This is a genomic window from Photobacterium sp. CCB-ST2H9, assembly GCF_023151555.2.
Taxonomy (GTDB): domain Bacteria; phylum Pseudomonadota; class Gammaproteobacteria; order Enterobacterales; family Vibrionaceae; genus Photobacterium.
In genome coordinates this window covers 1,036,721-1,152,063 of record NZ_CP100426.1, presented here as the reverse complement: position 1 = coordinate 1,152,063, position 115,343 = coordinate 1,036,721, and the positions used below count along the sequence as shown (strand labels likewise).

The following is a 115,343-nucleotide window of genomic DNA, read 5'->3' as shown; positions in this document are numbered from 1 at the left end:
ACACTGATCACTCCGTTAATGCTAAAGACATGGTTTATAGGCTTACCACCGCCATGTTAATCTGTAGCGGCCTAAAAGATAAATGGACATAAATGTGCCAGTACTTTTGCTAATTCAGCAAACCACCATTAACTACAGGTATTGCAAAGAGAGTTGTGGACAGCTATCGCGAGCAGTAGACTTGCGCTAGCTAGAACGCCTGACTTTGGGGGCGCACTAAACATGAACCTTTGATTCTGCTACCGCAAAATCGATATTTAATTTGATGGAGATAGATAATGAACGGCAGTTGGGCTAACTTCTTTCCGTACTTTGCTGGAGCTTTTAAGCTTATTGTATTAGCTATTGGAGCCTACTTCGCTATTAAATGGCATTTTGATGAAGAGAGGAGGGTGAGGAAAGCTGAAGGCGTGGTATTTGGTAAACAAAGCTCCATGAAAAAGTTGGCAATGATGCTCGCCCTCCCAGTCCTTCTCACTCTTCTCGTCCTTCTAGTGATTTATGCGACGAACTGGTATCTCGACTGACGGGCTTTATTGATACGATCAATGTTTAGCGATTTCAAATAGTGTACTCACACTGTTAAGAGGCTTGTCCGATAAAATAGATCATGCTTCTGCTTTACCCAAGGATACTTTTTCCAGACCCAGTTAATGTTAGCCATCAGATAAAATAGGTCAATCAAGACACAAAATGTTGGATCAGCTTTTAAGCTCTAAATTGGTTTGGGGCAAATTACGAGTTAGAGTTTAAGCAAACCCACACCCCAGGGAAAAATTCATGGGTGAATTTTTAGGTTGTCGGCGATGGGAGGCCTACACCCGGCCCGGTCAACATTAGAGAACCAAAAGGCATGTCTGGGTACGCTTTGTGCCAGCAAAGCGTATCTGGCGCGCCCCCAAATGCTGAGGGGCACTGCAGAAATGATACGAGACATGCAGAGCCCTCAAATGATTGCCTCACATCACCTGCGTCAGCCGCGAAATCATCCCCTGAATCGCCCGCATTTGCGGCGCATCTTTGGTGTAGTAGTTATACGGTGGTTGCCCCATGGTGCCGTAGCCCCAGAAATCCCAGCAGCCGCGGGGGTTGTAAGGGACAAACTCAGACTTTTTCACCTGCGGGAAAAGCACGATGATGTTGTTGGTGTCGGCGACTTCCAAATAGCCGGTTTCGGTGACATAAGTGGTGCCGATGACGGAAATCCCCTGGCGGCAGCCATGCACAGAGACATGAACTTTGCAGGATTCGCTGCGACAGCTTTTCGGAATATACACATAAGCCGTGTTGTCCATGCTGGTCAGGGAGGTATCGAAGAATTCGCTCTGATCAAACGCAATCAATTCGCCGGTAAGGCTGGTTGCCGGGGCTTTCAACGGGCCGTAGATGTGCTCCAGAATCCGCTGCGCCTGATGCAGGTTACAGTGATTGATGTAGGGCGACTGGGTGATATCACAGGCGGTATCAGCCGGATCGTTGGTGATAAAGGCATGTCCGGCATCCACACTCTTGTCATAGTGAATCTGTGAAAGCGGCACATCCAGCTTTTGATAAAACGCTTTCGCGGTGTCCACCACGCCCGTCACTACAGTTTCATCCAGTCTGCCGGAAAACAGGTAAACCTGGTCATCTCTGATATTGTTCGTGTCATCAATCCGGCCATTTTCTGCGGTGACTTTTGCCAGTTCCGACAGGTAGCTACTGTTGGGAAATAACGTCGACGGACAAACACCCAGTGCGTTTTGGCACGGATTCATGCAGGTGGTGGTGGCGTTGACCAGCGGGTTGACGAAGGGGTTGTTGCCCGCGCAGTTCCAGGGGCCACCGGCGACAATCCCGACACCCATCAGTGATTCGGAATAGGCGATATGGAACTGGGCTGCCATAAAGCCGCCGGATGAGAGGCCGGAGATAGAGGTTTGATCGGTCCGGGCGTTCATGGGGGGCAGTTGCACGGTGGCTGCTTTGAGGTGGGCGCTGCAAAGCACGAGCATCAGCCCGAAGGTGAACAGAGAAAAGTGAATGGGGGATTGCTGTCCGAACATGGTGCCTCCTGCCGTTGTGTGACGTCCTGTCTGATGAGTCAATATGCGTTAGGAGTATAGGTTGGATTATGTGTGATGTTGCGTAAGTGTGAATTGCAGATATGTTGACAAAATGGGCAGCAAAAAAAAGTGGCTGATGATTCAGCCACTTCAGTCCAGAAGATATTGGGAGATGCTCTGGGTTTACATCTGTGAAACCTGAATGGTTATCTGAGTGCCGCCGAGACGGCGAAGCCATTTCATCACCGGGCGTTCGATCAGGTGGTAACTCATTGCGGAGACGGCCAGTAAAAGCACGGTGAAAGCCAGAATGCCCGTGATGAGGATCGGTCCATCGGTCTGGGCATACCACCAGGTTGTCCAGTCCGGATTGATGTGATGGATTATTTCTACACCAGCCAGCAGGATGACGGTGTGCCACAGGTAGATCGAATAGGAAATATCACCCAGATACTGTGTGATCCGGTTATCCAGTACAGACTGCATGACGGATGACCGCTGAACCTGATGTGCACCCGCCAGAACCAGCAGGGCAAACAGAACATAGGTGATCATCGTCGTGCTGTCAGTCGTGCTGAAATGCAGAACGGTCATCAGCGCTGCAATCAGAACAACAAGAAGGACATCCTGATTCATCCAGTGTTTGGCACGCACAGAAACCTGAATCCGGCAGAGCCACATCCCGAAAGAAAAACCGCACAGGCCGCGCAGGAAGGCTTGGTAAGTCGCTGTAATATCAAGGTTCCCTTTCAGGTACACCAATGTGCCAACCGTCATGAAAACTGCAAAAGGCACCCAGGCACTGCGTCTGGCGGACGGTCGCATCGCCAGCACCAGCAAAGGAAAGACCAGGTAGCAGAGCCATTCAATGCTCAGTGACCAGCCGGCAATATTCCAGCTCAGGGGTTGGCTGCCGATGCCATTCAGCAGCAGCAGGTTCGGTAAAATAGCTTCGGTGCGGTTGAAAGGTCCGGCAAACGGCGGAGTGCCACTGGCACCCCAGGCTTCGAATAAGGCACCACCATAGAACCCAATCTGGTGTTGCGATTTGTAATATTCCCAGAGGAAGAGCACCGCAAAAGTGATGAAGAACAGCGGGTAAATCCGGCTGAATCGCAGCCACAAAAAGGCGCGCCATCTGGGCAGGTTGCTCCCGTTGGCAAATGCAGGCAGATAAACGTGCATCATCACAAAGCCGCTCAGCATGAAAAAGATATCGACCCAGAGATAGCCATTTTCCAAAAACTGCGTAACACCGGCGATCGCTTCTTTCCATTGCGGAAATAAGATTAAACGGGCATGGAAAAAAGCGACGATCAGGGCGGCGATGCCGCGGATCGGCGTCAGGATCGGGAGTTGTCCTGGTTTGGTCTGCATATGAGTGTCCTCGTGCTGCGGTCAGTACCCGGCTGTTGGCTGTTTTGAAGACCGTTATTTTACGATGCAAAATTATAGGTGTCTTGTTGCATTTGTCTGTTCACAGGCCAGAACCGGGAAACTGTGTGTCTGACAGGATTGCGGTTGTAACAGCATGAAACATCATCGGTTTGACGGGAAAATTGAGATGTTTCAGTGAACTGAAACGGAGGCTTGGTTACCGCCGGTATGGACCGGCGAAGCGACTCAGCTGCGTTGCAGGGTTTGCCGGATACAGTCGATGAACCAGGGATAACGGGATGCCAGTTCCCGGTGGCGTTTCCGGACAAGGTACAGAGGCTCTCTGACATTGACGGTACGGTGCAGAATCCTTAATCCTTTTGAATAGGGGGACTCCAGAATGGTGCTTTCCGGGAGAACGGTAAAGCCAAGTCCGAGCGAGACCGGCAGCAGAATCTGGCTGAGCTGATTGATGTAGCCATGCACCGGCAGTGTATCCGGCTGTAAGGAGAAGGGCAGGTCCAACAGCACACTGTCGAGATAACGGCGCGCATTGGGGTGATCGATCAACCCGGTTTCTGTCAGCAGGGCTTCTGATAAAGGGGATGTGTCCGGCGCGGCGGGAAAGACCAGACACAGAGTCTCTTCACCAATTTTCTCACTGTGAAAACGTGCCTGTGATTGTGCTTGGGTCAGCGGTTCGGCCACGATGCCGAGATCGACTTCATCCTGTTCCAGCAAGTGCAGGATACGCTGATCCGGTGCGGATTCGACGGCCACAGATAATGCCGGAAAGGCCTGCTGGCGTTGCAGAAACAGCGGATAAAGCTGATTTGCCAGTGTGCCGGACATCGCGAAACGGCAGGGACCGGCTTCCGGGTTATCCTGTAACAGCGCCTGTTGCAGGCGTTGTTCCTCTGCGGCCAGTGTCTGGCAGTGTTGGTAGAGCACGGTTCCTGCGTGCGTCAGCTCAAACCTCTTCCCGATCCGTATGAGCAGTGCCTGCCCAAGTTGTTGTTCCAGCTTGCGGATGTGCTGGCTGACCCCGGGTTGCGTCATATGAAGCCGGGCCGCGGTCTCAGTGAACTGGCCGACGTCGACCAGCGTCGCGAAGGTATGAAGCCATTGCCTGTTGAGTTTCATGGATAACAAATCGTGATGAAAATAAGAATAAATGATAATTTTTAATTCACTTTTTGGCGAATTAAAGTGGGACGCTCAACAACAGGAGGATTCCACTGATGAACACTGAAGCACAAACGCCTTATCCAAGAACGTTCTCTCATATCGGTATTTCGGTGCCGGATCTGGAAGCGGCGGTGACATTTTATACCGAGGTGCTGGGCTGGTATCTGATTATGCCGCCGACGGAAATCGTGGAGGATGACAGCGCTATCGGCGAAATGTGTACTGATGTCTTTGGCGAAGGCTGGGGACGTTTTCGGATTGCGCATCTGTCGACAGGCGATCGCATTGGGGTGGAACTGTTTCAGTTCGACAATCAGCAACAGCCGGAAAACAACTTTGAATACTGGAAGACCGGTGTGTTCCACTTCTGCGTGCAGGATCCGAATGTCGAGGAACTGGCGGAGCGTATTGTTGCCGCAGGCGGGAAAAAGCGCATGAAAGCACCGCGCTATTATTATCCGGGTGAGAAACCCTACCGCATGATTTATATGGAAGATCCGTTCGGGAACATTCTGGAAATTTACAGCCACAGTTATGAACTGCATTATGCCAGCGGCGCCTACAGCCACTGATCCGGGATGTTTCTTTGATTAACCGGTTAACAAAAAAGCCAGCATGAAGCTGGCTTTTTTATGGTTCGATTCGGGTTCAATGCCTCAGGAAGCTACGGCTTCTTCGACAATATTTTCCGAAGTCGCCAGATGCAGGAAGTGCATGTGACGTTCGTACTGGGTGACCGCATCGGCAATGATCTGGTCTTTGGTGTAACCCATCACGTCATATTGCTGGCCGCCCTGCAGCAGGAAGACTTCAGCCCGGTAATAATCGTCGTAGGACTCATTCGCGTAGCTTGGCAGTGCGAAGTGACGCAGACGAATACCATAGGCGAAATCTTCGACTTCTTCTTTCTCGACCACCAGACGAACACGGGACTCATCCAGCACTTGCAGCTTCGCAGCCAGCCCCTGTGCTTTCATTTCATCGACCAGCGTTTTCAGTGCCGGTGTTGCCGTAGCCCTGATGAAGTTCTCGGCTTCTTCTTGCTTCGGATGGCTGACCAGTGCAGAAATCCGGGTTTTCCAGCTGACACTGTTTTGCGTGTACTGCAAGGTCGTGTTGTGGTTCTGAATACTGTTTTGCAGCATGTAGTCGTTTCGCAGCGCCTTGAACAGACAGTAACAGAACAGCAGCATCAGAATCATGATCGGGAAGGCACTGGCGATCGTCATGGTCTGCAGCGCCGACAAGCCGCCTGCAGCCAGCAGGGCCGCTGCAACCACACCTTCAATCACGGCCCAGAAAATACGCTGCCAGACCGGTGGCTCCGCGGCACCGCCTGAGGTCAGGGTATCGATGACCAGAGAGCCGGAGTCAGACGAGCTGACGAAGAAGGTAATGACCAGCGCCACACCAATGACTGACAGTACAGAAGACATCGGCATGTGTTCAAAGAACTTAAACAGCGCGACCGGGACGTTCTCACTGACCGCTTTGCTCAGGTAGTCGGCGCCGTGATTCATGATGGCATCAATCGCAGTGTTACCGAATGCCGTAAACCACAGGAAACCGAACAGTGACGGGATCAGCAGTACACCCACCAGGAATTCGCGGATGGTTCGGCCGCGTGAAATCCGGGCAATGAACATGCCCACGAACGGCGACCAGGAGACCCACCAGCCCCAGTACAGCAGCGTCCAGCCGCCAATCCAGTCTTCTTTCGGCTGATAGGCATACAGATTGAAGGTTTTGCTCACGATCTCACTCAGGTATGAGCCGGTATTCTGAACAAAAGATTTCATGATCATCGCCGTCGGGCCAGCCAGAATCACGACAGCCAGCAGCAGGACCGCCAGGAACATATTGATGTTTGACAGGCGTTTGATCCCGCCGTCCAGGCCCAGTACAACAGATGCCGTGGCAATCAGGGTAATGGCAGCGATCAGCATGACCTGCACGGTCGTGGTCTGAGGCAGATCAAACAGGTAGTGAAAACCGGCGTTGACCTGTACCACACCAAAGCCCAGCGAGGTGGCGACACCGAACAGCGTCCCGATCACGGCAAAGATATCGATCATATGACCAATCGGGCCGTAAATCCGTTCACCAATCAGCGGGTACAGTGCTGAACGTGGCAGCAAAGGCAGCTTGTGGCGGTAGGCAAAATACGCCATCGCCAGCGCGACCAGTGCGTAAATTCCCCAGGCGTGCAGACCCCAGTGGAAGAAGGTGATCTTCATGGCTTCACGGGCCGCTTCTACGGTTTGCGGGTCGCCGACCGGAGGAGAGGTGAAGTGCATGACAGGTTCTGCCACGCCAAAGAACATCAGACCGATCCCCATCCCGGCAGAGAACAGCATGGCCAGCCAAGAGGTATAGCTGTAGTCCGGTTCGGAATGATCCGGCCCGAGTTTAATATCTCCCAAACGGCTGAACATCACAAAAATGAGGAAGATCAGGAAGATGGCGACAGCCAGAATGTAAATCCAGCTTGCCTGGGTAATGATCCAGCCCTGAACGTTTTTGAAATAGGCTTCCATGGCCTGAGGCCACATCACACCAATGAAAGACAGTGCAGCGATAAAGATCGCCGAGGTAAAAAATACCGGTTTATTTAAATCTGACTTAATTCCCATAAATCCTTCAAATACTACGGTTAAGCGTCCGCCTTTGAGCCAACTCAGTGGCTGCGGCCAAACTATCAGTGCATGCAGCGTGAAAATACGGACAGCAAAGTTATCTGCATGAAGAGCAATATTCTGCTGATTGGCCTGCGCTCAGACAGAAAGGTGAAACTATCTTCTGAGTCAAAAGTGTAGAGATGTTAACAATAAACCACTTAGTATTCAAAGTGTGATCTAGGGTGTGTTTTCTTGAAATGTCTGATTTATTGAAGCAACTTATTGTTTTTCATGAGTTGCTTCAGTTTTTTCGGTCGTGAATAAACTTCGTGCACAATTGTTTTGATCTGTAATCTTCAGGCAAAAAAAGAGCGCCGCGGCGCTCTTTCTGTGCTGATGACGGAATCAGCCGCCCCAGCTCCGGCTGGATGAACTCGATGAACTCTTTGAGCTGCTCCAGCTGGATTTAGCTGCCGCACTGGAGCCAAAGCCACCGCGTGAGATCGTGCGGCTGACCGTTGGCTTCGGTTTCATCTGCTCTTTGCTGAGGATCACTTTGGAGTTCTTATAGCGGTAAGAACCGTAGTCATAACCATCAGCTGTGGTCCAGCGGCTGTAGTAACGGCTGCCCGGATAAGTCGAACTGAACATCGGCTGGCTGTAGTAGCCGCGGTTATTGTCCAGCAAGCGGGCGAACATAAAGCCGGCCATCGCAGGCATAAACCAGTTATTCTCAGGCGCACCGACACAGCTGTTCTGGCCGAATTCAGCGATACAGTCACGTTGGGTCATGAATTTTGGCGCTGTACGTGCCGCATCTTTCAATGCGGTCTCGTAGGCTGCCTCACATTGCGCTTCGAAGCCCGGGTTATCGCTTTTACAGTCGTATACCGTGTGGTAGAGCTTGGCTTCTTCTTTCGGGTCACTACAGCCAGCCAGCAGGCCTGCAGAAATCGCGGCAGTGACAGGTGCAATGGCAAAGGGACGCCATTGCTTACGCATACCGGGGAGATTGACTTCTTTGGTCCGTTTCATTGCGCCGCCCTCAGTATGTCATGCAGGCAGCGTTGAGCAGACCCACAGCAACAGAAGTCGCAGCCATCAGCAGACCCGCAGGGATCTCACCCGCTTCAATGCGTTCAGCGATGCGTGGCATGAAGCCTAAACGAACAATCAGATAAGCCAGCATTTGAGCCAGCAGGGCAACCACACCCCAGATAGAGAAATCAACAAAGTTCACTGAGTTACTGGCAGCACCGGCAATGGCCAGTGAATAACCCAGTACAGAACCCGACAGGGTAATGGCTGCTGCGGTGTTTTTCTCTTCTTTGACCAGTTTCCATTCGTCATACGGCGTGATGCGGACGAAGATAATTTTGAACAGCATCAGGAACAGAATAGAAATCGCAAAATAGATGACAAAAGAGCCTAACCCTGCGAGAGATTGTGTTAATAGATCCATGGAAATCCCTAAAATATATCGTTTTTATGTATTGTTGCCTGATTCAGCCGATTAACTTGAAGTCGGTTGGACTGAGATCAAACCCTGTGCTCAGCACCAGGCTTCGTTCGGCCCGGTTGTTGAAAATTTTTTCTTCTGCGGCCACAAGCAGGACTTCAGCCAGTGATGGTTCGGCTTCCCTTTCATACACCATCAAAAACTGATCCGTATTGCTGGTGGTGCCATTCTGCAGCCAGGTGGTTTCGGTAACTGCAACCGGACGGCTGTTGTCCCAGATTTTCTCAAAAGTCTGGTCTTCCAGCTGCCACTGGCTTTTCACGATGCCGTGATCGAGCAGATGCTGCCATTCGCTGTCGGTGTCGACAGGCTTGCTTTCGTAGAAGTAAAACAGTTTGACTTCACTGACATCGGCGTCGCTTGTGCCATGGGTCAGCACCTGAACAAAGCCTTCGTCATCGGTATAGTAGCGGAGCAGGCGGGTCTGCTCATCCAGCCAGACTTCACCCACAGCCTGAATCAGCTGTGTGCGGGCAGCACCTTCGATCGTCAGCGACGGTTCTGTCAGGCGCAGTTTCAGATCATCGAGCTCGAATGCGCCGCCGAGGCGCAGGCCCAGAATTTCCGGGGCGGCCGGGCCACTGGCTTCAGGCTCTTTACGTTTTTTAAACCAGTCGAACATACGTTCTCCTTATCCGATTATGCAGGCCAGTTAAAATGGTCTACCCGCTCATCGGCGATGTAGAAAATATTGGTGCCGGGTGTGACGTCCAGATTCAGCGGCGGATTCAGCTCAATGCCCTGACCGCGGTCGATAGCAATCAGCGTGGCATCATGCTGTTCTTTAAACTGGCTGAACAGTTTGCTGATGGGCGTGGGCGCCATGCTTTCCGGGAAACGCACCGCGTATTGTGTCATGCCATGGTGGGTGCTGAGCAGTTCGTGGTGTAAGCCGCTGGAGCCGGGATCGACGGCCGCTTTTGCAAGCATCTCGACAGCCACGGAAGGAATACACTCAGCATTTGGACAATGGCTTTTCAGCAGGTCACTGAGCGCTTCATCATTGAAATAAGCCAGCAGGTGCGCGTTTGGGTTACGGCTGGCGCAATACAGCGCGGCTGCCAGAGTGACATCATCTTCAGCGTTATCAATGATGATACAGCTGGCTTTGCTGACCCCGGCTTTGTCCATGCTCTGGGTGTCGGTAAAGCTGGTGACGCGGACAAAGTCGATTTCGCCCGGTAGCGGGTTTTCCATTTCAGGACGGACGCAAAGCACGATATGGCGGCGAGTGCGCTCTTCGTGCTGCAACATCTGGATCAGGTGCAGGGTGCGCTGGTTATTCCAGCCGAGTACCAGAATATGGTTCTCCACGTTGATTCTCCGATTGCCGAGCAGACCGCTCTTCCAGTAACTCATAAACATCGTGGCCAGACGGCCAATGCCAATGGCGAATAACCCCAGGCCGCCCGGAATCACAAACAGGGCGACGACCCACTGACCCGCAGCAGATTCCGGTGAATAGTCACCATAACCGACGGTGGACGCGGTGACGACCAGGTAGTAAACGAAGCGGCTGAGTGAATGTGTAAGTGCTTGCTCTCCAGCCAGTTCAAGGAGTAACCAGCTTGCTCCGATGTAGACGAGCAGTGTGATGAGCAGGTTGCGACCAGTGAGTTGATTGAATTGTTGATGGGCCCAACGGCGGACCCACAACCAGATTGACATGCCTTTCTCCTCAATCCTTTGGGGAACGTTGTTCCCTTACTGGCGACCGAGAATACGAGCCAGCTCATCTTCAGCAGAACCTTGTCCGCCGCTCTTGAGACCTGCGTCGGCAAGTTTTTTCTCCAGTGCACTGCCGGATTGTTCTGCTGCCATTTCAGATGCAGCTTCCAGCTGTGCGGCTTTTTCAGTCTGGCGCTGTTTAATACGCTCCAGAGAGGAAACCGCGGTGTGCATTTTCGTGTTGGCGCCGACCTGACTGGCAGAAACGGAGGACTGTGCCTTCTGAACCGCTTCGGTTGCCTTCACGACATCTACTTGCTGTTCCAGCTGACGCAGTTTGTCTTTGGCCTGAGCAATGTTTGCACGCAGGGACTGTTCAGAACGGGAGAACTGTTCCAGATAGGTTTGCTCGGTCTGCTGCTCGTTACGCAGATTTGCAACTTTCTGAGCACATTCCAGTGCCAGATCCTGCTGGCCTTTTTCCATGGCGTTTCGGGCATAACCTTCGTATTCAGCGATACCCAGGTTGAAACTTTCCACTTTCTGCTGGGAAAGCTTGCGCTTGGCAACAATACCCACCAGTGCTTCGTCGGAACGGCGCAGTTCAGTTTTGGCGTCACGAATTTCCTGATCCAGGATACGCAGCGCCTGGCTGTCTACAACAGCTTCAGCCGCTTCGTTCGCACCACCTTTGATTGCAGTGAACAGTTTTTTCCAGACACTCATGCGGTTTGCTCCTTGAGGTAATCCTGATAGAGATCGATAAAGGCTTCTACGTTGCGGAACAGCGTTGCCACTTCAATAACCACGCTTTCTGCTTTGGACTGGGAAGACAGTGAACCAAAGGCAATGTAGTAATCGTTACCGTTGATGCTGTTGATGCCGATGGTCGACAGCGGGAACATCTTATGGGTCCGCAGGATTTCGTTGTTGAGTGCGTCTGTATCTTTGACTTGAGCGGCATCGAACAGAACAACCTCGACCAGGATCTGTTCACCGGAGAGTGCCAGAAAGGCTTCGATGTTATCTTCATTGCGGATCAGCAGTGCCTGACCCTGTAATTCGACTTGCCAGCCATCATGTTCAGACAGCAGGGGAGCCAGATCGGAAAGTTGCCACATAGTCAGCATCCTTAGGTTAAGAAAAAAGAAACCTTGTGACCGAGTCACACAAAGGCTTTCGACTGATTTCACCCGATGAAGTTCCTGACCCGCACAAAAGTGAGCCGGATTTTTCGGATGATAATAAGCTCACCGTTAATATAAAGGTGTTTGGGCGACAGATTATGCCTTTGAACACATAAACTAAAGCCGTTTTTTTACAGGTAAAGTGTTGTTTTGTGATGTGTAGCTGAACTTTTAGGGCGTGAAAGAGCCATTTGGCCTGCTCCTTCCGGCCATGAAGTCGTATCAATCGCATGAAGCTATACTTAGCAGCAGTTTCCGTGGTCTGTCTGCTGAGTGATCGCTATGACCAAAAAAAATCTGCTGTTGCGGTTCATCTTACCGCTCATCATTGCCATGATCCTGGGTGCTGTGGTGCTCAACTACTATACCTATCATACCCGGCCCGCAGAACTTCATCTGACCAGTATTGAACTGGCTCCGTTTTCCGATGATAAGTCCGTCTTCCTGAAGCCGGAACTGATTGCCATGAGCCAGAAAGAGTACGATGCGCTGATTGCAGAGCGTTCCGATGGCGGAGATGAAACGCTGGGTGGTGAGTGCCAGCGCTGGACGTCTATGCTGCCAGCCTGGCTGCTGTGCGGCGATCCCGGTTATCTGCAGCATACGGATCTGACTGAAGGCTTTCAGCCGCCGTCAAAACTGGAAGTGTCGGGGCTGCTGAAGGCGAATCCACTGAACAATGCGCTCTATATTTACCGGATTTCCCTTGACCCGCAGGCAGAAGGGAGCCTGATCTCCCGGCTGGACGTTTATACCCATGATGACGGGATTGCTCACTACTACCGCTATGACGAGAAGGGCGCTTTAATCAATATGCCGTTAAGTGATTTGCCTCAGCCCGTCGTGTACGTGGAAGAGGTCATCAATACCGGTTTGCAACCGACGCTGCGGCTCACTTTTTCTAACCGGGGCGCGCGTAAGGCGACGCTGAATGCGTTGCGGAGTGAACGGGTCTTTGTTGTAACTTCACCGCCACAGAACGATTACCAGGGTGAGCATCTGCCGTCCAGACTGGCAATCCCTGCCAATGGATTTAGCCTCGGACCGGACGAAGATAATCAGGTGTCACTGACCGAACCGGTTACATTGGGCAGCCAGCATGATAAAGCCATTGAAGTCCCGCTCAACATTCTGGACTTGGGCGCGGGAGACGCTGCCGGTTATTTACTGGTGCGTTTTTATCTGGATTATTCCGACGGCAGCAAAAATCAGTCAATGCTGTTGGGCAGCTTCCTCTTTTCAGATCATGTTCATCTGATCTTGGGGGAATGAGCAGAAAAGAACCGTTGCGGCATTTTCAAAGTGCGCTCAAACAACCGGACACAAGTTCAGGCCGGGTGCAGTTCAGCTTCGTTGTGTGGCAAAGCGAATCAACTGTTTTTGTGCTGAAATTCGCAGCGTAGCCAGGACCGTAGAGTCAGAACGCTTTCCTGCGTCAGTTTCTCTTTGGGGCAGACGAAATGATATGCCTGACTGGGGTTGAGTACGGCGAGCCCGATCTCCTGCAACAGACCTTGCCGGATGTCATCTCTGACAAAGAGTTTGTGCGTCACCAGTACACCGAGGCCGCGTAACGCGGCCTGGATGGCATGCGCAGATGTGGTGAAGCACAGGTTGCGTTGCCGGGAAGGAACGGCCTGTTGGCTGGCGTCGCACCAGATTTGCCAGTCGTGCTGGCGTCTGGGGTTGGTGACAAAAATCGGCGGAAAGCGTGACAGGATGTCCTCTGGCGCCTGAAACTGCTGTCCGTTGAGCAGCGCAGGCGCACAGACCAGAATCAACTCGTCATCCCCTAATTTTTCGCAGTGATAGCCTTTCCAGTCATCGGGGCGACCGTGAATGAGGGCGGCATCAACCCCTTCTCTTTCCAGATCAAACACATGGGTTAAAGTCGAAATCCGGATATCAATATGCGGGGCCAGCGCCTGAAATTCGGGCACGCGCGGGATCCACCAGTGCAGTGCCAGCGAGTTCACCATATTCAGGGTCAGCCGATGCTGGTGCTGCTGTTGTAAAGCCTCGCCGGCTGCCACAATCTGTTCCAGTGCCGGGGCGACCTGACGGTAATACTTACGGCCGTTCCGGTTCAGTTCCACCCGGCGTCCGACCCGCTGAAATAAGGGCAGTCCGAGCTGACTTTCCAGTGATTTAATCGCCTGGCTGATCGCGGAATGGCTGACGCTCAGCACTTCGGCGGCCTCGGTCATGCTGCCGGTTTCGGCAACGGCGACAAATGCATAAATGGATTTCAGGGGAATGTGCTTTTTCATCTGTAAGTTTTTCTAACCATTTTGGTTAATATTATTCGCTTTTTTCTCAATTGTAACCCCGTTAGACTCCTCACCAGCTAAGGAGTCCTCATGAACACAGATTTACGTCCCCTCTTTTTGATGCTGGCTTCCACCTTTAGCCTGTCGGTGAACGGGCTGATTACCAAATTGCTGAGCGAGCATTTCAGTATTGAAATGCTCAGCCTGCTGCGCTTTGCACTGCCCGCTGTGTTGTTTTTCTGGCTGATGTCACTGACGCAGTGGGCCGTACCCGACAGCAAAAAACTCTGGCAGTCTCTCGCCATTCGCGGCTTTTGTGTTGCGGCGGCACAGCTTTGTTTCCTGTTTGCGATCAGCCACCTGAGTCTGGTGGAAACTGTGGTGCTGTTCAGTACCGGCCCGCTTTTCATTCCAGTGTTAGAAAAACTGTTATTTCAGGCTCGGATTCCACCCATGACGGTCATGAATCTGACCATCACTTTTCTGGGGGTTGTGCTCATGGCGGGTCAGGCGGGCGGGTTTACCCTGCGGCCTGAACTTCTGGTCGGAGTCGCCGCCGGGGTGTTCAATGCCGGTTCGCAAGTCAGCCTGTACCGGGTCAGCAAAGGCACGATGTCGGCAGTCGGGCTGAATGCCTGGTGCTTTACGCTGGCAAGTCTGATGCTGTTGCCGCTGGTGCTGTTTACCCATGACCATCAGCAGCTGGCAACAAGCTGGCAGCTGATCACCGATATGCAGTCGATGATATTGCCTGCGCTGCTATTGCTGACCGTGTGCATCGTGAATACCCAGGTGTTTCGCGTGAAAGCTTATCGTCTGGTGGCCTCAGGTTCGGTGCTGGCCCCCCTGATTTTCACCAATCTGATCTTCGCACTGATTTGGCAGGTGCTTTTCTTCGAGCAGAGTCTGGCATGGAATAAGGTGCTGGGGATCAGCCTGATTGTATTGGCGACATTGATGAACACCTTTGGTCCCGTATGGCTGAAGCAACGGGAGATGCGGCTGAATCAACACGGCTGACACGGATAAACCCGCTATGATGGTTTCACCAAGGCTGTGCAGGGATGCACCGGATCAGGTCTTATTGCAGAGCGGTGACGGCGATTAGAATGACAGGTTTTGATCTATCCTTTTGATTTTTAATGAATCAAGCATTGGCCCTGAATCTGGCACACATCATGCAGGTTTAACACCGTACACGACATTCAACACTTAATACTTTGGTTTTAGGCATTGCTGCCACGTCCTTTCCCGGGGACGTGGCTTTTTTTATGCCTGCAGGTTGCGGTGGCAGTACCGCGAAGGAGACGCGTATGAGCAGCATGGCCGAGCCGTGTTCAGGTTACCGGCAGCAGCCGGATGGGAAACCGACGGTACAATCTGCCTGCCCTTATTGTGGCGTGGGTTGCGGGGTCAGCATTCAGTACCGGCACCCGTCGGGCAATCTGAAAATGATAGCGGAGGTGTCGGGCGATCCGTCCCATCCGGCCAACCGGGGCGCTTTGTGTGTCAAGGGAGCGGCGCTGAAAGAAAGTCTGAGTCTTCCGAATCGCTTGCTGTATCCCCGTGTTCACGGGGAGGAAGTGAGCTGGACACAGGCCACTGCGGTGATTGCTGAAAAGCTGATGCAGACCGTTGCTGAGCATGGTCCGGACAGCGTGGCCATGTACGTTTCCGGCCAGTTGCTGACCGAAGATTATTATGTCGCCAACAAGCTGATGAAGGGGTTTATCGGCACTGCGAATCTCGATACCAATTCCCGGTTATGTATGTCTTCTGCCGTTGCTGCGCATAATCGTGCATTTGGGGAAGATCTGGTGCCTGTGCATTACGAGGACATTGATAAAGCAGGCTTGATCGTGATTGTGGGGGCGAATACGGCCTGGACACACCCGGTGCTGTTTCGCCGGATTCAGCAGGCCAGAGAAGCCAATCCGGATTTACGGCTGGTGGTGATTGATCCCAGACGCACCACAACGGCGGCGCAGGCCGATTTACATTTGCCGGTTGCGAATGACGGCGACGTGCTGCTGTTTCACGGCCTGTTGCGTTACCTGATGGATCATCAGGCGCTGGATCAGACATTTATCGAGGCGCACTGTCAGGGATATGAAGCTCTGGCAGAGGAACTTCGCCATGAACAATACCGGCTGATGGCCTGTGCCGACGCACTGGGTCTGAGCCGGACGTTGCTCCATGATTTTTTCACTCTTTTTAAAGACGCCCCCGAGACTCTGACACTGTTTTGTCAGGGCATCAATCAGTCGGCCAGCGGAACAGACAAAGCCAACGCGATCATCAACTGTCATCTGGCAACCGGCCGGATCGGCAAGCCCGGTGCCGGGCCGTTTTCGCTGACCGGACAGCCGAATGCCATGGGGGGCCGGGAGGTGGGCGGACTGGCGAATCAGCTGGCTGTCCACCGGGGCTTTGATGCGGATTCGGTGCAGGCGGTCGGTGAGTTCTGGCAGGCGCCGAAGATGGCGACCCGGCCGGGCCTGAAAGCCGTTGATCTCTTTGAGGCCATGTATGAAGGCAAGGTGAAGTTTGTCTGGGTGATTGCGACCAATCCAGTGGTGTCTCTGCCGGACAGCCGCAAAGTTGCAGAAGCCTTATCCCGGTGCGACTGTGTGGTGGTCTCGGATATTTCGCCGGATGCGGATACTGCGGCCTTTGCCGATGTGCTGTTACCGGCTGCCGGCTGGGGCGAAAAAGACGGCATGGTGACGAACTCTGAACGCATGATGTCTCGGCAGCGGGCTTTTCTGCCCCCGCCGGGCGAGGCCAAAGCCGACTGGCGGGCGATTTGTGAGGTGGCGCAGGCTATGGGGTTTCACGGTTTTGATTTTGCCAGCGTGGCGGATGTGTACCGGGAATACGCGGCACTGAGTGGGATTAACCGCCATGCGCCTTATCTGTTTGATATTTCAGAACTGGCATCGATGTCGGACGAAGATTATGCCAACTGGCAGCCGCAGCGCTGGCCGCTGGGAAGACCCTCGCATCTGTTCAGTGACGGCCGGTTTCCTACCGTCAGCGGACGGGCCCATTTTGTGCTCCCTGCGTTGACTCAGGATGCAGGGGGTGAGCTGGCAGAGCGCTGGTGGCTGAATACCGGGCGCCAGCGCGACCAGTGGCACACCATGACCCGGACCGGTCATATTGCCCGGCTGGCTGAAAGTGAGAGCGAACCGACGGTTTACATGCACCCGTTGTCGGCCCGGAAACATCAGTTCAACGCTGGGCAACTGGTCAGCCTGAATCATGCGGGACAGACCCTACTGGCGAAGCTGGCACTGGATGGCGGTCTGTCGGCGAAGCAGCTCTTTATGTCGATGCACTGGGCCGGACGGTTTGGTTTTGACAGCCGGGTGAATCAGATGGTGGCTCCTGTGGTTGACCCGGTCTCGGGGCAGCCTGCGTTTAAATCAGCCGCCGTTTCCGTATCGGCTGCTGAAGTGGCCAGTTACGGGGTGTGGATGGGTCAGCAGCCGCCTCCGTTTGAGACCGATTATCTCAGTTTCCAGACCGGAGAACGGGTTCACTTCTGGCGGTTTGCCTGCAAAGTACCGCTCGCGAAAGCCCATCTCTGTGATCAATCAGAACAAATGCTGGTATTGGATGAAATCGGCTCAGGGCCCAATCGCTGGGCGGGGCTGCGGATGAAAGGCGACAGACTGAAAGCTTTCTGTCTGGTCAGTGAGCAACCACTGTCGTTCGATCCCCAGCCTTATACTGCTTTGTTTGATGGGACCTTTTCAGTCCGGACGTTGTTGCGAGCATTTGTGGCCCTGACGTCACAGGGGCAGACACCATCCAGACTGGTGTGCAGTTGTTTCAGAGTCTCGGACCGGCAAATCCTCAAAGCCATCGAACAGGACGGCATCACCAGTCTGCATGGTTTACAGACACAACTGAAATGCGGCACCAACTGCGGGTCTTGTCTGGGAGAAGTGCAATCGCTGTTGAAACAGCAAACGACAGACCAGCCCGAACTGAGGGCAGGCGCATTGCCGGTCAGGGCATCATCCGTCACAGAAGGAGAGCAGGCATGAGCACGGACAGCACAACAACGGTGAACAAAACACACGACACCATTACAAACGGCACTGAAACAAAGGGGACGGTCAGTGCTATTCAGCCGGTCCGTACCTGTTTCTCTGCTCATGATCAGCCAGCCGTCAGTCTGGTCGGCGCCGGTCCCGGCGATCCGGAGCTGCTGACTCTGAAAGCGCTGAAAGCGATTCAGCAGGCAGAAGTGCTGGTGTATGACCGTCTGGTCAGCGATGCGATTCTGGCGATGGCGAATCCGGAGGCTGAGCTGATCTACGTGGGCAAGCGTTGCGGGCAGCCCAGCATGAAACAGGAAGCGATCAATCAGCTCTTGATCGACAAAGCAGAGACAGGACGCTATGTCGTCCGGTTAAAAGGCGGTGATCCGCTGATTTTCGGCCGGGGGGGTGAAGAGGGTCTGGCGCTGGCCGCAAAAGCAATTTCCTTTGAATTCGTGCCCGGAATAACAGCCGCGATTGGATGTGCGGCGTCGACGTCGATTCCGCTCACCCACCGGGAAATGTCCCGCTCGGTCACGCTGGTGACCGGTCATGTGGTGTCCGGGGCGCTGCCCGCCTGGGCGCAGTTAATCGGGGCCGGGCAGACGATTGTCTTTTACATGGGGCTGGAACAGGCCCGGGAAATTCAGAGCGGTCTCACGCTCGGCGGTTTGCACAAAGACACACCGCTGGCTGTGGTCATCAAAGGCTGTACCCCCGATGAGCAGGTGCATGTGTCGTCATTGGGCAATCTCACCAAACTGGGGCAGACGCTGAAGGGACAGTCTCCGGCTTTGCTGATCATGGGCGATGTCGTTGCATTGCGCGCGACGCTGAATCAGGCACTTATGTGCGACGAAGCCAGAGGGGCTAACCCTAAAGGGGTATTTTACGGCTGATTCTGACGAACTGGCTGGTTGCTTGCTTCTTCATAACAGAACGGTGTGTTGAATCGTCGTGTACAGGGAAGTCGGTGATCATGGTGAAGCCAGACATGAAAAAGATCGTGGTGTGCAGTGACTGCACCCGGGAGCAGGCCAGTCTGACGGGACAGCTGGCCGCTGCTTATGATGACGTGACTGGCTGTGGTTTCCGTCAGTTTGCAGCGCTGGTCAGTCAGGCGCAAAGCGGAGTTCTGGTGATCAGCTGGGCCAGAGCAGATGCCGAATTACGGCAGATGGTGGAGCAGGCCGGTTGTTTGGGCTGGCCGCTGGTGGTCATGGTTCGCCAGCTGGAACCTCAGGATATTCACCGGCTGCCCGGACCCAATGGTTATGTGCTTTTACCTGGTGACTCGGCAACGGCGCTGAGTGTGTGGGTAGAAAGGGCATGGCAGGTCCGGCAGGTACAGTGTCAGCTTAAAAAGGAGCTGGTCACTCTGAACCGGCGGCTGGAGGAGCGGCGCTTGATTGAGCAGGCCAAAGGGCTGCTGATGAAGCTGCACGGGCTGGATGAATCCGAGGCTTACAAACTGCTTCGCAATGCGGCGATGCAGCAGAGTCAGAGTCTGGGACAGATTGCGAAGAACTTACTGATCAGTCTGAATCGATAGCCGGTTGATGCTGCTGAAGGTACGTATTGGCGCCATCTCTAAGCAGATCAGACTGCAGGCCAGACAACAGGGCACACAATAAGCAAATAGAGACACAGAATTGATGAATCAGGCAACGCTGCTTCCCCGCCGGGGAGCGGCGTTTTTTTGTTTTGAGCGAATTGGATTTCACAAGTATGGAAGAGGGTGAACGATGAAAAGCGTGAAACACTGGATGATTGCTGGCGCTGTCAGTGCCAGTCTGCTGTCGGTGCCGGTACTGGCCAAGGTCGGGCCGCCGGAAAAAGATGAGCTGAAATTCGGCTTTATTAAGCTGACGGACATGGCACCGCTGGCGGTGGCCTATGAAAACTTCTTTTTTGAAGACGAAGGACTGTACGTCACGCTGGAAGCACAGGCGAACTGGAAAGTGCTGCTGGACCGGGTGATCGACGGTGAACTGGACGGCGCCCATATGCTGGCCGGGCAGCCGATTGGTGCCACCATTGGCATTGGCACCCAGGCTAATGTGGTGACCGCGTTCAGTATGGATCTCAACGGTAATGCGATCACGGTGGCCAATCACGTGTGGGAAGCCATGAAACCGCAGGTGGCGAAAACCGCCGACGGAAAGCCCAGGCACCCGGTGAAAGCGGATCTGCTCAAGCCTGTGATTGCGTCTTATCAGGCGGCGGGCAAGCCGTTCAAGATGGGCATGGTTTTCCCGGTGTCGACCCACAATTATGAGCTGCGTTACTGGCTGGCCGCAGGGGGTATCCACCCCGGCTATTACGACCCGATTCATGGTGACAACAGCGGTCAGCAACAGGCGGATGTGCTGCTGAGTGTGACGCCACCGCCGCAAATGCCCGCCACCCTCGAAGCGGCAACCATACAGGGCTACAGCGTCGGTGAGCCTTGGAATCAGCAGGCCGTTTTCAAAGGGATTGGTGTGCCCGTGATTACGGATTACGACATCTGGCGGAATAACCCGGAGAAAGTTTTCGGGGTCAGTCAGGCCTGGGCCGATGCCTATCCCAACACCCATATCCGGGTTGTGAAAGCGCTGATCCGTGCGGCTCACTGGCTGGATGAGAACAATGCCAACCGTGAAGCGGCTGTCAGGATGCTGGCTCGCAGCCAGTATGTCGGTGCCGATGCGAAGGTGATTGCCAACAGTATGACCGGCACCTTTGAGTACGAAAAAGGAGACAAACGCCCGGCGCCGGACTTCAATGTGTTTTTCCGTTACAACGCAACGTATCCCTACTACAGCGATGCCGTCTGGACACTGACGCAGATGCGTCGCTGGGGTCAGATCCCTGAAGCCAAACCTGACGACTGGTACCAGTCCATCGCGAAGCAGGTCTACCGACCGGAGATTTACCGGCAGGCTGCCGAAGCCCTGATTGCCGAAGGCAAGATGAAAGCAGCTGATTTTCCTGATTTCGACAAGGAAGACGGTTTCCGGCCGCCGCAGAACGGATTTATCGATCAGATCACCTTTGACGGCCATCAGCCCAATGCGTACCTCAATCAGTTCGCGATTGGTCTGAAAGGCAACGACAAACTTTAAGGAGGATGGCTTATGGCTTCCATCATCACGTTGCCTGCACTGCCGAAACCGGCTCGGGTGATCCAGCACAGCCGGGCGCTGGCACTGCCGCTGTTGGGCATTGCCGTCTTCTTGCTGCTCTGGCACTTGGCGGCCAGTCAGGTGCAGACCTCTCTGGGCACACTGCCGGGACCGGTACAGACCTGGCAGCAGTTCACCAATCTGGTCGCGGAACACCAGCATGAACGGGATCGTGAGGCTGCATTTTATGCGCGTCAGGATAAGCGCAATGCCGCAAAGCTGGGTCAGAACCTGCAGGCTGAAGTCCGTGTCCGGGAATACACCGGGAAACCGACCTTCTTCGACCAGATCGGCACCAGTTTACTGACGGTGATGGCCGGATTTCTGCTGGCGACTGCGATTGCCATTCCGGCGGGCATTGTGCTCGGACTGAACCAAGGGCTGTATGCCGCATTGAACCCGGTGATCCAGCTGCTGAAACCGGTCTCACCGCTGGCCTGGCTGCCGATTGTCACCATGGTGGTCAGTGCGCTGTATGTCAGTGACGATCCGCGGGTTGCCAAATCTTTTCTCAACTCTCTCTTTACGGTGGCGATGTGCAGCCTGTGGCCGACGCTGATTAACACGGCTGTGGGTGTGACAGGCGTGGATCAGGATCTGCTCAATGTCAGCCGGGTGCTCAAACTTTCACGCTGGCAGCATGTGCGCACCATCGTGTTGCCGTCCTCCGTGCCGATGGTGTTTACCGGTCTGCGTTTGTCGCTGGGGGTGGCCTGGATGGTGCTGATTGCTGCTGAGATGCTGGCGCAGAATCCGGGGCTGGGCAAGTTTGTCTGGGATGAATTCCAGAACGGCAGTGCCGCATCCTTAGGCCGGATCATGGTGGCCGTGGTCACCATTGGTTTCATCGGTCTGCTGCTCGATCGGAGCATGCTCAGTTTGCAGCGTCATTTTTCATGGAATCAACAGCTGAGCCAGCACTGAGCCAGCTGAGCACAAGGAGAAAAGCATGTCTCGTGAATATTTACTACTCAGTTATCTGGGGATGCGCTTCCCGACGCCCAACGGTGAGTTTGTGGCACTGAAAGACGTGAATTTCAGCATTGAGAAAGGCGAATTCATCTCTCTGATTGGTCACTCAGGCTGCGGTAAGTCCACGGTACTGAATCTGGTCGCCGGGCTGCTGGATGCGACGGATGGCGGCGTCATTCTGGAAGGGCGGGAAATTTCCGGTCCCGGTCCCGAGCGGGCGGTCGTGTTTCAGAATCACGCTTTACTGCCCTGGCTGACGGTGTATCAGAACGTTGAACTGGCGGTGAAACAGGTCAGCAAAGGTAAAACGTCAGCAGCGGTTCGGGATGAGGTGATGCACTACCTGCAACTGGTGCACATGGACCATGCCCATGACAAACGGCCGGATGAAATTTCCGGCGGCATGAAGCAACGGGTCGGTATTGCCCGGGCGCTGGCGATGGAGCCGAAAGTGCTGCTGATGGATGAACCCTTTGGGGCACTGGATGCCCTGACCCGGGCACATTTACAGGATGCGCTGATGGCGATTCAGGCTGAGCTGAAGAACACCGTCATCATGATCACTCACGACGTGGACGAAGCCGTGCTGCTGTCGGATCGCATTGTGATGATGAGTAACGGCCCCGAGGCCACCATTGGCGAAGTGCTGGAGATCAGCCTGCCACGTCCCCGGGATCGGGTCGCGCTGGCGGATGCTCCGGATTATCAGCGTCTTCGGCAGAGTGTGCTGCGTTTTCTGTACGAGAAGCAGCGCAAAGTGGCGCCGATTCCGGAACCGGATTCGGTTTCAAAGCCGGTGTCAGAGAAAAACCGCAACGAAAAAGTGGCCTGATTCGGGACCCAAACACAGTTCAGGAGAGCATGATGTTGATGCAACGCGAAAAATTACTGGTGGTGGGCAACGGCATGGTCGGCCACCACTTCATCGAACAACTGGTGGCCCAAAATGCGCATCAGTCTTACCAGATTATTGTGCTGGGCGAAGAACGCTTTGTCGCTTACGACCGGGTTCATCTGTCGTCCCTGTTTTCCGGCAGTGAGCATCAGGATCTGCTGCTGAGCAACGAGCAGTGGTATCAGGACAATGGCATTGAGTTGTTGCTGGGAGAGCAGGTGGTCGGCATTGACCGCGAAAAACAGCGTGTCACGTTAGCAAGTGACAGTCAGCTTGCCTATGACAAACTGGTGCTGGCGACCGGCTCTTATCCTTTTGTGCCACCGGTGCAGGGCAGCGACAGAGACAACTGTTTTGTTTACCGGACGCTCGATGACCTGTCTGCCATCAAAACAGCCTGTGCCGGTGCGAAAACCGGCGCGGTCGTCGGCGGCGGGTTGCTGGGGCTGGAGGCGGCTAATGCGCTGCGTCTGCTGGGGCTTGAAACCCATGTGGTGGAATTTGCGCCACGACTGATGCCGGTTCAGATTGATGATGCCGGGAGTGCACTGCTGAAAAGTAAAGTCAGTGAACTGGGTGTTCAGGTGCACACCAGTCGGGCAACGACGGGGATTACGGACGGTGAAACCGCTTTTCACCGGATGAACTTTCAGGAGCATGCGCCACTGGAAGTGGATGTGATTGTGTTTTCCGCCGGGATCCGCCCGCAGGATACACTGGCCAGTCAGTGCGGACTGGCGATTGGCGAGCGTGGCGGCATCATCATTAACGATGCCTGTCAGACCAGCGATCCCAATATTTACGCTATCGGCGAATGTGCGTTGTGGCAGCAACGGATTTTCGGGCTGGTGGCACCGGGTTACAGCATGGCGCGGATTGCAGCGGATCAGATCTTAGGGGGCGACAGCACCTTCAGTGGCGCGGACATGAGCACCAAACTCAAACTCATGGGCGTGGACGTGTCTGCCATCGGGAACTCGCTCGGTCAGGGCGAAGGCTGTCAGGAAATGGTGTTCCAGGACATGCGTGCCGGGGTGTACAAAAAACTGGTGGTCAATGACACCGGAGACAAGCTGCTGGGCGCGATTCTGATCGGGGACAATCAGGATTATGATGCCCTGCTGCAATGTTACCTCAACGGCATGCCGCTGCCTGCACATCCGGCTGAGTTGCTGTTTGACTGTTCTGCGTTGCAGGGCAGCAAAGATGCCGGGGCGATTGTCTGTGCCTGTCATCACGTGACCCGGGGAGAGATTACGGCTGCGGTGCAGGCAGGGACTCACGACCTGTCTGAACTAAAAAGCTGCACCAAGGCCGGGACAGGCTGCGGTGGTTGCAGCACCATGGTGAAGTCGATTCTGGATGAGGAACTCGCGGCACTGGGCATGGAAGTCAGCAACCATCTCTGTGGGCATTTCGCTTATACCCGTCAGGAGCTGTTCCATCTGGTGCAGGTGGGACAAATCAAACAGTTTGACGACTTGATCGCCCGGCACGGTCAGGGCATGGGCTGCGATGTATGCAAGCCTGCGGCCGCCTCGATTTTTGCATCGTTGTGGAATGAACATGTGCTCGAACCTCAGCATCAGCCATTGCAGGATACCAATGACGCTTTTCTGGCCAACATTCAGAAAGACGGCAGTTATTCTGTGGTGCCCCGGATTCCGGGCGGGGAAATTACGCCGGAGAAGCTGATTGTTTTAGGGGAAGTCGCCAGAAAATACGATCTCTATACCAAGATCACCGGTGGTCAGCGGGTTGATTTGTTCGGGGCACAGCTCGAACAGTTGCCGGATATCTGGCAGGCCCTGATTGATGCCGGATTTGAGACCGGCCATGCCTACGGGAAATCGCTGAGAACGGTGAAATCCTGCGTCGGATCGACCTGGTGTCGGTATGGCGTCGACGATTCAATCGGCCTGGCGATTATGCTGGAGAATCGCTACAAAGGGCTGCGTTCGCCGCACAAACTCAAGTTTGCGGTGTCCGGGTGTACCCGGGAATGCGCTGAAGCACAGAGTAAAGATATCGGTGTGATTGCGACCGAAAACGGCTGGAACCTTTATGTGTGCGGCAATGGCGGGATGCGGCCGCGCCATGCCGATTTGCTGATGTCGGATCTCTCAACTGATGCACTAGTGACCCTGATCGACCGGGTGCTGATGTTCTATGTCCGTACCGCCGACCGGCTGCAACGGACATCCGTCTGGTTACAGAACCTTGAGGGCGGGCTGGACTATCTGCGCAGTGTGGTGGTGGACGATAGTCTGGGCATCAACGCTGAGTTGGAAAAGCAAATGCACCATGTGGTGGAGACTTATCAGTGCGAATGGAAAACCACGTTGTCGACGCCGGAGAAACTGGCGCGGTTCAGACGCTTCGTGAATGAAAGCGGTGACGTGGTCTCGCCGGACTACCGACGTGAACGCGGACAGCGGATTCCGGTTCAGATGATTGAGCCGTCCCCTGAAAATACCCGCCAAACTGAGCAGGAGGGCGTATGAGCTGGTTGAAAGTTTGTCATCTGGATGATCTGATTGTGAATTCAGGCATGGGTGCGATGGTCCATGATACACAGCTGGCGCTGTTTTATCTGCCGTCTCAGCAGCCCGGCATTTTTGTACTGGATAACTGGGACCCGATTGGCCGGGCCTTTGTGATTTCGAGGGGAATTGTCGGGGATATCCAGGGTGAATTGAGTGTGGCATCGCCGCTTTATAAACAGCACTTCAGTCTGCACACGGGTCAGTGTCTTGAACAGCCGGAAGTCCGCGTCCGGGTCTGGCCGGTCAGGGTCGAAGACGGCGAGGTGTGGGTGAACACTGCAGCATTATCAATGTAATCACTGACAGCGACCTGCCTCAGTCAGACGTCAGCTTCTATGCTGATCCAATGCCAGCCGAAACCGCTACCGGTTGGCATTTTTATATTTAATCGTCAAATAATTGACGATTTTATCTGATCATAAGTTCCGCAAAATACCAGAAACCCTCTGCAATTTTGTTGAGATCTTGTATGAATTTTGAACACTCTCAAAATTTCGAAAGTCCTGTTTTCCATTACATCCCGGCTCATCTATCCATACAGTGAGTGATTTAAAAATTAACGCATCTTTTTGTGAGCAGGGAAGCCATATGGGTATCCATTTTCTTTCGACGATTGGCACGGTATGCACGGCTTTACCTGAACTGCCATGTCTTACTTCAGGCAATGTGTCTCTGAATACACCGGTGGGGAATTGCATCGATCATTACGGACATATCTGGCTGGCCGATACCGCGCATAATCGCCTGCTGATTTTCGATAAAGAGATGGCGCATCTGCTGGCTGTGTTCGGGTCGACCGGCGACGGTGAACAGCAGTTCAATATGCCTTTCCGGTTGCTGGCTCATCCGGAACAAAACTGGATGTATGTCAGTGACATCGGCAATACACGTATCCATATTCTTGAATATGATCAGGCGTTATCCATTACGTCTGTGAAACGATTCGGCAATGAAACAGATGTGGCTTTGAAAGGTCCGAATGGCCTGGCTTTCTGGCAAGGTGAGTTGTGTGTGGCCGATGAATTCTATGAAGGTCCGGGCGGCGCCAGCCGACTGGTGATTTTTTCAGAAGATGGTGAATACCGCCGTTCATTACATGCGGTGGAAACTGAGAATGGTCCCATCCATTTTCTCTGGCCGCAGGGACTGAGCCGGGATGAGCAGGGTTCTCTGTATGTGGCGAATACGGGATTCGCGACGGTTGTGCGTTGCGACTGGCATGGTCAGGGCATTCCGTTTCCGGCGAATGGGAAATGCTATCTGGATGGTCTTGAGCTGGCGCGTGATGTGTCGGTGACCCAGAATCGTATTCTGATCCCGGGGGCCAAAAACAGTGCCATTTCGGTCTATGACATGGCGGGCCACTATCAGGGGGATTTGGACGGTTTCTTCTCGCCGATTCAGGTCACGGCTGTGCCGGACACCCACCGAATGCTGATCACTGAGCCGATTCTGGCGACGTTGCAAATGCATGAGATTGACTTGTCCCGTGTGCGCGACGGCAACGTGGCATCCACCCGGGTGCTGAGCTCCGTGGGGGATGAACGGGATAATCCGGGTCAGTTTCATTTCATCACTGCGGTTGCCGGCGCACTGGATGCTGCGGTCAAAGCTGTGGTCCCTTCCCCTTTTGTGGCGCTGTTTGAACGCTGGTTTGCGCATCAGTTGTCCCTGCAGGAAACCTGGATCAAGGCGGTTCAGCCAACCGCGATGCCTGCCTGGTGGAATCTGGCCGTCACCACTCAGTTGGAATGGGTGCAGCGTTGGCAGCAAACCTGGCTCCGGGTGATGCTCAATGACAAATTTGATGATCCCAAGGATGTCCTCTGGATGGTTGATGCCGGGAACTTCCAGTTACAGGCCAGTGAAAATGGCAAACAGGATGCGTCTTTGCCCGTCAGCCTGCCATTAATGCCCGGCTCGTTAGGCATTGCCGCTTACAAGCCCATGCAGCCATTACCCGGACAACTGGATCCGCGTGTCCCGATGATTGTCGTGAGCAATTATCTCAGTGGCATCATCACTGTTTTTCAGTATGACAACCGGTTGGGTGAACTGGTGCCTTATACCAACTTCGGGGGCATGGGCCGTGAGCCGTGGCAGTTCAATAAACCACAGGGTCTGGCCATCGACCCGGTCAGCAACGATATCTTTATTGCCGACTCCGGGAATAACCGGATTGCTCGCTGGCGTCTGAGTGCATCAGGTGTGGCGGGGCTGGTTGAAGTGTTTGGTGAACTGGGACAGGGCAATGGGCAGTTCCACACGCCGACCGATATTACAGCCTGCGAACAGGGCCGGCTTTATGTTACGGACCAGAATAATAACCGGATTCAGATTTTTGATAATGGAATGAAGTGGGTTCACAGCTTTGGTCAGCCGGGTTACAGCATCGACAGCGATCATTTTCTGCTGCCTACCAGCATTGACTATGACAATCAGCACCTGTTTGTTTCAGATCTGGTGAACCGGGCGATCAAAGTTTTTGACCTGAATGGCAATATTGTCGACAGTTTCAGCAGTTTTGGCGCAGATGCCAGCAAAGGGCAACTTTGGATGCCATATTTGCTGCATGCCAATAATAACCATATTTACCTGCCGGATTGTGCGTTAAACCGAATCAATGTGTACCGTTTTGAGCACCATGAGCAAGAAGGAACCAGATGATGGAAAACGTCTTTCAGTTAGCCCAGAACAAGCGAATCAAACATGCCAGTGGCCGCGAAACTCCGGAACAGCAGGAAAAGCATGTTGCTCAGTCTCACGAATTACTGGCTTCGCTTGAAGATGCTGTGAACCATTTTGTTGCGAATCAGGGGGAGGATTTGAAGCAAAGTCAGGCGAAATTACGCGATCTGCATCAGCAGCACCATTTATGCCTCAAGGCTCGCAGGTTGAATACACCTCACGAAAGCTAAGGTTCACGATAGCTATGGATCACGAAACCTAAGGAGAAACAGAATGAGAACCTGGTTGTCTGGTTTCAGCATTGCAGCACGAATTTGGGTGCTGCTGGTGCTGTTTGCGCTTGGTTTGCTGGTCAATACGCTGGTGAATGCCAGCAAGACGCGTGAGTTCATGCGAGGAAATTATGAGCATGGCGTCGCGAATCTGGTGGATAGTGCGATGGGGGTGATCAGTCATTACCACAGCCTGAGTGTTTCGGGCGAAATGACTGAAGCGGAGGCGAAGCAAGCCGCACTTCAGGCCGTTGCAGCCATGCGTTTTGATCACGGAAACTATGTGTTTGTGGGGGATAACCAAGGGGTGCAGCTCGTCAGTGGCGTGCAGGCGCTCATTGGTAAAAATACGCTGAACCTGAAAGATGGTGCCGGGGTGTATTTTGTGCAGCAACTCTATGAGAAAGCGAAGCAGGGCGGTGGTTTCGTTGATTATGAGTGGCCTTCCGCCAGGGATAAAACGGTTCTGGAGCCTAAAACGAGCTACGCGGTGCAATTTGTGCCCTGGCAATGGCTGGTGGGCAGCGGGATGAATATGGTCGCGTTGCAGGAAGATATCCGCCAGGCTGAAATGATGTCAATGATGAATGCCGGCGGGATGTTGCTGGTACTGTCTGCGCTGATTGCATTGATTATCCGTTCTATCACTTCGCCGTTGAAGCAGACCGTTGCCGCGATGCAGGCGCTCTCCCGGGGGGAAGGCGATCTGACCCAGCGTCTGAATGAGCAAGGTGCTGATGAGCTGTCCGTTTTATCCCGGTACTTTAATCAGTTTGTGGCTTCGGTACAGGGGATCATGCTGCAGATCAATACGGCCGGTTCTCAGGTTGCAGCGGCTGCGAATCAGGTGTCCTCATCGATTCACACCGTGGACAGCAATCTGAACCAGCAGCAAAATGATGTGGAGCAGTTGGCAGCGGCCATGACGGAGATGCTGGCGACTGTTGAAGAAGTCAGCCGCCGTACAGTTGAAGCCAATGATGCCAGTTTGTCTGCTGCGAAAGGGACCAAAAGCGGAAAACTGATTGTCGATAAGAATGTCGAGGAAGCCAACGCGCTGGCTGAGAATATTGATCAGGCCAGTCAGGTGGTTGAACAGCTGGCAGCAGACAGCCGGAATGTGGATACCGTACTGGAAGTGATCCGGGGCATTGCCGAACAGACCAACCTACTGGCACTGAACGCAGCGATTGAAGCTGCCCGGGCCGGTGAAGCCGGGCGTGGCTTTGCAGTGGTGGCCGATGAAGTGCGGACATTGTCGCAACGGACACAGGAATCGACGCTGGAAATTCAGAAGATTGTCGAGCAGTTACAGCTTGGTGCTGGAAATGCCGTGAAAGTGATGGAAACAGGGACGGAAAAAGCAAAAAATGCTTCCAAAATCTCTGAGGATGCCGGTGAGGCGCTGAATGTGATTAATGGTGAAGTGCAGACCATTCAGGCCATGAATCAGCATATCGCAACGGCAACCGAGCAGCAGACGCTGACACTGAACGACATCAACAGCAATGTTGTCAGTCTGAAAGATATGTCGCTGTCGGTCGCATCAGAGTCGAATCAGATGGCACAGGCCAGCGATGAACTGATCCATGTTTCATCGGATCTGATGAAGATGATTCACCGGTTTAAACTGGCTTAACACTAGCTGTTTCAGCGAATACGCAGCGCCCGGCTTATCGATGTGATGCCGGGCCTTTTGATTTGGATGAAAACACTTCAACTAATTTTTTATGGAGGAAAAGGTTTAACGGATTGGAGCGATTGGCCAGTGTGGTGTAACTCGATAATTTGACCTGCAACCGGGATGCGTCCGGTGTCGGAATGCGCTTCAGGTCATCAGGCATATTCTTCAGCGTCATCAGCATGGCCACTTTTTCTTTGCTCATAAATTGATATGCAAGTTGCGGGCTATCAAGTTGGTATTCAAAATTAAAGGTAGTGCCTAAATTGACGAATTTTTCGTAATAGGGAGAATGGTGATCATTCCAGCCGCTGCTGCGTAACATAATAAATGGCCAGGTTTTCACTTCATTAAAATCCGATGCGGCATGACTTTTCGCAATGGCAACCACAAACTCATCATCTGTGATATTTCTGAGATGAATTTCGCCCGGAATATCTGAATTCCAAAAGTGAACGCCCATTATTATTTCACCATTGATGATGGATGAGAGGGTTGTCGAATTCCAGGTAGAAAGAATAATTTTACTTTGCGGTAAAGCCTGCTTGAGGGTTTGAAAGAGTTGTTTGCCAAATTTATCGAGCGTGATTAATGGCAAAGCGATTGTCAGCGTGCCTTGGAATTGTCTGGGGTCAAACGTCTTTTTGTTCAGTGCAGTCTGAATACTTTTGAGTGCAGATTGAATGTCAGGTAACAGCAATCGTGTGTAAGCGGTGGGTTCAAGACCATTTGGTGTTCGCTCGAACAACACTTCGTTCAATTGTTCACTCAGACGTGACAGCTGCTTACTGACAGCGCTTTCAGTCACGCCCAGTCTCACCGCGGCGAGTTTGAGGTTCTTCGATTCGCAGACGATCACTAAAGTGCGCAGTAAATTTAAATCGACACCACTTTCCATTCTTTCAACAGCACCTTTCCGACGGTTCATTGCGAAGACGATAGACTAAACACACTGTCAAAGAGCGTCAACTTGTCTGCGGTATCTCTGACGTTGATTCACTGTTTTTGAATTTTATATTCGGTCAAAAAATGCTGCGGCTGAAAAAATAGAACTAATGAATGTTTGGGCTGTTGAAAGAAGAGGTTTAATTGATGAAGTTCAGGAAGTCTGTCGTATTTTTATCCATTGCGCTGGTGTCACAATCTGTATTCGCGTCCATGGAAATCACTCCCGAAAGTAAACCTGCCAGTGCTTTTACCATTGAAAAAAATGATGCATTGCGTCAATACCTGAATTTTGAAGACCGTGAGGACTTCAATTCTGCCAGCAGAGGCTTCATTGCAACCTGGCCCTATCAAACGATTCAGGACAAAGATGGTCAAGTTGTCTGGGATTTTGATGCTTTTCAGTTTGTGAACTCGAAGCAACAGATGGATACCATTAATCCCTCGTTGCTCCGCATGGCCCAACTGAACAATAAAGCTGGGTTGTTTCAGGTCACGGAAGGTATTTATCAGATCCGGGGATTTGACTTGTCGGTCATGTCTTTCATCCGGGGTGAAAAAGGCTGGATTGTGGTCGACCCATTAATTTCTGAGGAAACTGCACGGGCTGGCCTGGCGCTGTTGAATCAATACGTCGAGAACCTGCCCGTGACTGCAGTCGTGTTCACACACTCTCACATTGACCACTTCGGTGGTATCTGGGGCGTGACGACGAAAGACGCGTATCAGAATGGGCAGGTTGAAGTGGTTGCCCCGGAAGGTTTCTTTGAACATGCCATTTCAGAGAATGTTCTGGCCGGAAATCTGATGTCGCGGCGTGCAAGTTTCATGTATGGAAACCTGGCTGAACGCGGACCAAGAGGCTTGGTGGATGCCGGTTTGGGGAAGACAACGTCGACAGGTATACCGGGAATTGTAGAACCCACTTTAATGATTCATAAGACCGGTGAAAAACACCGGATTGACGGTATTGAGTTTGATTTCCAGATGGCGAACGGGTCTGAAGCCCCGGCAGAATTTATGGCTTATATGCCGAAGTATAAAACCTTGCTGGCATCTGAGGTGATGACGCATACCATCCACAATATTTCTACATTACGGGGGGCGCAAACCCGTGACGCCAGTAAATGGGCTGCATATGTGGATGAGACCATTCACCTGTATGGCGATAAAGCCGATACCATGATTGCTTCACACCACTGGCCGACCTGGGGGCAGGCGAAAATTAAAGATCAGCTTGAGAAAACCCGGGATATGTACAAATACGTCCATGATCAGACGCTGCGGCTTGCAAATATGGGTTATACCCCCAATGAAATTTCATCAAAAATTCAATTGCCGGAATCTCTGGATAAAGCGTGGTTTAACCGTGGCTATTACGGATCGGTATCGCACAACGCACGAGCGACGTACGACTTTTACTTTGGAGCATGGTGGGATGGTAACCCGGCGAACCTGAATCCGCTGCCGCCAGAGGATGCGGGGGCGAAGTATGTTGAGGCAATGGGAGGTGCCGGACAGGTAATTGAAATCGCGAAGAAAGCTGTCGAAAACGGTGAATATCGATGGGCAGTTACGCTGTTGAATCATGTGGTGTTTGCCGATCCAACCCATAAAGAAGCGCGTTACCTGGAAGCAGATGCGATGGAACAATTGGGTTATCAGGCTGAGTCAGGACCCTGGCGCAATTATTATCTGATTGGTGCGAAGGAATTGCGTGAAGGTTTCAAGTCTGCACCAACGCCGGATACGACAGCAATTGCGAAAAACATGCCTGTAAGCTCTGTGCTGGAAGCAATGACCGTGCGGGTGAATCCGGAAAAGGCGGCAGGTAAAACCTTCACGATAAACCTGAAAGTGACAGGCGACACGGATTCAAGGTCAGGGGAGTATTCAATGCTGTTATCAAACGCTGTGTTGAAAACGTATCAGGATCGCCAGCTGGAAAACCCGGATATTACATTGGTTATCGAAAAATCTGACATGGTGGATTTACTGACACGCAAAGCATCACTGGAATCACAAATAAAAGCCGGAAAGCTGAAAGTGAATGATGGTCAGAAATTTGCGGATTTCATGGCAATCTTCGATACCTTCAGAAGTGACTTTGGTATTGTCACACCTTAAAGGGACGCCAAAAGCGCTCCAATAAAGTAAAGCCCCTGACGTTGGTCAGGGGCTTTGTGCTTCAAGGGGGATAAACAGAACACTGCTTAAAGGGGAAGCACCAATGCGGTCAGATAAAGTCCGACGCCATAGGAGGTATGAGCCAGCAGGCTTCGGAATCTGGCGGTATTCGGTTGGGGTGTTTTTGACGCGGCCACGCCGGCTCCCATGCCTGGCTGTAAGATGAAAAACGGCGCTGCCACGGTCACGATACCAACAATTAGTGCAGGTAACAGGGTTGGCGAAGCTGTCCATTCCAGTCCCCATCCCCACAGCAATACAAACGCAAAGGCAATCCCAATCAGATAGTGGGCTGTCCAGCCAATGACGGCTTCACCAGTAACAGGCGCAGCTTTTCCGATATTTGGATGGGTGAATTGTCCTTTGGGTAAATGTCCGATCCAGCGACCGACCATGGTGTAATTCAGAGATGGAATGTTAAAGCAGACTTTCAGGAATAAGGCCCACAAGTCCATGACCAGGGTGGCGCCGATTCCCAGTAAAACAGCGTGAATGATGAAGCCTGGTTCCATACAGTTTCTCCTTTTTACTCTCAGGCTGGTATGTGTTTGGTATAACTATAAAAATGTCAGCAAATGAGGCACGTACCATACCAATTCACTGATAAAGATATATAATTCAATAAATCGATTGAATGATGAGGCAGAACTATTTTTATGTCAATGATAAACAATCAATATCATATTTACGCGGAGTTGGCAGATCTTGCTCGGCCCCTGGGGAATGCACACCGGCTGATTTTGCTGGAGCATATTGCTCAGGGGGAGAAACCGGTAGAAAAGCTGGCGGAGCTTGCTGAACTGACGGTAGCCAATGCTTCTCAGCATCTGCAACAACTCAAGCGGAACGGGTATGTGCAAACACGACGGGAAGGAAAACACGTTTTCTATCGTCTGGGGGATGCCCCCATCGTGGAGTTATTGATTGCATTGCGACAATTCGCAGAGTTCAATCACTCTGAAATCAAAAAGCTGGTGGTGAGCACCTTAAATGATCAGAAAGATGCGGAAGCAATATCGCGTGAAGAGCTCTTAAGCAGGATGCATGAAAACAGTGTGACTTTGCTGGATGTCCGTCCTGAAGAGGAATTTGCTCAGGGTCATCTGCCGGGCGCTGTTAATATTCCGCTGCCGGAGCTGGAAAAGCGCTTGTCTGAGTTGCCGGAAGAGCAGGATATCGTTGCTTATTGCCGTGGGCCTTACTGTTCCCTGTCTGTCAAGGCTGTCGCCGCGCTCAGAGAAAAAGGTTTGTCAGCCAGGCGCTTCAATGAAGGGGTTCCGGAATGGAAAGCCGCGGGATATCCGGTTGACAGAGCGTGAATTGATTTTTCACTCAGCCATCAGCTCTGAGTCGTTGCAGGGGGAAGTTCTCAAGATATTTCATCCAGTTTGTATCTCCCCATTTTTTGAATCATTTTCATGTTGACAGATATGAGATTACTCACCTATGCTATCCAACATTCAATGATTCAATTGAATAATAATTTTAAAATATAACAATGTCAGTTGGCTTTTTATCTTAAGGATCCTGTCATGACCGAAATGGGGGAACAGAAAGTGCAGACAACATCTGCTGAAGTAAAACCACAGTTCAAGCTTGCCTTTACCTTGCTCGCTGTGGTGCAGGCAACACTGATTTTTACCATTGTCATGATAGGAATTCCTTTACCGGATATTGGTGTGGAGTTTGGGCTGAACGCAGCTGATTTGCTGTTGGTCAGCACCGCATATGGTTTATCGTTCAGCGGACTGCTGTTATTCGGCGGACGATTAACAGACAGGTTTGGCGGCAGAAAACTTCTGACCATCGGACTTTGTATCTTCGGCCTGGCGTCTGCTGGTGCAGCTTTCTCTTCGAATTTTTCCATGATGGTTGTCATGCGGTTTCTGCAGGGTGCCGGTGCAGCGATGACAGCACCGGCAGCTGTGGCTGTTTTACGGACTTTGTTTCCTCTGCCAGGTGATTTCATGCGTGCCATGGCAACCTGGGGGGGCGTATCCGTTCTTGGGGGAGGTGTAGGTTTTCTTGCATCTGGCGTGGTGACGACATGGGTTTCATGGCGATGGATGTTTGTCGCACCTGTGCTGGTTGCTCTCATTGGCCTGGCAGCCGTTGCGTGGCTCTTGCCGAAGGATAACGCGCAATCTCTTCCTCAGGAATCCGGGCTTGATCTCATCGGTGCTCTGCTTGCAACCCTGGGTATTGCACTTGGAAGTTATGGGTTGATCGCCAGTGGAGAGTTTGGATGGTCTTCAGCGATGGTCCTCGGGCCGCTGATCTCTGGTGTCTGCCTGATCAGTTTGTTTTTTTTGGTGGAACGACGTGTCAAAGCGCCTCTTCTGCCGCCGGGTTTTGTTCGTGAACCTTACCGCATTGTCGGGTTGATCGGTATTCTTCTGGCTTCGGCCAGTATGGGACTGGTTACTTTCTTGTTGTCTCTGTTTCTTCAGATACAGCAAAACTGGACTCCGCTCGAAACTGCTGGTGCTTTTGTCCCCTATACCCTCACGCTGCTGCTGATGAATCGAGCAGCCAGTAATATTGTGAGCCGCTTGGGGCCATTGAAAGTCACTATCTGCGGGCTTTTGATTGGTGCCGCCGGCTTGACGCTGCTTTCAGGAATTCATCTGCAGGTTATGTATACCTCAGGACTGTTGCCTGGCATTGTGACACTGACAATCGGCACCTCAATGATGTTCGCTGGTTCTGCTGTTCTGTCGACAATGCATGTTCCCCAGCAACAAGCCGGTCTGGCCGGAGGAGTGATGAATACCTCTATGGAGTTAGGCCCGACATTTGGTCTGGCATCTCTAATGGCTGTCGCAGGATTTGCCCCTGATGTCGTGAGCGGATATGGGCTGGCTTTTGGCACTGCGGCAGGCGTTTATCTGTTTGCTGCCGGGTTGGCATGGTTTCTGACACGGCGCAAGTTCCAGCGAATGGAGACTGCAGTCGCTGGCGAGGCCTGATAAATGTGACAGGAAGCAATATTTTGTTATAGATAGACAGCATTATTTCTATGAGGAATTGATATGGATCCAGTGAATTCAAATAAAGCATAAATTAATCAATTGATTTCTTTATTGAGTGGTTCTTTTTCTTCTAGTTTGTAACGTGCGCTTGAGTTGCATAGCAATCGAGTGCATTTGATTTGCGTTTCTACATACCAATAATTTTTCGAAACGCAGACTTTATACAAACGAACGAAGGACACATGACCCACTATGAACCTTGATCACGTTGGCACACAGATAGTCAAAAAACATGGAAAGTTGGGATTCCAGAACACTGAGCAAAAGTCACTGATTGACTGGCAATCAGATGAACACCTCGACGCACTATACCTCGGAAACCTGCCTTTACACGCCCCATTTTCTGAAAAGATCACCCTTGCCGAAGGGGAGGAACAACCGCTGACAGATATTCAGTATGCGTATCTGATCGGCAGAAATACCGGATTGGAACTCGGGGGATTATCCAGTAGCTATTATCTTGAACTGGATATTGAAGCGCTGGATTTAAGCCGTTTTAAACACGCAGTCAATCAAGTGATTTCACGGCACAGCATGCTCAGAGCGGTGACTGTCGCTGGAGGTAACCAGAAAGTTTTTCCGGCTGGCACTTTATACAGCATTAAAACAAAAGATATTTCTGCCTGGGAGCCAACTGAACAAGCTGGCTTTCTCGCGACTCTGCGTCATGAAATGGAAAAACAGTTACTTCCTCTGGACGAAATCCCAGCCTTTGAAGTTCGGGTGACCCGAATGTCAGAGAGCAACTGGCGCCTGCATTTTCATTTTGACCTGATGTTTCTTGATTTGATCAGCGTACGCTTGGTCTTGAAAGACATGTGGCGTGAATATCTGCAGCAGGCCCAGACCTCACTGTCCAGATTACCTGATTTTCTGGAATATATTGCGGCAGAGCGTGTGCTCCAGGGAGAGCCGCAAGGCCGGGAGGACCAGCAATACTGGCTGGAGCAAATTGAAAATCTTCCCCCGGCACCTGAACTACCACAGAAAATATCTCCGCAACAAATTGAATCACCCTCAATTAAACGTCTGTCCAGACTGATTCCAAATCATATTTTAAGCGCACTCCGAACCGTTGCAGATCAGCATGGCCTGACAGCAGAGTCGGTTTTGCTTGGGTGTTATACAGAAGTGATCCGCCAGTGGTCGAAACGTCAGGAATTTACACTGACGCTGACGCAATTGATGCGCAGGCCTTTTGAGGAAGGCATTGAGTTGACCGTGGGGAATTTTCTTCAGCCGCAATTGCTGCCAGTTGCAGGTCATCAGGAAAGCACGGTTGAGCAGCGTTTATTGCAGTTGCAAACCACCCTGTACCAGGGACGTTTGCACGGCACTTTTAACGGAATTCAGGTCTTACGTGAACTGACCAGCCGTAAACAGGAAAACCGTGCTGTGTCGATGCCTGTGGTTTTCAGTAATACCCTGACTTCAGAGCTGGAAGAATGGGTGTCTGACTGGTGTGGTCCCAATAGCAAGCAGGCCTATGCCAGCAATCAAACGCCGCAGATCTGGCTGGAAAACCAAATCGATCTTCAACCGGAAGGCTTGGGGATTCACTTTAATTATGTCGACGGTCTGTTCCCCAATCATCTGATTGAAGACATGTTAACAGCTTACGTCAACTTACTGGAAAAAATGGTCAGTGAACCGTCACTCTGGCAGCAAACCGGCTCCGTTGTCGATTTACCTGAATCAGACGCGGCAGAACGTCAGGCGGCCAATCAGACTGTAGTTGATTTTACCCCCCGCTTGCTGCACGACATGATTTTGGAAGCTGCGGCGAGTCGCCCGGATGCAATTGCAATAGAACAGGGGAACACCCGTCTGACTTTCGGCCAGCTGGTTTCACAGTCGACCCGCTTAGCGCAGCAATTAAGAGCATCGGCCCGGATCGAAGCGGGCGATTTGATTGCCGCTTCCTTGCCACAGGGTCCAGATTTGATTGTCGGACTTCTGGGAATCTTACAGGCCGGGGCTGCTTATGTGTCGATTGATCCGGCTCTGCCCCGGGAACGTCGTCTGCACCTGCTGCAACGCTGTCAGGCAAAGGCTGTCGTGACGGATACGACGACCTTCGCTGATCCTGAGGAATATCAGCCATTTCTGAGGGTCAATTTGGATCATTTACCGGCTCAGGCTGAATTTGCAAAACCGCTCAGCTCGGTGCAAAAACTGGATGATTTGGCTTACGTGATTTTCACCTCCGGTTCAACAGGTGAACCGAAGGGAGTCATGATATCGCACCGAAATGCGGCCAATACAGTTGAGGACATCAACAGACGTTTTCATGTCACTGCAGATGACGCGGTGCTGTCTATTGCACCGGCAGGATTTGATCTGTCTGTCTACGACTATTTTGGTGTGCTGGGTGCAGGCGGCCGTCTGGTATTTCAGGAGGCCGATGCCAGCAATGATCCAAAAGTCTGGTGCGAGACGCTCATCCGACATGGGGTGACCATTTGGAATAGTGTGCCTGCACCAGTCAAGGTGATGGTCGACCGCGCCAGCGAGCATCTGGCAAACAGTTCGCTCAGACTGATCCTGATGAGTGGTGACTGGATTCCGGTTGATTTGCCGGATGGGATCCGCAGTGCATTGCCAGAAGCGAAGGTGATTAGCCTTGGCGGCGCAACAGAAGGTTCCATCTGGTCGATATGCTATCCCATTGAGCAGGTAGAAAAACACTGGGTCAGTATTCCTTATGGTAAACCACTGGCTAACCAGCGTTTTCATGTCCTGAATTCGTGGCTTGAGTCTTGTCCGAAGTGGGTGATTGGTGAGTTATACATTGCGGGTGACGGAGTGGCGCAAGGTTACCTGGCCGATCCGGAAAAAACGGCACAACGCTTTTTTGTGCATCCTCAAACGGGTGAGCGGCTTTATAAAACAGGTGATTTAGGCCGGTATATTTCTGATGGCCTGATAGAGATTCTCGGTCGGGATGATAATCAGGTCAAAATCAATGGCTACCGGGTTGAGCTGGGAGAGGTTGAGTATGCCTTACTCAAGCTGGATGAAATCAGTCATGTGGTGATTGATGCGCCCGCTCACCCGCATTCCGGCCAGCGCCAGTTGGTTGCGTACCTGGTGCTGCATGAGCAGGCAACACATATCGATCAGGACATCATTCAGCAGCGTTGCCGGGATCAGGTACGTCAATCGTTGCCGCCTTACATGTCGCCGACTTACTTCATTGTGCTTCCGCATATGCCTCTGACTGGCAATGGCAAAATTGACCGCAAAGCATTGCCGGCCCCCTGGCCTGAGGAAACTGCGCTAGCTGCCGGAGAAGATGCTGCGCCGGTGTCAGAGACTGAACAACGCCTGCTCAGCTTATGGCGTGAACTGCTTCAGCATGACGATGTGGATGTTAACGCCGGTTTCTTTGACGTCGGAGGCGATTCTCTGATTGCCGTTGCATTGCTGAGTACCCTTCGTGAAGCGTTTCATGTGACCGCGGTTCAGGAGCAGGATCTGATTGAAGGACTCTTCTTGAACACCAGCATCCGTCAGTTCGCGCAAATCATCGAGTCGATGAAACAACCGGACGGAGTCAGCCTGTGATGAGCTCAGAAGAACAGAACGCACTGGCGCAGGGCCGGTTTAATTACATCGTGGTCGGAGGCGGGGCGGCTGGCTGTGTGCTGGCAGCCCGGCTCTCAGAAGACAATTCCAAGCAGGTGTTATTACTCGAAGCCGGGCCGGCATCCGATACACATTTGCCGGACAGTCCGCTGAATGATGCATCCCGCCTGGTTCTGGAAAATTATAACTGGCATTACCAGGCACGGCTGAAAGGGGAATATACGCCAGCCAGCGAGGTCATCCGTCAGGTCGCTGAAAATCCGGTGCAGGAGACACGCCCTCAGTATTTCGACTACCGGGTGGGCAAGGTGATGGGCGGATCATCGGCTGTGAACGGTGCCGTAGCACTGCGGACTTTTCCCCGAGATTTCGCGGCATGGGCTGAGATGGGGTGCACGCAGTGGACCTGGGACAAAGTACTGCCCTGGTATTGCCGATCAGAAACCGACATTGATTTTCCGGACTGTCCGCAGCATGGCGATGCCGGGCCGATGGTGTTGCGTCGCCCGGCGGCGGAAAGCCTGCATCCGCTGGATGCAGCGTTTTCTCAGGCTTGTCAGGATCTCGGTATTCCTTATGCCGCAGATCTGAATGAAGGTGAAGCCCCGGCGGTCGGTCTGGTCCCTGCCAATGTAACGCAGCTGTCTCGTCGGGTAGATGTGTGCCAGTCATATCTGATGCCTGTGATGGACCGCCCCAATCTGACTGTGCTGACCGAAGTGCTGGTGTCCGGCATCCGGTTTGACGGACAGATCGTGGTCGGTGTTGACGTTATCCGGCAGGGGCGTTCGCTTTCCTTTGACTCAGGTGAAGTCGTTGTTGCCGCGGGAGCTATTGGCACCCCGGCACTGCTTCAGCGTTCCGGGATCGGTGATCCTGAGCACTTGCAGGCGCTGGGTATTCCGGTTCGTGTGGCAAGTCCTGCGGTGGGCAGAAACTTGCAGGATCATGCTTCACTCGTGTTGTGGGCGTTGCCTAAAACCGGAGTCTGTCATCCCGGGCTGCCCTGGCGACAGATTGCTGCCCGGATTGCCAGTGGCGTGGATGCAGAAAGTGATGTCCAGATCGGATTGCTTAACAATGTGGAAAGCAGCACCGTGCCGAAGTTCAGAAATCGCGTCGATTATCCGATGCTGGTTGGTGCTTCCGCGATGCTGATGCAACCGGCTGCCCGGGGACAAGTCTTTATTACCAGTCGCGAAGCAGAGGTGCTGCCGTCTATCCACCTGCCGCTGCGGGAAAATGATGATGACATTACCAGGATGGTGGGTGCTGTCCGCCAGTTATGGCAAGCACTACATGCACCTCAGGTCGCCTCGTTTCTTGACGGGGTCCAGTTCTGGTCTGAAGCCATGATCGGAAATGACCGGGTGATGCATAGCGCGGTGAAAAATATGCTGAATCCGGGCTGGCACGCCTCAGGTACGGTCAGGATGGGACCCGAGGGCGATCCGAACTGCGCTGCGGCCGAAGATGGCCGGGTGTATGGCGTTTCGGGCCTGACCGTAGCCGATGCCTCGCTGTTTCCGTTGATCCCTTCAATGCCAACCAACCTGACCACGATTATGCTCGCAGAGCGCATCGCTCATGCCCTGAAAACAGGAGGTCTCGATGACATCGCATAAAACACGGGTGATTTATGCCTTCCCGCATGCCGGTGCGAGTGCTTCTGTTTATCGTCCGTTCTGCAAACAACATGAAGCGGAAGGCACGACCTTGCTGCAGCCGGTTGAAATGCCGGGACGAGGCGTGCTGGCCCGGGAGCCGGAGGTCAGCAATCTGGAAGTGCTGGCCGGGCAACTGGCCGACACAATATTCAGGGATTTCAGACTGAAACAGCAGCAGGGCATTCATGGCTGGGCAACATTTGGCCACAGTTTTGGCGGTGTGCTGAGTGTGGTGGTGACTAGGGTTCTGTCTGAAAAGTACGGCATGCATCCGGCATTCAGCGTTGTGTCCGGATCGGTCCCACCCAGCGAACAGCCCTATGACGATCTGCATTTATGGTCTGATGAATCTCTGTTGCAAAAAATGCGTGCGGATCAGGGGACGCCGGACACCGTGCTGAACGAGCCGGTTCTGGCAAAACGCTTTGTCGGTCAGATACGGACAGACTTTCAGATCCGCAGTCAGTTTCTGCAACTGAAAGAGATGCGGGTCGCGCAGCCGCTGGTACTGGTTTCCGCCTCGGACGATCCGCATGTACCTGAAGAGACGATTCAGGCGTGGCAGCGCCATACCACAGGCGGTACGTCCCTGATCAGGCTGAATGGCGATCATTTCGCGGTTTACCAGCATTGGCCGGTGATCCGGCAGGCCATGGAAGCTGATGAGTCTGACCGGCTCGAACAAGAAAACAGAATGGACAGTTGGAGTGTGTTTCAGTGAGTACGATTACAGAGGAACTAGCGCGTTTTCGGCTGTCTTGCCGGGAGTGTTTTGAGCATCATGCAAAACCCAAATTAGCAGCCTGGGAAGCTCAGGGACTGGTGGACCGGGATTTCTGGCTCACGATGGGGGCACATGGTTTGCTGGGTATGGGGGTGAGTCCGGAGCTCGGCGGTCAGGATAAACCTGATTACCGGTATGCGCTGGCGCTGACGGAGGAGATGATCGCGGTTGGCATGACGGCACCGATTGTCATTTCGCACAATGATGTGATTGCCAGTTACATCAACCTGTTGGGAACAGAGGAACAAAAGCAGCGCTGGCTGCCGGATCTGTGCAGTGGCAGACGCATAGCAGCTATTGCAATTACAGAACCCGGTGGCGGTTCTGATTCAACGGGACTCACCACGCAGGCCATTTCAGAGGGCGACCACTATATCCTCAATGGCGGCAAAGCGTTTATCACCAATGGCGTGAATGCGGATCTTTTTGTCGTTGCGGTGAAAACGGATGCCGGTGCGCGTGGGCAGGGGATCAGTCTGATTATCGTCGAAAGAGACATGCCCGGATTTACCCGGGGGCCGGCCCTGAAAAAGCTGGGCTGGCATGCCAGTGATACGGCTGATTTATATTTTGATCACTGTGTTGTACCGAAAAGCAACTTGCTCGGCCGCGAGAACCTGGGAAGTTATTACTTTATGACTGCCATGACGCGTGAGCGGCTCAGTATCAGTACTGTCGCGATTACCAGTGCGGAAGCCATGATGGCTGAAACGCTGGCCTATGTGAAACACCGCAAGGCGTTTGGTCAGCCGATCGGCTCCTTCCAGTACAACCGCTTTTTACTGGCGCAGCTGGATACGCAAATCAAAGTAACCCGCAGTTATCTGAATGAGGCGATTGAACAGTTTAATGCCGGTGCGCTGAAACTGGAGGATGCTGCACGCCTGAAGTGGTGGGCAACGGAAGTCCAGAATAAAGTCGCAGATGAATGTCTGCAGCTGCACGGCGGCAGCGCATATCTGAGCGATTCATCCATTGGTAAGTTATGGGTCAACAGCAGGGTTCAGAAAATTTACGGTGGCACCAGTGAAATCATGCTGGAAGTTATCAGTAAATCCATGGGGCTTTAGAGAGGAAAAGATGGATATTGTTACAAATGAACAGGAAGTATTGAGTGCATGGCGTATCGAGAATGCGGATCTGACGCAATGGCAAACCGTGCTGGAATGGGCTGGTAATGAAGGCTGGGACATGGGCATCGGCGATGCGGATGTGTTCTTTGAGGTTGATCCGCAAGGGTTTTTCATTGGCTATCTCGATGATGAGCCTGTGGCGGCAATTTCAGTTGTGAACTTTTCCTCAAATTTTTGTTTTGTCGGACATTATCTGGTTCCGCCGAAGTTCCGCGGACAGGGCCATGGCCTGAGACTCTGCCTGAGTGCGCTTCGTCATGGTGGTGACCGGGTGACAGGTCTGGACGGAATCCTGAATCAGGTTGAAAACTACGCCAAACTGGGCTTTGTCGGTTACCGGAATACTGAGCGCATGGTTGGTATGGTGCATCAGGATTACCCGTGTCCGGAAGGAATTGAACCGGTGCATGCCTCAGATGCAGACGACATTGTGGCATTCGATACCAGCTGCACCGGAGTGAACCGGGGCGCATTGCTGAAGCGCTGGTTTACCGGAGAAACCCGACATGGATTCCTGATCCGTCACGGTGGCGAGATCCAAGGGGTTATCGGTGTGCGTCAGTCACAGGATGGCTATCGCATTGGTCCGTTGCTGGCGAACTCTCCGGATCTGGTTGAGCCACTGTTGCAAGCGGCATTATCCGTGGTTTCTCCGGGTGGTCAGGTTGCAATGGATGTCCCTGAAAAGGCTGATCGGACACTCCTTCGTCTGGCTGAACAATATGGTTTTGAATCGGTGTTTCAGACACAGCGGATGTACATTGGTGAGCCGCCTCAGGAACAGGAACATCAGGTGTGGTGTATTGCATCATTGGAGCTGGGATAAACATGAATAAGGACATTGAAATGGACACAGCGACAGAAGTAACTGAGAAAGAACAGGTGAATCAGCCTCAGCCGCCAACACTGTTGGAGTGGATGGGCGGGCGTGAAGCCATTCGTAACTTACTTAAGGTCTTTTACGCCAAAGTTGAGCAAGACCCTTTGCTTCAGCCTTTGTTTGAGCATATGCCGCCTGATCACCACGTGCACGTTGCCATGTGGTTTGAAGAAGTATTCGGTGGTGAGCCGCTCTATACCAATGAGAGAGGGGGCTTTAAACATATGCTCAAGAAGCATCGGGGCCGTTCGATCCAGTCTGAACAGCGGGACCGCTGGATTGCGCTGATGATGCAAAGTGCCGATGAGGTGGAACTGCCTGGCGATCCAGAATTCCGGTCGGCCTTTATGGCTTACATTGAATGGGGCTCCCGAAGAGCGATGGCCAACTCGCAACCGGGGGCAAAACCATCGAAGCGCGATACAGTGCCGCGTTGGGGCTGGGGCGAAGCGCCTCCGGGCACCCTGTAAGATCTGGAGTTTCTCTGATGCTGATGGCTGCCAGTGACTTGCATGTGTCTCATCCTGAAAATAAACGGATCATTGAATCTGTCCGTGCTGACAACACGTCAGACTGGCTGATTCTGGCCGGGGATGTCGCAGATGATCTGTCCGAGTTTGAGTGGGCGATCCGCACGCTGGCAGCACAGTTTTACCGGGTGGTTTGGGTACCCGGGAACCATGAACTCTGGTGTACTGCCCGGGAGCCGATGGCGCTTCCGGGTGAATTGCGATACCGCCAGCTGGTGGAAATCTGTCACCGTTACGGTGTACTGACTCCGGAAGATGAGTATCCGGTCTATACCACCGCCGGCGGCCAGTCGTTTTTGATTGCACCTCTTTTTGTATTGTATGACTACTCATTTCGTCATCCGGCAGATTTTACACCGCAACAAAGCCTTGAAAGAGCGCGGCGTGCCGGCGTGGTCTGTGCGGATGAATACTTTCTGAAATCTTACCCTTTCCCGGATATATCGGGCTGGTGTGATGCACGTGTGCAGTTCACCGAAGCGCGTTTGAGTGCGTTAAGCAGAGACTATCCCCTGATCCTGGTGAATCACTTTCCCATGGTGCAACGTCTGACCCAGGCATTACAGCCGCAGGAGTTTGCGATTTGGTGTGGTACCCGGCGGGTAGAGCACTGGCTGACACGATTTCCGGTTTGTCTGGTGGTGTACGGGCATCTGCATTTACAGGGCTCGACCCTGATTGATGGTATTCCCCACGTGGAAGTGTCTCTGGGATATCCGAGAGACAGGCAGGGGCGGCAGCCGTTTCATGTCATGACGGCACTCGATACTTTGCTGACCTGAACAAACCGGCTACAGGGTGCGCTGCGTCGAACAGCAATTTCCGGGATTGGGAATATAAAATGGCTAAAAGGACTGAATGATGGAAAAGCAGCAACAAACATCGAAGCCAAGAGTATTGATTGGCGCGTCTGGCTCCGTGGATATCATGCTGTTGCCAAGATACCTGCAAATGATTAAAAGCACGATCGACTGCGAACTGACTGTGCTCATGACCCCCACAGCGGAGACATTCATTCCGGCTTCCAGTATGGCGCTGTATTGTGACCGGGTGATAGCCGGAGAGCGGCCGGGAGACTGGCCGACAGATAAACCGTCCCGCATCGTTGCAGATCATGATGTGCTGATGGTGATGCCGGCAACTGCAAATACGCTGGCAACGGCTGCCAGAGGCGGGGCAACCAACCGTTTGACGACTGTGATTCTTGCAGCAGATTTTCCGGTTTACTTTTTACCGGTGATGGGCTCAGTCATGTGGAACAAGCCAGCGGTACAACGGAATGTCAGTCAGTTGCGTGAAGATGGCTACGATGTTGTGGAGCCAGTGTGGCACGAAAATTTTGATGCGTCGCTTCAGCGTATGGTGGGACACCCATCTCTGCCAGCTCCGGAGGCGGTCGCTGAACTTATTCAGCAGGCACTGGCAAATTCATAAAACAGTGACGGGGGGAGCTGCGGTGCAATCCGCTCCCCCGTTATTTTGTCTTGATGATCTGGTCACTGAATTGCCGGATTTCCTGGTCAGCCGGGAACGATTGCTGAAATTTATCGGCTTGCTGGCGGATCCAGTCAGTGAAGATCTGGACTTTCTCGCGCTTAAAATAACCTTCCGGAGCACACAGGTAGTAACTGAAATTGGGTTTCACCGCGATGTTACCAATGCGAACCAGAGTGCCTTCTTCAATATAGCGTTGTGCCAGACTGTGGCGTGCCAGCGCGACACCCTGGACGGAAAGCGCACCTTCCAGAACGTAATTGACGCCATCATATGCCAGCGAACTTGAACCGCCTTTGGCACCTACGGTTGCCAGCCAGCGTTCCCAGTTGATATCCGGCCAGATATCGCCAATCAAATCAGCCCGTTGTAAATCATGGATGGAATAAATCTGGTGTTGTGCCTGATAGAGCGGGTGGCACACCGGATACAGCAGATCATCCATCAGCCATTGACAATGCAGGTTCGGGTAACAGCCTTCCCCATAGCGAATACACAGATCCAGTGAAGACTGCTCGAAATCGGCCAGCTCGGTTTTGGACTCAATCAGAACTGAAATATCGGGGTGCTCCGCTCTGAATGATGTCATCCGCGGAACCAGCCAATGCTGCGAAAATGAGGGCAATGTGGAGAGTGATATGCGTTGCGGGTCCGGGTCGTTGTTGATCAGCCAGACGCCACTCTGGATCTGCTGGAATCCTTTTTGTGTGTGTTCGAACAGGAGTTGCCCTTCAGGGGTCAGAACGACTTTACGGTGCTGGCGATAGAACAGGGGGGTACCGAGCCAGTCTTCCAGAAGTCTGATTTGTTGGCTGATTGCTGCTGCAGTGACGTGCAGGGTTTCTGCCGCTAGTTTGAAACTGCCATAGTGTGCTGCCTGATAGAAATAATACAAACCTTGCAAAGGCGGCATGCGTTTATGCGGGTCTGTTGGCTTTAGCATAAGTTTTCCTTAACTGAGTGTCAGAATCTATCGTTTGAGCCAGATGCAGTCCTGAATAAAAATTAATCATAACTTTGATAAACACAGGTAGTAAAGCGATGATGACAATGTATGATCCTGTATTCCCGACTGTTCAGCAAGTTGTTACATCAGTTAAGAAAATATTTTCTAAACTTCGGATCTGGCAGTTGAAACGTCAATGCATTCGTTCCTTACAAGAGGTGCCGGAACACCTCAGAGCCGATCTTGGTCTGGATCAGAGCAACGAGCATTCGAGCACTTCTGCAAATGATGCACATTTCAATGATGCATTGAGATGGAAATAGCAGGAGAAGATTTTCAGATCGGTGTCGAGGGTATAAAAAAACCCGGCCAAAGGCCGGGCTTATGATCTGGTGTCCGGAATTACGCCAGCAGTTCTTTCGCCGTGCTCACCACGTTTTCAGTGGTGAAGCCGAACAGCTTGAACAGCTCGCCAGCCGGTGCAGATTCACCGAAGCTGGTCATGCCGATGATGCGGCCTTCGAAACCTACGTACTTGTACCAGAAGTCGGCAATACCGGCTTCAATGGCGATACGGGCAGTCACGTCAGATGGCAGCACAGATTCACGGTAAGCCGCATCTTGCTTGTCGAATGCGTCGGTAGACGGCATTGAAACAACGCGCACCTGCTTGCCTTCTGCGCTCAGTTCAGCGGCAGCGTTCACGGCCAGCTCAACTTCAGAACCGGTGGCAATCAGGATCAGCTCAGGTTTGCCTGCGCAGTCTTTCAGGATGTAACCACCTTTTGCGATATCAGCAACCTGCTGTTCGCTGCGCTCTTGCTGAGCCAGGTTCTGACGCGAGAAAATCAGCGCGGTTGGCGCGTCTTTACGCTCGATGGCCAGTTTCCACGCCATCGCAGATTCAACCTGGTCACACGGACGCCAGGTGCTCATGTTTGGCGTCAGGCGCAGAGAAGCCATCTGCTCAACCGGCTGGTGCGTCGGGCCGTCTTCACCCAGACCAATGGAGTCGTGGGTGTATACCTGAATGTTCTGTACTTTCATCAGGGCAGCCATACGCATCGCGTTACGGGCATATTCCATGAACATCAGGAAGGTTGCGCCGTAAGGGACGAAACCACCGTGCAGTGCGATACCGTTGATGATGGCCGTCATCCCGAACTCACGCACACCGTAGTGGATGTAGTTACCGGATGCATCATCAGCCGTCAGCGACTTCGAGCCAGACCACATGGTCAGGTTCGAAGGTGCCAGGTCTGCAGAACCACCCATGAACTCAGGCAGGATCTGACCGAAGGCTTCCAGCGCATTCTGAGAAGCTTTACGGGAGGCGATGTTCGCCGGGTTGGCTTGCAGATCAGCAATGATCTTGCTTGCTTCTGCTTCCCATTGTGCTGGCAGTTCGCCGTTTACACGACGTTTGAATTCTGCAGCCAGTTCTGGGTAAGCGGCTTCATAAGCAGCCAGTTTTTCATTCCATGCTGCTTCTTTCGCTTCGCCCGCTTCTTTGGCATCCCACTCTGCGTAAACATCGGCAGGGATTTCGAACGGACCGTGCTGCCAGCCCAGGAATTCACGGGCTGCTGCGATTTCGTCGTGACCCAGCGGGGCACCGTGACAGTCGTGAGAACCGGCTTTGTTCGGAGAACCGAAACCGATGATGGTTTTGGTACAGATCAGCGTTGGACGAGGGTCTGCTTTCGCTGCTTCGATGGCTGCGTTGATTGCTGCAGCATCGTGGCCGTCAACCGCAGGGATCACGTGCCAGCCGTACGCTTCAAAGCGTTTTGGTGTATCGTCAGAGAACCAGCCTTCCACGTGACCGTCGATAGAGATGCCGTTGTCATCCCAGAACGCGATCAGTTTGCCCAGACCCAGGGTACCGGCCAGAGAACAAGCTTCGTGAGAGATACCTTCCATCAGACAGCCGTCGCCCAGGAACGCATAGGTGTAGTGGTCAACGATGTCGTGGCCGTCGCGGTTAAACTGAGCTGCCAGAGACTTCTCAGCAATCGCCATACCCACAGCATTGGTGATGCCCTGACCCAGCGGGCCGGTGGTGGTTTCGATACCCGGCGCGTAACCGTACTCCGGGTGACCCGGTGTTTTTGAATGCAGCTGACGGAAGTTTTTCAGGTCGTCAATGGACAGCGCGTAACCGCTCAGGTGCAGCAGGGAGTAAATCAGCATGGAGCCGTGGCCGTTGGACAGCACGAAGCGGTCGCGGTCAGCCCAGTTCGGGTTTTGCGGGTTGTGGTTCAGGTGGTCACGCCACAGAACTTCAGCGATGTCCGCCATACCCATCGGTGCGCCCGGGTGACCGGAGTTCGCCTGTTGTACACCGTCCATGCTCAGCGCACGGATAGCATTCGCAAGTACTTTACGATCCATAATATTCTTCTTACTCAATTCAAGTTAGTCATAAAACGACTGAGAGCAGCGTTGTGCTGCTCTCAAAATTCTGCGCTGGATTACAGGCGCGCTTCGATCATGGTTTCCAGTTTGCCCTGGTCGATCGCGAAGTTACGGATACCTTCCGCCAGCTTCTCAATCGCCATTGGATCCTGGTTGTGATCCCACAGGAACTCAGCGTGAGTCATTGGTGCCGGACGCTCTTCAGAAGCAACCTCAGCAGACAGTTTCTGGACAACCTCACCTTGTGCTTCGGACAGCTCCTGCAGCAATTGCGGGCTGATGGTCAGACGGTCACAACCAGCCAGTTCCAGAATCTCACCTGTGTTACGGAAGCTTGCGCCCATCACAACGGTGTTGTAGCCCAGTGCTTTGTAGTAGTTGTAGATCTTGGTAACAGACAGAACGCCCGGATCTTCAGAAGCTTCAAAGTCGCGGCCTTCTTTCGCTTTGTACCAGTCCATGATGCGGCCAACGAAAGGAGAAATCAGGAATACACCCGCTTCAGCACAAGCACGCGCCTGAGCGAAAGAGAACAGCAGAGTCAGGTTACAGTTGATGCCTTCTTTTTCCAGAACTTCAGCAGCACGGATACCTTCCCAGGTAGAAGCCAGTTTGATCAGGATGCGCTCGTTGCTGATACCGGCATCGTTGTACATTTTGATCAGCTTACGTGCTTTTGCCACGCTCGCTTCAGTGTCGTAAGACAGACGAGCGTCAACTTCAGTTGAGATACGGCCAGGAACGACGTTCAGGATTTCTTTACCGATGTTTACAGCCAGCTTGTCACCAGCATCTTCGATTTGCTGAGCTTTGTCGTTGCTTTGCGCTTTTGCGTACGCAATGGCATCGTCGATGAGAGGCGCGTACTGTTCAATTTCTGCGGCTTTCAGGATCAGGGAAGGGTTGGTGGTCGCGTCTTGCGGTTGATATTTCTTAATCGCTTCGATGTCGCCAGTGTCGGCAACAACAGTAGTGAGTGCGCGCAGTTGTTCCAGTTTCGTGCTCATATCTCTCGACCTTTGCTGTGTTTGTGCAAGCTTTAAGTTTAGCCAGTTGACCGCTCTTGTCAGGATCCGTCTGCACCTGATCCAACAGGTATGAACATATGGATCGCTGTAGAACAATTGATGTCCCGATAATTGAATTTTTCAGTGAAAATGTCAATCTCAAAGCCCGGGTAACTCGCTTAATCAGGCAAATTTTACACAATGAAACCGAAGTGTATTCGCAGCTCGATCAATTTTATCAATCATTCTTGTTTTTAAATTGTGAGCATTTGTTTAGGGGGGAGATCATATGTTCGGTGGTGATTCCGTTTCCATCGGGGGAGCTCAGTAAAAATTGGCTCATCAACAGATGATTGATGAGCCGGGGAGATTACACGAAGGTTGTCGTTTCCAACAGACTCCGGATTTCAGTGCAGAGGGCCTGCAAGGCATTGGATAGCGCCGAAAGCTCCGCCTCTGACGGGGTTTGTCCGTCTTTGAGTGTTGTTTCAACGATCATCGCTGCCTCGCTGAGTGAGTGAGCGCAGAGGCTGGCGGATGCACCTTTTAAGGTGTGGCTGAGTAAGATGGCCTCTTTTTGATCTCCTTCAGCAATTGCCTGGCGGATTTTCAGGTCATAATCCTGGTGATCATCAGCGAAGATGATGAGGAATTGTGCAATCATGCTCAAGTCATGATCCAGCATCTCCGACAATTCATCCATTGCGATCAGGGTAAACTGTTCCAGGTTGTTTTCCTTGTGCTCCTGTGTTTCAGGGATCGTCAGAATATCGGTATTGAAAACCGGATCACTGAATACGGACTGATGGCTGAAATCTGGCTGCGTGAGTGCACGTTGTCTTAAGGATGCCATGTAATCAATACGATGCCGGAAGCGTTGCAGGGCATCCAGCAGTTTCCGTTCATCCAGCGGTTTGGTAATGACACAGTCAACACCGGCATTGAGCATATTCTGCTGGGTTTCTTCAAATGCATCGGCGGTGCAGGCAAAAATCGGCACGATACAACAGGGTTCAGGCAATGCCCGAATTCGGCGGGTGGATTCCAGACCATCCATGACCGGCATATGATTATCCATCAGGACCAGATCAAATGTCTGGCTCTGAATCATCGTCAGCGCTTCAAGGCCATTTTCAGCGGTGAATGTGTGGAAGCCCCACTGTTTCAGGAAACTTTCCATGATCAGCACGTTCAGGTGATTGTCTTCAACCACCAGAACGTTCAGCCCGGCAAATGCCTTTTTATCAATCTCAATATGTTCAATCAGCTCTTCCTGAGGAATACCATTCTCCAGGCAAAGGCTGACCGTGACATGAGTACCAACGCCCGGGGTGCTGGTCAGTACAACATCACCATCCATCAGTTGTGCCAGCTGACGAACGATACTCAGGCCCAGACCTGTGCCGCCGTAACGGCGACTGGTTGAGACTTCAGCCTGTGCAAAAGGGTCAAAAATGTGTGTGATACGCTCCGGGGCAATGCCGATGCCGGTATCTTCTGTCACAATGTTGAGCTGTTGTTTCTGTTCATTCGGTAAATGGGTCAGGCTCATGCGAACCCGGACTTCACCTTTATCGGTGAACTTGATGGCATTACTGATGAGGTTGAAGAGAATCTGCCGGATACGGGATTTATCTGCATAAAACCAGGTTTCCTGCGGAAATCCACAATCAATGTGAAATGAGAGTCCTTTTTCTTTCGCCAGTGAGAAATATGTACTCTCGATTGCACCGACCAGATCGGTAAACTGGAAATGGGTTTTATCCAGCTTGAGTTGTCCCTGCTCGATTTTTGAAAAGTCCAGAATATCATTGAGCAGAGTCATCATATGCTTACCGGATTCAAGCAGCGTGTGGAGATGATGCTCCTGCTCCGGGGTCAGCTCTGTTTTCAGCAGCAATTGCGACAAACCCAGCATCCCGTTCATGGGCGTACGGATTTCATGGGACAGATTTGCGAGAAAAGCTGATTTCGCTTTGTCGGCCGCTTTGGCTTTTTCCAGTGCCTGATTCAGCCGTTTGGTATCGGCGTAAATTTTGTCTGTGCCCTGGTTGAGTGCATCATGAAGAACCTGAAATTCGTAAGGGCCTTCAAAGTGGGGGTTGCGCTGATAATTCCCCAAACGAAATTGTGACGCAAAACGGGTCAGCTTTGCAATCGGGTCGGTAATGCGTTTCGTCAGACCGATAGAAAGCAATAAAATAAACACGCTGACCATGGCTAATGCGAGCAGCAGAAAATGATGAAGTTCATCAATAATGCTGATGGCATTATCCTGTGATGTCAGTGTAACCAGAGCCCAGATGGGCAAGCCATTTGCGTCTTTGGTCTGAGAAGGAACAACCGCGGCAATCATCGCTTCGCCGTCCGGATTGTTGTAATAGTTGATCCCGAGCTTGAATGGCAGGAATGATGTGCTTTTGCCCGGATCGGTCAGTAAATTCTCCAGATAAAATTGTTGGTATTGTTTCAGAGACTGGGGGGAGTCATCACTGGTGATGAGTAAATTTCCTTCAATGTCGGTCAGGTAAATATTATCCGTGCTGCTGACTTCACTCCCTAATTTTTTCAGCTGCAGCTTAATGTCATCCATCTTATATTCGATCAGCAGGAAACCATCGGGTTGCTGACGGATTTTTTTGGCCAGAAAAGCAGTGGCTTCACTGTTTTTGACTTGAGGATGTGAAATATATTTTTCGCTCTGGTTTTGGGTGAGTGCTGTGTCAATTGCGGCTAAATCAGGAACATCAATGGTATCGATGGATGTCATTTCTTTGGAGCTTGCGGCCAGATAGTATTGCCCGTCCTGCTGCCGTATCTGATGCATGGCTGCGAATGAAGTATCGGTCTGGCTGAAATTGTAAAAGAACTGGCTGATTTGCGACGAGGGTCGGGAAAACATCGGAGACTGGCTGAGCAGGTAGAGGTTTTTCAGCCTGAGGGTGTAAGTCTGGTCAAGACTTTGCGCTGCAATCGTATTTCGCGCATTAATTCCGTTGGCGATTCTGTCCAGTGCAACTTCATTGAGTTTTTCACTGCTGATCCAACCATAGATATAGGACGGAATGATTCCGACAGCCAACATGCTGACCAGAAGAATCGGTTTTATTCGGTTGGGGACAATCCTTATCACCATTTGACCTCGATTGATTCGCGACTTAATCGAAGCATACTCTCAAAGTATGACTATGCCAAAGAGTGAGTGTGCGGAGAAGAGAGCTGAGCAGCGATATTACCGATTTGAGGGACAGGCGATTCTTATTTGTATCGGTTTCCGGAGATTCCTGCCACTTCAAAAAAATGAGTGCAGCGAGATGTGATTCGAAACTCTGTATTCCGGGATAATGGATATCGGCAGGATGTTTACCCGCTCAGGTCATTGAATGGGGCGGCAAAGGCGCCAGACAATAATTATGGATTGACTCGGGTAAGCAGCGTTTTACCATGGATTAGTTCAGTAATTGCTCCAGAGTTAACGGGGAGCGTAACAGCCTGAGTTGCTGTGCCGGGGTCATGCCTTGACGATCCTGACGACACAGGTTATGCCACGCGCGGTAAATATCCAGCAAAGGCAGCAATCCCCCGGGCCGCGCTTTGCGGCGCGGTTCGTCCACCAATTGTGCGAACTGCTGATAAAAGCGTTGCTGATACTCGTCGACAGCCCTGTGCGAAGCCAGTTGCAGCCACCGGGCTTCATTATCTTTTTCTCCGCCCAAATGGCAGATCCCTTTACTGACCTGATCAATGCGAGTGAATGCCCACCGGTCACGCCACCATCCGAGCAGCACGATATCGATTCTGCCTGCTGGCTGTCCTTGCGGCCAATCGTGATCTTCTTCGACATAGACAGGCTCAATGGTGCCGGAACGAATCCGCTCCAGAAAAACAGACAGGCAAGCGGAACGTAATAAAGGTTCCTGCGGCATAAACAGCATGAGCTGGGTGTCTTCGCTGACCAGTTCGTTTAACTGCAGAAAATGTGCGTAGGTTGCGTATTGCGGCCGCACCAGTTTGCCTTTGGCCGGAAAGTGGCTCAGCTTCAGAGCACTGGTTGGGTCTTCCAGATGTGGCCTCGACAGCACCTCACGGTATTTCGCATCAACCTGAGCCAGTAAACCCTGAGTCGTGACAGGTGCAGAGACCGTCGCCGTCTGGGTGGGTTTTGCCATGAAGCGGGCATTGGGGCTGTACGGATCATGAATTGCCGCAGCGTCACCCGTATCTTCCGGATGGTAATTGATATGCTGGCTGAGGACGTACCCGGAATGAGCTTCACAGCTGGCAATCCAGTTTACTCCGTTCTCAGCATGAGGCTGTAACGGACTGAGCGTACAGGCCAGTGCCAGTTGCGATCGGTTTTGTAACAGACGGGCATCGAATACAGACAACTGTCGTCGGCAACGGCTGGCAATATGGTTGAGCTGATCATAGAAGGTTTTCGGATTCATGCTCAGGCGCCGGCAGATATCCCGGATCGGGTGACCGGTAAACAGCAGTGCAAGCAGTTTTTGCTGAACCTGATGCTTGGGATTAAAACCGGACCAGCGATCGACAAAGGTTGTCTGACAGGATTTGCAGCGATACCGCTGACGATCACCACTGTAGCCAAAGGCGTGATAGAGGTGGCGGTGAGTCAGCACCGGCAGCCCCAGATTTTCACAGTTCAGGTTGTTACAGGCGGGTAATCCGCAGCTTTGCTGAAGTTTGAGGTACCGCCATTCGGCGACCACACTCTGATTACTGATCAACGGCGGAAATGCACCGCATTCTTTGCAGATGAATGAAGGACGGTTTGGGTTGGTCAGCTGAATGATGTAATCGTCGGGATTATGGGAGCCAAAATTGCGGCAATGGACCGTTTTGCAATGATTAAACTGCCATTGGCCACTGGCTGGCGGCAATGATGCAGATTGTCTTTGGCTGGTCATCATCGAGCCCCACTCCGATAACATCATAGAAAAAGGTGCCGAGTCATTACCGCTTACGATGACTCAGCACCCATTAGTTGGCCCAAACGGTCAGGCATTGCAATGTCGCCCGGGGTTACCCGCTTCAAATTGTGTAAGACGCCACATATTACAAAATATTGAGCTGCGACAGGCGGGATGCCTTGCTTGAGCTGACTAATCCTTGGGTTTCAGGCGACTTTATGGGCCGCCTTTGCCATTCTGAACCCGCCCGACGGGCAGGTCAGAACGGTGCCGCATCAGATTTTGATCGCGGTTTCCAGAGCAACCTGCATCATCGCGTGGAAAGATTTCTGACGGTCGTCAGAGCTCAGGTGCTCACCACGGGTAATGTGATCTGAAACAGTCAGAATCGTCAGTGCTTTTGCGCCCAGCTCAGCAGCAACGCCGTAGATACCGGCCGCTTCCATGTCGACACCCAGAATGTTCAGTTTGTTCATTTTGTCGAACAGGTCAGCTTCAGGGCTGTAGAACAGATCAGCAGAGAAGACGTTACCAACGCGAACCGGTACATTTTGCTCACGTGCTTCAGTCACTGCAGTTTCCAGCAGATGGTAATCTGCGATGGCTGCGAAGTCATGGTTATTGAAACGGATGCGGTTTACTTTCGAGTCAGTTGATGCGCCCATTGCGATCACGATATCCATTAGTTTGATATCATCGCTCACAGTACCGCAGCTACCGATACGAATAACGTTTTTCACGCCGAAATCTTTGATCAGTTCGTGTACATAGATTGAGCAGGATGGGATACCCATACCATGGCCCATGACAGAAAGCTTCTTCCCTTTGTAAGTGCCGGTGTAGCCGAACATGTTTCGGACATTACACACTTCTTTAGCATCTTCCAGGTATGTTTCGGCGATCAGTTTCGCGCGCAGCGGGTCACCTGGCATCAGTACAGTTTCTGCAAAATCACCAAGTTCAGCATTGATATGCGGGGTTGCCATAGCGGACTCCTGACAAGTTATTCGTAAAAAAAGTTATGAAAAGAAACGTTCAACTACTGCCTGGTACGCAATACCACCGAGGTAAACACCAACGATACCCATAATACCAGGCAGAACAGGTGGCGCTGGTAATGGCAGCTTCACCGCACTGAAGAACAGTCCTACAATTAATCCTGCAACAGTTGCGAGCAGAATCTCGTTCATGTGTTTACCCTCTGTATGTCGTACTCAGCGGTACATCTTGTCTGAAAAACTTCAACACAGCGGCGGCAATAAATGAAAGCATGCCAAAAGGCTGTCGTTGAATCTGGGGCCAGTCTAGGAAAGTTATGCCCCTTAACTTTTGAAATCGATCACATTTTATTGATTATCTGCGGTGTAATCCAGCATTACTTACTAATTCTGTTGAAAGCATGAAGCGAATCGTTTGCTTTTTATTCGATTTTCTGGACTCAAAAAGTGAGGAATGAAAATACTCAATAAGCATTATTTCTTTTTTTAACAGTAATTTAATGCAAAAACTTTGAATTTTAATACTTTGACGACGGGAAGTGCCTGAAAGTTTTACAATCACACAAGTGTAATCGATTTCATTTTTACGAGAGGAAAAACTGTGTTTGTGACAGAGTCATGAAAATTGCCAGTATCTGATTGTTTTTCCGGCAGCTTTAGTTGGCGAAAGTGGATAAATGGACTAAAGGTTTATGGGGCACAGACTGTTTTGGACTTTTTCTTCGAAGGGATCATGACCATGAAAAAAGTATGGATGTCATTGGCAATCGGAATGCTCAGCTTGCCAGCCAGTGCAGATATTCTGGGATTGTCAGTTGGCGCGCACGCTGGTGCTGCGCGGCTGGAGTACGATGGCAATTCTGATTACGGCTATGAATACGGTGTGGATGCATCATATCGCCTGACCAGTATTTTCAGCGTCAATGCCGGGCTGGCTATTGGCAGCGGGGAAGTGGATTCAGATTTAACCACAGCAAAAAACGACATTGATTATACGTCTGTGCCGATTACGCTGCAGGCCGATATCCCGCTGCTGGTCGGCAGTATCTACGCAAGAGCCGGCGGAAACTATTACGAAGTTGATCGCAAGCTGGCCGGGGTAAAACACAGCGATGACGGATGGGGATTCGCGGGCGGCGCCGGATTCGTACTAGGGATCATTCCACTGCTGGATTTGTCGTTGGGTTATGAATACCGTGATATGGGCGATGTGGACAATAATGCCATTTTGCTGAGCGTAGGTTTTAGTTTGTAACTGTGTTTCACAAAAAATCTCATCTTCGTGAAACCCGCAGCGAGATCAACGATCAGCGAACCAGAAACACTTAAACTTTAGGTATAGGGTGGCTGCGGAGGTGAATATGACAAACTATGAACGTTATCAGAAAACCTGCCAGGCTGTGTTTCTTGCATTGCAGGACTCGCAGCCTGCGCAGCAGTTATGGCTGCAGCAGCATATCCGATCGGAGTACCAGCCATTTGTGCTGCGTGGCCTGTCTCGCTTGCTGCCTCTCCGCCAGAATATGTATCGTCATGCCATTCAGCCCTGGCTGGAAAGTGCACACAGTGCACTCCAGCATACCGGGATGCCGGTGAATCAGCTGCTGACCAGTGATGCCTATCCATTTCCTTGCCGGGTCAACATTCAGGGCAATTACTTACCTTGCTGGGTTTGGGGAGAGTCACGGGACTTGATGGTGCTCAGCGTGATAGAACCCAGAACCGGACAATTCGGTCCCCCGCGTCAAGTGCCTGCCGAACTTTTGGTTGATCGCCAGCGCTGGTTTGATGCGCAGGTCATTGATAGCGAAGAGGACTGTATCACTGAAGGACTGTCGCAACTGAATCAGGCCGGGACGGGAAGCGGACATACCGATGAACCATCCGTGATGGATGCAATCCGGTATCCCAGCCAGCGGACACTCAATCCGGTGATCAGTGTAGCTTTGATTACTGTGGTCGTGGTTGTGTTTACCTGGGTGGTGTCTTCACATCTGGGTTTTTAGTCTTTGTGTCCGGGATATTTCTGAGCGAGTGAAAGGCTTCACATTCATACGAAATTCGATACTATGTCGACCTTAAGCGACTCACACCTCACTTTAGGGATACATCATGCATAATTTGTGTTTGCTGTCGGATTCAGAAAAAAACCGAGTGGAACTGGATAAACAGGCAGCTTATGCCGTTTGGCAGCTGAAAAACGGCAAAGCTGGTCCGGAGGTGTTTTTTAATCAGGCTGAAAAAATTGCTGATGACGACGAACGTGCTTTTTTTGAGCAGTCCGTCGAGACATATAAAAGCATGATGGGGGTGGCCTAATTTCACCCCGCGCGTTGTCTGCGTAATTTTTTCAGCAGGCTGCCCTGTTGAACGGACAGTACTTCACTGGCAGCCAGAGCACCCATCACAATCAGCGCCATCGCCAGCATGGTTTGTTCCGTCAGCGGTTCAGAGAATAAAGGAATGGCCATTAAAGCGGCCAGGACTGGCGTAAATGAGCCCAGAGCTGCACTGACTTCTGCCCCCAGCCTTGAAATTGCCATGGTATAACAAAGACTGGAAATAATACCGACCCCGACCCCCTGCACCAGAAAATGATAAAACACCTCATGATGGTCTGCAGCCAGCAGATTGAAGGACATTTGACCACTCAGAGCGCCTGCCGCTAATAAAAGGCAGCCTGAAATGGCAATGACAGCAGCGCCCTCCATCGCAGTGAGTCCGGATAATCGCATCGCGATGGTAAACCACGCCCAACTGAAACTGGCAAACAACAAAATGCTGTATCCGAGCAGCATACCAGGCTGGCCTGCAGCGAATGACTTGGCTACAAACCCCGCGACACCAGTGGCGATAAGCACCAGTCCGGCTTTTCGGGCTGGTGAAATGGTCTCCCGGTAACAGAAAACTGCAATCCCTGAAACAAACAGCGGCAGGATTCCGGGGATCAGTGAAGCGCCATCAGCAACCGGAACATACTGTAAGCCTTGTCCGGCAATTAAAAAATAAGGCAGGCCAGCTCCCCAGCAGATCAGGAGCAAATAGCGTTTCGGTGTCTGAAGGATGCGTCTGAACTTGTACCGGCATAACCAGCTGAACAGTACAGCTGCCGGAACGAAGCGAATCAGAGCGATGTCAGCTGTGGTGAGATTTGAATGCGTGGAGGCACGAAGCGAAAGGAAAAAACCGGACCAGATCAGCAATGTGATCATCATCGCTGACAGCCCTGTCAGCAGTGTAGAGGCGGATTTTTGCATTGGTGTTATCCTGACTGTTGAGATATCTCCAGTATCAACAAATCTCAGTGAGAAATGTTGGCAAAATCAGCCCTCATTGTTTTTATTTTTGGTAAATATTACTAATATTTCATCCAATTTTAGTTTGTTTTCTCTTTCCCCAAACAAACGTCGTTGACGATTCAGTGACAGAACGCAGGCAGCAAGGATGATGGATAAAAAAGACAAGCAGATTTTGCAGGAAATTCAACGCGATGCGCGACAAAGTACGGCAGAGATCGCCGATAAAGTCGGTCTGTCTGTGTCGCCCTGTGCCAGACGAATTAAAAAACTGGAATCAGACGGCATCATTTCTGGATATCAGGCCACTCTGGACAGGCAAAAGCTGGGACTGATGATGACGTTTTTCGTGAATGTCAGCCTGAATAACCATAATGATCAGCCGATTGATGCATTTGAGAAAGTGATGTGTGAAATGACCGAAGTGATCAGTGCGCATGTTATCTCAGGCGCTTACGACTACCTGCTCGAGGTGGTCGCCAGAGATTTGCCGCATTACGAGGCTTTTGTCCGTCAGCTTCAGATGTTAACGATGGTGAAGGATATCCATACCAATCTGGCGATCAGGACGGTGAAAACCGGCCGGCAGCTCCCCGTTTAGCGGACCTGGTTCAGCATTGGGCCGGGAGTTTTCAATTCTTAAGGCATTCTTAAGGAACTGTCGTCAGGATAGGGCCATTTTGAGTTGGATGTTCTGACGAAATATCTCAGGAGGCGTGTTAAACATCACAAAATGACAAAACGAGGTCAGTCTGAATTGGAGTAAGCTCATAACTGAGCAACTTGCTGCTGACATCAAAGCAATTTTTCACTATTTTGTCCGACTTTAAAATTAGACAAGGAACACTATGAAGCCTGGTAACACTGGGGTGGTTCGCATCGTCAAGGCAACGGGATATTCGATGCAAGGCCTGAAAGCGGCGTGGCAAAACGAAGCCGCAATCCGTCAGGAAATTTGTCTGCTTGTGCTGCTCACTGCAATCTCATTTTTTCTGCCTGTCAGTTTCGTTGAACACATCCTTCTTATTGCCAGTTTATTCCTGGTTGTCATTGTGGAGCTGCTGAACTCTGCGCTTGAAGCTGTGGTTGATCGGATCGGCAGCGAAATTCATGAGCTGAGTGGGCGTGCAAAAGATATTGGTTCTGCGGCAGTGTTTGTTTCGCTGCTTCTTGCCGGCGGGATCTGGCTGGCGATTTTATTGAAGCTGTACTGGTAGTCCGTTTTCCGGATGCCGTTTATTCGGATGTAGTTCTAATGCAAAAGCTGAAACAAAAAACAGGTTTGATGTTCCCTGTCATCCTGTTTTCTCTCATTTCTCTGTTTTTCCTGAGTCTCTCCCGTGTGCTTCTGACTGCCTGGCAGGCTGAACACGTGACGGGCTGGCAAGATTGGATGATGATTCTGACGCAAGGCGTCAGAGTCGATATCTCGACACTTTGCTGGCTTCTTTTATTACCTTCCCTGCTGGCAACGTTACTGCCTGTTCAGGGTGTTCTGGGAAAAATCTGGGTGTTCCTGCTCAGAGTCTGGCTGGTGGCTGGTCTTTGGGTGATGGTTTATATGGAACTGGCGACGCCTACTTTTATTACCGAATATAATCTGCGTCCGAACCGTCTGTTTCTGGAATATCTGATTTATCCAAAAGAAGTATTCAGCATGCTGTGGGTTGGCTATAAGGCAGAGCTGGCAATTGGTCTGCTGGGCACTTTGCTGACCCTGTTCCTGGGCTGGAAGCTGAGCGGTTACGCTGTGCGTGATCTGAAGGCACCGAAATGGTACTGGCGCCCGGTGTTGGCAATTGCTGTGCTTGCTTTTGGTGTGATGGGAGCCCGTTCAACGTTTCAGCATCGCCCGCTGAACCCGGCAATGGTCGCATTTTCAACGGACCCGCTGTTGAATGACCTGACCCTGAACTCTGCTTACTCCGTGATTTTTGCGGCGAAGAACATGGGTTCAGAGAAAAATGCAGAAGAATTCTATGGCAAGATGCCGCTGGAAGAGGTTGTTGAAACGGTTCGTCAGGCATCTGGCCGACCAGACAGCTTTATTTCAGATGACATTCCGACGCTGAATACCAACCTGCCGACTTTTGCAGGTAAAAAGAATCTGGTGATTCTGTTGCAGGAAAGCCTGGGTGCGCGTTTTGTCGGCGCACTGGGTGGTCTGCCATTGACGCCGAATCTTGACCAGCTGATGCAGGAAGGCTGGAACTTCACGCAGGTTTATGCCACCGGCACCCGCTCTGTGCGCGGGATCGAAGCGATGACAACTGGTTTTACGCCAACGCCGTCGCGGGCCGTCGTGAAATTAAGTAAAAGCCAGACCGGTTTTTACACCATTGCAGAACTGCTGGAGCGGCAGGGCTACCATACCCAGTTTATTTATGGTGGTGAAAGTCACTTCGATAACATGAAGTCTTTCTTCCTGGGGAATGGCTTTGAGGAAATCGTTGACCTGCCGGACTTTGAAAACCCGAAATTCGTAGGGTCATGGGGCGCGTCGGATCAGGATCTGTATCAGATGGCGGATCAGCAATTTACCCGTCTGCACAATACCGATCAGCCGTTCTTCAGTCTGGTTTTCACCAGCAGTAACCACTCACCATATGAGTTCCCGGACGGTGAAATTGAACTGTATGAACAGCCTGAGCACAGCCGTAACAATGCGGTGAAATATTCAGATAAAGCCTTGGGTGAGTTTTTCGCGAAAGCCAAGCAGTCTGAATACTGGAAAGACACCATCTTTATTGTGATTGCAGACCATGACGCCCGTGCAGAAGGGAAAGTGCCGGTGCCGGTTGACCGTTTCCACATTCCGGCTCTGATCCTGGGGGGGGATGTGCAGCCGCGTCAGGATGACCGTCTGGCAAGTAACATTGATATGGCTCCGACGCTGCTGTCGCTGATTGGTGCGGATAATACCTCCCCGATGATCGGTCATGACATGACAAAAGCCGTCGCACCGGAATACCAGCGTGCCATGATGCAGTTCGATAAGAACTTTGGTTATCTGACCAAGGATAAGTTGGTCGTTCTTCAGCCGGGTAAAGCGCCGATTGGTTATCACTATGATTTTGCGGCTCAGTCCATGACACCTGCTTCGGTTTCCGAGATCGAATCCAAGCGTGCACTGGCCCACGCACTGCTGGGCGGTAAGCTCTATCGGCAGGGGAGTTACAGACTCCCTCCGGCGACGGAGCAGCAGCTTGTCAGTGCTGAGCAATAAGCGCTGAGTTCTGAATTAACCGATGAAAGCCGCCTGTGATGGGCGGCTTTTTCGTATGCTGGCAGGGAAATCCGAGATGGCATGAATTGCTGTCAGAATTGATAGGAGGCTGAAATCTTGATGTTGCGTCCCGGTTCAAGATCAGCGGTGTCCAGTCCACGGGCGAGACCTGAGCGGGAGGCGTGTGAGACATAGGCTTCATCAAACAGGTTGTCGATACCAAACGTCATGACCATACCGTCGATCTGCTGCGGAGCCCATTGCGCGTAAATGTTGTGAACATCATAGCTGTCTTTGACTGGCGTGCCCGGCAGGACGTTGTCTTCTTTCAGGACAAACTGACCCCGGTATCCCAGATAGAGATCGTAATCGTACAGGCTGTAATCCAGCGCCAGGCCGATGCTGTCACCCACGTCGCTGCTGCGGCCATTTGAAGCAATGATCGGGGTGTGATTGGTTTTGTTTTTGTTATCTGCTCTAGCGTATGAAAGTTTCGCCATCAGCGCCTCATAGCCATAGTAGAGGCTGGTCTCGAACCCTTTAATTTCAGCATCACCGTTGTTAAAGAAAATATACTTCCCGTCACGGTATTCGTTGGCCAGATAATCATCCAGCCGGGTTTTGAATACCGTCAGGGTTGTACCATAGCTGCTGCTTCCCTGGTGATGGCTCCAGCGCAGTCCTCCCTGAGTATTCTGGCCGCTTTCTGGTTTGATGTCTTCGGCCAGGAAAGTGACGTCCTGGAAGTTGACGAAGGTCTCCAGCAGCGGCGGAGCTTTGAACAGAGAGCGGGTGCTGGCAAACAGCGTCAGGTTCTCATTGACGTCATAATCTGCGGCCAGTGCCCAGTTGATGTCATCAAACGTCTTCTCACCGGTCAGGGCATCCCGATCGACGGCATCGTAGCGCAGGCCGGGGGTGACGGTGAACGCATCGGTTATCCGGATGCTATCTTCGAGATAGAGCGCCCATGCCGTCAGGGTTTCATTCATTTTCGGCTGCGTGCCGTAACGGCTCTTGCTGTCCTGAATATTGCCTTCGCCGCCATAACGGAAGGTGTGGCGCATATCAGCCAGATCAACACTGGAAACGGCCAGGATTGTCGTTCCGGTATTGATATTTTCAGCGGTATTCAGACTCTGCCGGTTTGACGGCCAGGGCATGAGTCCGGATTCGTCACGCTTGAGCTCAATCCGGTTCTGGTAAAGCGTGACGGACAGATCCAGTGCATCGCCCTGATCGAGATGGTAGCGGGCACTGAAGGTATCGCGATCATAGTGGGTCGGAGCGAGCTGGTCCTGTGTCAGGCCGTTATTGGCTGCGGTCGACATATCCGGCCGGGGATTATAGTCACCCTTATCGCGATAGCGGTCATAGGTGAACTGAAGCCGTTGATTGGCGGCAGGCTCCCAGCCCAGCTTCAGCATCATATCGTCTACAGTGCCGTCATAACCGAGGGTTTCTGTTCCGTTTCCGTCTTTGAAGTTGTCCCGGTCGATCTGGTAGGCATAGAAGAGTGCATCCAGCGACTCAGTAAGCTGTCCATACAGGGACAACGAGCCCTGGGTGAAGGCGTTGCTGCCATATCCGGCAAAAATCCGCGCACCGTACAATTCTCCGGGACGCAGCAGATCTTTGGCGGATTTGGTCTCAAACATCACAGAACCGCCCAGCCCGCTGTTCAGGACTGAGTTTGCCCCAACCTGGACATCCACTGCTTTCATGATGTCTGGGTTCAGGGTCAGATTCCCGACATGGTGGAACATATTGGCGTACTGTGAAGCTCCATCCAGGCGGATATCCAGATCTGTCTCACCGAGCCCGCGGATGTTAATGCGCTGGTTCACGGAATGCGTGCCGCCTACGTCAACACCGGGAATATCCCGCAGCAAGTCTGAGAGGTGATCGGCCTGGCGAACGGAAATATCTTCGTCAGTCATGAATTCAGAAGAGCTGGAGACTTTGGCACCCCAGACGACCACTTCGTCAAGGTGCTGCTCTGCTTCTGCCGCATGGCTGCTGCAAGGGAAAGAGAGTGAAGCTGCGATGGCAATCGTCAGGGCTGAAATTCTGAAAGGTGAAAAATCAAAATGTTGGTCATTGAACATGTGAGCTTGGTCCTACCTGAAACATATCCATAAGAATTATCAATAATGATATTGATTCGCATTCATGATATTTTCATGGGCGGATTTTGAGAAGGCAGGATCGTTATGCCAAATCGTCTAACAGTTATTGGCAAATGACACAGCAGAAAGGGGCAGATGAGCGTGACCAGTCCAGAGAAGAACTCACCGAACTATGCCAGAAAGCGTATTGTGATGACCCGGTTGAGTCAGGACAGCCAGAGTGCCGATCGCATTCTGTCGGACAATCGTCAGCCCAACGAAACGCTGCTGCAGGGGAAGTTTCAATATAGTCAGTTTCGCAGCGGATTGATTGTCCAGGCCGGCACTTTTCGTGAGCTGGCTGATGCAGATGTGCTGTCGAATGCCGGTCCCTGCGTGTGTATTACGCTGTTACTGTCGGGGCGGATTCGTTTTGGTTATGACGGCATGGACAATGTGCTGGATGCCAGTGATGGTGTGAAAGCGCTCGCGGTGAATCTGGCCCGTCAGTGTGCATTCAGACGACACATTGTTGCCAGTGCGCAGGAGCAGGAGATCAGAAAGATCAATCTGCTGGTGAATCCGGAATGGTTTGATAAAAACAGTATCCCTCTGCCTGAATCTGTCCGTCAGTTTTTGCAGACCCATCTGGCCAGCTGGCGGTGGCAGCCGGATCAAGACATGCTGAAGCTCTGTGAAGAGATACTGACTTCAGATCAGGCTGAAGATCCCTGGATGCATCAGTTGATGCTGGAATCCCGAGGGCAGCTGATTCTGATGCAGCTGTGCCGGCAACTGGTGAATTGCTCACCGGCACAGTTTCAGCATGTTGCTGATGCGATGCATCATATCCCGGATCAGTTGTCGGCTGTGGTGGCGTATTTAGAAGCGCACTTGCATCATGACGTACGCTTACAGGAGGTTGCATCAGCGACGGCGATGAGTGTCAGCGTGCTGCAACGCCGATTCCGGACGGGATTAGGGTGTACGGTATTTGATTATGTGCGTAACCGGCGTCTGGAAAAAGCGAGAGATATGATGCAGCTGGAAAATGTCTCGGTCAGTGAAGCGGCCTATTTATGCGGATATAATCATCCGTCGAACTTTATTACAGCATTTAAGCGAAAATTTGGTATCACGCCGGGGGAATGCTGAACTGGCCGGGTTACCGGTTTCTGAGAATCCGTTTTGAAAATCAGTCATGAAGGAGAGAAACCATGACAGCTGTCTGGATCATTGCCATTATTTTTGGGGCGCTTGTCTTACAGCAATATCTGCGCCTTCAGGCGAAACAGCAGGAAAGTGAGCGACTGGCGAGCAAAGAAGCAGAATTGCTGCGCGCAGAGCTGAGTGAGCTGAAAGCACGGGTCGCGGTGCTGGAGAAAATCGTCACGGATAAAGGCTATCAGATTCAGGATGAGATTGATCATTTGCCCTGAATCAGTCAACCAGAGCGGCTTCTTCTGTTATTGCCTGGCTGAGCGTCTGTTCCAGCTTGCCCAGTAAAGGCCCAGAACGCATCAGGATCAGCTCAGCTTCATCGGTCTGGACAAACTGTCCCTGCGAGGCAAGGTTTCCCAGTTTGACGATTTCAAGGAGTGCATCAGCCAGATGTTGCTGAAGGATGTTCTGTTTTGCCAGCTTGGTCAATCGGGCCGTCAGCGCGAAACGGGATGAGGGTAAATCCGGTTGATACCGGCGAACAATTTTTTCAATTTCTACCCGCTGGGCAATAAAAGCAAGTGAAGCGTCAACGCCCTGAAATCCATTGCTCGGGACGGCGCCATCAATTTCTGCGGAAGCCTGTTCAACTTTTTTCAGGACATTTTTCATTTCAACTTTAATGCCGCCCGGTAATTCCAGTGACTTGAGATAAGGAAAAACCCAGGGCAATGCTGCTAACACCATCAGGACAATTGTAATTGCGTCAATCTCTACTGTTTCGACAAAAATATGGGTACAGGCGAGCGAAAGAAAGATCAGAGAAAAACTGGTGGCAATAAACATCGTTCTTTCCTTGAATGACGGGTTATTTTTCGACGAGTGATGTGCTAACAATTTAATGGCAACTTGGTGAGTACGTTTCAAACTGTAGCAGGCGAGATGTCAGACGATGGATTTTTGACTGAAAACCATTGTGATTGTTCTCTCACTTTCAGGAAAGAATTGAAGCATTGCCATGTCCGGGCCACCGGGTTCAGATGGCCCGGATGTGTTCAGATCGCTAATACATTGTGTTCAAATTCCTGAATGCAATGATCAGCCGCGGATCTCAGTTTTGTCTTGAGGACACTGGCGTTATTCTCAACTAATTCTTCATAAGAGGGAGCGGATGCTTCTTCTTCAGGGACGCTTGCACAAAAGCCTTCAGCCAGAGTCGTTTCATTCCTGGCATCAACCAGTCTTAGCTTTGCTGAATAAATCACACGATAGTTGTCCCAGTCGGTCGGATAATAGACAAAGCTCCAATTGATGGTTTCTATGTCTAAAATCAGGTCAGCATCATGATAAGTCCGGGCAATGTCGGCGGCATTGTCTGAGTCGATCAGCTGCTGGCTTTCCGCCACAGAAAGCTGATATTTCTGCGCTAAGACTTTTCTCAGTGTCTGGCTGATATAGCTGGCCGGATCTTCCACATGATTTTGTTCAACAATCTCATTCCCTTCTGAAATCATTGCGGCGGCACCGAAGATACCCAAGTAGGCTTTGCCAGCGGTCATCGCTGAAAAGTCTGGTTTCTCTCGTTGCGTAACGGTAATGGATTTGGGTTGTGCAGATGTTAATTTTGCTTCATCAATCGGGATATTATTTGTACTGACGCAGCCAGAAAGAATCACGGTTGCTGCGAATGCAATACTTTTTCTGAACATGATTTTACCTTCTGTCATGATTAATTTTTTCATTGCAATTCGGGCTTCAAGAATGAGCGAACCAAAAAACGAAATATGAGCAATCTTGAAAATCTCCCTGAATGGTCAAGTCACCAGTGATTTTTAGGGGGCAGAGCGCTGCATTCCCGAATGGAATGAACGTCCGGAGTCGATGATGAAATCATGCTGCTGTCTTTCAGGTAATTATCCGGATTGTTCCCAGGACCGGTATGCTCAATCGGTTAGGGAAATAAGATCTTCATTTCCCGAATCTTTTTATACATGTTTCATGTATCTGCCGGGTGTGATACCCATTGCACTTTTGAAATGACGGTGGAAATGACTTTGATCGTGAAAACCAGCTTCAATGGCTGCATCTTGAATGGAGCGTCCCTGTTTTAACAGTCGTCTTGCCAGCCTCAGCCTTGCCTGTATTTGATAAGCATGGGGCGGCAGACCAAATTTACGTTTAAAAGCACGCACCAGACTATACGGAGTCATACAGGCCAGCGCAGCCAGTTCCGTGAGTGTTATTTGCCAGTTTGAATATTCATCCAGAAATTCTTTCACCATCGACAATGATTTATCTGAACCTCTGGCGGGTTTGACCGCCATGCGGGAGCATCCCTGACGGACGACAAGCTGAGTCAGTGCTGTATAGATCAGTGTTTCTCTGTACAGCGGATCGGTGGAATGATCCAGGGTATCAAACAGCTGCCGAAAATGAGCGGCGAGCTGGTCGTCTCTGACGACCGACTGACGGAAATAAGGGGCGCCGTATTCGGGTTTGCCTAAATCCTGACTGATTTGCTCAAAGAGCTGGGGCAGCGGATACAAGGCCCGGTAACTCCAGCCATGATCTGTGGCTGCATAGCCGGTGTGAATTTCATCTGCATTGACCAGAATGATGGTATTTTGCGGCGCCAGATGCTCTGCACCATTGTGATAAAAACCCTGCGTGCCTTCACTGATCACACCGACGCAATATCCCTCATGGGCATGGCGGGAAAATGTCTGCTCAATGTAACTGGCATTGAGGTAGTCCAGCCCTTCAATTTCACTAACCTGACCATAAGTGACTGCTTGCTTTCTTCTTGACATCGGTACTACCAGACTCCTCTACCCGCATGTTGCCAATGTATCGTATTTTGCCTGATTTGTTTTGTACAAAGTTGTCTGGTGAAAGAACTTCGTTCAAGTGTGCACTGAGCGGGAGTGAAAGAGGTGATCGCCCTCGAAAATGAGGTCAATCCAGGCTGAAACAGAGAGAGGACGGATATAGAAATGAAATTAAGGCTTCATCGCAATCATTAATCGATTACCCGGGTTGTAGCCGGACAAAATATAAACGATGAACTCTTGGCCTTGATAGGTGAAAGGGAAAGGGTTAATTGCTTCATGTTCGGGAACAATTTTATGAACCACATCCCCATGAACGTCGTATTTCCAGATACAGGCTTTTTGCATGGCGTAATTGTCAAAATAAATGGATTGATTATCTTCACTCCAGACCATGTTATAAATCGTCCATTCAAGAGTGGATTTATTTTTCATGATATTAGGCATGAGCTTGATACGATTCGTTTCACTATCAAAAACTGCGATATTATTTTTCTCTGTAAACGGGTGGCTCTCAGCGAATGATTTTGCTTTTTGGAATAGTGCTTCTACTTTTGAGTCATAAGAATATTTAGTTATTTCTTTTGATGGCAAGAGGTCATTTGTGAGTAAGGCTAGCTTTTTCTGGTCTTCTGAAAGTGCACTCGACGAGGATTCCTGATTTGTCCTGAATGACAATTCGTAATAGTCTTTTAAAGCAATATATTTGCCTACTTGAGGCTCTTCGTAAGCACCAATCACATGACTATGTTCCATTACCATGTCATCGGAAAAGTTAGTGTAGAAATATAACAGATCATTTTTGACGTAGATATCACCACTAACATTTGAAGCGATAAACCTATCTTCATGAGTTAAAGGCTTGTTTTCCCGAAGTTCATAGCCCCCCTTGGAATCATTGTAATATTTATAATAGATATAGATTTCATGATTGACAGAAGTTGCAATCGGAACGGTTGGATTTTTTGCATGATTCACTTCTTTTCTCAACCAGGGTTGATACACTTCTGCCGCAATATTCTTTGCCGCGTCCGCTGATGTTTGATCAAGAGCACTTTCATCAGGCAGCGCCATACCCTGGCTCAGGTGAGCGATATTTTCCTGGGACACTTTGATGAGCAGACGGTTGATCCGGTCTTGAAATACGGTTTCACATCCAGCTCGATCGTCACAAGTGTTGTCCCTGAACTTGAGCCAGGAGCGTTGCTCAGTTTTCAGGGTATCGTTCCCCTGTGTTTTGAGTGCGCTTGTGTAGAGCTGATGAATGACTTCATCCATGGTACTTAACGACGGATTTGCACAAATCATTTTTTCAGTTGGTGTTGCGGCCAGCTCACAATTGAAGCTGGCCGCCTGAACAGATGTTGCCAATAAGGAAAGTAAAAGCAATGATTTCTTCATGAAAAAGAGTCCGGTTCATAATTTCAATTTTCCTCAAGCTACACAAAGCAAGAAAAAGACTCAATGCATTGAAATCAAACGTAAAAGTATTCGGAGCAATGTCACGTCTGCGTATCCGGTTATCGCACTGTGACGAATGACGATGTCAAGGTTAATCTGGGATTACAGCGCTGAACGCTTTGAGCCGTTACTGACTTTCGACCATCTCAATAATTTTTCTGGCTTTTTCAAAGTGGTCCAGCTGGTGGGTCTGAATCCACCAGGTAGCGGCTTCCATCAGTAGTTCCGGATCATCGTTTTTGTTGGCAAAGAAGGCGTAGAAAGATACGCCGACATTGTCGCCTTTCTGAGCCATTTTCTTTTTGCAGACCTGAATGATTTTTTGTCGTAATGATTCGCGCATGCGGATTTCCTGAATTTTATACGTATTGATTGAGCTCCAGTCACCAGCCCATATGTTGGGGTGATGGTCTGAACTGTCTTCGTGTTGAACGGAGTTACCAAGCATAGAATATCGATAACTCCGGTTTTAGGCTTTATTTTACGACATTGGTTTGTTGCTTCAGTATATTGACAGAAAACGGGAAATCCATTTGAAGGATGACATGATTCAGCGAACTTGCATGACCACCGTTGCAGGGAGAAGAACTGCCCTTTAAATAAATACTCCCTGCACTTTTGCCGAACCTGAGATCGAAAGAATAACAATAGCCCGAATCCCAGAGCTGACCGTTCGGGCTTTTGATAAAAAGTTTATCCAGTGCATAGTGATTGACCCAGGCCTCATCATCTTCAGGCTGGCTTTCATCCGGCGTGACTTGGCTGACATAAAGGATATTGAAACTGGCAATATCATTGATCCCTTCACTTCTGATTTGGGGGCCGTCTCGTTCATCTCCAATCATGTTCCGGGAATTTTCGATGAACTGAATACAGGGAATTTCAAAGTATTGTTCGTCTTCTGCCTGCCATGCAGCTGGAATAGCTGCCATGTCTTCATAGCCTTTGACAGGACAGGTTTCCGGTTTTGAAAATTGCGCTTCAAGGCTTTTTTCGCATTGAGCCAGATTGGTTTGGAGTGCTTTTTCTACTTTCGGCTCATGACGGCCTGGGTTGCTCACCATCCATTGCGTATAGACCTCATTTCCCAGAGATACACAGCCCAGATCGTCACCCAGTTTTTTACGGTAAAACATGAGATCACTGATCAGCCAAAGACCTTGATTGAAAACTGCATCTGATGTTTTACTCATCTTGTAATAGTCGCAGGTTTCTGAGTAATAGGTACTGAGCGTTTGTTCAGCACCGGTAATATCCTTGTTTTTGTATGCAGACAGTGCCTGATTTCGAATCTGTTTGAATTCGTCTGCAGTGCACTCGGCGAAAACGTGTCCGGAACTCAGAAGCAGGCCAGCTGCCAGAAGGCGTTTCATCAAGTGATGGAAAGTCATGAATCATCGTGAATCAGGTGAGAAATGAATGCTCCGTACCATATAACTTCATGCGGAATAAGGCGATCAGGTGTCACGTTTTTTAGATAAGGATCAATGAACTCAGCCAAGGCTGTTTGTGAGCTTTCTTCATTCCCGTTCCCTTTGTAATTACTTCTGTACGCAAAACACTCCGAATTTATTATTGTCGGGATCTCTGAAATACGCGGCAAACACGCCTGGTTTCCGTTCACCGGGTTCACCTTCATCTGTGCCACCCAGTTCGAGTGCAGTCAGGTAAACCTTTTTGACCATGTCTGTCGAATTGGCTTTCAGCCCAACCATGGTGCCATTGCCGTTTGTGGCCATTTCACCATCGTGAGGAAGGCAAACAGCAATACCGACGCTGTCGTTTTTCGTCTGCCATAAAACGGAGCGTTTCGTTTTCATCGTCTTTGTGGCATCAAATAACGCCAGCAGTGCATCGTAAAAGGCTTCAGACCTCGCGATATCATTGGTCCCTAAAAGGATATTGCTCACCATCTTGTCCGCTTCCCAGTTGTGAATTGCTCACAGTAAGTCTGGATTGGTTGACGTCAGTGTCCAATGAGTCAGTTTTAAACTGTGCACTTTGTCAATTCATTGAAGCAGGCGCTTTGAGAACAGCACGGTCCTCACGTGTGTTTGACGCGTTGAACTGGTGATCTGGCAGCAAATTGTTTTTGCCTGCGGCGCCTGGCCAGCAGGAAAAATGGCAGCGTGAGGATGAGGTTCGCCAGCAAAGCTGCGATGACACCAAACGCAATCCCGCTGAGTGTAAAGGGGATGCCGGGTTTGAAGTTGGTCAGTGTTTTTTCGAGATCATGGAGCCGGGCTGGATGGAACATATAAATCGTTTTTGAAATCAGGTTGCCTTGCCGGAAAATTGTCATGCCGGCTTGCAGCTCCTGATATCGGGCGAGGGTCGCCAATTTTTGATTGGCATCGGCCCGGACACTGGGTTCTTCATTGGTCAGATGCCTTTCTATCATGGCCTCTACGCTGGCATAGCCGAATCGGTGAGCTGTGGTCTGAAAGCCATTCACCTGCCATTGGGTTGATTCATAGAGTCCGGAAAGATACTGCTGATAATGATCGGTAAGCAGGGGCAGCTGAAGTGCGAGAAGTAATGCAGCGCCAAAAATCAGTTTGTCGAGTAGCTTTCCAATCACGTTTTTGTCTCCTGTTCCGACAACCAGTCGCCCGACTGTGATCCCGGAAATGGTCAATATCTAATGCGCCACTTTACACAGCAAGGTACTGGGCTGCTATGGGGGTATTCGATATTTACGTACCGGATCAACCCATTGACAGTTGTTTGCTGATTGATGGTTTCAGGTTCAATAAACATTGATCTTTATTCCACTATTAACGTTGACTGGTCATAAAGTGAAAACGACAGGGTGAAACGACATTTTGAAATGAAAATTATCATTTTAATCAATGTCTTACGGTGATATTTTTGGCTGAAAGATATCTCAAGGGATTCATCATGGCATTTGATCATAAGCAACCGATAAGATATGTGAACGCAAGGTTTCAACCGCTGGAAGATTACAGCGACATCAACAAACAGCCTGCTCAGGTACTTGAAAAGACCGAGGAGCCAACGGCTGACTTTGAATGCAATGTTCTCATTTACTGCCCCCCGGACCAGCTTAGCTCGTTACAAACTGGTTTTTGGACGCTGAAACATTCGGCGGAAGAAAAATCGATCATTCAATGGGAAACTTCTTCAACGCCGGAGGGACATGCGGTATTGACTGCACAATGCTTCCAGCAAGAAGAGAAGCACCTGCTGCATGAAGGTTTTCAGCATGCAGGCTCGCCAAAAGTATTTGAAATTCAGCCTCAGCCGAAAGGCAAAGGAGTGATGAATGCCGAATTTATTCCGGTGAAACTTGCTGTCCAGCTTGATGAGTACTTAGGCTGGGCAACGGCGGGTTATTTCTATCACTTTGTTGACAACAAGTTATATCAGGAATGCAAAATCATCGGTGAAGACCGATGGAGTTTTTATTTCACCCGCTCAGGTGCAACCACATTGACTGATGAACTGGTCTCTGAGCACCGTTTCTCGAGTCTGCTGCTGCCTTATCAGGTTGAAGGTCAGCCTGTTACCGGACAGTACATTTTATTTCGCCAGAAAAAACTGACCGATGATGAATTTAAACAAATCTCACAAGACTGGCTTGAAGAGCATGCCATTGCAATCGATCTGGAGAGCGCTATTGCCTGCCGCAGTCAAACATTGTACGAACGTCAATGCAATGTTGAAGAGCCTACACACGCCCCCATTTACCATCAAGTTCAATTGAACAAGGACACCGGAGAGCGTGAACAGTGGCCGGATATTGCGCAACAATATGGCCTGACAGCCAAACAATTACTTGCTCTGAATCTTGATTATCATGACAATCCTTTAGCGCTGAAAGTGGGCGATAGTTTATTGGTAACGCCTGCGACCGCATATTATCAGCCGGATTATCCGGCGCCTCTCACAGAGTTTGAACCCGGCAAGGCCTATCCGCTGGGTGATATCTGGGGAGTCTATCAAGACAACCTCATGCCATGGTTGAAGAATATTCGTGAAAGTTCTCAACTTTTTGATCGCACGCCTGTCATCAATACATTTCGGATAAAAAAACGAGTGTTGCGCATTGGCGTGTTTTTTGATGGAACCGGTCAGAATAAAGAAAATGACCGATATAAAGAGACCTATGGCAATAAATCCCGCTCTAATATTGGCAGATTATTTGATGCTTACCCGGAAGAACCCGGGAAGATTGCGAAAATTTATGTGTCCGGGGTGGGAACTGTAGATGGTGCGTTCCTAGAGCCGAGTAAAATAGATGATGGGAAAGATGAAGCTAACATTGGCCAGGCATTAGGGGTCAGTGTCTTTGATACCACCGGCGCGTTTGGGAAGTGGCAGAGCTTACTTTATCAACTAACTAATATAATCAAAGAAATTGGCCCGAAGAAATACCAAGAAATCACCCATGTCGAATTTGATGTCTTTGGATTCAGCCGGGGGGCTGCTTTGGCCCGGCATTTTGTTAATGCTGCCTTGAAAGGTTTACCCGATTACACCCGTCGGCGCAGGGGGAGAGATAATCTGGGAATTCTCCCTAATTTGCTGGGTAAAGAAGATGAAATAATCTTCACTTCTAGAGAAGGGTATCATTTAGATACAACCCGGCAAACCTGCGTTCGGTTTGTTGGCCTGTTCGACACCGTGGGTTCTTTCTACTGGCCCGGAAATGCCGATGAAGGCAACTTCGACCTTACACTGAAGCCGGATTGTGCTGAACGCGTGGTACAGTTGTGTGCCCATCACGAGTATCGCGTGAACTTTCCGTTAACGATGCTGAAATCTCATGGCAAACTCCCTAAAAACTTTTACGAAGAAATCTTTCCCGGCGCCCACTCTGATGTTGGTGGCGGATATTCTTCAATTCAGCAATATGATAAAAAAGGCCTAGATGAGCGATATGGTTTTCCAATTGAAACGACATATAACCGGGTACGGATCAAGTCTCACTCCTTAGTGGGGATGAAGATCCAAACGGGCAATGGAACAAAAACGGTATCTGAAAATCCCGACAGCAAGCTCATTCCCCATCTTGAATTCATTCGGGCTGAGCAGGAGTTGGCTTGGAAGCAGCACTGTATGACAACCTACCAACAGCATGGCGTAGTTGCACGAGAGGATTCGGTGCTGTATTACTACGCGCTTCAGCCCATAAATAATGCATTATCCGGTTTAACCCAGGCTCGGATGAAACAACAAGCAGAGCTTGCAGGGATAAAGTGGGTTGATGAAGTATTAGTCCATCCCGAAGACTTTGAAGAAGATTCACATATTCAGCAGTTGTGGCAAAAATTATCGGTACAGCCGTTAGGAACGATTGTACCCAAACATTGGGCTGAGGAGGTCAGCCAGTTTGGTCATTTATGGATTCACCGGCCCCATGATGCTCTCATTAACCCGGGTTGTGTTACCTTCATGGAGTGGTTGGTGAGTAAACCTAACCGAGATGCAAAAGATAATATCGTGAGGGAAAAATTTGAAAACAGTTAATTGGTCATGGCTTTTTATTGCCATTGTATTGTTCAGTCTGGCCGGGTGTTCATCATTTGGGGGCACCAAAACAGTTGCCCGGATCGGCAATGCTGGTTCTCTGGATGGTCGTTACATTCTTAAAAGAATATTGCTTCAAGATGCCCGAGGCGCCTGGGTGAACTTTGGCTATGGTGCCGTGAGTGGTTATCCCGGTGCCAGCTCAGATATTGGGGCAATCAGTTATCCTCAAAATATTGAGGGCTTTTGGTCAAAAGGTTGGGATAAAAATGAAAAATACTTCAAAATTTCAGCCCCGATTGATCTGGAATTAGCCAGACAAAAAATCGATACGCTCCGTGATTATTATGTGGATTTTCATGCTTATCGAGCGACTGTTACCGTCGCAGTTGACGGGCCACGTATCCGGGTTTTTTATTCGATGAATTGTTTTCCATATTATGATGAATGTACACCTCGCAAGAATGCGGATCCGAATGGTTGGGTTGTTTCTTCACCGACTGGCTCAACAGATGTCGTTCTGCTATTCGACGGCATCGGTGAATCTTCAGATACGCCATTCCCGGGATCGCCATACGATAAAAAAAGATAATCGTTTGCTCCTCATGGCGGTGCGTCATGAGGGGCTGATTCCCCTTTCCTGAACCGGGATGAGACGTATCGAGCATGGCAAAACCTCAAGCGACATTTTTTCTGTTGGCGCTGATGTTGACACTGGCAGGGTGTTCATCCTTTGGTGAAACCAAAACAATTGCAAAAATTGGCAATGCCGGTTCTCTGGATGGTCCTTATTATCTCAAAAGAATTTATATTCAAGATACCCGAGGTGCCTGGGTGAATTTTGGTTATGGATCCGTCGGCGGTTACCCTGGCGCTAGTTCAGATATTGGAGCAATCAGTTACCCGCAATTTATCAAGGGATTTTGGTCTAAAGGTCGTAATGTTGATGAAAAATACTTCAAAATTTCAGCCCCGATCGATCTGGAATTAGCCAGACAAAAAATCGATACACTCCGGGATTATTACGAAGATTATTATGATGTTTTGGCGACAGTAACTGTTGCAGTCGATGGGGCTCGTATTCGGGTTTTCTATTCACTGAATTGTTTTGACATGGATAGTAATTGTACTCCCCGTCAGAATGCTGACCCAAATGGCTGGGTGACTCGTGAACCCGATGGTGCAACTGAATCTGTGCTGCTATTCGACGGCATCGGTGAATCTTCAGATACGCCATTCTCTGGGTCGCCATAAGATAAAAAAAGATAATCGTTTGCTCCTCATGGCGGTGCGTCATGAGGGGCTGGTCCCCTTTTCCTGAACCGAGATGAGACGTATCGAGCATGGCAAAACCTCAAGCGACATTTTTTCTGTTGGCGTTGGTGTTTATGATGGCCGGGTGTTCATCATTTTGGGGCACCAAAACAGTTGCCCGAATCGGCAATGCTGGTTCTCTGGATGGTCGTTACATTCTTAAAAGAATATTGCTTCAAGATGCCCGAGGCGCCTGGGTGAACTTTGGCTATGGTGCCGTGAGTGGTTACCCCGGTGTCAGCTCAGATATTGGGGCAATCAGTTACCCTCAAAATATTGAGGGCTTTTGGTCAAAAGGTTGGGATAAAAATGAAAAATACTTCAAAATTTCAGCCCCGATTGATCTGGAATTAGCCAGACAAAAAATCGATACGCTCCGTGATTATTATGTGGATTTTCATGCTTATCGAGCGACTGTTACCGTCGCAGTTGACGGGCCACGTATCCGGGTTTTTTATTCCATGAATTGTTTTGACGTAGTGAATGACTGCACTTCCCGTAAGAATGCGGATCCAAATGGTTGGGTGACTCGTTCACCAGATAACACCACCGAAGTCGTTCTGTTGTTTGATGGGATTGGTGAATCTTCAGATACGCCGTTTCCGGGGTCGCCATACGATAGAAAATGATGCAATGCATTGTTTTCAGTGTCGCTTCGGATCAAGCCATGATCAGCTTGGTTTGATCACAAAGCCGCGTTCAATCCCAGATTGAAACCCGATGTTTTCGTACAGTTGGTGGGCGGCGTGTCGTGATTCGCCAGACAGCAGCATGACTTTGTAGCATCCCATTTCCCAGGCGAGCGACAGGGCATGTTCGAGGACCTTCCGGCTGAGTCCCCGACGTCGGAATGCTTCTGCCGTAATGACATGTTCAATCACCCCAAATGGCTTTCCGCCATTGGTCAGTGTCGGAATCACCCCTAACTGACAGCTTGAGGCGAGCTGGCCATCGATGTCGGCGACGATAATTCTGGTGTGCGTCTGACTCAGCAACGCTTGCCAGCAATTGTGTGCAAGTTGGCCGGAAAATTCAGGATCATTCGGCCGTAGTTCTCGATACAGCTGAAGCAGGTTGTCCAAATCATCCAATTTACAGTAGCGAATCGTTTCCTCAAGGTTTTCCATTCACGTTTTCCATAAAGGTTGTCCATAAAGGTTGTCCACAAAGGTTGCCCACAAATCATGCCTTGAGCTTGTGATTAGCAAGCATCTTCCTGACGGACAGCACTCAGCCCTTTCCAGTCTTCCAGATCCTGCGCCGGTTTTTCTTTTCGGAAACGGGCATACAGTTCAATACCGGTCTGATCTTCCAGAATATTGACCTGTAGTCCTTTGGCGAGCAGCATCCCTTCGTTACCCGCTGCATTCGTCACATCGCCGACAACCACCCGGGCAAAGCCGCGCATGTATAACAGGGTCGCGCAAACGTCGCACGGACTCAGGCTGGTAAACAGCGTTGTTTTGCTGAAATCAATCCGGCCGGCATCCCGGATGGCAGAGGTTTCACCATGGTTATAAGGGTGATCTTCCTGAACCAGGGTATTGTGGCCTTTTCCGACAATTTGCCGGGTTTCATTGTCGATGATCACGGCACCAATCGGACAACCACCTTCGAGGTAACTTTTTTCCGCCAGCAGAACAGCAATGCGCATGAAATCGGCATCAGACAGTTGTTGCGTGTAGTCGCTGTCCATCAATACAGGCAGGCTGCGGGTTGGCATATGGGCGATGGCTCTGAGTGCCGCTTCATGGTTCTGCGAGTCGATGCTGAGCGAGTCTTTCGTGAGTAAAGGGATCATGCGGTGCTCTCTTTTGAATAGTCCGGTTCAATGCCAGAAGTATAACGTCTGTTTGGGTTGCTAATTTCTGAAAAGGAAAGGTTTTTTCTGCAATATGGGCGCCCTCACAGGATGAGTGAGGCCAACCTGAAACAGAATACCTGAGATGCGTTATTGGATGATCTCCAGTACACCGTCATGATTGATGACGTTGAACTGTGTTCCCTGCAGTGCTTCGATCTGAGTGCCGCTGATGGTGACAAAGCTGCCAATGCGAATTCCTTCGCCAAGCTGAACGGCCCCAATTTTAAGAGGGTATTTACTGATGAAATGCCCTTCAGTATCCTCCGTAAACAAGCTCTCAAAAGACACCAGATTTGACTTGCCTTTTTGAGGCAATTCAATTTGTGCTGAAGGCGCAGGATCATCAATGGCGATATTCACGCACCCGGTCAGGAGCGCGACAAGACCGATTATCAAACGTTTTTTCACGGGGTTTTCTCTCATCATGTTGTTTTATGCTGATGATCTGAGGCGACCTTTTCCAGATGAGAACTCAATGATAAGACCGGGACTCAGCCCGGCGTGTGCCCGGCAACTTTCCAGATCCGGACGCAAAATGCGCCAAAATCTAACTGGCTGATGAGCGATCCGGATGGATGTGCATAACTGAATAATCGGCTGTAAAGCTTTGTTTCAGGTGATGAATTATCCAGCACCAGCACGACATATTTATCTTGTACCGTGGTGTTGGATAATAGCTTGCGAAAGTCGTTTTCAAGGAAACTGACCACTTTACTCTGATACTGGCCGCCGAGCACTTTCAGCTCAATGGCAAATTGGTCTTCTTTATACAGATCGAATCTATATTTAGTTGCATTGGTGCGCAGAGCGTCATCATTGAGGTAAAGATAGATATCTCCCTGCATCCACAGTTCCCGGCAGCCGCCAGCGTTCAGAATTTTAGCAATCTGTGTTTGTCTGTCTTTAAAATACGCGGGAAGCCAAGCAATTGCGGACTGAACCTCCAGGCTTGTTGTCCATGGGGATGTCTCTGTGTGTTCAGGTTTTTCAAGGCTGAGATCTTCAATCCTGTATTCTTCATAATCAATTTTCTGGTAAGTGCCTTCATCAAGTTTGAGCGTATGGAATGCTGGCTCGCCGTCCTGGTCCAAATCATTCACTTCCAGCCAGATCTGATCCTCTTCATCAATGGCCCAGACTTTCCAGAGTAAATTTGATTGCATGAGTCTGGCGTAGAGTAGTGCGGTTTGATAAAGGGGATGAGCCGTGCTTTGCAATGCAGACCTCAGGTCTGCCGGCAGACGGGTGACACGGACTAAATAGGAAACTTTTTTCAAAATGATCTCGTACAATGCGGGCAAATCTTGAATGTTCTCTGCGGCAGGAAGGGATGGATGCGTCTGCCGCAGAGGAATCATCGTTTGGGTTCAACTTAAATTGATGATGTGACTTTCTGTTTGATCGAATGCACCTGATCTAAAAATACTTTTTTTTCTGCCAACTTATTGCCTTTTGCAACGGATATCCATTGCAAACCTGTTTCGTCGGTGTGTTCGAATTCAATTTGAAGCTCATATTTTTTACCGGATACTAATGCGCCCAGTGCACCGAAGAGAATACCGATCGGAGCGATGAGATAGCTAAACCCGTCAGGGAAAATGACCCAGACAACACTGGATACAATCAAACCAATCGAGATGATCCGAAGCAGGTGCTCTTTGAGGGTATTGATCTTCACTCTTGCATTTCGAATCCGGGTCAGTGAGTACTCATCCTGTTTATAGCGGAATGATTGATCGTAAATTGAAAAATCCTGTGCGCTGTTCATTAATTTTGGTTGTCCTTCGCTAAATTGATAATAGCCTGAATTGCTTGTCTTGCCTGCGGGCTGTTGTGCCAGCAGGTTGAACCCATCATGTGAGAGATTTGTCTGGTGATGTCCGCCGGGTCCTCTGTTGTCAGTTGGGCGAGCGAACAAAAACCGATTTGCTCGAGTCGTGAGATAACGGTTTCTCCGACACCTTTCAGTGCCAGCATATTTGCTTTTTCAGCGTCAGAAAATTTCATCGGTCTGTCCTGATCCTGGAGAATTGTTGATTCAGAATACTTACTGGTATGCCGTTAAAGAGGTGCCTTCCGTCTCACACGCCTTCCGGATTGCCGGTCGTTGCGCCAGCGCTTTTAAATATCTACCTAAATGTTCAAAGGAGAGGGGGGGCCGGGCAAATTCGCTGGCCCAGTGCGACAACATAAACAGGAAAAAATCGCAGACACTGATCCGGTCGCCAATCAGAAAATCCCTGCCTTTCAGGGAATCATCGAGATACGCGAACATGTCTGTGATCCGGGCTTCCTGCGCGCTGGCAATCGCTGCGGCTGTATCCTGCAGTAAGGTGTGCTTGTCCGGGTAAAAATACAGCATCAGCTCCGCCTGAAGGGTGGTTGTCAGGTAAAACAGCCATTGATAAAAGCGGGCTCTGTCCGGGTCACCGATGTCGGGCATCAGCTTGCTTTTCGGGTGTTTATCGCACAGATGCAAGCAAATTGCCGCACTTTCAACAATGATTTGGTCATGATCCGCCAGGGTCGGAATACGACCGGTCGGATTCAGCTTCAGGTATTCGGGCGATTTTTGCTGTTCAGATTTTCGGTCGACCAGAATCAGCTCAAACGCTGTGCCGATTTCTTCAAGCAGCATGTGCGGTGCCCAGCTGGCATTTCCAGGGTAATAAAACAGTTGATACACGGCCATCTCCTTTGGTCTGTGAAATGTTTAGACAATTGTTCGATTATTTCCGGCCCGGTTCATGTGCTTCGTACTGAGGGAGGTCGATCCCCAGACTATCCCAGTTGGCTTTCGAGGTCACAAAATTATGGGAGATGGGCCGTTCGGTGATATCGCTGTCAAGAATGCCCAGTCTGAGCCGGATTCGGGCCGGATCGGCGGCATTAGAGCTGTAAACCGGAGACGCACAATGACGGCAGAAATAGCGCTTTCTGCCGGAACGTAATTCAAAAGAATTCAGTAAGTCCTGTCCCTGGGTGATGGTGAAATCTTCAAGGTTCACAAAGCCATTGGTGGCGAATGCAGAGCCGGTCGACTTTCTGCACAAAGAACAGTGGCAGTGGATGATGTCACTGATTTTTCCGGAGATTGACAGCTGAACACCACCGCAGAGGCAGCTTCCTTGATACATGCGAATACCTTTTGATTGATCCCGTGGAAATGGAAGCGTATCCGGCGATATTTCCCTGACGGTTTACCCTGACATGACTGGAAACACCGGACGGATAGCAGAGCCAATTGCGACGTATATTACCTTGTGCAATTGATTGATTTCACTGTTGTGATTGAATTCATGATCAATTTTGTGCGTTTGAGCAACCTGGTGAATACCCGGCTGCCCGGAAACGTCAAACAGATGCGATTTGGAATGACCGGCGCCATTCACTCGGTGTGACGCTGAACTTGCGTTTGAAATGATCCCGCAGCGAGGTGGCCGAGGCAAAACCAGCCTGACTGGCAACCGAATCAATGGGCAGGGTGGTTGTCTCAAGCAGTTCCTGAGAACGCTGAAGCCGTTCCGATAACAGCCATTCGCCCACAGAAATTCCGGTGGCTTTATGGAACTGCCGGGTAAACGTCCGGCGCGTCATCATCACGCGGTCGGCCAGGCTGTCGAGATCATGTTGCTGGTGCAGGTGGCTGCGCAGAAATTCAAGCAGGCTGTTCATCCGGGCATCCTGCGTCGTGGCGGGTACCGGGCGTTCAATGAACTGTGCCTGTCCGCCGTCACGATGGGGCGGAATCACCATGCGGCGGGCGACCTTATTGGCAATGGCGCTGCCATAACGCTGTCGCAGCAGATACAGGCAACAGTCCAGCCCGGCAGCGGTACCGGCTGAGGTCACAATATTGCCGTCTTCGACGTAGAGGGAATTGGTATCCAGCGTGATGTTGGGGAAGCGCTCTGTGAAATCCTGTTCAAATTCCCAGTGTGTTGAGGCGCGGCGGTTATCCAATAAGCCTGCATAGGCCAGCACATAGGTTCCAAGACACAGGCCGACAATTTGCGCGCCGCGATCATGGGCATCACGCAGGGCATTGAGCAAGGCTTCGTCGGGCAGGGCTTTGGTTTTTCGCCAGAACGGGACCACAATGATGTCGGCGTCTTTCAGGCCCTCCAGGCCAAACGGCGGTTCAACCGTCAGACCGTGGCTGGAACGAAGGGGGCCGCTTTCTCCGGCGCAGATCCGCAGGTTGAACAGCTTCATGTCCGGCAGAATGTCATCAAAGATGATGCAGGGTACGGAAAAATGAAACGGACTGAACTGATGAAATGCAATCACTGCAACCGTGGGTAATGCCATGTTTCATGCTGCTCCTTGCTGTGGGCCTGTCCTCGGGACGAATGTGCCCTGAATGATCACAGGGCACATCATAGGAGATGATCAGGCAAAAGTGTATGACTCACCATCTTCCGGCACCAGCGTCCGGTCTGTCATGCTGAACTCTGTCAGATAGTCGCGCAGCATCGGGCGGGACAGCACGGCATGATTCACTGCTTCCATATGGCTGGCAATGATGGTTGCATTCGGTGCGGCCTCATAAACACTGCGAACATCTTCCTTGTTCATGATGATGGGGCCAAGGCCAATGACCTGGGCATCACCGCTGTTGAGCACGATCACATCCGGCTGAAATTGAGAAATACTGGCGTGAACATGAGCGTTCCAGACCGTATCGCCGGCGATATAAAGTGTTTGCTCATCCGGATGACTGAAAACGACACCGGAGACTTCCCCCATACGTTCACCGATGACCGCCATCACGTCATCACTGCCATGCTGGCCGCCGGTGATGCTCAGGGTGATACCGTCATAATCCGTGTGCTCAGACAGAACCCGGATATTGGTGAAGCCGGATTGCTGAATGATTGCCGCATCTTGCTCATGCTGAGCAAAAAACAGCAAGTCTTTCGGAATGACTTGTTTGGCGACTTCGTCCCAGTGATCGGGGTGGGTATGGGTGACGATGACGGCATCGACATCGAGCAGGGTTTCGAGGGAAAAAGGTAAATCGACTAACGGGTTTCTTAGGTGGTTGTTAGGGGTCCCTTCAAATCCCGGATAGGTCCCTTTCTTTGCCAGCATGGGATCGATCAGGAATTTTTTTCCTGCAAAATCAATGATGAGCGTGGCGTTTCGGACTTGGGTGAATTTCATGGCTGACTCCTGAATGACATTGCTTATAAAAGATTGATGTGGAACAGGAGTCATTATCCGGGTACCGGCCTTGAGGGTGTGAGTGGCCCGTGGGACAGATAACAATGAAATCGGGACAGATTCAGTGGATGAAAATTGTGTGTGTTTTCCAGCGTTGCCGTTCAGGACGCTAAATCAGCGCAAGCGCTCAGCCCATTGACCGTTGTTTTCCAATGCACAGCTTTCCTCCGTATCGTAGTGGATTTGGCTGGCAGGTTTTTTTAACCGGATGCCTGCAGCATTCAGTTTCTGGTGAATCAGTGTATCCAGCGCAGGTTTTCCCTGTTCTGCCAGGAAGTGTGACAAGTTTTCCCGGATATCGAACACACAGACAATGCGAAGGCTATCCGGGAAGCTCGAATAATTCACCTGGTGGGTCAGCCACTGAAAACCAGGATAGGTTTCCAGTGCATGATTGCAGACATCAGTCAGGATCACTCTGAGCTGGTTTTCAGTTTTTTTATCGGTTTTGCGCATATGGGTATCTGGATGTCAGGATTGATTTCAGCCGATACGGTAACTTTTTCACTGGCGCTGTCAATCTGACATCACGGATAACCGGAGGCTTTATTGAACGCCAATCTGAATTTCTACAACATTCTTGTCGGAGTCCGGCCCGCACCAGGTGTGGTAGACCTCACGACTTTCGCCGGTGAAACTGAGTTCCTGTTCGACGATATCTTTTACGAGCGGCTGATAACCTTGCTCAAATAAATGATCTAATGATCCTTCGTAGACAGCGCTGGCGCACTGGAAACGGGTTAATTCCCTGGCCTGAACCTCCTCATTCAGATATTCATCGCACTCGCCGGAAACGGGCAGACAGAAATCAATATCGAATTCAGTGTGGTTGTCCTGCGGCAGATTGTAGGCAATAAAATGCCATGGACCGGTCACATGGAGATTGGATTTATCAATGATGTCCTGAATGATCCGACAGCTGTCGACACTGGCCGGACCGATTTCAGAAATGATCAGACGGCGCCGAACAGACAGGACCTGGCCTGTGTGAGTCTCTTTGATTTGCATTGTGAGTCCTTATCAATACATCTAAATGTTGAACTGAAAACACAGCAAGTATTTCAGCATTCAGCCCGTGTGACAAAGGCAGCGCATTGGACTGGAATAATTATCACATTATGCTCTTGGTTGCATTTTGATGGTGTTATTCAGGCAGATGACTGTACATGGTGACCTGCTGGAGATCATGCTCCCAGCTGGCTTTGCTGGCAAGAAAGAGGTGTGCGGTCGGGCGAATATCAATGGCCTGATTCAGGCTGCCTGCCGGGACGACTAACAGGTTTCCCTGTTCCTGTAATGTCGGCAGCGCGGAGCCGCATACGGTGCAGAAACTCTTCTGATGTCGTGTCGAGGGCAGGGTAAAGGTGTTTACCTTATCCAGACCGGACAGCCACCGCAGGGTTGCCGTGGCTGAAAACAAATTTGCAGCGTGGGCAGAACCTGTATCTTTCTGGCAATACTGACAATGGCACAGAAAGAATGCATCAAAATCGCCTTCCACCTCAAATTGTACTGCACCACATAAGCAAGCCCCGGATTTGATTGGATACATTGTCTGTTCGCCTTTGCCGGATAAAAAATAGATGAAAGTTCTCAGAGTACGGTGTGATGACAGCTTCAGGAGTCAAGGCATCGAAAATGAGCGATAACATGAAGTCCGACAGCCCCTGTTGGTAGCCTCTGTGATCACACGTCGTTACCTGTATACGATAAGATGGCAACTAACCCGGAAGACTGGGAATAATTGATGGTTATCACCCATCTTTCGATGTTTTTCGGACCCTGGTAGATGTCGTATGCGGTCGTCTTGAGATTTCCTGAATCTGACACGATCGCTTTGGTATATGTAAAACCACTGTCTTTTGGCGGCAGCCAGGCTTCCATACTGGCCTGGATTTCATCCGGATCTCCCTGATGAACAAATACGGAGCAAAGGCTCTTCGTTGCCAGCATGCTTAATCCATAGCTGCCTCGTTCATTTTCCAGCACCCAGGCTTTTCCGGGATTGCCGTACAGGTAATGCCGTGCAGCATCTGAAGGCGCCACATGAAAACCGTTTTTTTGTGCCAGTTGCTCTACAGCCGGTAAACCACTTCTCCCGACTACACAGGTCGTCATAAATAGCTGAATAGGCTCGGACTTCCTGAACGCAAGATCATCACTGTCTTCTGAGGGCGAAGTTGATGAGCATCCGGCGACCGAAAGGAATGCTGCTGAAAGTAGTAAACTTTTCTTTATCTTCATCTGTCTGTGCGCCTTATGCGTCTCTCGCTGTTTTGCCGTTGAAAACATCAGATCATCATGGAACCCGACTGAGGGCGGGTGTTTTGTGCCAAATGATAGCGACATAGGTAACGATATGCACTCATGGCATAAAAATTTGAGTGGTTGATCAGGTTCACAGCGGCTTCATCACTTCTGCCTATCTCAATAATCCGTGATTTCAATTATCTATTCGTATCGTGCTTGTCTAACATCAACTTAAATTAATTCAGTGGGTTAGATGCATATGAAAAAGAATAAAGCACTGGTGGTTGAAGGAGGCGCTATGCGAGGCATTTTTGCCAGCGGTGTTCTGGATGCCTTTATGGAAGATGATTTTCATCCTTACGATTTAGCGATTGGCGTCTCTGCGGGCGCATCGAACCTGTTGGGATATCTGGCAAATCAGCCCAAGCGCAGTTATCGGGTCATCACACAGCTGGCAACGGATAAACGATTCTTTAATCCGTCCCGTTTCTTGCGCGGCGGCAATTTGCTGGATGTCAAATGGCTGGTGGAAGAGTCTATGCGCTTGTATCCCCTGGATCAGCAGCGCTTGTTTGGCAAAACGGCACTGATCGCTGCAACAACCAATATCGAAACCGGGCTGGCTGATTATTATCACGTGAGTGAAGACAATGTGAGTGATGTGATTGAAGCGACCAGCGCATTGCCTGTGGCTTATAAAGCGACACCCTGCTTTTCCGGCGGATGCTACACAGACGGGGGTGTTGCCGATTCGATCCCGGTGCGAGAAGCCTATCGGCGTGGCGCACGGGATATCACGGTGATTTTATCGCATCCGCTGAGTTATCAGATGAAACCGGCTAAACATCCGTGGCTCATTCAAAAGCTGTTTGCCCGTCAGCCGCAAATTGCCGGGGCCATGCTGAAACGCGCGGAAAACTACAACGCATCGCTGGATTTCATCCGGAATCCGCCGGAAGACGCTACGATTCGGGTGATCGCACCGCCTGAAAACTTCAGCGTGAAGCGCTTATCTATGCGGAAATCGACACTGGATGAAGGCTATCAGATGGGGCTGAAAGCCGGGATGTTACATGTTCATCGCCGCCTTGAACTCAACGGCTCTCATGAAGAAGATTGTCATTTTTGTCTCTGAATACGTTCGTGCTCAAGTTTTCAGACAAAAATGAATGAAAACTTCAGCTTTAGATGGTGTTTCATCAGCTGATAATTTTAAACTGCGCAGAAATTACTCATGATGAACAGATGCGCGGAGATGCGGGAAATGCAAGAGGGTGCTTTAGTTTCAACGGATTGGCTTCAGCGTGAGTGTCAGAACCCTCATCTCATTGTGCTGGATGCGACCATGGCGAGCATTACCGGTGAAAATAATGAGGTAGCGCGAAGAAAGTATATTCCCGGTGCGGTGATTTTTGATATTCACGGGCAGTTTTCTGATCCTGCATCACCGCTGCCACATACTGTCCCGGATGATGATGCATTTCAGCGGGCAGTGAATCAGCTGGGGCTCCGGCCGGACTCAGTGATTGTGATTTACGATGCCAAAGGCATTTATTCGGCGCCGAGAGCCTGGTGGCTGCTGAAGCTGATGGGTCATCAGCAGGTGTATGTCCTGAATGGCGGTTTACCCGGATGGCTGGCCGAAGGGAAACCGGTCATGGATGTACCTGCCCCACCGGTTGCTGGCCGGGATTGGCAGCCAAAATGGCAGGCAAAACGTCAGCCAGCGTGGATTGCGGGTTGGCCGGACATCGTGCAAGTGGCCGGTCTTCCGGGCCATCACGTGATTGATGTGCGGGCAGCAGAACGGTTCTCAGGTCAGCAGCCTGAGCCGCGTCCGGAACTGAGAAGCGGACATATTCCCCATGCAGTGAATTTACCTTTTGCCGGTTTTCTGGAAGGAGGAAGATACCTTGCTCAGCACCAGTTGCGGGCCCGGTTTGAGGAACAACAGATTCACCCGAATGATCGGTTGTATTTCAGCTGTGGTTCGGGCGTCACGGCCTGTATCGGATTTCTGGCTGCTTATCAGTGTGGTTACAAGAATCTAGCCGTGTATGACGGCTCCTGGGCGGAGTGGGGACAGCGAACCGACTTACCGATTGCCTGAAATCAGTTTACTTCGATGATGTGAATGAGTGTGTTTTGGATAAGATTCGAATGCAATCTGTCAGTTTTGTTTCCTTGCGATGAGCGTTCTAACAGGTTGTTTTAAAACGGAACGGTTCAATCACACTCGAGAACCTAAGTCATTGACAATCCCAGGGAAAAATTCATGGATGAATTTTTAGGTTGTCGGCGCAGGGAGCGCTTATAACCGGCCCGGGCAGCACGAGAGAAAGAAAAAGCATTTCTGGGCACTCTTTGTGCTCGCAACGCAAAGAGTGTCTGGCGCGCATCAGAAAATACTGAGATTGATTCGGAATTGATGCGCGACATACCATTGAGCAAAACACAAATTGCAGTCTGAATAAAATACGTTTGCCCCGTTGTGAGTGATGAATCCGGCAGGCTGAACGCTGCGCTCGAGTCAAGACTGGCTAACAGATCTGTCATATCAAGTATCAGATACGACAGATCATGCAAATTTAAGAGACCACCTGATAAGCCTGAATTTTGGGCAGCTTCAGTGAGATGAGTGTGGTCAGTGCCAGAAACGCAAAAGACACCCACAGACAGGCTGACAATCCGGCGATCTGGAAGACCCAGCCAGACAGGACTGTGCCGACCAGCCGGCCCATTGCATTCGCCATATAGTAGAATCCGACATCCAGTGAAACCCCGTCGTCTTTGGCGTAACTGACAATCAGATAAGAGTGCAGCGAAGAATTGATCGCGAACACTGCACCAAAAATCATCAGACCGGCGATAATGACCAGTTCTGGTTGCCATTCCAGTTGAACGCCCGTAGCAATGGCCGCTGTAATCAAGGCTAAAAGCAACGCCCAGCGTGTGGCCGCATGTCCGTCGGGCACCTTACCCTGTGCTTTTCCGGTGAATCGGGGCGCAAACCCCTGCACAAAACCATAAGCCATCACCCAGGCCGCCATGAAGCCGCCGACGGCACTGTGGTTCCAGCCAAAGACAGAACCGAGGTAAACCGGCAGCGCGACCACAAACCAGACATCCCGGGCACCAAACAGGAACATCCGGGCTGCAGAGAGAATATTGACGCTTTCTGATTTAGAGAAGATTTCCGCGAATTTCGGCTTACTCTTTGCTTTCCCCAGATCCGCTTTCAGCGACATGATACTGCCGAGAAAGACAAGGGCCAGAACGCCAGCCATCGCCAGTACGGCATGCTGGAAGCCCATGATACTGAGCAGTAACCCTCCTAAAAAGAAACCAGCGCCCTTCAGGGTATTTTTGGAGCCTGTCATCAGTGCGACCCACTGATACAAGGCACTTTGTTTGTTGTCCGGCACCAAGGTCTTAATAGCGCTCTTGGCACTCATTTTATTGAGATCTTTGGCAATCCCGGACAGTGCCTGCGCCGCCATCACCCAGGGAATGGTCAGCATCGGATTGGGGACCGCCAGCATCAGCAGGGCGATAATCTGCATGCCCAGCCCAATGTTCATCGTCCGGTTCAGGCCGAGCCGGGCGCCCAGCCAGCCGCCTATCAGGTTGGTGACGACACCAAAAAATTCATAAAACAGAAAGAGAGAGGCAATCGCGAGGGTGGAATAGCCGAGTTCATAAAAATAAAGGACCACCAGCATGCGCAGGGCGCCGTCAGTGACAGTGAAATTCCAGTAATTGAAAGTGACCAGCATGTACTGGCGAACCGGCTGGCTGAACTGAGCAAAATACTTGGCAAACATAGACAAGATACTCATTTGATTCGCCGCTTCTCTGCTCAGGGCGAAGAAACGGCGATGTTGTGATTATTCTGAGGCGACCTGACGGATGTAGTCGACCTGCACAGCTTTGGTGAAGGCGCCCGGACGCAGCGACTGAACCGCTTCAATGATGCGGGACAGCGGCCAGCCCAGTTCCAGCAGCAGGTGTGCGGCAAGCAAACCGGTCCGGCCCGAACCGCCCATACAGTGCAGCGCGATGTCGCCCCCTTGTTCAATCATAGTATGCAAGTGCGGGCTTACTGCCTGCCATTGTGCTGCGAAATCGGCACCGGGTGCGGCATCGTCTTCAATGGGGGTATGTGCCCACAGCATACCTGCCTCAACAACGAGCTGGCCTAATTCCGCGACGTCTTTCTCTGCCATTTCCTGTGCATTGATTGCCGTGACGACGGCCTGAACGCCCTGCGCTTTCAGCTGCGCCAGGCTGTCTGACAGGGAGACGCCTTTAGTGCCGGGGCAAGGGGTCAGGACCAGTGAGCTGCGGTCATTGATCGGTAAAGTCCAGGTTGGATGTGTCATGAAACTACTCCTTATGCCTGGCCGACTTTGCGAACCAGCTCGGCGGTCCGGGTGGCGTAGCCCATTTCATTGTCATACCAGGCATAGATTTTCACCATGCGCTTGCCAACAACCATGGTCGACAGAGCATCAACGATGGTCGAGCGCGGATCGCCTTTGTAATCAATTGATACCAGCGGACGGTCTTCGTAGCCCAGAATACCGTTCAGCTCGCTTTGCGAGGCTTCTTGCAGCAGTTGGTTGACTTCTTCGGCGGTCGTGTCGCGTTTGACGTCGAAAATAATATCGGTCAGGGAGGCATTCGCCAGCGGAACCCGTACGGCGTGGCCGTTAATTTTACCTTTCAGTTCCGGGAAAATCTCGATGATGGCCGATGCGGAACCTGTCGTGGTCGGGATCAGACTCATGCCACAGGCCCGGGCACGGCGCAGATCTTTATGCGGCGCGTCGAGAATGGTCTGGGTATTGGTCAGATCGTGAATGGTGGTGAACGAAGACTGTTCAATGCCCAGTTTTTCGTGGATCACTTTGACCACAGGTGCAATACAGTTGGTGGTGCAGGAAGCTGCAGTCACAATGCGGTGCAGTTCGGGATTGAAGATATGATCGTTCACACCAACGACAATATTGGCAATGCCTTCTTCTTTCACGGGGGCTGAAACCACCACGCGCTTCACGCCCTGTGCCAGATATTTGTTCAGGTACGATGTTTTACGGTGCACGCCTGTGGCCTCAATCACCACATCGCAGCCGGACCAGTCGACGGCGTCGATGTCCTTTTCCTGCGTTGTGGCAATGGATTGACCATTGATCAGAATCTGGTTGCCTGTGGCCTGGACAGCATGATGCCAGCGGCCCTGCACTGAATCGAATTCCAGCAGATGGGCCAGCGTCGCTGCGTCGCCAGCGACATCGTTGATCTGAACGAAGTCCAGTTCCGGCCAGTCAAACGCCGCGCGCAGTGCCAGACGGCCAATGCGGCCAAAACCATTAATACCGACTTTGATTGTCATACCTGATTCTTCCTACAAAATGATTTTTCAATTGTTATGGGCAGCACACTGAACGCTGCTTCATGACCGCCAGTCGTTCACTGTCTTGCTGATATTCCTGTTCCAGACAGTTCGAATCGACCAGTCCGTGAATCTGTTTTTGCATCCAGCCGGGTAAGTCATCGGCCAGACGGTAGAACACCCACTGCCCCTGACGCACGTCAACCAGTAAACCACTGGCCCTCAGGAGCGCCAGATGACGCGATACTTTCGGCTGACTGACCTGCAAAGCCTCTGTCAGTTCAGCGACACACAGACTTTGTTCTTTCACGATCAAGCGGACGCAGCGTACCCGGGTTTCATCTGCCAGCAGTTTGAAAAATTGATGGGGGAGCATGTTTATTACCATATTCGAATTTCCGTATATCTTAGTGCGATGGCCGAATGGATCAATCTCAGCGATGCAATTGTCATGAAACTTTCACAAAGAGGGCCGGCAGACCCTCATGCATCAGTGTTGCACTGCAGCGACCGGGTAAGTGCGCTTCATGCGAAGGGCGACGTTGACCAGGGCAATGAGGACGGGCACCTCAACCAGCGGACCGATCACACCGGCAAGTGCCTGATCGGAGTTCAGGCCAAAGACGGCAATAGCGACCGCAATCGCCAGTTCAAAGTTGTTGCCGGATGAGGTGAATGCGATGGATGCATTCTGGTCATAGGGCAGCCCCATTTTCCTTCCGGCCCAGAAGCTGAGAAAGAACATCACCAGAAAGTAAATCATCAGCGGCAGGGCCACCCGGAAAACATCCATTGGCAGTTCGAAAATCATTTCCCCTTTCAGGCTGAACATCAGCACGATCGTGCCCAGCAGTGCGATGAGGGTGACAGGAGAAATACGCGGAATGAATACCCGGTTGTACCAGTCTTCCCCTTTGATGCGAACCAGCCATTTCCGGCTCAGAAAACCGGCCAGAAAAGGAATACCCAGATAGATTAGAACACTTTTGGCAATATCCAGCATGGTGATATCCACGGCATAACCGCTGAAACCGAATAATGGCGGCAGTACGGTAATGAACAGCCAGGCCATAAAGCTGTAGGTCAGGATCTGGAAAGCGCTGTTCAGGGCCACCAGTGCAGCCCCGTATTCCCTGTTGCCGCCGCTGATATCATTCCACACCAGGACCATCGCAATGCAGCGCGCCAGACCAATCAGGATGACGCCCGTCATATATCCCGGTTCATCACCGAGGAAAATCAGTGCAAGCGAGAACATCAGCAATGGGCCGACCAGCCAGTTCATGGCCAGAGATAAGGTGATTGCGCGTTTATCACGAGTGATTTTGCCCAGCAGCTGATAGTCGACCTTGGCCAGCGGCGGATACATCATCAGGATCAGACCGATCGCCAGCGGGATATTGGTCTGTCCGATAGTCATGGATTCATTCCATGCCGCAATGCCCGGAAAGGTGACCCCAATGCCGATACCGATGGCCATTGCCAGAAAAATCCAGACCGTTAAATAGCGGTCAAGAAACTGCATTTTACTGCGGGTCTTGAGTGTCATGGTGGTTTCTTGATTCATGATGGAACTCTCAATGGGGTGAACGGGTGACGAGTGCGAACAGCGCGGTTGATCTGCCTTTGCTCCTGTCTCTGCACTGATGAATATCTTACTTATATTCATATTCGAATTTCCATATATATTAGTCCGAAAATTCAAGAGATCAACAATCAGTGACCGTTGTCATCAGAAATTCATGGTCTGAAGCAGTAAGGCGAGTCACGCCGGATTTTGTCTGATCAAAGATGGGGTTCAGAACGGACCGTTTTCATCGTGGCGAACGGGTAAAAAAATACCCCGTCCGGCAAGCTTGAACGGGGTAGGGATGATGACCTGAAGATTAATTCATGTTGTCGTGCATGTCATCGTGGTCCATATGGCTATGGTTCATTTCATCATGACCCATGTCGCCGTCTTCCATGTGGTCATGATCCATCCCTTCATGATCCATGTTGTGATGTTCCATCGGCTGGTTGCTTCCCATCTGGTAGTCGGCTTTTTCCACTTTCACTTCCACATCGACTTTACCGGCATGCTTGAAGTACAGGGTCAGCGGGAAGCGTTCACCCAGTTTGGGAACAGATTTCAGGTTGAACATCATTACGTGATAACCGCCGGGCTGCAGCAACTGTGTGTCATGCGCCGGCACCTGAATGTCAGCGACCTGGCGCATTTTCATCATGCCATTTTCATGGGCGTGTTCGTGCAGTTCCACTTTTTCAGCAATCGGTGATTCAGCACGCAGCAGAACATCGTTTTCATCGCCATGGTTTTCAATTGAGAAAAATGCGGCAGCCACAGATGACATTGGCGGGACTTCTTTGGACCAGGGGTGTTCAATATGCAGTTGTCCGGCTTTAAATTCATGCGCCTGAGCCAGTCCGGCAGTGAAGACAGAAGCAGCCAGCAGCAGAGTTTTCATTATTTTCACAGTATTTTCAGTTTTCATAGCATTCTCCATGTAGAAATTGTTCAGCAATCAATTGAAAGTTATGTTCAGGAATTGCTGAATCCTGGCGGAGATTGTTTCGGACCGAATAAAGTATACAGCTTGTTATTGGCCCAGACCCGGGAAGCGATCCGGACACCGGCAAAAATAACGATGGCGGTCAGGATGACCTGGCGGAATTGATCCGGATTGGTACTGAGCGGTTGTAATGGGCTCAGCAGAGGGCATTGATTCTGCCAGTGTGCCTGAGTATGTTCTTCCTGCGGGTGAGTTAACTCGGCGACGGACACCCATTGTAGCCCGTGAACTGTACAAATCAGAACTTTATCACCGGTCAGCCAGTGACGGCCGTTCTGATGATAATCAGGGTTGATCACCACAATCGCAGACAACAGATTCAGCCAAACGACAGACGCCAGAATGAAGGTAATCATTCCGGTGCGGTATCGTGCTGAAGTTAACGTGTGTGTCATGCGAGACAGTCTGTGGTCAAAGAAGTCTGAAATAGTAGCAGATGCCCGGCATTTTCCGTAGCAACTTCATGCTAAGTCTCTGAAAAAGAGGACGTCATTTTGCATGTGTTTTGTTTGTGCGTTGTTTGAACGATGTTGTCCGTCACGCTTTCATTGAAGTTTGTGGTCATAAGCAACAGATTGAGCTTTCTGTCCGTGCATGGTTGAATAGCGCCTCTGGTCAACGGAGGACAAGGAAAGCATGAAAGTTGCGATTTTGGATGATTATCAGGATGTTGTCCGGACTTTACCCGGTTATGCTCTGCTGCGTGAACATGAAGTGACGGTATACACCACGCCAGCCTCAGATTTGGATGCGCTCGTCGAACGTCTGAAAGACAAAGAGGCGCTTGTGCTGATTCGTGAACGAACCGTGATTGACGATGCACTGCTCAGGCACTTACCTCAGCTGAAACTGATCAGCCAGACCGGAAAAATCAGCCAGCATCTGGATTTAGCCGCGTGTACCCGGCATCAGGTCGCGGTGGCGGAAGGAACAGGTTCTCCCATTGCACCGACGGAACTGTGCTGGGCGCTGATCATGGCCGCCAGCCGCCATCTGTTGGCTTACTGTGAGAAACTGCAACAGGGGAAATGGCAGCAGTCGGGCAGTTTGGGGCTGGGCCGGGTACTCAGCGGCCGGACGATGGGGATCTGGGGATATGGCAAAATCGGCCAGCGGATTGCCCGCATTGCAGAAGCATTCGGGATGACAGTGCTGGTTTGGGGAAGTGAAACCTCGCGGGAACTTGCAGCCGGACAGGGCTACCGTGCGGCAGCCAGTAAAGCTGAATTTTTTGCCCAGTCCGATGTGTTGTCGCTGCATTTACGGCTGAATGCGCAGACCCGTGATAGTGTAACCGCCGCTGATCTGGCGCTGATGAAACCTGATGCCTTGTTCGTAAATACCAGCCGTGCTGAGCTGGTGGAAAGTGGTGCCTTAATTCAGGCCTTACGCGAAGGGCGCCCCGGGTTTGCTGCCCTGGATGTGTATGAAACGGAGCCAGTCAACCCGGATGAAGAGCCGTTGCTTGCCATGCCGAATGTGCTGTGTACGCCGCATCTGGGTTTTGTCGAGCAAGAGAGTTATACGCTGTACTTTGAGAAAGCTTTTGTGAATCTGGTGAACTACAACAACGGCCAGCCGACTGAAATTGCGAACCCTGAAGTGCTGATAACTGCGCGGCAACTTTAAAAAACCGGAAACGGGCTCTGAGGTCTCAGAAGGCCCGTTTTGATTTCATCGCTTTACCGCCCTTCATTGCGGGTTTCGGTATTTTCGTTCGGGTCGTCCGACGCTGCCGTAGGACACTTCGGCGCAGAGTTCATCTGTGCTGACCAGATATTCAAGGTAACGCCTGGCTGTGGTGCGGCTGGCGCCAATCTCCTGACCCACCTGTTCCGCGTTCAGATGGATACCGGGTCCGGTAAAAACATTGCGGATTTTATCCAGCGTCAGACCGTCGATGCCTTTCGGCAGCCGGGGAGCATTCGCATTGCCAGTGTTCAGAGGGCTCGCCTCCGCATTGGCGGGCTGGAGCAGACCGTCGACATCACTCTGAACCAGTGATTCCATATCCGATAATTTATTCAGATGGGCACTGTAGTGAAACAGAGCTGACTGCAGACGTTCAAACACCACGGGCTTGAGAATGTAGTCAAAAATGCCGCTTCGCATCGCGGTGCGCAAGGTGTCGACTTCCTTCGCCGCGGTAATCAGGATCACATCGGTGTGATAATTTTTGGCTCGGATCTCGCGCAGCAATTCCAGACCGGTGCCGGTCGGAAACTGGTTATCCAGCAACAGCAGCTGTGGCCGGAAGACATCAATTAAGTCCCGGGCTTCGTCTAAGCCGTGGGCGATCCCCACGACCTGATAGCCCGATGTCTTTTCAACGAATCTGCGTTGTATTTCCGCGATTTGCGGATCATCTTCAGCAATGACGACAGAAATGGGTGCTGTCACTGGTGTTCCTCGCTTCCATGTTCTGCACCGTCGGACCGGCGCAGCGATTTCGGGATATAAACGGTAAAACGACTGCCTGAAGGCTCGGCCGGTTCAACGGTAATCAGGCCGCCCAGATGCTCGGTCAGTTGTTTGACTAAATGCAGGCCGATGCCATGTCCTTCCTGATTCTTCGTGGTATAGCCGCGGGTAAAAATTTTATCTTCATCGCCGGCCGGAACCCCAGGTCCCTGATCATCGACTTCAAAAATTAACTCTTTGCCTAAATCACTCATACTCAGGATGACAATACCACCGGCCCCCTGATGATGCAGGGTGGCCTCCAGCGCATTGTCGATCAGATTACCAAGAATACTGACCAGCTGCTCCCGGGGCAAAGCCGGGGGGATGTCTGACATCTGGCTGTTCTCATCGATTTGCAGTTCCAGATTCAGTTCCCGGGCTCGATTATATTTCCCCAGCAGACATCCTGCGAGAATACTGTCTGATGTTGCTCGCATAATGGTCTGAATAAAACTCTGATGACTGGATGTTTCCTGCCCGATAAGCGTCAGTGCCTGCCCGACGGCCCCGATCTGAATCAGGCCGGCGATTGTGTGGAGTTTATTATTGTATTCATGGGACTGGCTGCGAAGACTTTCCGCATACTGCTGGATTCGGGTCAGCTTACGGCTGACCAGATCGACTTCATTCTTCAGCCGGAAACTGGAAACAACGCCCGTGACTTCACCGTTCTGGATCAGCGGAAAACGGTTGGCAATCAGGTTGTGATCATGCAGCCAGATTTCTTTATCGAAATGGTGCTCACCGCTTTTCAGCACATCCAGCATGCCGTTGTCGGGCAGCACGTCGGTAATGTGGCGACCGATATAAACTTCGTCTTCCGGCAGCTGGAGAGTTTTGATGGCAGCATGGTTAAACGTTGTGATGATACCGTGCTGGTTGATCGCAACAATCCCTTCCCGCACGGTTTCCAGGGTGGCATTTCGTTCCTGAAACATCCGGCCGATCTGTTCCGGTTCCAGATTGAAGATGGCTTTCCTGAAATGATTGGCAAACCACAGGGCCATCAGCACGCTGAACAGAAAAGCCAGCGTAATCGCGACAATCATCGACAACTGGTGGCGGCTGACAATCCGGTCGACTTCAGTCAGCAGATAGCCGACAGAAACGATGCCGATAATCTGTGAACCATCAGCACTGAATATGGGAGCTTTGCCGCGAATCGACCAGCCAATACTGCCCTGATCCAACGCGATATAAGACTTACCGTGAATCAGTGCCTGGCTGTTATCGTCGGTGTCATCGTCCGACATGGATTTTCCGAGTCGCTGTGGATTCAGGTGTGCAAGCCGTATTCCTTTTTCATCACCAATGACTACAAATCGTGCCTGCGCGGCCTGCGCCATACGGATGCTCAGCGGCTGGAGGAAGACGGTATTTTTTTCAGAGACGGCACGGATGACATCCGGCGAAGCAGCGATTGTCTGGGCGACCCGCATGGCCTGCTGGCCAATCTGTTCATGTAACACACTGTCTAGATAGCGAATGGTGAACTGGCCGAGGGCACCGGTTTGCAGGATCGCGATAAAACCCAGAATCAGCACCATTCTGGTTTTGAGTCGAAAATGACGCAGAGACAACAGCTTAGTCATGACAAGGTGAGTTCCATCCACCGGATAATACAAGCGAAACAGTGTAACGTCAGCGGGGTGAAATTGCTGTGAACAATATGAACTTAATACACTTTAAGCCCGATATTCACATTATTTTTACAATCTTTTCATATTTCCGGTGCTGGCATACTTTCAATCTGTATCAAAGCAATATCAGAGCCTGAGCCGGTAAACCGGAGTGACAGATCGGTGTGGTCAATCAGGCCAGGGCAATGGAACCCAGTCTAATAACGAGGAAAAGGTATGTTTACTCAGTTTATATCCCGCAAACGTGTGTCTGTACTCGCTGCCATTATGGCTTCTGCACTGAGTATGAGTGCTCAGGCGAAAGTCGATACGATTCATTTCCTGGTCCCGGGCGGTGCCGGTGGCGGCTGGGACAGCACGGCTCGTGGTACGGGTGAAGTTCTGTCTCATGCCAATCTGGTCGACACCATTTCATACGAAAATATGTCCGGTGGCGGCGGCGGTAAAGCAATTGCTTACCTGATCAAAACAGCGGAACAATCCACCGACACTCTGATGGTTAATTCCACACCTATTGTGATTCGTTCGCTGTCTAAAGTGTTCCCTCAGTCATTCCGTGACCTGACCCCGGTTGCTGCGACCGTCGGTGATTATGCTGCCTTTATTGTGCCGGCAAACTCCAAATACAAAAGCTTCACTGAAATCGTGAACGATTATAAAAAAGACCCGAGCAGCATCACGGTGGCTGGCGGTTCTGCCCGCGGCAGCATGGACCATCTGGTTGCTGCAATGGCCTTTAAAGCCGGTGGTGGTGAGCCGCGCCGTCTGAAATATCTGGCCTATGATGCGGGTGGTAAAGCCATGGCTGGCCTGCTGTCTGGTGAAACCACACTGCTGTCGACCGGTTTGAGTGAAGCGCTGAGCCTGGCAGATGCCGGTGAGATCCGTATTCTTGCAATGACGGGCGACAAGCGTTCTCCATCAGCACCGGATGTTCCGACACTGCAGGAACTGGGATATGACGCGACTTTCGTAAACTGGCGCGGCTTCTTCGCAGCTCCTGGCATCAGCGAGCAGAAAGCGGATGAGTTTGCCGAAGTCCTGGGCAAAATGTACAACACGAAAGAGTGGCAAACCGTACGTGATCGCTACGGCTGGACTGAAATCTACAAGCCGCGGAAAGAATTCGTTGCCTTCCTGGCTCAGCAGGAAACAGAAATTGGCAACCTGATGCGTGAGCTGGGCTTCCTGAAATAATCCCTGTCTGAATGACGTTGTTGCGCACCGCCTGCCCGGGTGGTGCGCGTGGTAACAAAGCGGCCTTAGCAATGAAGGCCGGGTCTGATAGTGGTGAGGATGACCATGACGATAACAAAAGATCATATCGGTGGGCTGGTGTTTCTGTGCCTGTCCATCGCCTACGGATACTACGGCAGTGAAATTGTTTTGTTCCCCGGAGATGAATTTCAGCCGTTTCACGCGAAATCTCTGCCGTTGGCACTGGCCGGAATGGGCATTTTCTTTTCATTGTGTCAGTTGCTGACAGCCAGCCGCAGCGAAACAGACAAACTGGATCTGACCGGACTGGATTTTGTGCTGATGGCGAAATTGCTGGTGCTGATGCTGATTTTTGCTGCGGCACTGGAATGGATTGGTTTCCTGCTGTCGACGGTTGTTTTTCTGGTGGGGGGCTTCTGGCTGCTGGGTGAGCGTCGCCCGAAGATTTTGTTGCTGGCATCTGTCCCATTTGCTGCCGGTTTCTGGTTCCTGCTGACTCAGATCCTCGACATTTATCTGGCGCCTGGTCGTCTCATTACTGGCCTGCTTGGAGGATAACCTGATGTTTGATGGAATCTTGACAGGATTGAGCACGGCGGTGATGCCGTTCAATCTGATGATGGTTGTGGTCGGTTGTTTCGCGGGTACATTTATCGGCATGCTGCCGGGCCTGGGGCCGATTTCTGCGATTGCCCTGATGATCCCGATTACCTACGGTCTGGATCCGGCTTCCGGAATTATTCTGATGGCAGGCGTCTACTATGGTGCCGTGTTTGGTGGTTCGACGTCTTCCATTCTGATTAACGCACCGGGCTGTTCCAGTACAGTGGTGACGGCATTTGACGGCTTCCCGCTGGCACAGAAAAATCAGGCCGGTAAAGCGCTGGCTCTGGCCGCATATTCTTCCTTCACCGGTGGTACCGTCGGGGCCATCATCCTGCTGTTTGCGGCACCGGCACTGGCAAAAGTGTCGCTGAGCTTTCAGTCCAGTGACTACTTTGCCCTGATGATCCTGGGTCTGACGGCGGTTGCCGCTTTCTCTGGCAAGGGACAGGTGCTGAAAGCCCTGATGATGACGGTGTTCGGTCTGATGATCTCAACGGTCGGGAACGACGTGATGACCGGTGTTCCGCGGTTTACTTTTGATAATGTGGATCTGATCGACGGCATCAGCTTCCTGCTGCTGGCGATGGCAACCTTCGCACTGACGGAAGTGGTGATGACGGTGCTGCGCGGTGAGCACAAGCAAGAAGATGCCCAGATGGACATGAACAATCTGGGTAGCATGAAGCTGAGCAAAGAAGAAGTGAAGCATGTGGCCCCGACCATCGCCCGTTCATCGGTGTTTGGTTTTCTGGTTGGCGTTTTGCCGGGTGCAGGTGCGACAATCGCGTCTTTCCTGAGCTACGGCATGGAGCGGAATCTGGCACCGAAAGCGGAAAAAGAGAAGTTCGGGAAAGGTGCATTGCGTGGTCTGGCAGCACCGGAATCTGCGAATAACGCGGCTTCAACCGGTTCGTTTGTCCCGCTGCTGACTTTGGGGATTCCGGGGTCAGGCACCACGGCCATTATGCTGGGTGCACTGATTGCTTATGGTATTCAACCGGGACCACGTCTGTTCGTCGACAATCCGGATGTTTTCTGGTCGGTGATCATTTCCATGTACTTCGGTAACCTGGTGCTGCTGATTCTGAACCTGCCGCTGATTCCGTACATCTCACGACTGCTGGTCATTCCGCGCCCGATTCTGATCCCGCTGATTCTGTTCTTCTCGATCACCGGTGTGTATCTGGTCAGCTTTAATGCCTTCGATATTCAGCTGATGGTGTTAATCACCGTTGTGGCAACTTTCCTGAAGCTGCTGAATTTCCCGATGGCTCCCATGTTACTGGGCTTTATTCTGGGCGATATTCTCGAGAAAAATCTCAGTCGCTCGCTGACACTTTCTGATGGTTCTTTTGCCTTCCTCTGGGAGCGTCCATTGACATTAACCATCATGATTCTGGCGGTCCTTGCTTTACTGATGCCTTTATTCAGTAACTGGCGTGACAAGCGCAAGCTTGCTGCTGAAGTTGCTGCCAAAGAAGGGGCACCACAGGTGTAAAAAACCAGCCAAATAAGTGTACTTTGCAAATACCGATCAAAAGCAGTCCCTACAGGGGCTGCTTTTTTCTTTATGCAGATAAATTAAATGTATCTGACAAATAATTTTATATTTTTGATCTTTGTTCCTATCGCCCGCGTTGACTTGTTATCAACATTGTTGCGCAAGATATTGTTTTGATATTCTGGGAACCTGTTCTTTTTAAAAGAATCATGCTGCTTTCCTGGCAATCAGGCAGGCATATGTAAGGCTGTCTCTTTTTTCCTCTCTCAAGAACAGTCAAAAAAATAATAACAATCTCCCCCAAATAACAAAGTAGTAGATTTCACATGTCGTCAGATAAAAAAGATCCGAATCAAGGGAATGAGAATCAACCACCAGTCCGTTATGTGAAGGCGCACTATACGCCGCTGACCGATCTGGAAAGCTATGTGTCGCCTAGCAAGTCGCCTGCAGAGACGAAGTCGGAACCGATACCGGAACATAAAATTGTGATTGAACTTGCGGGGCAATGGGCACCCAACAGTTCGACCCTGTCTTTATCCAAAACGGATGAACAATCAGAAAAGATTGCCAAACCACAAAAAGATAACCAGACCAAGCATCGTAGTCTGGCTGTGTTTGAGGGTTTGAATACAGAACCTAGAAATCTGTATATATCCTTGCCGATGCAGGATGTTCCGGCATCGATACGATTATTGCTGGCAGAAAATCTCCAGCCTGTGGAAAAAGCCGTATCAATGGCTGAATGGGATAATGTTCTGGTCCCGGTTCGGGCGCTGGTCTATCTCAGTGAGAAACAAGATAAAGCGAATGCGGCGGATCTGAAAAGCGGCTATCTGTATATTTTCTGGAAAGGAAAAGTATGGCGAGAGCTGGAAATCACACCAGACGGGCAATATCGCGACATCGACATTGTTTACTACCGGAATCGAGCCAAATATAGCACTGAACATGAGCATCGTGAGGCGGATGGCTATCCGTTGCCTCAGTTCTGGGTCCCTTACAAAATTCAGGGGGAACACCAGAAAGATACCTCTGGCGTGAAAGTGCTTTTTTCACCCCGTCAGATGACAGTTCAGCAACTTGATGAGCTGGAAGAAAGATCTGATAGTCTTGCCCAAATCTCGACCACGCTGGACGAATTGTCGGTGTACTCGGAAACGAAGGCATTTGAAATGCAGGCGCATACAGCACCGATCCACAGCGTGCAATTACCTACAGGTGAATCGTCAGACGAGAAGCCATGGCTGGATTTAGGGATGTGCCTTCTGGAGGACCTGAAAGCGACCCAAACAGCCGTGGTGTATCTGAAAGAGCCCTTGAATGATTCACCGAAATTTGAGTACGCAGTGGAACTGACCTGTTCTGAAGATACATTCAAAGCACTGAAGTTAGATGAGGTCATCACCGTCGCGCCCACTGCAGCGGAAACAGAAACGGAAGCTTTGAAGCGTGTTGAAAATAAAGATTCAGTCGTTTATGTGTCAAAGCTGCGGGTGAATGAAGCGAAGTCGCTGCAAGTGAAAAGCGGTGCGGGTGTTCTGAAAACATCCATTAATTCGGTGATGCCAGACCCGGTTAACACGCATCAGGCGCATGATGCGTTTATACCGGTACAGCTGGCCGTTGAAATTGGACACCGGTTAGCCCTGCCGACCTCTGGTTACTATTACCATTTCATGGCCGATGCACTGCTCCATGAATATAAAATCACCCCAGATGATGACAACTGGCAGTATCAGGCGACGAAGTCAGTTGCGGGTCAGTTATCTGATGAATTACTGGATGACCATGAACTCAGTACGCTGATCCTGCCTTGGCGGGTTCAGGATCAGCCTGCGAAACGGCAGCATCTTTTGTATTCCCCGCACAAACTGACCCAGCAGGAATTTGACCAGATGGATGGGACGTGGCTGGATAAACATGCCACGCTGCTCGATCTGGAAGCGATGCGCAAAGCCGCGGAGCAAAATCTGGTGGATGTGGTTCAGCATCAGGGACAGGGGCAACTGTATACCATCCGGAAAGGAGATACCCTGACTGCGATTGCCAAAGCCCATGAAATCAAACTCAGTGAGCTGCTTGAACTGAATCCGGATTATCAGGTCGGTGATCGCAAAGACCATATTTTCCCCGGTGAAACCTTGATTCTGCCGTTAGAAGCACCGGACGCAGCAGAAGAAAGCGCGGTGATGAAAATTGATTATTTTCCGGTGAAAAAAGACGCCACGTTGGATGAAGTGGCGGCGAGCGCCGGTATCTCGCAAGCCATGTTGCTGGAATACAACCCTTATCTTCAGAAGGTGAGCGAAACTGATCACGTCATGGCCGGGGATGTCGTGATCGTAAATAAAACGCAAGAACAAAACCCCGAACCGAGAATTCACGAGGTGAAAGCGATCAATGATGCGCTGGGCCATGAGAGCCTGAGCAGTATCGCTGCGCTTTATAACTTGTCGCCGAAACAACTGGCTGAAATCAACGGACTGGATATCTCCGACCCGCTGTTCAGTCTGCGTACCGGTCAAACGCTGAAAATCGATCCGCCTCAGAATCGGGCAGAAGGCGTGCAGCGGAATACCTTCCCGGCCGTTCTGGTAGAAGATTACAACCTTGCCGAGAATATGCTGTACCACTATGCGCAACCGAAGCTCGGTGGTAATTTCGCCCCGATGACTCAGGACAACCTGCTGGCACCTCAGGCAACCGTGGTGCGCGTGGCATCGTTAACGACCGCAGCAGATATTCAGACCATCAAGCTCTGTCTGGGCCGCTACGCTCTGGATGAGGTTGAAGCGCCTTATAACCAAAGTCTGGTTCTGGCGCAGAAGCAGGGCAAACACCCGATTCAGGCAGCCTTAAGTGAAAAGTACAAGGTTCATGCCCATCCGCTTGCAAGTGAAACCGCTCATTCGCTGACCATTCGTCAACTGCGCGAAGGCTATGTGTATGTTTACTATGTTGCTGCGAATACCAATCTCGCGGCACGATACCCGCATGCCGATGAATTGCATGAATTTCGTTATGCTGAGGGCTTGTTTGAACGCAACGACGAGAAAACGCCTTACCTGCCGTGCCACAGCCTGAATGGCTGGGCGTACATTGTCTTTTCTGAACGGGAATGGACAGAAAAACAGCGCAGCCAGTTTACGGGCGATCCGGAATTCCGTCAGGCACTGACGAAAAATGCCGGTGCCGTTTACGATTTCAACCAAAGGCTGGTCAGCACAAAAGGTGAAGAAGAAGTCTTCAATGACTTGCCTCAACTGGTTGCCGACATTGATGCCGGCCCTGCCATTCAGGATCACCGCTTTGCTGATACCACGACGCCGACGAATCAAGCGGACACCGATGTTAAACCCGGCAGTAACGATAAGGATGCTAAGGCAGAAAAAGAGCATTTCACGCCGGTTCAGTCGAACCAACCCTATCTGGATACAATTGACCCGGAAAAACCCCTGCATGCCGATATCCTGATCATCGAAGATGGCATTGCACTGGCAGAAGACAGCCTGAAACTCACTATTCTGGCTAATGATCTTCGGTCGCAGTGGCAGGAAAAAAACCTACAAGAGCTGAATCTGGCAAAAGCAGTCGGGGATTTTTGTAACCCTAAAATTTTGCCAGATAATCCACTGGTGAAAGAGCTAGAAGGCAAGGAGTTACTTCATGCGAAAATAACGAAGGCCATGATAGATAAGTTAGACTTCTTGCGTGAATCGAGAGGACCTAACGCTATTCTTGATGAAAGAGAAATTGACCTTAAAAAAATGGGGTACAAGCCAAATCTTAGCTATTTCACACAACTAAATAATTATGCTAATGAGTTGGGTTTAGAAACAAAAGAACCATTTAATATTCGGAAAAATAAATTTATTGAACAAATTGATCAAACAAGAAAATGGCGATCACGGATTCGACTCAAAGAAGTCAATGAAGTAATTGTGAGACTTACGGAATCGAAAGTCGCCTATGATAACTGGGTTCAGTATGTTGCTAAATGTTCTTTTGTGATGCTCAATACATTGGGAATATCGCCTGAACTATTATCTTTTGATTTGGAGAGCGAAGAACATTCCGATGAGTTTGTCTCTTTTGTCACAAATTTTCAATATGGGTTTGAGCATACACTTCAAGGTAATGAGTTAATTAGGCACAAAAATCAGTTCAACCCAGACCAACCTTTGATAAACTTGGTTGGGAGCATATTTTATCAAGGAAGTCAGGAGTTAAAAAATAAACTTGAAAAGTACATTCGATTATATATTGAACATGGGCCAAATGATGCGTTTAATCATCTTGCCGAAATGGGTTTTAATTCTGACCAGTTAAGTCAGCTTATTGAGGAGTCTCATCAGTGGCATCTTCAAGGTTCGCGTGCGGATCAGTCGGCTTTGACTGTTGGTGTATTAAGTTTCTGGGGGGCTTTTAAAGAAGAGTCTTTCATGAAATGGGAGTGGTATAAAAATAACATTCTTAGTCGATATAAAAATATTAAGAATTCATTTGCTAAGGGTGCAGTGAATTTACTTTCCCACCAACGTTTGCATTCTGTTAATCGATTAATTAGTCATTCACTTAATGAACAACTTAGACTTTCACTAGATGTGGTACAAAAATCCCCTGAAATGAAATGGGGAACAAGGTGGATCTCAAATATAATATCAAACCAAATAGCAAATGGTGAGATTTATCTTACAAAAGGTATGCAAAGTAAATTTGATGCATTTCGAAAGGAGGAATTAAATTCAACCCTGTGGTTGATGTGGATGGAAGATGGGAGAGTCAGAGCAACGGCAGAAGAAATTGAAGCGCAAAGAAATAAGATATTGAAGATCAGGTTGAATATATTTTATCTATTTGATATCAATGATAAGAAATTCAAAAAAATATTTAAGGCATTGATTGTAAATCAAGCGAATAAATATTATGACGCTGTAGAAAGCTCAGGTTCAAGAGGGCTGAATTTACTAATTACTGGACTAAACTTTTTAGCCTTGATAGAAGACGTCGTAAATATATCCCAAAAACATAAGAAGGATGAAAAGGACTATCTTACGATTCAATATCGCGTAGCTTATTTCGCAGACTCAGTTCTGAGTATGAATAAATCGACTTATTTATCAGAAGCTAGAGGAGTATTAGATGCAATCAATGGTAGTCATCTTGAAGAAGATGCCCTAGATAACCTTCGATCAAGAAATTTGTTTAAGGCAAGTAAAGAAATACATTTGTTAGATAAAGAAACTCGATATATTCTAAGACGAGCAATTGTCGTTGGTTTAGCTGCCAACCTTGCATTATCGATTGCTGGGATATTAGAGACATGGCAGATTGTCTTTTACGACATGCCGAAAGCAAAAGGAGCCATAAAATATGTTCATGGTTTGAAAGCCGCATCGACAGCTGCCCAAGCTTTTACAGGTGCTCTCCAATTAGCAAGTATGTTCGGGGCGACTATTCCAGCCTGGATTATAGCTGGTCCCGCAATAGTTGCTGGTATAGTCTATGCAGTGTGCACAGCTTATTTGAACTTCACTCGTGAAGATGATGTTACTGATTGGCTAATTAAAACACCTTGGGTAAATACGAAATTTGTCGGTGATGATTCAGTTATATGGGATTATTCAAAAGATGGATATCAAAAAGCTTTAGATGCACTGACGCGGCTAAAAAATAAACCTATTATTTATATTCAGCCAACGGCTGGCGAGGATTACTCGCAACAAGTAAAACCTTATAATATGAAGGTTCCTGATGGGTTGTATAGTGCCAGTGGTTACTGGATAATGATTGACTTTCCCATAGAATTACGGAATAAATGTGTTAAGGTTGATGCATTGTGGTATGGAAAAAATAACTCAGCAGTAGAATTTATTCAGGTTGATAATAAAGAAAAATATATCCCGGATTGGGTTGTAAATAAAAGACCATTTAAAATATTGAATACTGGTGTTTCGCCACGCATCCCTGCTAGGCCTTATGATGAGATTGATTATATCAGCACTTGGCAAGAGACAGGTATGATGAACCAACTCTACCGTTTTTGGCTCCCTCGTCCAAAAAATAGTCAGTTAAACTCTTTGTTGTTAATGGTTTGGTATCCTGATGATTTAGAAGGCCAAAAGAAAAACGGCTCTCATATTGGCCCGCATTGTTTTGATAAGCAAATTATGCCAACATCAGTTAATACGACATCTGACTTTCATCTATATGGATTAAAAACAGCAGTGGAAAAATTGGAAAGTGCATTTGGTGAAACATTAACCGATTTAAAAGAATCTCAACCTTATTCTGCAGCGGTTAAACTTGGGGAAAAACAAAAAAACTCACTAATATTAGTTGGTAAAAAGTAAAAATGATGAATGAATTAGAGAAGGCGAAACAAAAATATCAGCGTGTTCAGTTTCGATTGAATAATGACCCTAGCCTTGATAATTGGGAAGACAGATATAAAAGTTGTCGGGATATTTATATCAAGCAAGTGAAAAATGAGCCCGCGATCATGGAGTGGGAGGTTGATTATTGGGGCCGATTTGGTCAATGGGGGCTACCCTTCCTTATTTTATTTGGATATGTGTTTTTGCCATTGTTTCCAATGTATTGGTTTGCAAAAGATGTAGAAGATATAATTAATGTCATACTAGTCTGCTTTTTGGTTGTCTCGTTACCAATTTTAATTATTGTACTCGGTGCTGAATGGTTCCCAACCCGCTACTATCAGAAAATAACGGCATCTGGATTTTATTCCTATGGCGTCAAAGTAGGTAGTGAAAAGCGTCAAAAGATGGCGAAGTATTGCATGATGGGTGGTTTTGTAATCGCAGTCATTCTGCTCTTTGTCGCGGGACCAATGGTTTTTGCGGGTGCCGGTGCTGCTTCACTCTCTTTCTTGAAATTAGGCTCGATTCCAGAGCCTGAACCAGAAGAGAGTGCTTGGCCTTGGTTGGGGATTTATAGTCTAGTGATGTTGAAGAAGCCATTTTTGTATCACCTATATAAGGTGAGTACGCATGGTGAAAACTATCTGATACTGACAAAAGACCAATTAGTACAGATACAAAATATTTTGGAGAAATATGGTCAGCATGAAGTCGATATTTTAGATAAAAAAGAAGGGATATATTATAGTCGATGGTGGGAGCATCAAGAGACGATGCCATTTCGACGAGTAAAGATTCCTAGCCATCAATTGCCAACAACAAAAAAATAAATTATTACAAGGTGAGTTAAACTCACCTTATAATTTGATTCGTTGGCTTAATCAGATCACGTCAATGTCCGCCATAAAGAGTATAGGTTGGAAAGCTATTAAGTCGTTTCATGGAACACATTAAAAAAAGATACCAACAGGTTCAGCGACAACTCAACACTGACACAGAGCTAGAACACTGGGGACACCGGCAAGATAAGTGTAGAGAAATATATGCAAAGATTGTAAAGAGTGAACCTGCAATTTTAGAGTGGGAAGTCGACTATTGGGGCCGATTTGGTAAATGGGGTTTACCAGTATTTGTTTTTTTTGCTTTTACCTTTGTTCCATTCTTTCCACTATATTGGTTGGCTGGAGATCAAGATGATATATATGAAATTATGTTTATGGGATTTTTTGTTGTGCCATTACCAATCTTGATCATGGTGCTCGGTGCTGAATGGTTCCCAGTACGATACTATCAAAAAATAACACCATCAGGATTTTATTCATATGGCGTTAAGATGGGAAGTGAACGACGTCAAAAGATGGCGAAGTACTGCGTAATCGGTGGGCTTTCAATAGCTGTCATCCTTTTATTTGTTGCCGGACCAATGGTATTTGTTGGCGCTGGTGCTGCTTCACTTTCATTTTTTAAGTTGGGTTCTATTCCTGAGCAAAAGCCTGAAGAAAGTGCCTGGCCATGGTTAGGTGTGTATAGTGTCATTAAGGAGCGCAAACCTTTTTTATACGATAAATATAAAGTTCGAACACATGGAAAGAATTACCTCATTTTAACTAAAGAGCAAATTGAAGAAGTGAAAAATATCGTTGATTATTACGGTCAACATAAACTCGATATCATTGATAAAATGGATGATAGTTTTTTTGATCGATGGAATGATCACCAAAACACAATGCCATTTAGAGACGACTTTTAATTTATTGAAAAGATGAGTTAGTTCTCATCTTTCCTTTTTAATTGGGGGAGGACTGATTGGGTGATTTTGAAACTTTAGACAATGAAATATTTTAAAGACGTTTTACAAATATACCAGGTTGTTCAATGCAGGATAAATTCAAATGTTGATCTCGAAGATTATCTGGATAAAGAAAAAGAGTGTGCAAAAATTTATGCTGAAATTGTAAAGAGTGAGCCTGCCATCATGGAATGGGAGGTTGATTATTGGGGGAGATATGGTAAATGGGGAATGCCACTATTTACATTTTTCACATTGTTGTTTTGTCCATTGTTTATATTTCACCTAATCACAGGTGCTTTTTTTGAAAGATATGACGCATTTTTAGCTGCAGCGTTGTTAGTTTTTTTTCCTGTCGTCATGTTGATCTTAGGTGCTGAGTGGTTTCCTGTCAGATACTATCAGAAAATCACTGCGTCCGGCTTTTACTCATATGGCGTTAAAGTTGGTAGTGAGAGACGAAAAAAAATGGCAAAATATTGCATGATTGGGGGACTCTCCATTGCAGTGATTTTGTTATTCGTTGCTGGACCGATGGTTTTTGCTGGTGCTGGTGCGGCATCGCTTTCATTTTTGAAGTTAGGTTCTATTCCTGAACCCGAGCCTAAAGAAAGTGCATGGCCGTGGTTAGGGATTTATAGTCTTATCGTCACAAAGCCGTTTTTATATAATAAGTATAAAGTTCAAACGCATGGATATAATGATTTAATTTTAACTGCAGAACAACTGAAAAAAGTGATTGGTATCATCAATGATTATGGTCATCATGATTTAGATGTTTTATATAAAAAAGAGGATAGTTTTTTTGACCGTTGGTGGCATGTTCAGGATAGAATGCCATTTGATGACATCAATCCTAGATAGTTTTAAATGAAGTTAAACTATTATAATAAGGTGAGCGGTTGCTTACCTTATTAATTTCAATGATTTGAATTAATGGTAATTATTTGTGATATCAAGTCTATTTGATATTTTGTTGTAAAAATAAAAATAAAAATAAAAATAAAAATAAAAATAAAAATAAAAATAAAAATAAAAATGGCATAACTAGTGAGGTATTCAGGGTTTATATATTGGAATGCAGGAAGCACAAAATCTTATATACTGAAAAAGCACGTAAATATTGTAAGTTATGGGGCTGGTAATTGTTCTTAAGAGCTTTGTTTCTTGGTGGGGTAAATATGATTTATAGGAAGGGGGCTGAATTTTAAATATAAAACTGCGCCCTAGAAAAAGACGCAGTTTATCTTGGTTTTTACTTTTTGTCGGTTGATTCCAGAGCTGCTGACTCAGTACTCTCGTCTGATTTCGGCTCATCAGTTGCTTCAATTAAGCTGACATAGTAAACATCTTTGTCGTCTTCTTCTTTTTGTTCAATGCTTAACTTGAATCCTTCAGGAATATCTTCGTCGGTAATTTGAATCGCACTTTCGAGTGATGCAACGACACCGGTCTGATATTCTTGTAAAGCAGAATTGGAGACATAGTTTGCAATACCACAAATCAAAAATCCGACACTGGCAATTGGACCAGGGTAGGCTTGCAGTATCTGGATAAATGTCATTCCCTTATAGGCGTTGTAATATATCTCTCTTGGGCCAAAGAGAATGAATAGCACACCAACGATAGATATTCCCATACCAAGATACATGAGAAGTGAAGCGCCGCCCGAATCCGGCTCTTCCGGTAATGTAATTTTTACTTTAGAAGGCAAGTCATTGATCGTGACCTGATTGGGTGTTGTTATACTCATCGATATTAACCTTTGACGGATATTGTTTTTGTTCTAGCCAATGGAGGTTTTTTCCTCCATGCGCGTTGTTTCAGAGAAACACTTTAAAATAGGATGGTTATTATCACAATATGAGTTCATATCCGTTTTTTTATTAAATAAATTGTTTGAAGCAAGACCAAAAAAATGAAAGTCTTAATTCCCTAAAGTGGTAAGATAAATAATTGACCACTCATCGTGAACGTGTTTTTCATTATCTTTTCTTTCAGATCATTGGCTGCATCTCGTGCAGTATTTGAATGTCTCTGTTCTGAAATTTCCGTAAGCACAGCCTATTTGATTTATTGTCACATTGTTTCGCATGCCCCTGCATACCTGCATACCTGCATACCTGCAATATCCGCATTTCTGAGGTTCGTTCAGCAAGAACGTTAGATGACATGATATTAATTTCTTTAATTTCAATGGCTTGTTTGTTATTTCCTTCTCGTTTACTGCTGATGTTCGGTGAAGATTTTAACGGATAGTGATTGAACTCGGGGGGATTTGCAGTGTGTGTGAATTTTGAGCAGCCGCACAATTTCGCTGAGTTTGGGTTTGCCATTTCCATGGGATTATAAGAATTGTGATGCATATTAAACTAACTGCTCTTTGGTTGTGGTTAGTATCGTGTTGTTAGCATCTGATTATCAATTTGTTAACAAAAAGAAATAAGAGGTTTATAGATAACAAGCCCGACTACTTGTGAAATCAAGGAGCAAACAATGTCAAGCGGAAGTCATCAACTGAGCGGGAAGCTGGATAGCTTTCTGACGGAGCTGGAAAATCATCCGATATTCGAAAATACCTATTTTAAGCATTTGGCAACGTATCCATGGACGCCTGCCACTTATGAATTATTCCGGGCCAATTTTTTTTACCGGACTGAACTGACTGTGAAAGGAATCGCCCATGTTTGTGCCCGCTCTGCGGCGGTGAACGATATGGATACGCTGATTTTGTTTTCGTACATTCTGGGTGAAGAGACCGGGATGGGGAATAAAGCCCACTGCCATGAAATATTTATGGAAAATGCCCTGAACCTGTTTGGCGCCCGGGAGTATAACCTGGAGCCCCTGAAAGTTCAGGATGCGAAAAACAGTCCCGATATTATTCCCGAAACGCTGGCCTATCGTGAACGGATTCAGGCACTGATTTCAGACAGCTATCCGCGCATGCTGGGCGTTGTTATGGCTCTGGAAACACACGCTGACCGGATGCTGACGGCATTCAGGGAAGCTTTCCGTCTGAGCCGGACTCATCTTGATGAGGCGCAATATAAAAAAGAAGTTGAGGTGTATTTCAACGCTCATGTCGACAACGGCGTCGAAGAAAGACATGCCGCTGATGCGCGAAATTGTGTGCTGAATAACTGCCTGACGCAGAGCGATCTGAATGAAATCATTTACGGTGCAACAGAGATGTTTAAAGCACAGCAGGCGATGTGGCTGGCCATGTACCGGAAATCTGCAGAACTTGATGCGTTGCCTGTTTCAGTTCAAGAGGAAAGTAGTTATGCCTGAGACCATTTTTTCAGACTCTGCAATGAAGTTACGTGAATCGGTGACACACGGAACCAAGGCAAAAATTGCAGCATTAAATGCCAATGCCCGTCCGGGTGAAGAAGTTATCGACCTCAGTATCGGGACGCTGGATGATCTGGCCGATGACCGTATCAATGAGGCAGTCATTCATTTTATTCAGAAACAGCCGCGGGCGATTCATGAATTTGCCCCTGTGACCGGGTTTGAGTTTCTGAGGAAATCGATCAGCGACCGTGTTTTCCGGCTCAGAGGGGTACGCTACTCCCCGGACAATGAAATTATGGTCACGCCGGGCGGCATTAAGGGTGCAATCACCGTGGTTTTTCACACGCTGCTGAACCCGGGAGATGAAGTGATTGTCCCGTTACCGAACTGGCCGCACTACGCCGATATGATTGATTTACACGGCGGCGTCTTGAAAGGTGTGCTGGTCCGCGATTTTTATCACAAAGCGCTAAGTCCTGAAGTGCTTGATCAGGCCATCACGGAACGCACGAAAATGATCATTCTCGGGGATTGTCTGAACCCTTCCGGCAAAATATACAGCCGCGAGGATTTGAGCCATCTGTCTGCAGTGATTGCCCGGCACAATCTGCGTCGCGCAGAGCTGGGGCAGCCCCCGGTTCAGGTGTTGTTCGACTGTCCGTACGAATCCCATATTCTCGATGGCCCGGCCACAATTTCCGATATTACCGTGACGCTGGAAAACGGCGTGTCGTATGCAATGCGGGAGTGCACAACGCTGGTCACCGGACCTGGGAAGACGTATGGCATGCATGGTGATCGTGTCGGTTATATCTGCAGCACGGCGGATAAGCTGGCCATGATGGCGAAAGTGCAGGTCAATCTGAACTCTTTTGCTGCGACCTATGCTCAGGTCGCCACACATGAGGCGATGCAGGAATATATGGATGAGGTTGCCATGGCCAGGGCGGTGAATTCCCGGATGAATCTTCAGGGATTTGTCGAAGCGCTGAATGCAATTCCCCATGTTCACGTTCCTGTGCCGGAAGGCGGATTTTTCATCTTTGCTGATTTTTCCGGTTACGGTGAAAAGATAGAAAAACTGGGTTATGACAGCGCTGAACAATTCCTTCTTGAGCGCGCCCGTGTGGCTTCGATCGGGGGACTTCACTTTGCTGAAAATGTACCTCAGTTGAAGCATTTCATTCGGTTGAATACGGGGCGATCTGAGTCGACGCTGCATTTAGCAGCAGAGCGGATCAGGGATGCACTACTGAGCCTGTAGATTCCGGCAGTTTCTCCCGGATGTATTGTTGCATCCGGGAGATGATTCAAAGAGGGAGATTATGTCTGAAGTCAATCCAACAAGGCTGTGTATTGTGGGGACCGGGTTTTCCGGTACGGCTGCTTTGTTTCATCTCGTGAATGCCCTGACCGCAGATCGGCGCCCTGTGTCATCCGTGGAAATTCTGACTATTGAGTCGCGTCAGGTGAATGGTCCCGGCTATCCATACGCACCGTACGAATTGTTACCCGGCCATCTCTGTAATAATCAGGCCCGGCAAATGTCGCTTGCCGGAGATG

General features: G+C 50.1%; 104 protein-coding genes (1 of these 104 cut by a window edge). 51 read left to right on the top strand and 53 right to left on the bottom strand.

Annotated elements, in window-relative coordinates:
- Nucleotides 1–278 precede the first annotated feature (278 nt).
- Nucleotides 279–527, top strand: a complete 249-nt coding sequence (locus tag L4174_RS21930; RefSeq protein WP_248143186.1) for a hypothetical protein — start codon at nucleotides 279–281, stop codon at nucleotides 525–527.
- Nucleotides 528–959: 432 nt separating this feature from the next.
- Here L4174_RS21930 and L4174_RS21925 read toward each other — a convergent pair whose 3' ends face one another.
- The 3 genes from L4174_RS21925 to L4174_RS21915 all read right to left on the bottom strand — a co-directional run bounded on the left by L4174_RS21925 (nucleotide 960) and on the right by L4174_RS21915 (nucleotide 4,565).
- On the bottom strand, nucleotides 960–2,045 hold the full coding sequence (locus L4174_RS21925; RefSeq protein ID WP_248143187.1) for a poly(3-hydroxybutyrate) depolymerase: 1,086 nt from the start codon (nucleotides 2,043–2,045) through the stop codon (nucleotides 960–962).
- 183 nt (nucleotides 2,046–2,228) lie between these two features.
- The gene (locus tag L4174_RS21920; RefSeq protein WP_248143188.1) at nucleotides 2,229–3,422 is read right to left on the bottom strand and encodes an acyltransferase; all 1,194 of its coding nucleotides are present in this window, start codon (nucleotides 3,420–3,422) and stop codon (nucleotides 2,229–2,231) included.
- Nucleotides 3,423–3,668: 246 nt separating this feature from the next.
- Nucleotides 3,669–4,565, bottom strand: coding sequence for a LysR family transcriptional regulator (locus L4174_RS21915; RefSeq protein ID WP_248143189.1), 897 nt, complete (start codon nucleotides 4,563–4,565; stop codon nucleotides 3,669–3,671).
- Nucleotides 4,566–4,663: 98 nt separating this feature from the next.
- On the opposite strand from L4174_RS21915, the gene L4174_RS21910 reads away from it, so the two are divergent.
- The gene (locus tag L4174_RS21910; protein ID WP_248143190.1) at nucleotides 4,664–5,182 is read left to right on the top strand and encodes a lactoylglutathione lyase family protein; all 519 of its coding nucleotides are present in this window, start codon (nucleotides 4,664–4,666) and stop codon (nucleotides 5,180–5,182) included.
- An 84-nt stretch (nucleotides 5,183–5,266) separates the two neighbouring features.
- Here L4174_RS21910 and L4174_RS21905 read toward each other — a convergent pair whose 3' ends face one another.
- From L4174_RS21905 to L4174_RS21875, 7 genes are all read right to left on the bottom strand, one after another.
- Complete coding sequence (locus tag L4174_RS21905) at nucleotides 5,267–7,243, bottom strand: BCCT family transporter (protein ID WP_248143191.1); 1,977 nt, start codon at nucleotides 7,241–7,243, stop codon at nucleotides 5,267–5,269.
- Nucleotides 7,244–7,633: 390 nt separating this feature from the next.
- Nucleotides 7,634–8,263 (bottom strand): DUF1190 family protein, encoded by a 630-nt coding sequence (locus tag L4174_RS21900; protein WP_248143193.1) that lies wholly within the window; start codon nucleotides 8,261–8,263, stop codon nucleotides 7,634–7,636.
- 10 nt (nucleotides 8,264–8,273) lie between these two features.
- Nucleotides 8,274–8,690 carry a DUF350 domain-containing protein gene (locus tag L4174_RS21895; RefSeq protein WP_248143194.1) on the bottom strand — a complete coding sequence of 139 codons (417 nt, stop codon included), beginning with the start codon at nucleotides 8,688–8,690 and terminating at the stop codon, nucleotides 8,274–8,276.
- A 43-nt stretch (nucleotides 8,691–8,733) separates the two neighbouring features.
- The gene (locus L4174_RS21890) at nucleotides 8,734–9,369 is read right to left on the bottom strand and encodes a YjfK family protein (protein WP_248143195.1); all 636 of its coding nucleotides are present in this window, start codon (nucleotides 9,367–9,369) and stop codon (nucleotides 8,734–8,736) included.
- A 17-nt stretch (nucleotides 9,370–9,386) separates the two neighbouring features.
- Nucleotides 9,387–10,415, bottom strand: coding sequence for an ion channel (locus L4174_RS21885; protein WP_248143196.1), 1,029 nt, complete (start codon nucleotides 10,413–10,415; stop codon nucleotides 9,387–9,389).
- A 36-nt stretch (nucleotides 10,416–10,451) separates the two neighbouring features.
- Nucleotides 10,452–11,141 (bottom strand): PspA/IM30 family protein, encoded by a 690-nt coding sequence (locus tag L4174_RS21880; RefSeq protein WP_248143197.1) that lies wholly within the window; start codon nucleotides 11,139–11,141, stop codon nucleotides 10,452–10,454.
- Entirely contained in the window at nucleotides 11,138–11,536 is a 399-nt protein-coding gene (locus tag L4174_RS21875) for a DUF2170 family protein (protein WP_248143198.1), read from the bottom strand. The genes L4174_RS21880 and L4174_RS21875 overlap by 4 nt, the downstream gene beginning before the upstream one ends.
- A 348-nt stretch (nucleotides 11,537–11,884) precedes the next feature.
- Between L4174_RS21875 and L4174_RS21870 the strand changes: the two genes are divergently transcribed.
- Entirely contained in the window at nucleotides 11,885–12,874 is a 990-nt protein-coding gene (locus L4174_RS21870) for a hypothetical protein (protein WP_248143199.1), read from the top strand.
- Between the two features lie 98 nt (nucleotides 12,875–12,972).
- Here the strand turns inward: L4174_RS21870 and L4174_RS21865 are convergent, their stop codons facing one another.
- Nucleotides 12,973–13,872, bottom strand: a complete 900-nt coding sequence (locus L4174_RS21865) for a LysR substrate-binding domain-containing protein (RefSeq protein WP_248143200.1) — start codon at nucleotides 13,870–13,872, stop codon at nucleotides 12,973–12,975.
- 90 nt (nucleotides 13,873–13,962) lie between these two features.
- Between L4174_RS21865 and L4174_RS21860 the strand changes: the two genes are divergently transcribed.
- The 12 genes from L4174_RS21860 to L4174_RS21805 all read left to right on the top strand — a co-directional run bounded on the left by L4174_RS21860 (nucleotide 13,963) and on the right by L4174_RS21805 (nucleotide 30,103).
- Entirely contained in the window at nucleotides 13,963–14,892 is a 930-nt protein-coding gene (locus tag L4174_RS21860; RefSeq protein ID WP_248143203.1) for a DMT family transporter, read from the top strand.
- A 302-nt stretch (nucleotides 14,893–15,194) separates the two neighbouring features.
- Entirely contained in the window at nucleotides 15,195–17,927 is a 2,733-nt protein-coding gene (locus L4174_RS21855; RefSeq protein WP_248143371.1) for a nitrate reductase, read from the top strand.
- Entirely contained in the window at nucleotides 17,924–18,823 is a 900-nt protein-coding gene (gene cobA / locus L4174_RS21850) for a uroporphyrinogen-III C-methyltransferase (protein WP_248143205.1), read from the top strand. Before L4174_RS21855 ends, cobA begins: the two co-directional genes overlap by 4 nt.
- A gap of 95 nt (nucleotides 18,824–18,918) precedes the next feature.
- The gene (locus tag L4174_RS21845) at nucleotides 18,919–19,476 is read left to right on the top strand and encodes an ANTAR domain-containing response regulator (RefSeq protein WP_248143206.1); all 558 of its coding nucleotides are present in this window, start codon (nucleotides 18,919–18,921) and stop codon (nucleotides 19,474–19,476) included.
- A gap of 214 nt (nucleotides 19,477–19,690) precedes the next feature.
- The gene (locus tag L4174_RS21840) at nucleotides 19,691–21,031 is read left to right on the top strand and encodes a CmpA/NrtA family ABC transporter substrate-binding protein (protein WP_371929447.1); all 1,341 of its coding nucleotides are present in this window, start codon (nucleotides 19,691–19,693) and stop codon (nucleotides 21,029–21,031) included.
- Between the two features lie 12 nt (nucleotides 21,032–21,043).
- Complete coding sequence (locus tag L4174_RS21835) at nucleotides 21,044–22,015, top strand: ABC transporter permease (protein ID WP_248143210.1); 972 nt, start codon at nucleotides 21,044–21,046, stop codon at nucleotides 22,013–22,015.
- Nucleotides 22,016–22,040: 25 nt separating this feature from the next.
- A complete protein-coding gene (locus tag L4174_RS21830; protein WP_248143212.1) occupies nucleotides 22,041–22,895 on the top strand; it encodes an ABC transporter ATP-binding protein in 855 nt (284 codons plus the stop codon).
- A 38-nt stretch (nucleotides 22,896–22,933) separates the two neighbouring features.
- Entirely contained in the window at nucleotides 22,934–25,462 is a 2,529-nt protein-coding gene (gene nirB, locus L4174_RS21825) for a nitrite reductase large subunit NirB (RefSeq protein ID WP_248143372.1), read from the top strand.
- Nucleotides 25,459–25,800: a nitrite reductase small subunit NirD gene (gene nirD, locus L4174_RS21820; RefSeq protein WP_248143214.1), complete on the top strand. Its 342-nt coding sequence runs from the start codon at nucleotides 25,459–25,461 to the stop codon at nucleotides 25,798–25,800. The genes nirB and nirD overlap by 4 nt, the downstream gene beginning before the upstream one ends.
- Nucleotides 25,801–26,092: 292 nt before the next feature.
- Nucleotides 26,093–28,171, top strand: a complete 2,079-nt coding sequence (locus L4174_RS21815) for an NHL repeat-containing protein (protein WP_248143216.1) — start codon at nucleotides 26,093–26,095, stop codon at nucleotides 28,169–28,171.
- Nucleotides 28,168–28,422, top strand: a complete 255-nt coding sequence (locus L4174_RS21810; RefSeq protein ID WP_248143218.1) for a hypothetical protein — start codon at nucleotides 28,168–28,170, stop codon at nucleotides 28,420–28,422. Before L4174_RS21815 ends, L4174_RS21810 begins: the two co-directional genes overlap by 4 nt.
- 43 nt (nucleotides 28,423–28,465) lie before the next feature.
- Complete coding sequence (locus L4174_RS21805; protein WP_248143220.1) at nucleotides 28,466–30,103, top strand: methyl-accepting chemotaxis protein; 1,638 nt, start codon at nucleotides 28,466–28,468, stop codon at nucleotides 30,101–30,103.
- Between the two features lie 34 nt (nucleotides 30,104–30,137).
- On the opposite strand, the gene L4174_RS21800 is transcribed toward L4174_RS21805, so the two are convergent.
- Entirely contained in the window at nucleotides 30,138–31,043 is a 906-nt protein-coding gene (locus tag L4174_RS21800) for a LysR family transcriptional regulator (RefSeq protein WP_248143222.1), read from the bottom strand.
- 194 nt (nucleotides 31,044–31,237) lie between these two features.
- On the opposite strand from L4174_RS21800, the gene L4174_RS21795 reads away from it, so the two are divergent.
- Nucleotides 31,238–33,217 (top strand): alkyl/aryl-sulfatase, encoded by a 1,980-nt coding sequence (locus tag L4174_RS21795; protein WP_248143223.1) that lies wholly within the window; start codon nucleotides 31,238–31,240, stop codon nucleotides 33,215–33,217.
- A gap of 86 nt (nucleotides 33,218–33,303) precedes the next feature.
- Here L4174_RS21795 and L4174_RS21790 read toward each other — a convergent pair whose 3' ends face one another.
- A complete protein-coding gene (locus L4174_RS21790; protein WP_248143224.1) occupies nucleotides 33,304–33,789 on the bottom strand; it encodes a DUF2938 domain-containing protein in 486 nt (161 codons plus the stop codon).
- Nucleotides 33,790–33,933: 144 nt separating this feature from the next.
- Here L4174_RS21790 and L4174_RS21785 point away from each other — a divergent pair, with 144 nt between their 5' ends.
- From L4174_RS21785 to L4174_RS21740, 10 genes are all read left to right on the top strand, one after another.
- Nucleotides 33,934–34,596: a metalloregulator ArsR/SmtB family transcription factor gene (locus L4174_RS21785; protein ID WP_248143225.1), complete on the top strand. Its 663-nt coding sequence runs from the start codon at nucleotides 33,934–33,936 to the stop codon at nucleotides 34,594–34,596.
- Nucleotides 34,597–34,809: 213 nt separating this feature from the next.
- The gene (locus L4174_RS21780) at nucleotides 34,810–36,246 is read left to right on the top strand and encodes an MFS transporter (RefSeq protein WP_248143226.1); all 1,437 of its coding nucleotides are present in this window, start codon (nucleotides 34,810–34,812) and stop codon (nucleotides 36,244–36,246) included.
- A 255-nt stretch (nucleotides 36,247–36,501) separates the two neighbouring features.
- Entirely contained in the window at nucleotides 36,502–39,876 is a 3,375-nt protein-coding gene (locus L4174_RS21775) for an amino acid adenylation domain-containing protein (RefSeq protein ID WP_248143227.1), read from the top strand.
- Nucleotides 39,876–41,522, top strand: coding sequence for a GMC family oxidoreductase (locus L4174_RS21770; RefSeq protein WP_248143228.1), 1,647 nt, complete (start codon nucleotides 39,876–39,878; stop codon nucleotides 41,520–41,522). The genes L4174_RS21775 and L4174_RS21770 overlap by 1 nt, the downstream gene beginning before the upstream one ends.
- The gene (locus tag L4174_RS21765; protein ID WP_248143229.1) at nucleotides 41,509–42,285 is read left to right on the top strand and encodes a thioesterase II family protein; all 777 of its coding nucleotides are present in this window, start codon (nucleotides 41,509–41,511) and stop codon (nucleotides 42,283–42,285) included. The genes L4174_RS21770 and L4174_RS21765 overlap by 14 nt, the downstream gene beginning before the upstream one ends.
- Complete coding sequence (locus L4174_RS21760) at nucleotides 42,282–43,418, top strand: acyl-CoA dehydrogenase family protein (protein WP_248143230.1); 1,137 nt, start codon at nucleotides 42,282–42,284, stop codon at nucleotides 43,416–43,418. Before L4174_RS21765 ends, L4174_RS21760 begins: the two co-directional genes overlap by 4 nt.
- Nucleotides 43,419–43,428: 10 nt before the next feature.
- Nucleotides 43,429–44,307, top strand: coding sequence for a GNAT family N-acetyltransferase (locus L4174_RS21755; protein WP_248143231.1), 879 nt, complete (start codon nucleotides 43,429–43,431; stop codon nucleotides 44,305–44,307).
- A gap of 20 nt (nucleotides 44,308–44,327) precedes the next feature.
- Entirely contained in the window at nucleotides 44,328–44,831 is a 504-nt protein-coding gene (locus L4174_RS21750; protein WP_248143233.1) for a group II truncated hemoglobin, read from the top strand.
- 17 nt (nucleotides 44,832–44,848) lie between these two features.
- Complete coding sequence (locus L4174_RS21745; protein ID WP_248143234.1) at nucleotides 44,849–45,673, top strand: metallophosphoesterase; 825 nt, start codon at nucleotides 44,849–44,851, stop codon at nucleotides 45,671–45,673.
- Between the two features lie 76 nt (nucleotides 45,674–45,749).
- Nucleotides 45,750–46,325 carry a flavoprotein gene (locus L4174_RS21740; protein WP_254589144.1) on the top strand — a complete coding sequence of 192 codons (576 nt, stop codon included), beginning with the start codon at nucleotides 45,750–45,752 and terminating at the stop codon, nucleotides 46,323–46,325.
- Nucleotides 46,326–46,365: 40 nt separating this feature from the next.
- On the opposite strand, the gene L4174_RS21735 is transcribed toward L4174_RS21740, so the two are convergent.
- The 7 genes from L4174_RS21735 to L4174_RS21705 form a co-directional block, all read right to left on the bottom strand.
- Nucleotides 46,366–47,328, bottom strand: coding sequence for a LysR substrate-binding domain-containing protein (locus L4174_RS21735; RefSeq protein ID WP_248143236.1), 963 nt, complete (start codon nucleotides 47,326–47,328; stop codon nucleotides 46,366–46,368).
- Between the two features lie 405 nt (nucleotides 47,329–47,733).
- Nucleotides 47,734–49,725, bottom strand: coding sequence for a transketolase (gene tkt / locus L4174_RS21730; RefSeq protein WP_254589143.1), 1,992 nt, complete (start codon nucleotides 49,723–49,725; stop codon nucleotides 47,734–47,736).
- 80 nt (nucleotides 49,726–49,805) lie between these two features.
- Nucleotides 49,806–50,756, bottom strand: coding sequence for a transaldolase (tal, locus tag L4174_RS21725; RefSeq protein ID WP_248143238.1), 951 nt, complete (start codon nucleotides 50,754–50,756; stop codon nucleotides 49,806–49,808).
- 370 nt (nucleotides 50,757–51,126) lie between these two features.
- Complete coding sequence (locus tag L4174_RS21720) at nucleotides 51,127–53,841, bottom strand: ATP-binding protein (protein ID WP_254589142.1); 2,715 nt, start codon at nucleotides 53,839–53,841, stop codon at nucleotides 51,127–51,129.
- A gap of 364 nt (nucleotides 53,842–54,205) precedes the next feature.
- Entirely contained in the window at nucleotides 54,206–55,687 is a 1,482-nt protein-coding gene (locus tag L4174_RS21715; protein WP_248143241.1) for a lactate dehydrogenase, read from the bottom strand.
- Between the two features lie 275 nt (nucleotides 55,688–55,962).
- Entirely contained in the window at nucleotides 55,963–56,673 is a 711-nt protein-coding gene (gene deoD, locus L4174_RS21710) for a purine-nucleoside phosphorylase (protein ID WP_248143242.1), read from the bottom strand.
- 33 nt (nucleotides 56,674–56,706) lie between these two features.
- The gene (locus L4174_RS21705) at nucleotides 56,707–56,877 is read right to left on the bottom strand and encodes a XapX domain-containing protein (RefSeq protein ID WP_036756827.1); all 171 of its coding nucleotides are present in this window, start codon (nucleotides 56,875–56,877) and stop codon (nucleotides 56,707–56,709) included.
- Between the two features lie 547 nt (nucleotides 56,878–57,424).
- On the opposite strand from L4174_RS21705, the gene L4174_RS21700 reads away from it, so the two are divergent.
- From L4174_RS21700 to L4174_RS21690, 3 genes are all read left to right on the top strand, one after another.
- Nucleotides 57,425–57,940, top strand: coding sequence for a porin family protein (locus tag L4174_RS21700; protein ID WP_248143243.1), 516 nt, complete (start codon nucleotides 57,425–57,427; stop codon nucleotides 57,938–57,940).
- Nucleotides 57,941–58,046: 106 nt separating this feature from the next.
- Nucleotides 58,047–58,691: a hypothetical protein gene (locus tag L4174_RS21695; RefSeq protein ID WP_248143244.1), complete on the top strand. Its 645-nt coding sequence runs from the start codon at nucleotides 58,047–58,049 to the stop codon at nucleotides 58,689–58,691.
- Between the two features lie 103 nt (nucleotides 58,692–58,794).
- Complete coding sequence (locus L4174_RS21690) at nucleotides 58,795–59,004, top strand: DUF3283 family protein (RefSeq protein ID WP_248143373.1); 210 nt, start codon at nucleotides 58,795–58,797, stop codon at nucleotides 59,002–59,004.
- 2 nt (nucleotides 59,005–59,006) lie between these two features.
- On the opposite strand, the gene L4174_RS21685 is transcribed toward L4174_RS21690, so the two are convergent.
- Nucleotides 59,007–59,942 carry a DMT family transporter gene (locus L4174_RS21685; protein ID WP_248143245.1) on the bottom strand — a complete coding sequence of 312 codons (936 nt, stop codon included), beginning with the start codon at nucleotides 59,940–59,942 and terminating at the stop codon, nucleotides 59,007–59,009.
- A gap of 190 nt (nucleotides 59,943–60,132) precedes the next feature.
- On the opposite strand from L4174_RS21685, the gene L4174_RS21680 reads away from it, so the two are divergent.
- The 3 genes from L4174_RS21680 (at nucleotide 60,133) to L4174_RS21670 (ending at nucleotide 63,207) form a co-directional block, all read left to right on the top strand.
- Complete coding sequence (locus L4174_RS21680) at nucleotides 60,133–60,582, top strand: Lrp/AsnC family transcriptional regulator (protein ID WP_248143374.1); 450 nt, start codon at nucleotides 60,133–60,135, stop codon at nucleotides 60,580–60,582.
- A gap of 247 nt (nucleotides 60,583–60,829) precedes the next feature.
- A complete protein-coding gene (locus L4174_RS21675; protein WP_248143246.1) occupies nucleotides 60,830–61,198 on the top strand; it encodes a diacylglycerol kinase in 369 nt (122 codons plus the stop codon).
- 38 nt (nucleotides 61,199–61,236) lie between these two features.
- The gene (locus L4174_RS21670) at nucleotides 61,237–63,207 is read left to right on the top strand and encodes an LTA synthase family protein (RefSeq protein WP_248143247.1); all 1,971 of its coding nucleotides are present in this window, start codon (nucleotides 61,237–61,239) and stop codon (nucleotides 63,205–63,207) included.
- 92 nt (nucleotides 63,208–63,299) lie between these two features.
- Here the strand turns inward: L4174_RS21670 and L4174_RS21665 are convergent, their stop codons facing one another.
- Nucleotides 63,300–65,315 (bottom strand): TonB-dependent siderophore receptor, encoded by a 2,016-nt coding sequence (locus L4174_RS21665; RefSeq protein WP_248143248.1) that lies wholly within the window; start codon nucleotides 65,313–65,315, stop codon nucleotides 63,300–63,302.
- 156 nt (nucleotides 65,316–65,471) lie between these two features.
- Between L4174_RS21665 and L4174_RS21660 the strand changes: the two genes are divergently transcribed.
- A complete protein-coding gene (locus L4174_RS21660; protein ID WP_248143250.1) occupies nucleotides 65,472–66,470 on the top strand; it encodes an AraC family transcriptional regulator in 999 nt (332 codons plus the stop codon).
- A gap of 62 nt (nucleotides 66,471–66,532) precedes the next feature.
- Complete coding sequence (locus L4174_RS21655; RefSeq protein ID WP_248143251.1) at nucleotides 66,533–66,754, top strand: hypothetical protein; 222 nt, start codon at nucleotides 66,533–66,535, stop codon at nucleotides 66,752–66,754.
- A 1-nt stretch (nucleotide 66,755) separates the two neighbouring features.
- Here the strand turns inward: L4174_RS21655 and L4174_RS21650 are convergent, their stop codons facing one another.
- The 8 genes from L4174_RS21650 to L4174_RS21615 form a co-directional block, all read right to left on the bottom strand.
- Nucleotides 66,756–67,322 carry a DUF4145 domain-containing protein gene (locus L4174_RS21650; RefSeq protein ID WP_248143252.1) on the bottom strand — a complete coding sequence of 189 codons (567 nt, stop codon included), beginning with the start codon at nucleotides 67,320–67,322 and terminating at the stop codon, nucleotides 66,756–66,758.
- Nucleotides 67,323–67,531: 209 nt separating this feature from the next.
- Entirely contained in the window at nucleotides 67,532–68,185 is a 654-nt protein-coding gene (locus tag L4174_RS21645; protein WP_254589141.1) for a hypothetical protein, read from the bottom strand.
- Between the two features lie 276 nt (nucleotides 68,186–68,461).
- Nucleotides 68,462–69,286, bottom strand: a complete 825-nt coding sequence (locus L4174_RS21640; RefSeq protein ID WP_248143254.1) for an AraC family transcriptional regulator — start codon at nucleotides 69,284–69,286, stop codon at nucleotides 68,462–68,464.
- Between the two features lie 189 nt (nucleotides 69,287–69,475).
- Nucleotides 69,476–70,705 carry a lysozyme inhibitor LprI family protein gene (locus L4174_RS21635; RefSeq protein WP_248143255.1) on the bottom strand — a complete coding sequence of 410 codons (1,230 nt, stop codon included), beginning with the start codon at nucleotides 70,703–70,705 and terminating at the stop codon, nucleotides 69,476–69,478.
- Between the two features lie 187 nt (nucleotides 70,706–70,892).
- A complete protein-coding gene (locus L4174_RS21630) occupies nucleotides 70,893–71,108 on the bottom strand; it encodes a DUF6500 family protein (protein ID WP_248143256.1) in 216 nt (71 codons plus the stop codon).
- 133 nt (nucleotides 71,109–71,241) lie between these two features.
- Entirely contained in the window at nucleotides 71,242–72,156 is a 915-nt protein-coding gene (locus L4174_RS21625; protein ID WP_248143257.1) for a hypothetical protein, read from the bottom strand.
- 150 nt (nucleotides 72,157–72,306) lie between these two features.
- Nucleotides 72,307–72,678: a VOC family protein gene (locus L4174_RS21620; protein WP_248143258.1), complete on the bottom strand. Its 372-nt coding sequence runs from the start codon at nucleotides 72,676–72,678 to the stop codon at nucleotides 72,307–72,309.
- Nucleotides 72,679–72,809: 131 nt separating this feature from the next.
- Nucleotides 72,810–73,346 carry a DUF2937 family protein gene (locus L4174_RS21615; RefSeq protein WP_248143260.1) on the bottom strand — a complete coding sequence of 179 codons (537 nt, stop codon included), beginning with the start codon at nucleotides 73,344–73,346 and terminating at the stop codon, nucleotides 72,810–72,812.
- A 320-nt stretch (nucleotides 73,347–73,666) separates the two neighbouring features.
- On the opposite strand from L4174_RS21615, the gene L4174_RS21610 reads away from it, so the two are divergent.
- From L4174_RS21610 to L4174_RS21595, 4 genes are all read left to right on the top strand, one after another.
- On the top strand, nucleotides 73,667–76,258 hold the full coding sequence (locus tag L4174_RS21610; RefSeq protein ID WP_248143262.1) for a DUF2235 domain-containing protein: 2,592 nt from the start codon (nucleotides 73,667–73,669) through the stop codon (nucleotides 76,256–76,258).
- Nucleotides 76,245–76,850, top strand: a complete 606-nt coding sequence (locus tag L4174_RS21605) for a hypothetical protein (RefSeq protein WP_248143264.1) — start codon at nucleotides 76,245–76,247, stop codon at nucleotides 76,848–76,850. The genes L4174_RS21610 and L4174_RS21605 overlap by 14 nt, the downstream gene beginning before the upstream one ends.
- A gap of 74 nt (nucleotides 76,851–76,924) precedes the next feature.
- On the top strand, nucleotides 76,925–77,512 hold the full coding sequence (locus L4174_RS21600; protein WP_248143266.1) for a hypothetical protein: 588 nt from the start codon (nucleotides 76,925–76,927) through the stop codon (nucleotides 77,510–77,512).
- An 89-nt stretch (nucleotides 77,513–77,601) separates the two neighbouring features.
- Nucleotides 77,602–78,201, top strand: coding sequence for a hypothetical protein (locus L4174_RS21595; protein WP_254589140.1), 600 nt, complete (start codon nucleotides 77,602–77,604; stop codon nucleotides 78,199–78,201).
- 42 nt (nucleotides 78,202–78,243) lie between these two features.
- Here L4174_RS21595 and L4174_RS21590 read toward each other — a convergent pair whose 3' ends face one another.
- The 13 genes from L4174_RS21590 to L4174_RS21530 all read right to left on the bottom strand — a co-directional run bounded on the left by L4174_RS21590 (nucleotide 78,244) and on the right by L4174_RS21530 (nucleotide 86,780).
- Nucleotides 78,244–78,699 (bottom strand): GNAT family N-acetyltransferase, encoded by a 456-nt coding sequence (locus tag L4174_RS21590; protein WP_248141729.1) that lies wholly within the window; start codon nucleotides 78,697–78,699, stop codon nucleotides 78,244–78,246.
- Between the two features lie 74 nt (nucleotides 78,700–78,773).
- Nucleotides 78,774–79,373 (bottom strand): nucleoside deaminase, encoded by a 600-nt coding sequence (locus L4174_RS21585; protein WP_248141730.1) that lies wholly within the window; start codon nucleotides 79,371–79,373, stop codon nucleotides 78,774–78,776.
- Between the two features lie 150 nt (nucleotides 79,374–79,523).
- A complete protein-coding gene (locus L4174_RS21580; protein ID WP_248141732.1) occupies nucleotides 79,524–79,844 on the bottom strand; it encodes a hypothetical protein in 321 nt (106 codons plus the stop codon).
- Between the two features lie 83 nt (nucleotides 79,845–79,927).
- On the bottom strand, nucleotides 79,928–80,599 hold the full coding sequence (locus tag L4174_RS21575) for a hypothetical protein (protein WP_254589139.1): 672 nt from the start codon (nucleotides 80,597–80,599) through the stop codon (nucleotides 79,928–79,930).
- 209 nt (nucleotides 80,600–80,808) lie between these two features.
- Nucleotides 80,809–81,354, bottom strand: coding sequence for a hypothetical protein (locus L4174_RS21570; protein ID WP_248141735.1), 546 nt, complete (start codon nucleotides 81,352–81,354; stop codon nucleotides 80,809–80,811).
- Nucleotides 81,355–81,483: 129 nt separating this feature from the next.
- Nucleotides 81,484–82,128 (bottom strand): glutathione S-transferase family protein, encoded by a 645-nt coding sequence (locus L4174_RS21565; RefSeq protein ID WP_248141736.1) that lies wholly within the window; start codon nucleotides 82,126–82,128, stop codon nucleotides 81,484–81,486.
- A 37-nt stretch (nucleotides 82,129–82,165) separates the two neighbouring features.
- A complete protein-coding gene (locus tag L4174_RS21560) occupies nucleotides 82,166–82,573 on the bottom strand; it encodes a GFA family protein (protein WP_248141739.1) in 408 nt (135 codons plus the stop codon).
- 217 nt (nucleotides 82,574–82,790) lie between these two features.
- A complete protein-coding gene (locus tag L4174_RS21555; RefSeq protein WP_248141741.1) occupies nucleotides 82,791–83,747 on the bottom strand; it encodes a GlxA family transcriptional regulator in 957 nt (318 codons plus the stop codon).
- Nucleotides 83,748–83,828: 81 nt separating this feature from the next.
- Nucleotides 83,829–84,602 carry an MBL fold metallo-hydrolase gene (locus tag L4174_RS21550; protein ID WP_248141743.1) on the bottom strand — a complete coding sequence of 258 codons (774 nt, stop codon included), beginning with the start codon at nucleotides 84,600–84,602 and terminating at the stop codon, nucleotides 83,829–83,831.
- 174 nt (nucleotides 84,603–84,776) lie between these two features.
- Entirely contained in the window at nucleotides 84,777–85,118 is a 342-nt protein-coding gene (locus tag L4174_RS21545; RefSeq protein ID WP_248141744.1) for a Fis family transcriptional regulator, read from the bottom strand.
- A 90-nt stretch (nucleotides 85,119–85,208) separates the two neighbouring features.
- Nucleotides 85,209–85,670, bottom strand: coding sequence for a GyrI-like domain-containing protein (locus tag L4174_RS21540; RefSeq protein WP_248141745.1), 462 nt, complete (start codon nucleotides 85,668–85,670; stop codon nucleotides 85,209–85,211).
- A 136-nt stretch (nucleotides 85,671–85,806) separates the two neighbouring features.
- Nucleotides 85,807–86,214 carry a GFA family protein gene (locus L4174_RS21535; RefSeq protein WP_248141747.1) on the bottom strand — a complete coding sequence of 136 codons (408 nt, stop codon included), beginning with the start codon at nucleotides 86,212–86,214 and terminating at the stop codon, nucleotides 85,807–85,809.
- Nucleotides 86,215–86,348: 134 nt separating this feature from the next.
- Complete coding sequence (locus tag L4174_RS21530; protein WP_248141748.1) at nucleotides 86,349–86,780, bottom strand: hypothetical protein; 432 nt, start codon at nucleotides 86,778–86,780, stop codon at nucleotides 86,349–86,351.
- A gap of 391 nt (nucleotides 86,781–87,171) precedes the next feature.
- Between L4174_RS21530 and L4174_RS21525 the strand changes: the two genes are divergently transcribed.
- Together L4174_RS21525 and L4174_RS21520 are read left to right on the top strand one after the other, a co-directional pair.
- Nucleotides 87,172–88,047 carry a patatin family protein gene (locus L4174_RS21525; RefSeq protein ID WP_248141749.1) on the top strand — a complete coding sequence of 292 codons (876 nt, stop codon included), beginning with the start codon at nucleotides 87,172–87,174 and terminating at the stop codon, nucleotides 88,045–88,047.
- A 99-nt stretch (nucleotides 88,048–88,146) separates the two neighbouring features.
- Nucleotides 88,147–89,022 carry a sulfurtransferase gene (locus L4174_RS21520; RefSeq protein ID WP_248141750.1) on the top strand — a complete coding sequence of 292 codons (876 nt, stop codon included), beginning with the start codon at nucleotides 88,147–88,149 and terminating at the stop codon, nucleotides 89,020–89,022.
- Between the two features lie 478 nt (nucleotides 89,023–89,500).
- Here L4174_RS21520 and arsJ read toward each other — a convergent pair whose 3' ends face one another.
- From arsJ to L4174_RS21485, 7 genes are all read right to left on the bottom strand, one after another.
- Nucleotides 89,501–90,751, bottom strand: a complete 1,251-nt coding sequence (arsJ, locus tag L4174_RS21515; RefSeq protein ID WP_248141751.1) for an organoarsenical effux MFS transporter ArsJ — start codon at nucleotides 90,749–90,751, stop codon at nucleotides 89,501–89,503.
- A 48-nt stretch (nucleotides 90,752–90,799) separates the two neighbouring features.
- Nucleotides 90,800–91,294 carry a phosphatase gene (locus L4174_RS21510; protein ID WP_248141752.1) on the bottom strand — a complete coding sequence of 165 codons (495 nt, stop codon included), beginning with the start codon at nucleotides 91,292–91,294 and terminating at the stop codon, nucleotides 90,800–90,802.
- Between the two features lie 11 nt (nucleotides 91,295–91,305).
- Nucleotides 91,306–92,307 carry an ArsJ-associated glyceraldehyde-3-phosphate dehydrogenase gene (locus L4174_RS21505; RefSeq protein ID WP_248141755.1) on the bottom strand — a complete coding sequence of 334 codons (1,002 nt, stop codon included), beginning with the start codon at nucleotides 92,305–92,307 and terminating at the stop codon, nucleotides 91,306–91,308.
- Between the two features lie 34 nt (nucleotides 92,308–92,341).
- Nucleotides 92,342–92,683 carry a metalloregulator ArsR/SmtB family transcription factor gene (locus L4174_RS21500; protein ID WP_248141756.1) on the bottom strand — a complete coding sequence of 114 codons (342 nt, stop codon included), beginning with the start codon at nucleotides 92,681–92,683 and terminating at the stop codon, nucleotides 92,342–92,344.
- A 114-nt stretch (nucleotides 92,684–92,797) separates the two neighbouring features.
- Nucleotides 92,798–93,874 (bottom strand): ACR3 family arsenite efflux transporter, encoded by a 1,077-nt coding sequence (gene arsB, locus L4174_RS21495; protein ID WP_248141757.1) that lies wholly within the window; start codon nucleotides 93,872–93,874, stop codon nucleotides 92,798–92,800.
- 319 nt (nucleotides 93,875–94,193) lie between these two features.
- A complete protein-coding gene (locus tag L4174_RS21490) occupies nucleotides 94,194–94,802 on the bottom strand; it encodes a copper chaperone PCu(A)C (protein WP_248141758.1) in 609 nt (202 codons plus the stop codon).
- Nucleotides 94,803–94,849: 47 nt separating this feature from the next.
- Nucleotides 94,850–95,275, bottom strand: a complete 426-nt coding sequence (locus tag L4174_RS21485) for a hypothetical protein (protein WP_248141759.1) — start codon at nucleotides 95,273–95,275, stop codon at nucleotides 94,850–94,852.
- A gap of 241 nt (nucleotides 95,276–95,516) precedes the next feature.
- Here L4174_RS21485 and L4174_RS21480 point away from each other — a divergent pair, with 241 nt between their 5' ends.
- Nucleotides 95,517–96,509 (top strand): D-2-hydroxyacid dehydrogenase family protein, encoded by a 993-nt coding sequence (locus tag L4174_RS21480; RefSeq protein ID WP_248141760.1) that lies wholly within the window; start codon nucleotides 95,517–95,519, stop codon nucleotides 96,507–96,509.
- 63 nt (nucleotides 96,510–96,572) lie between these two features.
- Here the strand turns inward: L4174_RS21480 and L4174_RS21475 are convergent, their stop codons facing one another.
- Both L4174_RS21475 and L4174_RS21470 read right to left on the bottom strand, forming a co-directional pair.
- Nucleotides 96,573–97,280, bottom strand: a complete 708-nt coding sequence (locus L4174_RS21475; protein ID WP_248141763.1) for a response regulator — start codon at nucleotides 97,278–97,280, stop codon at nucleotides 96,573–96,575.
- Nucleotides 97,277–98,935: a sensor histidine kinase gene (locus L4174_RS21470; RefSeq protein WP_248141764.1), complete on the bottom strand. Its 1,659-nt coding sequence runs from the start codon at nucleotides 98,933–98,935 to the stop codon at nucleotides 97,277–97,279. Before L4174_RS21470 ends, L4174_RS21475 begins: the two co-directional genes overlap by 4 nt.
- A gap of 264 nt (nucleotides 98,936–99,199) precedes the next feature.
- Here L4174_RS21470 and L4174_RS21465 point away from each other — a divergent pair, with 264 nt between their 5' ends.
- From L4174_RS21465 to L4174_RS21435, 7 genes are all read left to right on the top strand, one after another.
- Complete coding sequence (locus tag L4174_RS21465; RefSeq protein ID WP_248141766.1) at nucleotides 99,200–100,180, top strand: tripartite tricarboxylate transporter substrate binding protein; 981 nt, start codon at nucleotides 99,200–99,202, stop codon at nucleotides 100,178–100,180.
- 105 nt (nucleotides 100,181–100,285) lie between these two features.
- Nucleotides 100,286–100,759 carry a tripartite tricarboxylate transporter TctB family protein gene (locus tag L4174_RS21460; protein ID WP_248141767.1) on the top strand — a complete coding sequence of 158 codons (474 nt, stop codon included), beginning with the start codon at nucleotides 100,286–100,288 and terminating at the stop codon, nucleotides 100,757–100,759.
- A 4-nt stretch (nucleotides 100,760–100,763) separates the two neighbouring features.
- Complete coding sequence (locus tag L4174_RS21455) at nucleotides 100,764–102,305, top strand: tripartite tricarboxylate transporter permease (RefSeq protein ID WP_248141768.1); 1,542 nt, start codon at nucleotides 100,764–100,766, stop codon at nucleotides 102,303–102,305.
- Nucleotides 102,306–102,634: 329 nt separating this feature from the next.
- On the top strand, nucleotides 102,635–108,664 hold the full coding sequence (locus tag L4174_RS21450; RefSeq protein ID WP_248141776.1) for a LysM peptidoglycan-binding domain-containing protein: 6,030 nt from the start codon (nucleotides 102,635–102,637) through the stop codon (nucleotides 108,662–108,664).
- Between the two features lie 2 nt (nucleotides 108,665–108,666).
- Nucleotides 108,667–109,521: a small multi-drug export protein gene (locus L4174_RS21445; RefSeq protein WP_248141778.1), complete on the top strand. Its 855-nt coding sequence runs from the start codon at nucleotides 108,667–108,669 to the stop codon at nucleotides 109,519–109,521.
- Nucleotides 109,522–109,631: 110 nt separating this feature from the next.
- A complete protein-coding gene (locus tag L4174_RS21440) occupies nucleotides 109,632–110,441 on the top strand; it encodes a hypothetical protein (protein ID WP_248141780.1) in 810 nt (269 codons plus the stop codon).
- Between the two features lie 81 nt (nucleotides 110,442–110,522).
- Complete coding sequence (locus tag L4174_RS21435; protein WP_248141781.1) at nucleotides 110,523–111,344, top strand: hypothetical protein; 822 nt, start codon at nucleotides 110,523–110,525, stop codon at nucleotides 111,342–111,344.
- Between the two features lie 391 nt (nucleotides 111,345–111,735).
- Here L4174_RS21435 and L4174_RS21430 read toward each other — a convergent pair whose 3' ends face one another.
- Nucleotides 111,736–112,233 carry a hypothetical protein gene (locus L4174_RS21430; RefSeq protein WP_248141783.1) on the bottom strand — a complete coding sequence of 166 codons (498 nt, stop codon included), beginning with the start codon at nucleotides 112,231–112,233 and terminating at the stop codon, nucleotides 111,736–111,738.
- Nucleotides 112,234–112,976: 743 nt separating this feature from the next.
- Between L4174_RS21430 and L4174_RS21425 the strand changes: the two genes are divergently transcribed.
- From L4174_RS21425 to L4174_RS21415, 3 genes are all read left to right on the top strand, one after another.
- Nucleotides 112,977–113,774 (top strand): iron-containing redox enzyme family protein, encoded by a 798-nt coding sequence (locus L4174_RS21425; RefSeq protein ID WP_248141785.1) that lies wholly within the window; start codon nucleotides 112,977–112,979, stop codon nucleotides 113,772–113,774.
- Nucleotides 113,767–115,044: a pyridoxal phosphate-dependent aminotransferase gene (locus tag L4174_RS21420; protein WP_248141787.1), complete on the top strand. Its 1,278-nt coding sequence runs from the start codon at nucleotides 113,767–113,769 to the stop codon at nucleotides 115,042–115,044. The genes L4174_RS21425 and L4174_RS21420 overlap by 8 nt, the downstream gene beginning before the upstream one ends.
- 61 nt (nucleotides 115,045–115,105) lie before the next feature.
- A protein-coding gene (locus L4174_RS21415; RefSeq protein WP_248141790.1) for an FAD/NAD(P)-binding protein crosses the window boundary here: on the top strand, nucleotides 115,106–115,343 show its 5' end (the start). Its footprint extends 1,505 nt past the window's final position; only the first 238 of its 1,743 coding nucleotides appear in the window; it begins with the start codon at nucleotides 115,106–115,108; its stop codon lies beyond the right edge, outside the window.

Bases quoted from the DNA above. Each gene is read 5' to 3' on its own strand.
- L4174_RS21930 (WP_248143186.1), top strand. From the start codon at position 279: ATGAACGGCAGTTGGGCTAACTTCTTTCCGTACTTTGCTGGAGCTTTT.
- L4174_RS21925 (WP_248143187.1), bottom strand. From the start codon at position 2,045: ATGTTCGGACAGCAATCCCCCATTCACTTTTCTCTGTTCACCTTCGGG.
- L4174_RS21920 (WP_248143188.1), bottom strand. From the start codon at position 3,422: ATGCAGACCAAACCAGGACAACTCCCGATCCTGACGCCGATCCGCGGC.
- L4174_RS21915 (WP_248143189.1), bottom strand. From the start codon at position 4,565: ATGAAACTCAACAGGCAATGGCTTCATACCTTCGCGACGCTGGTCGAC.
- L4174_RS21910 (WP_248143190.1), top strand. From the start codon at position 4,664: ATGAACACTGAAGCACAAACGCCTTATCCAAGAACGTTCTCTCATATC.
- L4174_RS21905 (WP_248143191.1), bottom strand. From the start codon at position 7,243: ATGGGAATTAAGTCAGATTTAAATAAACCGGTATTTTTTACCTCGGCG.
- L4174_RS21900 (WP_248143193.1), bottom strand. From the start codon at position 8,263: ATGAAACGGACCAAAGAAGTCAATCTCCCCGGTATGCGTAAGCAATGG.
- L4174_RS21895 (WP_248143194.1), bottom strand. From the start codon at position 8,690: ATGGATCTATTAACACAATCTCTCGCAGGGTTAGGCTCTTTTGTCATC.
- L4174_RS21890 (WP_248143195.1), bottom strand. From the start codon at position 9,369: ATGTTCGACTGGTTTAAAAAACGTAAAGAGCCTGAAGCCAGTGGCCCG.
- L4174_RS21885 (WP_248143196.1), bottom strand. From the start codon at position 10,415: ATGTCAATCTGGTTGTGGGTCCGCCGTTGGGCCCATCAACAATTCAAT.
- L4174_RS21880 (WP_248143197.1), bottom strand. From the start codon at position 11,141: ATGAGTGTCTGGAAAAAACTGTTCACTGCAATCAAAGGTGGTGCGAAC.
- L4174_RS21875 (WP_248143198.1), bottom strand. From the start codon at position 11,536: ATGTGGCAACTTTCCGATCTGGCTCCCCTGCTGTCTGAACATGATGGC.
- L4174_RS21870 (WP_248143199.1), top strand. From the start codon at position 11,885: ATGACCAAAAAAAATCTGCTGTTGCGGTTCATCTTACCGCTCATCATT.
- L4174_RS21865 (WP_248143200.1), bottom strand. From the start codon at position 13,872: ATGAAAAAGCACATTCCCCTGAAATCCATTTATGCATTTGTCGCCGTT.
- L4174_RS21860 (WP_248143203.1), top strand. From the start codon at position 13,963: ATGAACACAGATTTACGTCCCCTCTTTTTGATGCTGGCTTCCACCTTT.
- L4174_RS21855 (WP_248143371.1), top strand. From the start codon at position 15,195: ATGGCCGAGCCGTGTTCAGGTTACCGGCAGCAGCCGGATGGGAAACCG.
- cobA (WP_248143205.1), top strand. From the start codon at position 17,924: ATGAGCACGGACAGCACAACAACGGTGAACAAAACACACGACACCATT.
- L4174_RS21845 (WP_248143206.1), top strand. From the start codon at position 18,919: ATGAAAAAGATCGTGGTGTGCAGTGACTGCACCCGGGAGCAGGCCAGT.
- L4174_RS21840 (WP_371929447.1), top strand. From the start codon at position 19,691: ATGATTGCTGGCGCTGTCAGTGCCAGTCTGCTGTCGGTGCCGGTACTG.
- L4174_RS21835 (WP_248143210.1), top strand. From the start codon at position 21,044: ATGGCTTCCATCATCACGTTGCCTGCACTGCCGAAACCGGCTCGGGTG.
- L4174_RS21830 (WP_248143212.1), top strand. From the start codon at position 22,041: ATGTCTCGTGAATATTTACTACTCAGTTATCTGGGGATGCGCTTCCCG.
- nirB (WP_248143372.1), top strand. From the start codon at position 22,934: ATGCAACGCGAAAAATTACTGGTGGTGGGCAACGGCATGGTCGGCCAC.
- nirD (WP_248143214.1), top strand. From the start codon at position 25,459: ATGAGCTGGTTGAAAGTTTGTCATCTGGATGATCTGATTGTGAATTCA.
- L4174_RS21815 (WP_248143216.1), top strand. From the start codon at position 26,093: ATGGGTATCCATTTTCTTTCGACGATTGGCACGGTATGCACGGCTTTA.
- L4174_RS21810 (WP_248143218.1), top strand. From the start codon at position 28,168: ATGATGGAAAACGTCTTTCAGTTAGCCCAGAACAAGCGAATCAAACAT.
- L4174_RS21805 (WP_248143220.1), top strand. From the start codon at position 28,466: ATGAGAACCTGGTTGTCTGGTTTCAGCATTGCAGCACGAATTTGGGTG.
- L4174_RS21800 (WP_248143222.1), bottom strand. From the start codon at position 31,043: ATGGAAAGTGGTGTCGATTTAAATTTACTGCGCACTTTAGTGATCGTC.
- L4174_RS21795 (WP_248143223.1), top strand. From the start codon at position 31,238: ATGAAGTTCAGGAAGTCTGTCGTATTTTTATCCATTGCGCTGGTGTCA.
- L4174_RS21790 (WP_248143224.1), bottom strand. From the start codon at position 33,789: ATGGAACCAGGCTTCATCATTCACGCTGTTTTACTGGGAATCGGCGCC.
- L4174_RS21785 (WP_248143225.1), top strand. From the start codon at position 33,934: ATGTCAATGATAAACAATCAATATCATATTTACGCGGAGTTGGCAGAT.
- L4174_RS21780 (WP_248143226.1), top strand. From the start codon at position 34,810: ATGACCGAAATGGGGGAACAGAAAGTGCAGACAACATCTGCTGAAGTA.
- L4174_RS21775 (WP_248143227.1), top strand. From the start codon at position 36,502: ATGAACCTTGATCACGTTGGCACACAGATAGTCAAAAAACATGGAAAG.
- L4174_RS21770 (WP_248143228.1), top strand. From the start codon at position 39,876: ATGAGCTCAGAAGAACAGAACGCACTGGCGCAGGGCCGGTTTAATTAC.
- L4174_RS21765 (WP_248143229.1), top strand. From the start codon at position 41,509: ATGACATCGCATAAAACACGGGTGATTTATGCCTTCCCGCATGCCGGT.
- L4174_RS21755 (WP_248143231.1), top strand. From the start codon at position 43,429: ATGGATATTGTTACAAATGAACAGGAAGTATTGAGTGCATGGCGTATC.
- L4174_RS21750 (WP_248143233.1), top strand. From the start codon at position 44,328: ATGGACACAGCGACAGAAGTAACTGAGAAAGAACAGGTGAATCAGCCT.
- L4174_RS21745 (WP_248143234.1), top strand. From the start codon at position 44,849: ATGCTGATGGCTGCCAGTGACTTGCATGTGTCTCATCCTGAAAATAAA.
- L4174_RS21740 (WP_254589144.1), top strand. From the start codon at position 45,750: ATGATGGAAAAGCAGCAACAAACATCGAAGCCAAGAGTATTGATTGGC.
- L4174_RS21735 (WP_248143236.1), bottom strand. From the start codon at position 47,328: ATGCTAAAGCCAACAGACCCGCATAAACGCATGCCGCCTTTGCAAGGT.
- tkt (WP_254589143.1), bottom strand. From the start codon at position 49,725: ATGGATCGTAAAGTACTTGCGAATGCTATCCGTGCGCTGAGCATGGAC.
- tal (WP_248143238.1), bottom strand. From the start codon at position 50,756: ATGAGCACGAAACTGGAACAACTGCGCGCACTCACTACTGTTGTTGCC.
- L4174_RS21720 (WP_254589142.1), bottom strand. From the start codon at position 53,841: ATGTTGGCTGTCGGAATCATTCCGTCCTATATCTATGGTTGGATCAGC.
- L4174_RS21715 (WP_248143241.1), bottom strand. From the start codon at position 55,687: ATGATGACCAGCCAAAGACAATCTGCATCATTGCCGCCAGCCAGTGGC.
- deoD (WP_248143242.1), bottom strand. From the start codon at position 56,673: ATGGCAACCCCGCATATCAATGCTGAACTTGGTGATTTTGCAGAAACT.
- L4174_RS21705 (WP_036756827.1), bottom strand. From the start codon at position 56,877: ATGAACGAGATTCTGCTCGCAACTGTTGCAGGATTAATTGTAGGACTG.
- L4174_RS21700 (WP_248143243.1), top strand. From the start codon at position 57,425: ATGAAAAAAGTATGGATGTCATTGGCAATCGGAATGCTCAGCTTGCCA.
- L4174_RS21695 (WP_248143244.1), top strand. From the start codon at position 58,047: ATGACAAACTATGAACGTTATCAGAAAACCTGCCAGGCTGTGTTTCTT.
- L4174_RS21685 (WP_248143245.1), bottom strand. From the start codon at position 59,942: ATGCAAAAATCCGCCTCTACACTGCTGACAGGGCTGTCAGCGATGATG.
- L4174_RS21680 (WP_248143374.1), top strand. From the start codon at position 60,133: ATGGATAAAAAAGACAAGCAGATTTTGCAGGAAATTCAACGCGATGCG.
- L4174_RS21675 (WP_248143246.1), top strand. From the start codon at position 60,830: ATGAAGCCTGGTAACACTGGGGTGGTTCGCATCGTCAAGGCAACGGGA.
- L4174_RS21670 (WP_248143247.1), top strand. From the start codon at position 61,237: ATGCAAAAGCTGAAACAAAAAACAGGTTTGATGTTCCCTGTCATCCTG.
- L4174_RS21665 (WP_248143248.1), bottom strand. From the start codon at position 65,315: ATGTTCAATGACCAACATTTTGATTTTTCACCTTTCAGAATTTCAGCC.
- L4174_RS21660 (WP_248143250.1), top strand. From the start codon at position 65,472: ATGAGCGTGACCAGTCCAGAGAAGAACTCACCGAACTATGCCAGAAAG.
- L4174_RS21655 (WP_248143251.1), top strand. From the start codon at position 66,533: ATGACAGCTGTCTGGATCATTGCCATTATTTTTGGGGCGCTTGTCTTA.
- L4174_RS21650 (WP_248143252.1), bottom strand. From the start codon at position 67,322: ATGTTTATTGCCACCAGTTTTTCTCTGATCTTTCTTTCGCTCGCCTGT.
- L4174_RS21645 (WP_254589141.1), bottom strand. From the start codon at position 68,185: ATGTTCAGAAAAAGTATTGCATTCGCAGCAACCGTGATTCTTTCTGGC.
- L4174_RS21640 (WP_248143254.1), bottom strand. From the start codon at position 69,286: ATGTCAAGAAGAAAGCAAGCAGTCACTTATGGTCAGGTTAGTGAAATT.
- L4174_RS21635 (WP_248143255.1), bottom strand. From the start codon at position 70,705: ATGAAGAAATCATTGCTTTTACTTTCCTTATTGGCAACATCTGTTCAG.
- L4174_RS21630 (WP_248143256.1), bottom strand. From the start codon at position 71,108: ATGCGCGAATCATTACGACAAAAAATCATTCAGGTCTGCAAAAAGAAA.
- L4174_RS21625 (WP_248143257.1), bottom strand. From the start codon at position 72,156: ATGACTTTCCATCACTTGATGAAACGCCTTCTGGCAGCTGGCCTGCTT.
- L4174_RS21620 (WP_248143258.1), bottom strand. From the start codon at position 72,678: ATGGTGAGCAATATCCTTTTAGGGACCAATGATATCGCGAGGTCTGAA.
- L4174_RS21610 (WP_248143262.1), top strand. From the start codon at position 73,667: ATGGCATTTGATCATAAGCAACCGATAAGATATGTGAACGCAAGGTTT.
- L4174_RS21600 (WP_248143266.1), top strand. From the start codon at position 76,925: ATGGCAAAACCTCAAGCGACATTTTTTCTGTTGGCGCTGATGTTGACA.
- L4174_RS21595 (WP_254589140.1), top strand. From the start codon at position 77,602: ATGGCAAAACCTCAAGCGACATTTTTTCTGTTGGCGTTGGTGTTTATG.
- L4174_RS21590 (WP_248141729.1), bottom strand. From the start codon at position 78,699: ATGGAAAACCTTGAGGAAACGATTCGCTACTGTAAATTGGATGATTTG.
- L4174_RS21585 (WP_248141730.1), bottom strand. From the start codon at position 79,373: ATGATCCCTTTACTCACGAAAGACTCGCTCAGCATCGACTCGCAGAAC.
- L4174_RS21575 (WP_254589139.1), bottom strand. From the start codon at position 80,599: ATGCAATCAAATTTACTCTGGAAAGTCTGGGCCATTGATGAAGAGGAT.
- L4174_RS21565 (WP_248141736.1), bottom strand. From the start codon at position 82,128: ATGGCCGTGTATCAACTGTTTTATTACCCTGGAAATGCCAGCTGGGCA.
- L4174_RS21560 (WP_248141739.1), bottom strand. From the start codon at position 82,573: ATGTATCAAGGAAGCTGCCTCTGCGGTGGTGTTCAGCTGTCAATCTCC.
- L4174_RS21555 (WP_248141741.1), bottom strand. From the start codon at position 83,747: ATGGCATTACCCACGGTTGCAGTGATTGCATTTCATCAGTTCAGTCCG.
- L4174_RS21550 (WP_248141743.1), bottom strand. From the start codon at position 84,602: ATGAAATTCACCCAAGTCCGAAACGCCACGCTCATCATTGATTTTGCA.
- L4174_RS21545 (WP_248141744.1), bottom strand. From the start codon at position 85,118: ATGCGCAAAACCGATAAAAAAACTGAAAACCAGCTCAGAGTGATCCTG.
- L4174_RS21540 (WP_248141745.1), bottom strand. From the start codon at position 85,670: ATGCAAATCAAAGAGACTCACACAGGCCAGGTCCTGTCTGTTCGGCGC.
- L4174_RS21535 (WP_248141747.1), bottom strand. From the start codon at position 86,214: ATGTATCCAATCAAATCCGGGGCTTGCTTATGTGGTGCAGTACAATTT.
- L4174_RS21530 (WP_248141748.1), bottom strand. From the start codon at position 86,780: ATGACGACCTGTGTAGTCGGGAGAAGTGGTTTACCGGCTGTAGAGCAA.
- L4174_RS21525 (WP_248141749.1), top strand. From the start codon at position 87,172: ATGAAAAAGAATAAAGCACTGGTGGTTGAAGGAGGCGCTATGCGAGGC.
- L4174_RS21520 (WP_248141750.1), top strand. From the start codon at position 88,147: ATGATGAACAGATGCGCGGAGATGCGGGAAATGCAAGAGGGTGCTTTA.
- arsJ (WP_248141751.1), bottom strand. From the start codon at position 90,751: ATGAGTATCTTGTCTATGTTTGCCAAGTATTTTGCTCAGTTCAGCCAG.
- L4174_RS21510 (WP_248141752.1), bottom strand. From the start codon at position 91,294: ATGACACATCCAACCTGGACTTTACCGATCAATGACCGCAGCTCACTG.
- L4174_RS21505 (WP_248141755.1), bottom strand. From the start codon at position 92,307: ATGACAATCAAAGTCGGTATTAATGGTTTTGGCCGCATTGGCCGTCTG.
- L4174_RS21500 (WP_248141756.1), bottom strand. From the start codon at position 92,683: ATGCTCCCCCATCAATTTTTCAAACTGCTGGCAGATGAAACCCGGGTA.
- arsB (WP_248141757.1), bottom strand. From the start codon at position 93,874: ATGAATCAAGAAACCACCATGACACTCAAGACCCGCAGTAAAATGCAG.
- L4174_RS21490 (WP_248141758.1), bottom strand. From the start codon at position 94,802: ATGAAAACTGAAAATACTGTGAAAATAATGAAAACTCTGCTGCTGGCT.
- L4174_RS21485 (WP_248141759.1), bottom strand. From the start codon at position 95,275: ATGACACACACGTTAACTTCAGCACGATACCGCACCGGAATGATTACC.
- L4174_RS21480 (WP_248141760.1), top strand. From the start codon at position 95,517: ATGAAAGTTGCGATTTTGGATGATTATCAGGATGTTGTCCGGACTTTA.
- L4174_RS21470 (WP_248141764.1), bottom strand. From the start codon at position 98,935: ATGACTAAGCTGTTGTCTCTGCGTCATTTTCGACTCAAAACCAGAATG.
- L4174_RS21465 (WP_248141766.1), top strand. From the start codon at position 99,200: ATGTTTACTCAGTTTATATCCCGCAAACGTGTGTCTGTACTCGCTGCC.
- L4174_RS21460 (WP_248141767.1), top strand. From the start codon at position 100,286: ATGACGATAACAAAAGATCATATCGGTGGGCTGGTGTTTCTGTGCCTG.
- L4174_RS21455 (WP_248141768.1), top strand. From the start codon at position 100,764: ATGTTTGATGGAATCTTGACAGGATTGAGCACGGCGGTGATGCCGTTC.
- L4174_RS21450 (WP_248141776.1), top strand. From the start codon at position 102,635: ATGTCGTCAGATAAAAAAGATCCGAATCAAGGGAATGAGAATCAACCA.
- L4174_RS21445 (WP_248141778.1), top strand. From the start codon at position 108,667: ATGATGAATGAATTAGAGAAGGCGAAACAAAAATATCAGCGTGTTCAG.
- L4174_RS21440 (WP_248141780.1), top strand. From the start codon at position 109,632: ATGGAACACATTAAAAAAAGATACCAACAGGTTCAGCGACAACTCAAC.
- L4174_RS21435 (WP_248141781.1), top strand. From the start codon at position 110,523: ATGAAATATTTTAAAGACGTTTTACAAATATACCAGGTTGTTCAATGC.
- L4174_RS21430 (WP_248141783.1), bottom strand. From the start codon at position 112,233: ATGAGTATAACAACACCCAATCAGGTCACGATCAATGACTTGCCTTCT.
- L4174_RS21425 (WP_248141785.1), top strand. From the start codon at position 112,977: ATGTCAAGCGGAAGTCATCAACTGAGCGGGAAGCTGGATAGCTTTCTG.
- L4174_RS21420 (WP_248141787.1), top strand. From the start codon at position 113,767: ATGCCTGAGACCATTTTTTCAGACTCTGCAATGAAGTTACGTGAATCG.